The organism is Allosphingosinicella sp. (assembly GCF_036570505.1).
Lineage (GTDB): Bacteria > Pseudomonadota > Alphaproteobacteria > Sphingomonadales > Sphingomonadaceae > Allosphingosinicella.
Map to the genome: position 1 here is coordinate 1 of NZ_DATCYB010000015.1, position 87,553 is coordinate 87,553.

97 protein-coding genes, 3 tRNA genes, 1 other RNA gene, 4 pseudogenes and 1 riboswitch are annotated in these 87,553 nt (G+C 65.6%); of the genes and pseudogenes, 54 read left to right on the forward strand and 51 right to left on the reverse strand.

From position 1 onward, the window contains the following. The 15 genes and pseudogenes from VIR62_RS00825 to tkt all read right to left on the reverse strand — a co-directional run. Positions 1–252: pseudogene (locus tag VIR62_RS00825) on the reverse strand (NADH-quinone oxidoreductase subunit D); the annotation flags it as partial. A 108-nt stretch (positions 253–360) separates the two neighbouring features. After that, a pseudogene (locus VIR62_RS00830) lies at positions 361–1,011 on the reverse strand (NADH-quinone oxidoreductase subunit C); the annotation flags it as partial. Between the two features lie 3 nt (positions 1,012–1,014). Continuing rightward, complete coding sequence (locus tag VIR62_RS00835) at positions 1,015–1,569, reverse strand: NuoB/complex I 20 kDa subunit family protein (protein WP_431867869.1); 555 nt, start codon at positions 1,567–1,569, stop codon at positions 1,015–1,017. Beyond that, positions 1,560–1,937, reverse strand: a complete 378-nt coding sequence (gene ndhC, locus VIR62_RS00840; RefSeq protein ID WP_431867871.1) for an NADH-quinone oxidoreductase subunit A — start codon at positions 1,935–1,937, stop codon at positions 1,560–1,562. Before ndhC ends, VIR62_RS00835 begins: the two co-directional genes overlap by 10 nt. A gap of 209 nt (positions 1,938–2,146) precedes the next feature. Beyond that, a complete protein-coding gene (locus tag VIR62_RS00845) occupies positions 2,147–2,965 on the reverse strand; it encodes an inositol monophosphatase family protein (RefSeq protein WP_431867873.1) in 819 nt (272 codons plus the stop codon). A gap of 121 nt (positions 2,966–3,086) precedes the next feature. Next, positions 3,087–3,650 carry an elongation factor P gene (gene efp / locus VIR62_RS00850; protein ID WP_431867875.1) on the reverse strand — a complete coding sequence of 188 codons (564 nt, stop codon included), beginning with the start codon at positions 3,648–3,650 and terminating at the stop codon, positions 3,087–3,089. A 37-nt stretch (positions 3,651–3,687) separates the two neighbouring features. Next, the gene (locus VIR62_RS00855) at positions 3,688–4,329 is read right to left on the reverse strand and encodes a M23 family metallopeptidase (RefSeq protein ID WP_431867877.1); all 642 of its coding nucleotides are present in this window, start codon (positions 4,327–4,329) and stop codon (positions 3,688–3,690) included. Next, positions 4,326–5,363, reverse strand: coding sequence for a L,D-transpeptidase family protein (locus VIR62_RS00860; RefSeq protein ID WP_431867879.1), 1,038 nt, complete (start codon positions 5,361–5,363; stop codon positions 4,326–4,328). Before VIR62_RS00860 ends, VIR62_RS00855 begins: the two co-directional genes overlap by 4 nt. Before the next feature lie 61 nt (positions 5,364–5,424). After that, a complete protein-coding gene (thiE, locus tag VIR62_RS00865) occupies positions 5,425–6,114 on the reverse strand; it encodes a thiamine phosphate synthase (RefSeq protein WP_431867881.1) in 690 nt (229 codons plus the stop codon). Next, entirely contained in the window at positions 6,111–6,647 is a 537-nt protein-coding gene (locus VIR62_RS00870; RefSeq protein ID WP_431867883.1) for a class I SAM-dependent methyltransferase, read from the reverse strand. The genes thiE and VIR62_RS00870 overlap by 4 nt, the downstream gene beginning before the upstream one ends. Before the next feature lie 104 nt (positions 6,648–6,751). Beyond that, entirely contained in the window at positions 6,752–7,645 is an 894-nt protein-coding gene (locus VIR62_RS00875; protein ID WP_431867885.1) for a fructose bisphosphate aldolase, read from the reverse strand. Positions 7,646–7,655: 10 nt separating this feature from the next. Further along, on the reverse strand, positions 7,656–8,087 hold the full coding sequence (locus VIR62_RS00880; protein ID WP_431867887.1) for a VOC family protein: 432 nt from the start codon (positions 8,085–8,087) through the stop codon (positions 7,656–7,658). Next, the gene (locus VIR62_RS00885; RefSeq protein ID WP_431867889.1) at positions 8,084–9,286 is read right to left on the reverse strand and encodes a phosphoglycerate kinase; all 1,203 of its coding nucleotides are present in this window, start codon (positions 9,284–9,286) and stop codon (positions 8,084–8,086) included. Before VIR62_RS00885 ends, VIR62_RS00880 begins: the two co-directional genes overlap by 4 nt. A 103-nt stretch (positions 9,287–9,389) precedes the next feature. Then, positions 9,390–10,400: a type I glyceraldehyde-3-phosphate dehydrogenase gene (gene gap / locus VIR62_RS00890; protein ID WP_431867891.1), complete on the reverse strand. Its 1,011-nt coding sequence runs from the start codon at positions 10,398–10,400 to the stop codon at positions 9,390–9,392. A gap of 1 nt (position 10,401) precedes the next feature. Then, a complete protein-coding gene (tkt, locus tag VIR62_RS00895; RefSeq protein ID WP_431867893.1) occupies positions 10,402–12,381 on the reverse strand; it encodes a transketolase in 1,980 nt (659 codons plus the stop codon). A 179-nt stretch (positions 12,382–12,560) separates the two neighbouring features. Here tkt and VIR62_RS00900 point away from each other — a divergent pair, with 179 nt between their 5' ends. The 5 genes from VIR62_RS00900 (at position 12,561) to VIR62_RS00920 (ending at position 14,031) form a co-directional block, all read left to right on the forward strand. Next, the gene (locus VIR62_RS00900) at positions 12,561–12,767 is read left to right on the forward strand and encodes a hypothetical protein (protein WP_431867895.1); all 207 of its coding nucleotides are present in this window, start codon (positions 12,561–12,563) and stop codon (positions 12,765–12,767) included. Positions 12,768–12,769: 2 nt separating this feature from the next. Then, positions 12,770–13,093 carry a cell division protein ZapA gene (locus tag VIR62_RS00905; protein ID WP_431867897.1) on the forward strand — a complete coding sequence of 108 codons (324 nt, stop codon included), beginning with the start codon at positions 12,770–12,772 and terminating at the stop codon, positions 13,091–13,093. Positions 13,094–13,104: 11 nt separating this feature from the next. Continuing rightward, a non-coding RNA gene (gene ssrS, locus VIR62_RS00910) (6S RNA) lies at positions 13,105–13,260 on the forward strand. Beyond that, positions 13,247–13,822 (forward strand): 5-formyltetrahydrofolate cyclo-ligase, encoded by a 576-nt coding sequence (locus tag VIR62_RS00915; protein ID WP_431867899.1) that lies wholly within the window; start codon positions 13,247–13,249, stop codon positions 13,820–13,822. The genes ssrS and VIR62_RS00915 overlap by 14 nt, the downstream gene beginning before the upstream one ends. After that, complete coding sequence (locus VIR62_RS00920) at positions 13,819–14,031, forward strand: DUF2842 domain-containing protein (protein WP_431867901.1); 213 nt, start codon at positions 13,819–13,821, stop codon at positions 14,029–14,031. Before VIR62_RS00915 ends, VIR62_RS00920 begins: the two co-directional genes overlap by 4 nt. 82 nt (positions 14,032–14,113) lie before the next feature. Here VIR62_RS00920 and VIR62_RS00925 read toward each other — a convergent pair whose 3' ends face one another. The 7 genes from VIR62_RS00925 to VIR62_RS00955 form a co-directional block, all read right to left on the reverse strand. After that, the gene (locus VIR62_RS00925) at positions 14,114–14,344 is read right to left on the reverse strand and encodes a hypothetical protein (protein ID WP_431867903.1); all 231 of its coding nucleotides are present in this window, start codon (positions 14,342–14,344) and stop codon (positions 14,114–14,116) included. Positions 14,345–14,485: 141 nt separating this feature from the next. Then, positions 14,486–15,607 carry a helix-turn-helix transcriptional regulator gene (locus tag VIR62_RS00930; protein WP_431867904.1) on the reverse strand — a complete coding sequence of 374 codons (1,122 nt, stop codon included), beginning with the start codon at positions 15,605–15,607 and terminating at the stop codon, positions 14,486–14,488. A 121-nt stretch (positions 15,608–15,728) separates the two neighbouring features. After that, positions 15,729–15,805: transfer RNA gene (locus VIR62_RS00935), tRNA-Asp, on the reverse strand. A gap of 52 nt (positions 15,806–15,857) precedes the next feature. Further along, positions 15,858–17,042 carry an AI-2E family transporter gene (locus VIR62_RS00940; protein ID WP_431867906.1) on the reverse strand — a complete coding sequence of 395 codons (1,185 nt, stop codon included), beginning with the start codon at positions 17,040–17,042 and terminating at the stop codon, positions 15,858–15,860. 180 nt (positions 17,043–17,222) lie between these two features. Beyond that, positions 17,223–17,307 (reverse strand) — tRNA-Leu (locus VIR62_RS00945). Between the two features lie 46 nt (positions 17,308–17,353). Beyond that, complete coding sequence (locus tag VIR62_RS00950) at positions 17,354–17,812, reverse strand: DUF805 domain-containing protein (RefSeq protein WP_431867908.1); 459 nt, start codon at positions 17,810–17,812, stop codon at positions 17,354–17,356. A gap of 41 nt (positions 17,813–17,853) precedes the next feature. Next, the gene (locus VIR62_RS00955; RefSeq protein WP_431867909.1) at positions 17,854–19,698 is read right to left on the reverse strand and encodes a DUF885 domain-containing protein; all 1,845 of its coding nucleotides are present in this window, start codon (positions 19,696–19,698) and stop codon (positions 17,854–17,856) included. Between the two features lie 135 nt (positions 19,699–19,833). On the opposite strand from VIR62_RS00955, the gene VIR62_RS00960 reads away from it, so the two are divergent. After that, a complete protein-coding gene (locus VIR62_RS00960) occupies positions 19,834–19,956 on the forward strand; it encodes a hypothetical protein (protein ID WP_431867911.1) in 123 nt (40 codons plus the stop codon). Between the two features lie 136 nt (positions 19,957–20,092). Continuing rightward, the gene (locus VIR62_RS00965) at positions 20,093–20,920 is read left to right on the forward strand and encodes a flavodoxin family protein (RefSeq protein WP_431867913.1); all 828 of its coding nucleotides are present in this window, start codon (positions 20,093–20,095) and stop codon (positions 20,918–20,920) included. A gap of 29 nt (positions 20,921–20,949) precedes the next feature. On the opposite strand, the pseudogene VIR62_RS00970 reads toward VIR62_RS00965, so the two are convergent. Beyond that, positions 20,950–21,542, reverse strand: a pseudogene (locus VIR62_RS00970) (ATP-binding protein); the annotation flags it as partial. A 111-nt stretch (positions 21,543–21,653) separates the two neighbouring features. On the opposite strand from VIR62_RS00970, the gene VIR62_RS00975 reads away from it, so the two are divergent. The 8 genes from VIR62_RS00975 (at position 21,654) to VIR62_RS01010 (ending at position 26,255) form a co-directional block, all read left to right on the forward strand. Then, positions 21,654–21,968: a hypothetical protein gene (locus tag VIR62_RS00975; RefSeq protein WP_431867914.1), complete on the forward strand. Its 315-nt coding sequence runs from the start codon at positions 21,654–21,656 to the stop codon at positions 21,966–21,968. Between the two features lie 86 nt (positions 21,969–22,054). Further along, positions 22,055–22,189: a 50S ribosomal protein L34 gene (gene rpmH / locus VIR62_RS00980; RefSeq protein ID WP_431867915.1), complete on the forward strand. Its 135-nt coding sequence runs from the start codon at positions 22,055–22,057 to the stop codon at positions 22,187–22,189. Positions 22,190–22,212: 23 nt separating this feature from the next. After that, positions 22,213–22,530, forward strand: a complete 318-nt coding sequence (gene rnpA / locus VIR62_RS00985; RefSeq protein ID WP_431868034.1) for a ribonuclease P protein component — start codon at positions 22,213–22,215, stop codon at positions 22,528–22,530. Beyond that, positions 22,527–22,739 carry a membrane protein insertion efficiency factor YidD gene (yidD, locus tag VIR62_RS00990; RefSeq protein WP_431867917.1) on the forward strand — a complete coding sequence of 71 codons (213 nt, stop codon included), beginning with the start codon at positions 22,527–22,529 and terminating at the stop codon, positions 22,737–22,739. The genes rnpA and yidD overlap by 4 nt, the downstream gene beginning before the upstream one ends. Before the next feature lie 10 nt (positions 22,740–22,749). Then, complete coding sequence (yidC, locus tag VIR62_RS00995; RefSeq protein ID WP_431867918.1) at positions 22,750–24,459, forward strand: membrane protein insertase YidC; 1,710 nt, start codon at positions 22,750–22,752, stop codon at positions 24,457–24,459. Next, positions 24,456–25,094, forward strand: coding sequence for a ribosome biogenesis GTP-binding protein YihA/YsxC (yihA, locus tag VIR62_RS01000; RefSeq protein ID WP_431867920.1), 639 nt, complete (start codon positions 24,456–24,458; stop codon positions 25,092–25,094). The genes yidC and yihA overlap by 4 nt, the downstream gene beginning before the upstream one ends. A 19-nt stretch (positions 25,095–25,113) precedes the next feature. Next, positions 25,114–25,779: a glutathione S-transferase family protein gene (locus VIR62_RS01005; RefSeq protein ID WP_431867922.1), complete on the forward strand. Its 666-nt coding sequence runs from the start codon at positions 25,114–25,116 to the stop codon at positions 25,777–25,779. Continuing rightward, the gene (locus VIR62_RS01010; RefSeq protein WP_431867924.1) at positions 25,776–26,255 is read left to right on the forward strand and encodes a nuclear transport factor 2 family protein; all 480 of its coding nucleotides are present in this window, start codon (positions 25,776–25,778) and stop codon (positions 26,253–26,255) included. The genes VIR62_RS01005 and VIR62_RS01010 overlap by 4 nt, the downstream gene beginning before the upstream one ends. Here the strand turns inward: VIR62_RS01010 and VIR62_RS01015 are convergent. Further along, the gene (locus VIR62_RS01015; RefSeq protein WP_431867926.1) at positions 26,249–26,698 is read right to left on the reverse strand and encodes a cupin domain-containing protein; all 450 of its coding nucleotides are present in this window, start codon (positions 26,696–26,698) and stop codon (positions 26,249–26,251) included. The genes VIR62_RS01010 and VIR62_RS01015 overlap by 7 nt on opposite strands. Before the next feature lie 47 nt (positions 26,699–26,745). Between VIR62_RS01015 and dapE the strand changes: the two genes are divergently transcribed. After that, the gene (gene dapE, locus VIR62_RS01020; RefSeq protein ID WP_431867928.1) at positions 26,746–27,882 is read left to right on the forward strand and encodes a succinyl-diaminopimelate desuccinylase; all 1,137 of its coding nucleotides are present in this window, start codon (positions 26,746–26,748) and stop codon (positions 27,880–27,882) included. On the opposite strand, the gene VIR62_RS01025 is transcribed toward dapE, so the two are convergent. The 4 genes from VIR62_RS01025 to VIR62_RS01040 all read right to left on the reverse strand — a co-directional run bounded on the left by VIR62_RS01025 (position 27,879) and on the right by VIR62_RS01040 (position 32,128). Beyond that, positions 27,879–29,534 (reverse strand): putative bifunctional diguanylate cyclase/phosphodiesterase, encoded by a 1,656-nt coding sequence (locus VIR62_RS01025; protein WP_431867929.1) that lies wholly within the window; start codon positions 29,532–29,534, stop codon positions 27,879–27,881. The genes dapE and VIR62_RS01025 overlap by 4 nt on opposite strands. Before the next feature lie 124 nt (positions 29,535–29,658). Beyond that, positions 29,659–30,048, reverse strand: coding sequence for a Smr/MutS family protein (locus VIR62_RS01030; RefSeq protein WP_431867931.1), 390 nt, complete (start codon positions 30,046–30,048; stop codon positions 29,659–29,661). A gap of 127 nt (positions 30,049–30,175) precedes the next feature. After that, positions 30,176–31,195 carry a murein transglycosylase A gene (mltA, locus tag VIR62_RS01035; RefSeq protein ID WP_431867933.1) on the reverse strand — a complete coding sequence of 340 codons (1,020 nt, stop codon included), beginning with the start codon at positions 31,193–31,195 and terminating at the stop codon, positions 30,176–30,178. Positions 31,196–31,462: 267 nt separating this feature from the next. Next, positions 31,463–32,128, reverse strand: coding sequence for a Tim44/TimA family putative adaptor protein (locus VIR62_RS01040; protein ID WP_431867935.1), 666 nt, complete (start codon positions 32,126–32,128; stop codon positions 31,463–31,465). A 166-nt stretch (positions 32,129–32,294) separates the two neighbouring features. On the opposite strand from VIR62_RS01040, the gene secB reads away from it, so the two are divergent. The 4 genes from secB (at position 32,295) to VIR62_RS01060 (ending at position 36,176) form a co-directional block, all read left to right on the forward strand. Beyond that, entirely contained in the window at positions 32,295–32,816 is a 522-nt protein-coding gene (secB, locus tag VIR62_RS01045; RefSeq protein ID WP_431867937.1) for a protein-export chaperone SecB, read from the forward strand. Between the two features lie 28 nt (positions 32,817–32,844). Continuing rightward, positions 32,845–34,419, forward strand: coding sequence for a murein biosynthesis integral membrane protein MurJ (gene murJ / locus VIR62_RS01050; protein ID WP_431867939.1), 1,575 nt, complete (start codon positions 32,845–32,847; stop codon positions 34,417–34,419). After that, positions 34,419–35,417: a tryptophan--tRNA ligase gene (gene trpS / locus VIR62_RS01055; RefSeq protein WP_431867941.1), complete on the forward strand. Its 999-nt coding sequence runs from the start codon at positions 34,419–34,421 to the stop codon at positions 35,415–35,417. Before murJ ends, trpS begins: the two co-directional genes overlap by 1 nt. Before the next feature lie 99 nt (positions 35,418–35,516). Beyond that, the gene (locus VIR62_RS01060) at positions 35,517–36,176 is read left to right on the forward strand and encodes a DUF4136 domain-containing protein (protein ID WP_431867942.1); all 660 of its coding nucleotides are present in this window, start codon (positions 35,517–35,519) and stop codon (positions 36,174–36,176) included. A 58-nt stretch (positions 36,177–36,234) separates the two neighbouring features. Here VIR62_RS01060 and dnaA read toward each other — a convergent pair whose 3' ends face one another. The 3 genes from dnaA to mutM form a co-directional block, all read right to left on the reverse strand. Continuing rightward, positions 36,235–37,647 (reverse strand): chromosomal replication initiator protein DnaA, encoded by a 1,413-nt coding sequence (gene dnaA / locus VIR62_RS01065; RefSeq protein WP_431867944.1) that lies wholly within the window; start codon positions 37,645–37,647, stop codon positions 36,235–36,237. Positions 37,648–38,054: 407 nt separating this feature from the next. Beyond that, positions 38,055–38,318 (reverse strand): 30S ribosomal protein S20, encoded by a 264-nt coding sequence (gene rpsT, locus VIR62_RS01070; RefSeq protein WP_431867946.1) that lies wholly within the window; start codon positions 38,316–38,318, stop codon positions 38,055–38,057. 116 nt (positions 38,319–38,434) lie between these two features. Further along, positions 38,435–39,247: a bifunctional DNA-formamidopyrimidine glycosylase/DNA-(apurinic or apyrimidinic site) lyase gene (gene mutM / locus VIR62_RS01075; RefSeq protein ID WP_431867947.1), complete on the reverse strand. Its 813-nt coding sequence runs from the start codon at positions 39,245–39,247 to the stop codon at positions 38,435–38,437. A gap of 61 nt (positions 39,248–39,308) precedes the next feature. On the opposite strand from mutM, the gene ubiE reads away from it, so the two are divergent. The 7 genes from ubiE to VIR62_RS01110 all read left to right on the forward strand — a co-directional run bounded on the left by ubiE (position 39,309) and on the right by VIR62_RS01110 (position 44,811). After that, positions 39,309–40,037 (forward strand): bifunctional demethylmenaquinone methyltransferase/2-methoxy-6-polyprenyl-1,4-benzoquinol methylase UbiE, encoded by a 729-nt coding sequence (ubiE, locus tag VIR62_RS01080; RefSeq protein ID WP_431867949.1) that lies wholly within the window; start codon positions 39,309–39,311, stop codon positions 40,035–40,037. Next, positions 40,034–41,566, forward strand: a complete 1,533-nt coding sequence (ubiB, locus tag VIR62_RS01085) for a 2-polyprenylphenol 6-hydroxylase (RefSeq protein ID WP_431867951.1) — start codon at positions 40,034–40,036, stop codon at positions 41,564–41,566. The genes ubiE and ubiB overlap by 4 nt, the downstream gene beginning before the upstream one ends. A 4-nt stretch (positions 41,567–41,570) precedes the next feature. Continuing rightward, the gene (gene coaBC, locus VIR62_RS01090) at positions 41,571–42,755 is read left to right on the forward strand and encodes a bifunctional phosphopantothenoylcysteine decarboxylase/phosphopantothenate--cysteine ligase CoaBC (RefSeq protein ID WP_431867952.1); all 1,185 of its coding nucleotides are present in this window, start codon (positions 41,571–41,573) and stop codon (positions 42,753–42,755) included. After that, complete coding sequence (locus VIR62_RS01095) at positions 42,756–43,217, forward strand: DoxX family protein (protein ID WP_431867954.1); 462 nt, start codon at positions 42,756–42,758, stop codon at positions 43,215–43,217. After that, complete coding sequence (gene dut, locus VIR62_RS01100) at positions 43,214–43,651, forward strand: dUTP diphosphatase (protein ID WP_431867956.1); 438 nt, start codon at positions 43,214–43,216, stop codon at positions 43,649–43,651. The genes VIR62_RS01095 and dut overlap by 4 nt, the downstream gene beginning before the upstream one ends. Positions 43,652–43,797: 146 nt before the next feature. Next, positions 43,798–44,049 (forward strand): hypothetical protein, encoded by a 252-nt coding sequence (locus tag VIR62_RS01105; protein ID WP_431867958.1) that lies wholly within the window; start codon positions 43,798–43,800, stop codon positions 44,047–44,049. A gap of 3 nt (positions 44,050–44,052) precedes the next feature. After that, on the forward strand, positions 44,053–44,811 hold the full coding sequence (locus VIR62_RS01110; protein WP_431867960.1) for a HesA/MoeB/ThiF family protein: 759 nt from the start codon (positions 44,053–44,055) through the stop codon (positions 44,809–44,811). A gap of 1 nt (position 44,812) precedes the next feature. Here VIR62_RS01110 and VIR62_RS01115 read toward each other — a convergent pair whose 3' ends face one another. The 6 genes and pseudogenes from VIR62_RS01115 to plsY form a co-directional block, all read right to left on the reverse strand. Beyond that, complete coding sequence (locus tag VIR62_RS01115; protein ID WP_431867962.1) at positions 44,813–45,307, reverse strand: FKBP-type peptidyl-prolyl cis-trans isomerase; 495 nt, start codon at positions 45,305–45,307, stop codon at positions 44,813–44,815. Between the two features lie 14 nt (positions 45,308–45,321). Then, positions 45,322–45,534, reverse strand: a complete 213-nt coding sequence (locus VIR62_RS01120; protein ID WP_431867964.1) for a hypothetical protein — start codon at positions 45,532–45,534, stop codon at positions 45,322–45,324. Next, complete coding sequence (gene topA, locus VIR62_RS01125; protein WP_431867966.1) at positions 45,531–48,071, reverse strand: type I DNA topoisomerase; 2,541 nt, start codon at positions 48,069–48,071, stop codon at positions 45,531–45,533. Before topA ends, VIR62_RS01120 begins: the two co-directional genes overlap by 4 nt. Positions 48,072–48,141: 70 nt before the next feature. Continuing rightward, positions 48,142–48,480, reverse strand: coding sequence for a hypothetical protein (locus VIR62_RS01130; protein ID WP_431867968.1), 339 nt, complete (start codon positions 48,478–48,480; stop codon positions 48,142–48,144). Between the two features lie 14 nt (positions 48,481–48,494). Then, positions 48,495–48,697: pseudogene (locus VIR62_RS01135) on the reverse strand (hypothetical protein). Next, positions 48,690–49,307 carry a glycerol-3-phosphate 1-O-acyltransferase PlsY gene (plsY, locus tag VIR62_RS01140; protein WP_431867970.1) on the reverse strand — a complete coding sequence of 206 codons (618 nt, stop codon included), beginning with the start codon at positions 49,305–49,307 and terminating at the stop codon, positions 48,690–48,692. Before plsY ends, VIR62_RS01135 begins: the two are co-directional and overlap by 8 nt. 118 nt (positions 49,308–49,425) lie before the next feature. Here plsY and murI point away from each other — a divergent pair, with 118 nt between their 5' ends. From murI to VIR62_RS01185, 9 genes are all read left to right on the forward strand, one after another. Next, positions 49,426–50,223, forward strand: coding sequence for a glutamate racemase (gene murI, locus VIR62_RS01145; RefSeq protein WP_431867972.1), 798 nt, complete (start codon positions 49,426–49,428; stop codon positions 50,221–50,223). An 89-nt stretch (positions 50,224–50,312) separates the two neighbouring features. Continuing rightward, positions 50,313–51,527: a 5-aminolevulinate synthase gene (gene hemA, locus VIR62_RS01150; RefSeq protein WP_431867974.1), complete on the forward strand. Its 1,215-nt coding sequence runs from the start codon at positions 50,313–50,315 to the stop codon at positions 51,525–51,527. Positions 51,528–51,605: 78 nt separating this feature from the next. Beyond that, positions 51,606–52,064: a ribose 5-phosphate isomerase B gene (gene rpiB / locus VIR62_RS01155; protein WP_431867976.1), complete on the forward strand. Its 459-nt coding sequence runs from the start codon at positions 51,606–51,608 to the stop codon at positions 52,062–52,064. Then, positions 52,061–53,374 (forward strand): serine hydroxymethyltransferase, encoded by a 1,314-nt coding sequence (locus tag VIR62_RS01160; RefSeq protein ID WP_431867978.1) that lies wholly within the window; start codon positions 52,061–52,063, stop codon positions 53,372–53,374. The genes rpiB and VIR62_RS01160 overlap by 4 nt, the downstream gene beginning before the upstream one ends. Before the next feature lie 9 nt (positions 53,375–53,383). Next, positions 53,384–53,536, forward strand: coding sequence for a hypothetical protein (locus VIR62_RS01165; protein ID WP_431867980.1), 153 nt, complete (start codon positions 53,384–53,386; stop codon positions 53,534–53,536). Then, positions 53,537–53,998, forward strand: coding sequence for a transcriptional regulator NrdR (gene nrdR / locus VIR62_RS01170; protein ID WP_431867981.1), 462 nt, complete (start codon positions 53,537–53,539; stop codon positions 53,996–53,998). It abuts the gene before it with no gap. Then, positions 53,995–54,711 (forward strand): RNA methyltransferase, encoded by a 717-nt coding sequence (locus VIR62_RS01175; RefSeq protein ID WP_431867982.1) that lies wholly within the window; start codon positions 53,995–53,997, stop codon positions 54,709–54,711. Before nrdR ends, VIR62_RS01175 begins: the two co-directional genes overlap by 4 nt. 375 nt (positions 54,712–55,086) lie before the next feature. After that, a complete protein-coding gene (locus tag VIR62_RS01180; protein ID WP_431867984.1) occupies positions 55,087–55,365 on the forward strand; it encodes a hypothetical protein in 279 nt (92 codons plus the stop codon). 166 nt (positions 55,366–55,531) lie between these two features. After that, positions 55,532–55,783 (forward strand): hypothetical protein, encoded by a 252-nt coding sequence (locus VIR62_RS01185; protein WP_431867986.1) that lies wholly within the window; start codon positions 55,532–55,534, stop codon positions 55,781–55,783. 29 nt (positions 55,784–55,812) lie between these two features. Here VIR62_RS01185 and VIR62_RS01190 read toward each other — a convergent pair whose 3' ends face one another. Beyond that, positions 55,813–56,151: a chorismate mutase gene (locus tag VIR62_RS01190; protein ID WP_431867987.1), complete on the reverse strand. Its 339-nt coding sequence runs from the start codon at positions 56,149–56,151 to the stop codon at positions 55,813–55,815. Between the two features lie 173 nt (positions 56,152–56,324). On the opposite strand from VIR62_RS01190, the gene rpsD reads away from it, so the two are divergent. Beyond that, complete coding sequence (gene rpsD, locus VIR62_RS01195; RefSeq protein WP_431867989.1) at positions 56,325–56,939, forward strand: 30S ribosomal protein S4; 615 nt, start codon at positions 56,325–56,327, stop codon at positions 56,937–56,939. A gap of 49 nt (positions 56,940–56,988) precedes the next feature. On the opposite strand, the gene VIR62_RS01200 is transcribed toward rpsD, so the two are convergent. After that, positions 56,989–58,962 carry an alpha/beta fold hydrolase gene (locus tag VIR62_RS01200; protein WP_431867990.1) on the reverse strand — a complete coding sequence of 658 codons (1,974 nt, stop codon included), beginning with the start codon at positions 58,960–58,962 and terminating at the stop codon, positions 56,989–56,991. Positions 58,963–59,105: 143 nt separating this feature from the next. On the opposite strand from VIR62_RS01200, the gene VIR62_RS01205 reads away from it, so the two are divergent. The 3 genes from VIR62_RS01205 (at position 59,106) to aguB (ending at position 62,771) form a co-directional block, all read left to right on the forward strand. Beyond that, positions 59,106–60,797, forward strand: a complete 1,692-nt coding sequence (locus VIR62_RS01205) for a M28 family metallopeptidase (RefSeq protein ID WP_431867992.1) — start codon at positions 59,106–59,108, stop codon at positions 60,795–60,797. Positions 60,798–60,840: 43 nt separating this feature from the next. Then, complete coding sequence (locus VIR62_RS01210) at positions 60,841–61,821, forward strand: agmatine deiminase family protein (protein WP_431867993.1); 981 nt, start codon at positions 60,841–60,843, stop codon at positions 61,819–61,821. 101 nt (positions 61,822–61,922) lie between these two features. Then, complete coding sequence (aguB, locus tag VIR62_RS01215; protein WP_431867994.1) at positions 61,923–62,771, forward strand: N-carbamoylputrescine amidase; 849 nt, start codon at positions 61,923–61,925, stop codon at positions 62,769–62,771. 25 nt (positions 62,772–62,796) lie between these two features. On the opposite strand, the gene VIR62_RS01220 is transcribed toward aguB, so the two are convergent. Continuing rightward, positions 62,797–63,459 carry a uracil-DNA glycosylase gene (locus VIR62_RS01220; RefSeq protein WP_431867996.1) on the reverse strand — a complete coding sequence of 221 codons (663 nt, stop codon included), beginning with the start codon at positions 63,457–63,459 and terminating at the stop codon, positions 62,797–62,799. A gap of 23 nt (positions 63,460–63,482) precedes the next feature. On the opposite strand from VIR62_RS01220, the gene folK reads away from it, so the two are divergent. The 4 genes from folK (at position 63,483) to VIR62_RS01240 (ending at position 65,046) form a co-directional block, all read left to right on the forward strand. After that, complete coding sequence (folK, locus tag VIR62_RS01225) at positions 63,483–63,974, forward strand: 2-amino-4-hydroxy-6-hydroxymethyldihydropteridine diphosphokinase (RefSeq protein ID WP_431867997.1); 492 nt, start codon at positions 63,483–63,485, stop codon at positions 63,972–63,974. A 17-nt stretch (positions 63,975–63,991) separates the two neighbouring features. Beyond that, positions 63,992–64,067 (forward strand) — tRNA-Lys (locus tag VIR62_RS01230). An 81-nt stretch (positions 64,068–64,148) separates the two neighbouring features. Then, entirely contained in the window at positions 64,149–64,778 is a 630-nt protein-coding gene (locus VIR62_RS01235) for a phosphatase PAP2 family protein (protein ID WP_431867999.1), read from the forward strand. A gap of 52 nt (positions 64,779–64,830) precedes the next feature. Then, positions 64,831–65,046 carry a hypothetical protein gene (locus VIR62_RS01240; RefSeq protein ID WP_431868001.1) on the forward strand — a complete coding sequence of 72 codons (216 nt, stop codon included), beginning with the start codon at positions 64,831–64,833 and terminating at the stop codon, positions 65,044–65,046. On the opposite strand, the gene VIR62_RS01245 is transcribed toward VIR62_RS01240, so the two are convergent. The 7 genes from VIR62_RS01245 to VIR62_RS01275 form a co-directional block, all read right to left on the reverse strand. Further along, positions 65,043–65,645 carry a DUF938 domain-containing protein gene (locus tag VIR62_RS01245; RefSeq protein WP_431868002.1) on the reverse strand — a complete coding sequence of 201 codons (603 nt, stop codon included), beginning with the start codon at positions 65,643–65,645 and terminating at the stop codon, positions 65,043–65,045. The genes VIR62_RS01240 and VIR62_RS01245 overlap by 4 nt on opposite strands. After that, positions 65,642–67,204, reverse strand: a complete 1,563-nt coding sequence (gene gcvPB / locus VIR62_RS01250) for an aminomethyl-transferring glycine dehydrogenase subunit GcvPB (RefSeq protein WP_431868004.1) — start codon at positions 67,202–67,204, stop codon at positions 65,642–65,644. Before gcvPB ends, VIR62_RS01245 begins: the two co-directional genes overlap by 4 nt. Next, positions 67,201–68,559 (reverse strand): aminomethyl-transferring glycine dehydrogenase subunit GcvPA, encoded by a 1,359-nt coding sequence (gene gcvPA, locus VIR62_RS01255; RefSeq protein WP_431868005.1) that lies wholly within the window; start codon positions 68,557–68,559, stop codon positions 67,201–67,203. Before gcvPA ends, gcvPB begins: the two co-directional genes overlap by 4 nt. Further along, positions 68,559–69,326: a class I SAM-dependent methyltransferase gene (locus tag VIR62_RS01260; protein WP_431868007.1), complete on the reverse strand. Its 768-nt coding sequence runs from the start codon at positions 69,324–69,326 to the stop codon at positions 68,559–68,561. Before VIR62_RS01260 ends, gcvPA begins: the two co-directional genes overlap by 1 nt. Continuing rightward, positions 69,323–69,694, reverse strand: a complete 372-nt coding sequence (gcvH, locus tag VIR62_RS01265; RefSeq protein WP_431868009.1) for a glycine cleavage system protein GcvH — start codon at positions 69,692–69,694, stop codon at positions 69,323–69,325. Before gcvH ends, VIR62_RS01260 begins: the two co-directional genes overlap by 4 nt. Next, on the reverse strand, positions 69,691–70,806 hold the full coding sequence (gene gcvT / locus VIR62_RS01270; protein ID WP_431868010.1) for a glycine cleavage system aminomethyltransferase GcvT: 1,116 nt from the start codon (positions 70,804–70,806) through the stop codon (positions 69,691–69,693). The genes gcvH and gcvT overlap by 4 nt, the downstream gene beginning before the upstream one ends. Positions 70,807–70,959: 153 nt before the next feature. Further along, a riboswitch (glycine riboswitch) is annotated at positions 70,960–71,051 on the reverse strand. Between the two features lie 61 nt (positions 71,052–71,112). Next, on the reverse strand, positions 71,113–71,751 hold the full coding sequence (locus VIR62_RS01275) for a hypothetical protein (protein ID WP_431868012.1): 639 nt from the start codon (positions 71,749–71,751) through the stop codon (positions 71,113–71,115). A gap of 105 nt (positions 71,752–71,856) precedes the next feature. Here VIR62_RS01275 and ispH point away from each other — a divergent pair, with 105 nt between their 5' ends. Both ispH and rnhA read left to right on the forward strand, forming a co-directional pair. Next, positions 71,857–72,810: a 4-hydroxy-3-methylbut-2-enyl diphosphate reductase gene (gene ispH, locus VIR62_RS01280; protein ID WP_431868013.1), complete on the forward strand. Its 954-nt coding sequence runs from the start codon at positions 71,857–71,859 to the stop codon at positions 72,808–72,810. 11 nt (positions 72,811–72,821) lie between these two features. Then, positions 72,822–73,280 carry a ribonuclease HI gene (gene rnhA / locus VIR62_RS01285; RefSeq protein WP_431868036.1) on the forward strand — a complete coding sequence of 153 codons (459 nt, stop codon included), beginning with the start codon at positions 72,822–72,824 and terminating at the stop codon, positions 73,278–73,280. Here the strand turns inward: rnhA and VIR62_RS01290 are convergent. Further along, the gene (locus tag VIR62_RS01290; protein WP_431868014.1) at positions 73,253–74,368 is read right to left on the reverse strand and encodes an NAD(P)/FAD-dependent oxidoreductase; all 1,116 of its coding nucleotides are present in this window, start codon (positions 74,366–74,368) and stop codon (positions 73,253–73,255) included. The genes rnhA and VIR62_RS01290 overlap by 28 nt on opposite strands. Beyond that, the gene (locus VIR62_RS01295; RefSeq protein ID WP_431868016.1) at positions 74,365–75,294 is read right to left on the reverse strand and encodes an alpha/beta fold hydrolase; all 930 of its coding nucleotides are present in this window, start codon (positions 75,292–75,294) and stop codon (positions 74,365–74,367) included. The genes VIR62_RS01290 and VIR62_RS01295 overlap by 4 nt, the downstream gene beginning before the upstream one ends. Between VIR62_RS01295 and VIR62_RS01300 the strand changes: the two genes are divergently transcribed. The 8 genes from VIR62_RS01300 to VIR62_RS01335 all read left to right on the forward strand — a co-directional run bounded on the left by VIR62_RS01300 (position 75,271) and on the right by VIR62_RS01335 (position 82,679). Then, positions 75,271–75,822, forward strand: coding sequence for an A24 family peptidase (locus tag VIR62_RS01300; protein WP_431868017.1), 552 nt, complete (start codon positions 75,271–75,273; stop codon positions 75,820–75,822). The two genes, VIR62_RS01295 and VIR62_RS01300, sit on opposite strands and share 24 nt — an antisense overlap. Before the next feature lie 46 nt (positions 75,823–75,868). Further along, positions 75,869–76,870, forward strand: a complete 1,002-nt coding sequence (gene cpaB / locus VIR62_RS01305) for a Flp pilus assembly protein CpaB (RefSeq protein ID WP_431868018.1) — start codon at positions 75,869–75,871, stop codon at positions 76,868–76,870. Further along, complete coding sequence (locus VIR62_RS01310) at positions 76,871–78,364, forward strand: type II and III secretion system protein family protein (protein ID WP_431868020.1); 1,494 nt, start codon at positions 76,871–76,873, stop codon at positions 78,362–78,364. Between the two features lie 26 nt (positions 78,365–78,390). Further along, positions 78,391–79,047 carry a CpaD family pilus assembly protein gene (locus VIR62_RS01315; RefSeq protein WP_431868021.1) on the forward strand — a complete coding sequence of 219 codons (657 nt, stop codon included), beginning with the start codon at positions 78,391–78,393 and terminating at the stop codon, positions 79,045–79,047. After that, positions 79,047–80,333, forward strand: a complete 1,287-nt coding sequence (locus VIR62_RS01320) for a pilus assembly protein CpaE (protein WP_431868023.1) — start codon at positions 79,047–79,049, stop codon at positions 80,331–80,333. The genes VIR62_RS01315 and VIR62_RS01320 overlap by 1 nt, the downstream gene beginning before the upstream one ends. A 57-nt stretch (positions 80,334–80,390) precedes the next feature. Further along, entirely contained in the window at positions 80,391–81,359 is a 969-nt protein-coding gene (locus tag VIR62_RS01325) for a type II secretion system F family protein (RefSeq protein ID WP_431868025.1), read from the forward strand. Positions 81,360–81,374: 15 nt separating this feature from the next. Beyond that, entirely contained in the window at positions 81,375–82,373 is a 999-nt protein-coding gene (locus tag VIR62_RS01330; RefSeq protein WP_431868027.1) for a type II secretion system F family protein, read from the forward strand. A gap of 69 nt (positions 82,374–82,442) precedes the next feature. After that, positions 82,443–82,679 carry a hypothetical protein gene (locus VIR62_RS01335; RefSeq protein ID WP_431868028.1) on the forward strand — a complete coding sequence of 79 codons (237 nt, stop codon included), beginning with the start codon at positions 82,443–82,445 and terminating at the stop codon, positions 82,677–82,679. A 4-nt stretch (positions 82,680–82,683) separates the two neighbouring features. Here the strand turns inward: VIR62_RS01335 and ppdK are convergent, their stop codons facing one another. Both ppdK and glyS read right to left on the reverse strand, forming a co-directional pair. Then, positions 82,684–85,368: a pyruvate, phosphate dikinase gene (gene ppdK / locus VIR62_RS01340; protein WP_431868030.1), complete on the reverse strand. Its 2,685-nt coding sequence runs from the start codon at positions 85,366–85,368 to the stop codon at positions 82,684–82,686. 118 nt (positions 85,369–85,486) lie between these two features. Beyond that, the coding region (glyS, locus tag VIR62_RS01345) for a glycine--tRNA ligase subunit beta (protein WP_431868032.1) at positions 85,487–87,553 on the reverse strand (2,067 nt) is incomplete at its 5' end.

Genomic DNA, 87,553 nt, shown 5'->3' on the forward strand with positions numbered 1-87,553 from the left:
GTCCATATAGGGCAGCTCCTGGAGGTAGGTCTTGTATTCGCAGAGCTTCTCGGTGCCGCGGTGAAGGAGGCCGATGTGCGGGTCGACGCGCTCAACGATCTCGCCGTCGAGCTCGAGGACGAGGCGCAGCACGCCGTGCGCGGCGGGGTGCTGCGGGCCGAAGTTGATCGTGTAGTTGGCGACTTCGACATCGCCGACGGTCGCGTCGGCGGCATCGGCCTTGCCTTTGATCTCTTCGAGATATTCAGCCATGCGCCACCTGTGCCCCGGCGAAAGCCGAGGTCCAGCTAAGAAGAAAAATCTGGGTCCCGGAGTTCGCCGGGAAACAGTCCATTGTCATTTCTTCACCTCGGCGGCCTTCTCGTCCGCCTTCATCGGGCTGGGCGCGCCGGCCTGCTGCGGGTGGACCTTCTCGTCGCCGGGAAGGATATATTCGGCGCCCTCCCACGGGCTCATGAAGTCGAAATCGCGGAAATCCTGGGCGAGGCGGACGGGCTCGTAGACGACGCGCTTCTGCTCTTCGGAATAGCGCATCTCGACATAGCCGGTGAGCGGGAAGTCCTTGCGCTGAGGGAAGCCGCGGAAGCCGTAGTCAGTGAGGATGCGGCGAAGGTCCGGATTATCCGAGAAGAGCACGCCGTACATGTCGAAAACCTCGCGCTCCAGCCAGCCGGCGACGGGCCAGAGACCGGTGACCGAGGGCACGGGCTTCTCCTCGTCGGTCCAGACATGGACGCGGATGCGGTGGTTCTTGGTGACCGAGAGCAGGTGATAGACGACGTCGAACCGCTCCTCGCGGCCCGGATAGTCGACCCCGGCGATCTCCATCAGCTGCTGATATTGGAACTGGTCGCGCAAGATCGTCATCACCTCGACCAGCGCCTCGCGCCGGACCGTGATCGAGACTTCCTGGACGGTATCCTTCGCCTCAAGGAAGGCGTCGCCGAGCGCGGCCTTTACCTCGTCGATTATCCCTTCGCGGGGCGCGATCTTCGGTGCCGAATTGCTCATCGCTTAACGCTCTATCGTGCCGACGCGGCGAATCTTCCGCTGCAACTGCATGATCCCGTAGAGAAGGGCCTCGGCGGTCGGCGGGCAGCCGGGGACGTAGATGTCGACCGGCACGATCCGGTCGCAGCCGCGCACGACGCTGTAGCTGTAATGATAATAGCCGCCGCCATTGGCGCACGACCCCATCGAGATGACATAGCGCGGCTCCGACATCTGATCGTAGACGCGGCGGAGCGCCGGGGCCATCTTGTTGCAGAGCGTGCCGGCGACGATCATCACGTCCGACTGGCGCGGGGACGCGCGCGGCGCCGCCCCAAACCTTTCAAGGTCATAGCGCGGCATGTTCACATGGATCATCTCGACCGCGCAGCAGGCGAGGCCGAAGGTCATCCACCAGAGCGAGCCGGTGCGCGCCCACTGGAACAGGTCCTCGGTCGAGGTGACGAGGAAGCCCTTATCCGAGACTTCCGCCTGGAGCTGGTTGAAATAGTCCGGGTCCGGCTGCTGAAGGTCGGTCGGCCGCGGATTCTCGTGGCGGGGATCGAGGATCACTCCCATTCGAGCGCTCCTTTCTTCCAGGCATAGACGAGGCCGATGGTGAGCTCGACGAGGAAGATCATCATCGCCGCCCAACCCGCGAACCCGATGCCGCCCAGCGACACCGCCCAGGGAAAGAGGAAGGCGGCTTCGAGGTCGAAGATGATGAAGAGGATGGCGACGAGGTAGAAGCGCACGTCGAACATAGACCGACTGTCCTCGAACGCCGGGAAGCCGCATTCATATTCGGCGACCTTGTCGGCATAGGGATTGTGCGCGCCGGTGAAGCGCGAAACGATCATCGGCAACACGACGAAAGCGAAGGACAGCGCCAGGGCCACGCCGAGGAACAAAAGGATAGGCAGATAACCGGCGGCGACGGACGCCATCGAGATTCTCCAGGGACACGCAAGTTGGGGCGGCTTCTAGGACCCGTGCCGCGATGAGGCAAGGCTTGGAGGCGGTGAGAATCGTTCGCAGGAACGGAGGCTTAGAGTTGGAGACCCCGCGTCACCCTGAACTCGTTTCAGGGTCCAGCTCTCCATCCTCTCGGCGGCACGAAAATGGATGCTGAAACAAGTTCAGCATGACAAACGAATTAGGCGCGCACGGCCTTGGCGATGAGCTTGTGGAGTTTGGAGTGGAGCTGGTCGTTGGCGGCGAGGAATTCGTCGCGTTCGATCATCCTGTCGCCGCCGCGAAAATCGGTGACGAAGCCGCCCGCCTCGCGCACCAGCAGGATGCCGGCGGCGACATCCCATTCCTGCAGATTCTCTTCCCAGAATCCGTCGTAGCGGCCGGCGGCGACCCAGGCGAGGTCGAGCGCGGCGGAGCCGAAACGGCGGATCCCGGCGACTTCGGGGGCGACCGCGCCGAGGATCTTCTCGAAGCGCGCGATGTCGCCATGACCCTTATAGGGGATGCCGGTCGCGATGAGGGCGTCCGACAGGTCGCGGCGCGCCGAGACGCGAAGGCGTCGCTCATTGTGCCAGGCACCCCTGCCCTTCTCCGCCCAGAAGCTCTCGTCGGTGAGCGGCTGGTAGACGAGGCCCTGCGTCACCTCGCCCCTGCCGCCGCCGGGCTTCGGCTCCTGCACAGCGATCGAGATGGCGAAATGGGGGATGCCGTGGAGAAAGTTCGACGTGCCGTCGATCGGATCGACGATCCAGCGCGGCTTGGTCGGATCGCCCGCGATCGTGCCGCCCTCCTCCATCAGGAAGCCCCAATCGGGGCGGGCGTGGCGGAGCTCCTCCATTACCGTCTGCTCGGCGCGCTTGTCGGCCATGGAAACGAAGTCGGCCGGCCCCTTGCGGCTGACCTGCAATTGTTCGACCTCGCCGAAATCGCGGCGGATGCGCGGCGCCGCCTTGCGGGCGGCGCGCTGCATGACGGTTATGAGGCCGGAATGGGATACCATGTTCTTCTCCCCCCTCCCGCTTGCGGGAGGGGTCGGGGGAGGGGCTGTTAATTCGAAGCGGAGCGCGCGAAGCCCGGAACACGCCCTCCCCTAGCCCCTCCCGCAAGCGGGAGGGGAAGTCTCAATCCGCCCTGCGGACGTAGGTTTGCTCGTAGACATCGACCACGATCTTCGTTCCGCTCGAAATATGCGGCGGGACCATGACGCGGACGCCGTTGTCGAGGATGGCGGGCTTGTAGCTGGACGAAGCAGTCTGACCCTTCACCACGGCATCGGCCTCTACGATCATCGCCTCGATCGTGTCGGGAAGCTGCACCGAGATCGGGCGCTCATTATAGAGTTCCATCACCACGTCCATGCCGTCCTGGAGGAAGGCGGCGACGTCGCCGAGCAGGTCGGCGGGCAAGGTGACCTGCTCGTAATTGTCCTTGTCCATGAACGTCAGCGCATCGCCGTCGCGAAACAGGAACTGGAAATCCTTGGTGTCGAGGCGGACGCGCTCGACCGTCTCGGCGGAGCGGAAGCGGACATTGTTCTTGCGGCCGTCGATGAGATTCTTCAGCTCCACCTGCATATAGGCGCCGCCCTTGCCGGGCTGGGTGTGCTGGATCTTCACGGCGCGCCAGATGCCGCCTTCATATTCGATGATGTTGCCGGGACGAATGTCCACGCCGCTGATCTTCATGACAGTCTCACAATTTTGAAAAAGAGCCGGGCGCGCTTTAACCGCCCCTTCTGTCCCCGGCAAGGAGGGGATAGGGATTGATGGCCGAGCCTTCCCACCAGCCCTCGCCCGGCTGCATGCGGTGGATGGCGAAATGGAGGTGGGGCCCTTCGGGGTTGGCATTGCCGGTGCTGCCGACGCGGCCAAGCGGCGTGCCGCGGGTCACGCGCTGCCCTTCCTTGAGGCCCGGCGCGTAGCTGGCGAGATGGGCATAGTAGTAGGTCCAGCGCTTGTCGGGCGACCGGACATAAACGGTGATCCCGCCGCCGCCATCGCTGAAAAATAGTTTCTCGACAACGCCCGGCGCGGCCGCGACGACGGGGGTCCCCCGGTCCGCCATGATGTCGATGGCGTCGTGGACGCGGGCGCCGGCGGCGCGCGCCTGGGTATATGTGTCGATCAACTGGTTCGGCCTGACACCCGCCACTGGAATGGCGAGGCCCGTGGGGCCGACGACGAGCCCCTCGGCAATTTCCACCTCCCCGCCCCGCTCCGTCTCGACCACGGCGGTGTCGCCCGCCGCCTCGACATCCTCGTCATCGGCGCCATTGCTGTAGGCGATGATCCAGAACGCGCTGGTCAGGAAGGCGACGACGATCGCGGTGGCGATGTTGGTCGCCCAGAGCTTGAACCTGCTCAAGCCTGGAAGGTCACCGGCATGCCGTCGCTCGCCATCTGGCTGACGCGGGCGGCGTCCCAGTTGGTGAGGCGGACGCAGCCATGGCTCTGGGCGCGCTGGATCGTCTCCGGCGCGCCGGTGCCGTGGATGCCGTAATTTTCCTTGGACAGGTCGATCCAGACGACGCCGACCGGACCGTTGGGGCCTGGCGGGATGCGCTGCTCGTCCTCCTCGTCGGCCACATCCCAGAAGAGCTCGGGCTGGAAATGGAAGGGCGGATTATAGGCGATGCTGGTCACCCGCCAGTTGCCCAGCGGCAACGGATCGTGCGTGCTTCCCATGGTGGCGGGGAACTGGGCGAGAAGCCGATCGCCCTCTCCATAAAGGCGAAGGACGCCGTCGGACTTGTCGACCACGATCCGCTCGGCCTCGGGGAGATCGCCGCTGACGTTGAGGTCGCTCAGCATTTTCGCCGCCTCGGCCGGCACGTCGCCATAGTCGCGCGAGCTCGGCAGGACGTTGGGGAGCCGCAACACGGTGCCGGCGCGAAGCACCATGTCGGGTCGGTTGAGCGCGATGATGGCGGCGGGTGTCGTGTGGAACTTCTCGGCTACCTTTTCGAGGAGATTGCGATAGCCGAGATGCTCCATCTTCGCCTGATCGGCCGGATCGTCGGGGATGGGCCCTACGAACGGTCCCTCCGCATCGCTCGCATCAATGCGCAGGCGTCGGGTGGAGGGCGCCTGGTCGGTCAGGAGCGCTTTTCTTGTGGGCGTGTCGAGCACGCCGGTCACGTCCAGGCCGCGAGCGGTCTGAAAGCCCTTTATCGCTTCCTCGAACGACATGCCCTTCTTGCCGTCGATCACGCCCGGCGCGAAGCCGGCGCGGTCGAGCAGGACCTGGGCGTGGAAGATGGTGCCGTCCATGCCGCTGTCGCGGGGGGCGGATGGGGCTTCGTCGGTCTTTTCCTGCGCCAGCGCGGCGCTGGCAAAGGGAGCGCCGGCCACGACACATAGGGCGCCCAGAAGGGCGGCCAGAAGTTTCTCGTCACGCACGCCTGAACTCCATCTCGGTTCGGAGCTTTAACGTCACAATCGAAACTTCTTTCCCTGAACGTTATCCCGAACGCTTCATCGCTTCATGAAAAGCCGCGACGGCCGTCCCTGCCCCCCCGTCATGGCTCCACACCGCGCTGCACACCGCGAGGAAATCGGCGCCGGCGTCGACCAGCGTCTTCGCGTTCATTGGCGTGATACCGCCGATGGCGACGCAGGGAATTTCGAACAGGGTCGACCACCAGCCAAGGATCGAGGGATCGGGGCGGTGGATGACCTCCTTGGTCGTCGTCGGAAAGAAGGCCCCGAACGCGACATAATCGGCCCCCGCTTCGCCGGCCTCCATGGCGAGGTGGCGGCTATCGTGGCAGGTGACGCCGATCTGGGCCGAGGGGCCGAGCAGCGCCCGCGCCTCGCGCGGATCGCCGTCGCTTTGGCCGAGGTGGACGCCGTCGGCGCCGAGCCGCTTCGCGAGGCTCATATCATCGTTGACGATGAAGGCGACTTCATGATCGGCGCAGGTGCGCTGCAGCGGCTCGGCGAGCCGCGCCGCCTGGTGCTGATCGACACCCTTTACCCTGAACTGGAAGGCGGCGACGGGGCCGCCGTCAAAGGCGGCGGAGAGCCGGTCCGGAAAGTCGCCGCCTACCTCTAGCGGCGAGATCAGGTAGAACTGGCACGGCGCGCGCTCCCGACCTTCGAAGCGGGCGGAGAACTCCGGGTCCAGCCCTAGATCGTCTTCTTCGGTCATGCGCCCCTCTCAGCACCAAGCCGGATCGCACTCAAGCAGAGAAAGCGGTCGGGCTTACGGCCGCTGGCCCATCTTCCCACGACTTTATCGAAACCGGCTTCGGCAAAAAGCCGATGCACTTCATGCCCCTCATAGAGTCGGAAGCCATATTCGTGACCTGGCCATTTGCGCAGCTCGTCCGCCGGTTCAAAGCAGATGGCGAGACGGCCGCCGGGGCGGATCACGCGCGCGAATTCCGCCATCGCCGCCGCCGGGTCGCCCCAAAAGTAGATGTTGTTGACGCTGCACGCCTTGTCCACGGCTGCGTCGGGCAGCGGCAAGGCTTCGGCGGATGCCCGATGAAGATGCAGGCGGCCATGGCGGCGAAAGCGCCGGCTGGCGCGCTGCACCATAGGTCTGGAGATATCGACACCGTGGACCTCTCCCGACGTGGAGGCGAGGATCATCGCCAGCAATCCGCCGCCGCCGAAGCCGACCTCCAGCACGCTATCATGCTGCTGGAGATCGAGCTGTTTCAGCGTCAGCCGGTTCATCTCCCGGCCGATTCGGTCGAGCCATGGCCCGATCAGCCAACGCCCTGACCAGCCGCTTGGGCGCGCGAACTGACCGGCCAGGTAGCGGCGGACGAGAGCCAGCTTTATGCCTTTACCGTCGAAGCCTGGTAGATCTCGTCGATCGCCTGGCCCAGCGTGCGGTCGAATTCCTCGTCGCTCATCTGGTGGCGCAGGTCGGCGAGCAGAGCGCGCGAGAAGCTGGCGATCATGCCGTCGTTCTTCGCAAGCTCCCGGCAGGCCTCCTCGCGCGAGAAGCCGCCCGAAAGCGCCACGACGCGAAGCACGCGTGGATGATCGACCAGCGGCTTGAAGAGGTTGGGCTGAGTGGGAATCGACAGCTTCAACATCACCTTGCCGTCGCCGGGGAGCGCGTCCAGCGCCTTGGTCAGCTCCTCCAGCAGGATGCGGTCGGCCTCGGCGCGCTCCGGGCTCTTGATGTTGACCTCGGGCTCGATGATCGGAACGAGGCCGGCCGCGAGCACCTGCCGCGCCACGTCAAACTGCTGGCGGACGACCGCGGCGATCCCTTCGCGGTTGGCGAGGTTGATGACGGAACGCTCCTTGGTGCCGAACACGCCGAGCCCCTTGGCGCGGGTCAGCAGCGCGCCCAGCTCCGGCATGGGCTTCATCAGCTGGACGCCGTTCGCCTCCGCTTCGAGACCTTTGTCGATCTTGATGAAGGGCACCACGCCGCGCTCCTTCAGGATCTGGGGCACCGGCTTGCCGTCGATCTTGCCGTCCATCGTGCGCTCGAACAGGATCGCGCCGATCACCTTGTCGCCGGTGAAGACGGGCGACGTGATGATCCGCGAGCGCATCTGGTGGATGAGGCCGAACATCTCCTCGTCGGTCGACCAGGCACCCTCTTCGATGCCGTAGCCCTTGAGCGCCTTGGGCGTCGAGCCGCCGCTCTGATCGAGCGCGGCGATGAAGCCTTTGCCGTCCTTCATCTTCGCCATCATTTCGGGGTCTTGCATCGGATTGTCCTTAAGTTTTTTGGGTCGGTGCGGGGACGGGCGCCCAGGGCGGCCCCTTGAGCTCGAGGGTGTTGCCCTCAGGATCGGCGAGATAAATGGACGGGCCCTCGCCCTCGGCGCCATAGCGCGAGACGATCTCGGCCGCGATGCCGTGCGAATTCAGTTCCGCGACTATCGCCTCCCCGTCCCACGGCAGCACGCGGTAGCAGACATGGTCGACATTGCGGCCTTCCGCCCCCGGCGCCGCGCCGCCCATGCGGCCGAGCTTGCCGTCGACCGGCACGAGATCGATCAAGGCGGTGCCGACGCGGAGCTGGTAGAGGCCGACGGCTTCCTGTTTCTTCTCCCAGCGGGCGCCCAGTACGTCGATGTAGAAGCGGGCCACGCTGTCCAGATCGATGACGCGCAAAACGACATGGTCTATGGCCTGGATCGTGATCATGCCTGCTCCAACGCCTTAACGCCGGGAAGTTCCTTACCTTCCATCCATTCGAGGAAGGCTCCGCCGGCGGTGGAGACGAAGGTGAAGTCGTCGGCAACCCCGGCATGGTTGAGCGCGGCTACCGTGTCGCCGCCACCCGCCACCGAGACGAGCGATCCTTCCTTGGTGAGCGCCGCCGCCGTCCGGGCGAGCTGGACGGTGGCGCAGTCGAAAGGCGGGGTCTCGAAGGCTCCGAGGGGGCCATTCCAAACGAGGGTGCGGCAAGTCTTCAGGACGTCGGCCAGCGCCTCGATCGCGGCCGGCCCGACATCCAGAATCATTTCGTCGGACGCGACCTCATGCACATTGCAGGTCCGAAGGCTCGGCGGGTTGGCGGCAAATTCCTTGGCGACGACGACATCGTAGGGGAGATGGACGGTGCAGTTCGCCCGGTCCGCCGCGTCGAGGATTTCCAGCGCCGTGTCCTTCAAATCATGCTCGCAGAGCGACTTGCCTACATCGACGCCGCGCGCGGCGAGGAAGGTGTTGGCCATGCCGCCGCCGATGATCAGATGATCGACCTTGGCGACGAGATTCTTTAGCACGTCGAGCTTGGTCGAGACCTTGGCACCGCCGACCACCGCCGCGACCGGGCGCTCCGGATTGCCTAGCGCGGCTTCGAGCGCTGTCAGCTCCTTTTCCATCGCTCTGCCGGCATAAGCGGGAAGCAAATGCGCCAGACCTTCCGTCGAGGCGTGGGCGCGATGGGCGGCGGAAAAGGCGTCGTTGACGTAGAAATCGCCCAGCTCGGCCATGGCGGCGGCGAGCGCGGGGTCGTTCTTTTCCTCGCCCGGATGGAAACGGGTGTTGTCGAGGATGGCGACATCGCCCGGACTCATCGTCGCGACGGCGGCCTTGGCCCCCTCCCCCTGGCAATCCTCGACGAAGCGGACGGGCCGTCCGAGCACCCCGCCATAGGCGCGAGTGACGAGCGACAGCGACATGTCCGGCCGTTGCTGACCCTTCGGCCGACCGAAATGCGCCAGCAGCAGGACGATGGCGCCACGGTCGGCCAGTTCGGTCACGGTCGGAAGGGTTGCGCGCAGCCGTGTGTCGTCGGTGACGGAGCCGTCCGCCATGGGAACGTTCAAATCCACGCGCACCAGCGCGCGCTTGCCGGAGACATCGCCGAGATCATCGAGGGTTTTGAAGTTCGCCATTCGCTTCCTCATGTCATTCCGGCGAACGCCGGAACCCAAGAACACGGGCTTACTCGAAACGCACTGTGTCCTTGGGTCCCGACTTTCGCCGGGCTGACGCAGATCAGATCAGCTTCGCCATCGCGCCGGCGGTATCGACCATGCGGTTCGAGAAACCCCATTCGTTGTCGTACCAGGAGACGACGCGGACCAGCTTGCCCTCCAGCACCGCCGTTTCCAGGCTGTCGACCGTCGATGAAGCGGGATTGTGGTTGAGGTCGATCGAGACCAGGGGCTCGTCGGTGTAGGCGATGATGCCCTTCAGCGGCCCGCTCTCCGACGCCGCCTTGAGGACGCCGTTCACTTCCTCAAGCGTGGTGTCGCGCTTCGGCGTGAAAGTGAGGTCGATCAGGCTGACGTTCGGCGTCGGCACCCGCACGGCCGAGCCGTCGAGCTTGCCCTTCAATTCCGGCAGCACCTCGCCGACGGCGCGAGCGGCTCCGGTCGACGTCGGGATCATCGACATGCCGGCGGCGCGGGCGCGGCGCATGTCGGGATGGATCTGGTCGAGGATCTTCTGGTCGTTGGTGTAGGCGTGGATGGTCGTCATCAACCCGCGCTCGATGCCGATCGTGTCGTTCATCACCTTGGCGACCGGGGCCAGACAGTTGGTCGTGCAGGACGCATTGGAGACGATCGTGTGCTCGGCCGTCAGCTTCTCATGGTTGACGCCGTAGCAGACGGTGAGGTCAACGCCCTTGGCGGGTGCCGAGATGAGCACGCGCTTGGCGCCCGCATCGATATGCTTCTGGGCCGAAGCGCGGTCGGTGAAGAAGCCGGTCGATTCGATGGCGATGTCGATCTTGTTCTCGGCGTGCGGCAGCTTGGCGGGATCGCGCTCTGCGGTCACCTTGATGCGCTTGCCGTCGATGATGAGGTCGTTGCCGTCTGCCTTCACGTCGCCCGGATAAGGACCGTGGACGCTGTCGCGCTTGAACAGCATGGCGTTCGACTTGGCATCGGCGAGATCGTTGATCGCGACCAGCTCCAGCCCGCAATCCGGCCGTTCAAGGATCGCGCGCGCCACAAGGCGGCCGATCCGCCCGAAACCATTGATCGCAACTCTGGTCGCCATGTCATTGATCTCCCTGACTCAAAGCCGCAACGATTTGCGGCAAGATGGCCTCGGCGGTGAAGCCGAAGCGCTTGAAAAGGTCTTCCGCCGGAGCGGAGGCTCCAAAGCGGTCGAGGCCGATGTTGACGCCATCGAGGCCGGTATAGCGTGCCCAGCCGAGCGTCGTGCCCGCTTCGATCGAGACGCGCAGCGCATCGCCGCCGCCGAGGATGTCGGCGCGATAGGCGGCGTCCTGCGCATCGAATAGCGACCAGCAGGGCATCGAGACGACGTCGGCACCGACGCCCCACGCTTCGAGGGCATCGGCGGTCGCCACGGCGGTCTCCACTTCCGAGCCGGTGGCGAGCAGCACGACCTTGCGAGCGGCCTTGGCGGCGCGGAGTCGATACGCGCCCCTGGCCGACAGGTTTTCCCCAGCTTCCGTGCGCAGCTGCGGCAGGTTCTGGCGGGTGAGGCACAGCATCGACGGGCCGTCCTGCCGCTCCAACGACAGAGCCCAGCACTCGGCGGTCTCGACCGCGTCGGCCGGGCGATACACCGCGAGGTTGGGGATCATGCGCAGGCTCATCACATGCTCGACCGGCTGATGGGTCGGGCCGTCCTCCCCAAGACCGATGGAATCGTGAGTCATGACGTAGACGACGCGGACATTCTGAAGAGCCGAGAGGCGGATCGCGGGGCGGCAATAGTCGGAGAAGACGAGGAAGGTGCCGCCATAGGGGATGACGCCGCCGTGGAGCGCCATGCCGTTCATCGCCGCGGCCATGCCGAATTCGCGGATGCCGTAGTAGACGTAGCGACCCGAATAATCGGCCGCCGTCAGAGGCCTGGTCGCCTTTGTCTTGGTGTTGTTGGAACCGGTGAGATCGGCCGAGCCACCGATCGTCTCGGGCAGCGCGTCGTTTATGGCGCCTAGCGTCAGCTCCGAGGCCTTGCGGGTAGCGACTTTTTGCGGGTTGGCGATAAGGTCAGACAGATAGCCATCCAAAGAGAAGCCCTCGGGAAGGCGCCGTTCCATTCGGCGGAGGAATTCCTGTCCCTGGGAACTGGCGGAGAGGCGCGAGCGCCACTGCCCATGCTCATCTGCGCCGCGGCGGCCAGCCTCGCGCCAGGCGTCGACCACGTCGCCGGGGAGGTCGAACGGGTCATGCTCCCAGGAAAGCTCGTCCCGCGCGGCAGCCACCTCGTCATGGCCGAGCGCGGCGCCATGCGTCGCCGCCGTGCCCTGCTTATTGGGGGCGCCATAGCCGATGATCGTGTGGCAATCGATCAACGACGGGCGCGGATCGGCCAGCGCCTCGTCGATCGCGCGGCGAATGTCGGCGAAGTCGTGACCGTCGCAGGAGACGGTGTGCCAGCCCGACGCGCGATAGCGGGCCAGCACATCCTCGGACGTCGACAGGTCGGTCGAGCCGTCGATCGTGATCTTGTTGTTGTCCCACAGGACATTGAGGCGGCCGAGCTTCAGATGGCCGGCGAGGCCGACGGCCTCGTGGTTGATGCCCTCCATCAGGCAGCCGTCGCCGGCGAGCGCCCAGGTACGATGATCGACCAGATCGTCGCCGAATACGGCGCTGAGGTGCCGCTCCGCAATGGCCATGCCGACCGCCATCGCGAAGCCCTGTCCCAGCGGTCCCGTCGTCGCCTCGACACCCGGCAGCATGAAATTTTCGGGATGTCCGGCGCAGGGCGAATTGAGCTGCCGGAAGTTGCGGATGTCCTCCATCGTCGGCTTCTCGTAGCCGGTGAGGTGAAGGAGGGCGTAGATCAGCATCGAGCCGTGACCGGCCGAGAGGACGAACCGGTCCCGGTCATGCCAATGGGGAGCTTGCGGATCGTATTTCAGATATTCCGTGAAGAGCACGGTAGCGACGTCGGCCATGCCCATCGGCATGCCGGGATGCCCGCTGTTCGCCGCCTGCACGGCATCCATGGCCAGTGCGCGTATGGCATTGGCGAGCAGTCTCGGTTCGGCGGACATTCGGCTTCCCTTAAGATGGATTGTCCCGAAAGGGACGGCGCTGGGCGACTCGTGGCGCTTGCCTAGTCGGCTCCTTTATAGGCGGGGGCGGCCCCGTCAACACCGTCCGCCCCAACCCCAGTTCTGGCGGGCCTCGTCGAAACCCTTGCCGCGCCCGACGGTCATGCTATGGCTTTACCATGGCGGATGAACTGGCGATGCAGGCAATCGACCGGATCGAAAGGGCCCTGGCGCGCATCGAGGCCACTTCGAAGAGAGCGGCGGCCACGTTGCAGGCCGACGGCGAGCTGATTGAGCTTCGCCACGCCCACCATACCCTCCGCGCCCAGGTGGAAGGCGCCATCGAACGGATCGACCGGATGCTCGTCGCCGGGGAAGGAGCGTAGCCATGGCTTCCGTCGAGATCGAGATCGACTCCCGCAAATATGCGGTCGCCTGCCGCGACGGCGAGGAGCCGCATCTGCGCTCGGTCGCCGCGATCGTCGACCGCAAGGCCCGCGACGCCGCCGGCGCGCTGGGCGGCCTCGGCGAATCCCGTCAGCTTCTCTATGCCGCGCTCCTTCTCGCCGATGAATTGAAGGAGCGACGCGAGGGTGGCGGCGGGCCGGTAGAAGCCGCGCCCGATCCCGCGGTCGCCCAGGCGCTGGAGCGGCTGGCGGAGCGGATGGAGGCGCTGGCCTCCACACTTGAGGCCGCGCCCCATAACACCTAGATAGAGCCTGACGGGTACTGCCCGGTACGAGCTTTTGAGAACATCCCTGAGGCGATAAGACATCCTCGGGGGCTGTCCCTGCCCGGATCCTGGTCCGGCGCACATGGTCCCCACCTGACGTTGACGCGTCAGAGGATATTCCAGCAAACGGCCATGGCGGTCCCGTCACCCTCCAAGAGCGATCTTCGCATTGACGCCCTCGGCGAGCGCCGGGCGTTCGCGCGCTCGCTGAGTGCGCCGCTCCGCGCCGAACTGGAAGCGGAGCTCGCACGGCTGGTGCTGCCGCGCCTCATCGGTGCTCGAGTGGTCGCCGGATATCATCCCCTCAGGGACGAGATCAGCCCGTACCCGATCCTGGAGGCGCTGGGCGACGGCCAGACCGCAGCCCTCCCCTGGTTCGCCGCGCGCGATTCCCTAATGATCTTCCGGAAAGGCCTCGCCGCAGAGCCCGCGCCCTGGGGCGTCCTTCAGCCCAAGGCTGCAGCGGAGGCGGTCGCCCCTGATGTCGTCCTCGTCCCGATCGTCCTCGCCGACCGCTCGGGCGCCCGCATCGGCCATGGCCAAGGCCATTATGACCGAGCCCTCTCGCACCTCCGGGAAGGCGGCGCCGTGCTCGCCATCGGCATCGCCTGGGACATCCAGATCAGCGAAGATCCGATTCCGGCCGACCCGTGGGACATGAGGCTCGACGCGATCGCCACCCCCAGCGAATGGATAGATTGCCGATGAGCGAGCCCAGCTGGCGCAAGCCCTTCGGCGTGATCCTGATTCTGCTGCTGATCATCATCTGGGCGGTGATCGTGGTCAGCCTAGCGGACCTGCTGGACGGACTGCCCTGGCCGGTGCACGCGCTTTACTACATCATCGCGGGGATCGTCTGGATCCTGCCGCTGAAGCCGCTGCTTCGGTGGATGGAAACGGGGAAATGGCGCGCCTGATCGGCGCGCTCGAGGAAAAAGGAGCGCCACCGTGTTGACGGTGACGCTCCGGAGAGAAGCCTCGGAAGAGGCTCCGTATCGGTTACGGGCTGACCGGATCGTCGCCGTTGTCATCGGTGAGCTCGATGATGCCCCAGATGGCGAGGCCGAGCACCGCGGCGCCCAGAAGCCACATTTCGGGCCCCATGTCCTCGAACTGCGCGCTTCCGGAGGTCCTTTCGACCGCTGGCACAGGTGCGGCCGCAGCTTGCGCTACGGCCGGAGCCGCTGCAAGGACGGCGGTGGCTGCCACGGCGGCGATGATTTTTTTCATTTTTTTTCTTCCCTTAGCTCAACTAGTCCGCGGACCATCTAGAGGGGGTCGCGGATTCCGGCATCCCCCATTTTGGGTAAATAGACGATTTTTTGGCCCTTGCCTACCATCCACAGGCCGATCGTTGCAGAACCGCGACGATCAGAAAGAGCCGCCGGACGGCTCGCGGCGGACAAGGTTCGTAGCAGGAAGCGCCTTGATCAGGGCGACGATCTCCGACTGGCGCGTGCAGCCGAGCTTGGCCGACAGCGCTTTGATCTGGGAGCGCACCGTCTCGACGGAAACGCCGCGCTCGTCCGCGATCCACTGCGGGCGGACGCCGTCGGCTATCCTGAGGCCGATTTCCGCTTCCGCCGGGGTCAGGCCATAGAGGGATTGAAGCTTCGGCACGGCGCCTTCGACGGTCGAGCCCGGATCAATGATCAGCAGCGCGTAACGACCGCCATGGTCCATCCTGAGAGGCACGACCGAAACCGCCAGCGGCCGCCCGACCGGACGTTCGACGAGCAGCGCGCTCGCGCCGACATCGGCCGACGCGCAGGCGGCATCGACGGCCTGCCTCAACCGCATCGTTGAGCGGCTGGAGACGCCAGCCACAACTCCCTGGCGCTGAACGAGAATGTCACCCCGGCGGAGCAGCGCTTCGCCCAGGGCATTCGCATGGACGAGGGATCCGTCGGCCCGCACCAACAGGGCCGCCTGACCCACGCGGTCGAGCATCGCCTCCACCGATTCCATCCGCCGGTCAGTCGCGGCGAGCCGACCCCGGACCGCCAGCATGCGACGAAGGGAGGGGGCGAAGCGGTCGAGGCTCTTGATGGCCTCCGGATCGAAGGACCGCTGATTTCGCCCCCGATGGATGGCGACTATTCCCGTACCCCAGCGGTTATCGACCCTGATGCCCAGGCATCGAAACATGTCGCCGCCCATCGGGCGGATGAACTCGTTATAAAAGAAGGTTCGGGCGTATTCGCTGACCGGGACCAGCTCTTCAAGGCTGAGAGCATGGTTGTTGAACCGCCCGCAATCGGTGGCCTTCAGCCATGGATCATGGGGCGAGAATTCCTGGGCGTAGCGAGCCAGGAGATCCTGGCTGAGGTTGCTCGACTGCAATATCTCTCCGCCGCCGTCGGCATGAGCCCAGTGGAGCAGCGCCGATCCTCCGCCGAAAGCCTGCTCCAGCTTCCGGGGAAGCTCCGCGAAGCAGTCGTCATCGGTCAGAGAGTCGAAGATTTCCTCATTGGTAAGCTGCAAGCGCGGCATTCGACCTCCCCCTGGGTCGCAACGGCTTGAGACTGTTCTATAGGATGCGGGGTTTGGCAAGGGCGCCCGTGGGACGACACGCACTGGCGAGGTCGCTTACCGGATCGGACGGACGGGAGAATGGCGCGAGTGACGGGGCTCGAACCCGCGACCTCCGGCGTGACAGGCCGGCGCTCTAACCAACTGAGCTACACCCGCGTGGATGTGTGGGGCGCGACCTAGGCGAGCACCCATAGGCTGTCAAGCAACGCTACCGGCTATTTTTTCGCGGCCCCTCTTCCTCGATCGGATCGTCGTGATGGGGCCCGGTAAGCGTGCCTTCCTCGAACAGGAATCCGGCGATGTCCGGCTTGCCCGCGGCATCGAGAACGGTCTTCAGAATGATGAGCAGCGGCACGGCGAGCAGCGCTCCCGTCGTCCCCCAGACCCAGGCCCAAAAGCTCAGCGCCAGGAGAATCAGCAGCGGATTGATGGTGAGCCGGCGCCCCACGACCGAAGGCGTGATCACATTGGCCTCGATGAGGTGGATGACGGCGAAACTGATCGCGGGAAGGAAGGCATACCAGGGGTCGGCGAAAGCCATCAGTCCGCCCAATGCCAGCAGCAAGGTCGACGCGATGGGGCCGAGATAGGGGATGTAGTTGAGAACGGCGACGATGCCGCCCCACATCAACGGCGTCGGCATGTCGAGCAGCCAGAGGATCAGGGCGACCACCAGACCCATCGAGATGTTCACCAGTGTGATCGTGCCAAGATAGGTCGACGTGGCATCGACCACCTGCTGGATGACGCGCGCCGTCGTCATCGCGCCATCGAAGCTCGCCCGGGTCGTGATGGTCCGCTTGCGCATGCGCGTCCAGCCGGCGAGGAAGAAGAAGATCACCAGAACCGCGAAGAACATCTGGATCGCGGCATAAGGCGCCGAGCTGGCGATCAGGTCGAGCATCGAATTGGGCGTTTCGACCGTCACGCGCTGCTCGGGGCCGGCGGGACTTCCGAATTCGACCACGACATTGTCGATGAAACGCTCAAGGCTCGCATAAACGTCGAGGATCGGTGCCAGGGTTTCGCGGATGCGGCCGATGCGCTCGGGTAGCAGCATCACCCATTCGGTCGCGGGCAGCACGATCGAGGCGACCGCGATATTGGCGAAGGCGATGAAGAGAAGGACGCAGATCAGCGCCGAGAGGCCCGAAGGAATACGCCGCCGCTCGAACCATTCCAGCAGGGGCACGAGGGCGATGGCGATCACCAGGGCCGCGGTGACCGGAAGGAAGAATTCGGCCCCGGCCCGAAGCGCGAAGGGAAGCGCAAGGGCAAGACCGCAGCCGGCGATCAGAGCCAGAGCCGCCAGCAGCCGGTCACGCCGATAGGCGGCCTCGGTCACCTCGTGCAGCGGATCCTCGTCATGAATATGCCGCTCGTGCTTGTTCACGCAGCGGCTCCGAGGTCCGGGCCCGGCCGATTTCGAAAGTTTACGAACGTCACACGGATCAGCCCCGAAAAAACAATGTTTTCAGGGTCGGCTTGAACGCCACCCAAAACAGCGAAGGAAAGACCTCGAACCATTGGACGGCCATCATGCCCGAAAGCGGGCGTGTAGGAAAATGGGAATTGGTGCCCCTGGCCCGAGTCGAACGGGCACTCCTTGCGGAACTCGATTTTGAGTCGAGCGCGTCTACCAATTCCGCCACAGGGGCACGCGGCGCTGCCTAGCCGAGGGCAGCGCCCCGGGCAACCGGCAAGTCAGGCCGTGCCGACGGGAGCCGTTCGCTCGGCCTTCTTCGGGTCCGCGCCGTATCGATTGGGGCCCGCCGTCCCATCGAGGACGAAGAAATAAATGAAGACGACCGCGACGACGGCGGTGGCGAGCCCGACGACCATCCAGCCGAGCGGCACGAAGGCGATCACACCCATCACGGCCATCGGCACGAGGCCGAGCAGAAGCCACCAGCCGGACCGGTCCGTATCATGCAGCCGGCGGATGGAGACCGTCAGCTGCGGCGTAATCACGACGACGACGAGGAGAAAGGTCAACGGACCATATAGCCCCAGCACCAGGGCGCTCATGCCGAGGGCGCCGTCGATCGCCGAAGCGATCAGCGAAAGAATGAACAACATGAGGTGGAACGACCAGAACTCCTTGCGCCGTGACCGGCCGCTAAACTCGGAATAGCGCCTGATTGGCAAGAGTGCCCATTCCATTGTCATTCCCCCCTGTTGAGCCGGCGCCCACCGCCGTCGGCTTATGCGACCTGCGTCTTCACCCAATCGTCGACCTCGCGCTCGAGGACGGTCAGCGGCATCGCGCCCTTGAGCAGGATCTGGTGATATTGGCGGATATCGAAGCGATCGCCGAGCGCCGCCTTGGCTTTCCCGCGCACATTCATCCATTGCGTGTGGCCGACCTTGTAGCTCGTCGCCTGCCCCGGCGAAACGCAGTAGCGGTCGATCTCTCGCACGGTGCGCGGGCGCGGGAAGCCGATGGTCGAGACTATATAGTCGACCGCCTGGTCGCGGCCCCATCGCTTGTGGTGGATGCCGGTGTCGACGACAAGGCGCGCCGCCCGGAACAGGAGCGACTGGAGCATGCCGACGCGCCCCAGCGGATCGCCTTCATAGACGCCCATCTCGTCGGCCAGGGATTCGGCATAAAGGCCCCAGCCCTCGGTATAGGCCCCGAACGGGCTCAATTTCAGCAGCATCGGCGTCGCCGGGCTTTCCATGGCGAGGCTGATCTGGAGGTGATGGCCGGGCGACGCCTCATGATAGGTCAAGGAGGGCAGCGTGTATTTCGGCCAGTCGTGCGTGTCCTTGAGGTTGATGTAATAATAAGCCGGGCGCGAGCCATCGAGGGCGGCGACGTTGTAATAGCCGTTGGACGCGCCGTCCTGGATGAACTCGGGAACGCGCACGACCTCGATCTTGGCCTTGGGCAAGGTCGCGAACGCCTGCGGTAGCATGGCATCCAGTTCCTTCATCTGCACGTTGAGGCTGGCAAGGAGCGCGGCGCGGCCCTCGTCCGTATTGGGATAGAGCTGCTTCGGATCCTTGTTGAGCGCGATCATGCGTTCGCCCACGGTCCCGCTCGTCATCCCCTGCGCCTTGAGGATGGTGTCGATGCGCGCCGTGATGTCCGCCACCTGATCGAGGCCGAGCTTGTGCACTTCGTCGGGCGTCATGCTCGTCGTGGTCGAGGCGCGGACCGAGGCCGCATAATATTCGGCGCCGTCGGGAAGACGCCAGACGCCCGCCTCCTCCGTCGCCTTGCCCCGCATCTCCTCGACCAGCGCGATCTGCCGATCGAGCGCGGGGAAGACTTTCTCCGCCACGATCTTCTCCGCCTGGGTGGCATGATCGCCGGCGACGTTGGCTTCCTTCGCGCGGCGAGCGATGGACGAGACCAGCACGGTCTCCGCCGCCGGCTGCCCGCGCAGCGCCTTCAATTGATCGAGAGCCGTATCGAGGCAGAAGGACGGCGCGATGGCGCCGAGCGCCGCATCGGCGCGCGCGCTCTCGCTATTCTGGTCGAGCGCCACGGCGAAGGCCGAGAGACGCGCCAGATAGGCGTCGGCATCCGCCGCATCCTTGATGGCGTGCTGGGAATCGAGGAAATCCGGAACGCCCTGATAGGCGCCGTCCTGCTGGCTGATGACGAAGGGCGTGTAGCCGACGCCGTTATTGCCGTAGGGGAAGCGCTCGCCGCCCTCGACGATATTGTCGCCAAGATAGGTGACGCAGTCATAATGAAGCTTGCTCGCCTCCGACAGGCTGGCACGATCTATCGCCTTCAGCTCCGTCTGGAAGCCCTTGGCGACGGCCAACTGCCGGGCGGCCTCGACCTTGGAATAATCGGAGAGCTTCGACTTCAGCGCCGCGCGCGGGCCTTTGTCTAGGCCCAGCACGGTGGCGAGCTCCGGCGTCGTGTCGATGAAATTATCGAACATGCGATCCATCAGCGACGCGAGCTTCGCGTCGGCGGGCCCCGCCTGGGCCGCGCCCTGCGCCAACGCCGCGCGCGCGAAGCCGCCGCCCATCAGGGCGATGGCGGAGGCAGTGCTTGCCGACAGGATGAATGACCGACGATCCATGAATTTCCCTCCCTGCGCTCCGTTTCGGAGTCGTTCGATGTCGCGCCTTGCTTCCACGGCATCGTCCCCCAGTCAATCGCGCCCGCGCCGGAACGCGGGCCGCGGCCGCCTGTTACGCTGTCGGAAGGAAAAATCATGGCCATCGAAGCGCCGGAACCGAGGAAAGGCATGCCCGACGTCGCGCTCGACGAAGGCGAATTCCGCCGCCGTTTCCTCTCTCAATTTCCCGATCCCGCCTTCGATCCCTCTGCGCGGTGATCTGGACCGCATCGCGGGCACCGCCTGGGACGCCTACAGACATCATCGAAAGGCACCGCGGACGCGCAAGGCTGGCGAAGGGTTCGTCGATCCCGACTACGACCTCGCCACGGACTGGCTCGCCGCCCACGAGGCGGTGTGCAGAGCCCAGTCCGAATACGAGGACCCCGCCCAGCCGCCGTGCGTCCTTATCATCAACGGCTCGTCACGCAGCGAACATACTTGTCCGGGCGAGATGTCGAAGAGCTGGCGCCTGACGGAGATTGCCGCCGAGATTTGCGGAGTCGACGGCGTCAAGGTGGAGGAGCTCAACCTTTCGCGCCTGGCCGCCGAGTATGGGAGGCACATCCACCCCTGCAAAGCCTGCTTCTCGACCGCGCCGGCGCTCTGCCACTGGCCCTGCTCCTGCTACCCCAACTACGCGCTCGGCCAGACGCAGGACATGATGAACGACATCTACCCACTCTGGGTTCGGGCGCACGGCATCATGCTGATCACGCCGGTCAACTGGTATCATACGTCGAGCCCGATGAAGCTGATGATCGACCGGCTGGTTTGCGCCGATGGCGGCAAACCCGATCCGACTTCGACCCACGGCAAGGATGCCAAGAAGGCCAAGCAGCTCGATCCTGACGCCGCTGCCCTATCCGCGCCACCTCGAAGGCCGGCTCTTCGCGGTGGTCGCGTCCATGGCGACGTCGAGGGCGCCGAGAGTGTCCGCCGCTCGCTGGTCGACTGGCTCCGCTTCATGCGCCTCGCACCCGCCGGCGTCCCGGCCGAGCTCGACCGCTATATCGGCTATTGGCAGCCCTATGCGACCAGCCACGACGCCCTCGACAAGGACACCGCCATCCAGGAGGAAGTCCGCAACGCGGCGCGAACCCTGCTGGAAGCGGTGCAGGCCCGGCGATCAGGCCGCCTGATCAGCGCCGGCGAGGATCTGGATCAGCCGCGGCAGAAATAGTCCGTCGTGCGGCCTGGCGTGGGGTGGAAACGGAAAGGCCGGTTGCGCATAAGCCGCCCGTCGACCAGCGAGCCGGCGACGCTGGCGACAATCGAGACTTCCAATGCTCCCGAAGGCGTCAGCTCGGGTAGTACCCCGGCAGGCAGGCGGCGAGCAGGGACTTGCCGGCCCCTGGCGGACCGTTCATCAACAGGTTGTGACCGCCGGCCGCCGCTATCTCCAGCGCCCGCTTGGCCGTCGCCTGCCCTTTCACCTGGACAAGGTCGGGACCGAAGCCCGGCGGGTCCGCCTCCCCCGGCGCTGGTGGCGAAAGGGCGGCGCTGCCGCGAAAATGGTTGAGGAGCGCTATGAGGTCGGGGCGCCGCGAGCACCTCGACATCGCTGGCCCAGGCGGCTTCCGAGCCCTGCGCCGCCGGGCAGATCAACCCAGATTGCGCGAGGAGGCGGCATCGCCGCAGGCAGGCACGCCGGGCGACGGGGTGAGCCTGCCGTCGAGGCCCACCGCCTTGTCGGGGAGGCCGACCACCAGGAATTTGGGCAGGCCGCTCGCGATCTGCACCTGCACCTCGACGGCGCGCGCCTCAAGCCCCAGAAACGCCACCGTGGCGACATGCGCGACCATGCGAAAAGGCCCCTTTTTTGCCATCCTGCTGTGGAGGGACCGGTCCGATATGTCGATAGGGCGCCTCTCGGCGTCTTGAGCCTGCAACACAGCGAACCCACATGAGCGGCCATGAAGCTTCGCCGCAAATGGAAAGCCTTGGGAAAGGTGCCGGCCGTCCGCACGGGTCTTTTCGTGCTGGGCCTGCTGCTGATGCTGTCGACGCCGCTGGTGGGCGTCCTCCCCGGCCCTGGCGGCGTCATCGTGTTCGGCGCGGGCCTCGCACTCACCCTCAAATATAGCGAGTGGGCAAAGCGCAAATATGTGGAGTTCAAGCGCCAGCATCCGCGCAAGGGCGCCTGGGCGGACTGGGGGCTGCGTCGTCCCAGCGCCCGGCGGCGGGAAAAGCTGCGCAAGGAGCAGCAAATGCGGGCGGTTGATGATTGACTTGGCCCCCGCTTTTGCCTATCCGCGCCCCCAACGAGGCCGCCACCTAACCGGCGGCCCTTTTAATTTCTTTCGAGGTATGAGCGATGAAGCGCACCTTCCAGCCGAGCAACCTTGTGCGCAAGCGGCGTCACGGCTTCCGCGCCCGCAAGGCGACCGTCGGCGGCCGCAAGATTCTGGCTGCCCGCCGCGCCCGCGGCCGCAAGACCCTGTCGGCGTAAGCGCTTCAGGCGACATCCGGACAATCAGCCGCCGCGCGGATTTCCTCGCGGCGAATCGCGGCCGGCGCGCGCCCATGCCCGGCTTCGTCCTGTTGGTCCGCGAGCGCGAGGACGGCGATCCGGCCATGCGGCTCGGCATCACGGTCACCAAGAAGATCGGCGGCGCCGTCGTCCGCAACCGCATGAAGCGCCGCTTCCGGGCTCTCGCGCGGGAGATATTGCCGGAGCAGGGCTTCGCCGGCGCCGACCATATCCTGATTGGCCGGGCGGGCGGGATCGAGCGGGATTTCCCCGCGCTCAAGGCCGAGTTCTCGAAGGCTCTCGCGAAGCTTCGCCGATGATCGGCAAGCTCCTCATCCTCCTGGCGCGCGGTTGGCAGCTGGGGCCATCGCTGATCCTGCCGCCGTCGTGCCGCTACAATCCCAGCTGCTCGGCCTATGCAATCACCGCCATTGAACGCTATGGGGCGCTTCGCGGCGGCTGGATGGCCGCCCGGCGCCTGTCCCGATGCCACCCCTGGGGGGGATCCGGCTATGACCCAGTACCGTGAGGGGAATTAAGTGAGCGACCACCGCAACATGATCCTGGCGATCGTCCTTTCGGCGATCGTGCTCTTCGGCTGGAGCTTCATTTCGGATCGCTATTTCCCGACGGCGAGCGAACCTTCGACCAGAATCGTCGAAGGCAAGCAGGTGCCGATCCCCCAGCCGGACGAAGACCCCACGGCCGACGCGCCGGTGGCGGTCCGCGATCGCCAGGCCGTGCTCGCCGAGACCCCCCGCGTCGCCATCGAGACGCCGCGTCTCGAGGGCTCGATCAACCTTCGCGGCGCCCGCATCGACGACCTCGTGCTCACCGAATACCGCCAGAGCCTCGCCGAAGACTCGCCCTTCATCCGCCTGCTCTCGCCCTCCGGCTCGCCCCAGGCTTATTTCGCGAGCTTCGGCTGGACCGGTGAAGGCCTAGTGCTACCCGGCCCCGACACCGTCTGGGCGGCGAGCGGCACCCGCCTCGCGCCGGGGCGGCCGGTGACCTTGAGCTGGGACAACGGCCAGGGACAGCGCTTCGATATCCGCCTCTCGGTCGACGACGGCTATATGTTCACCGCCAATCAGACGGTGACCAACACCGGTACCGGCGCCGTGGCCGCGCGCCCCTACGCCCTCATCAGCCGCGCGGAAGAGTCCGAGGATCCCGACAGCTGGACGATGCATGTCGGCCCGATCGGCGTCTTCCACGAGGCCGCCAATTACGACTGGAGCTACGAGGACATCGTCGAGGAAGGCGACCAGCGCTTCGCCAGCACCGGCGGCTGGCTCGGCTTTTCCGACAAATATTGGCTGACGGCGCTCGTCCCGCCTCAGTCGGCCGACATCTCCGCCGCGTTCCGGCGCGGCGCCAATGGCGGCTTCCAGGCCAATTACACGGTCGAGCCCACCATCGTCGCGCCGGGCAAGGCGATCACCCATGAGGCGCGCCTGTTCGCCGGCGCCAAGGAAGTTGAGCTGCTCGACCATTATGAGGACGATCTCGGCGTCACCATGTTCGATAAGGCGATCGACTGGGGGTACTTCGAATGGTTCATGAAGCCGATCTTCGCGCTCTTGAACTGGCTGTTCGCCCAGCTCGGCAATTTCGGCTTCGCGATCATCTGCCTGACGCTGATCGTCCGCCTGCTGCTCTTCCCGATCGCACAGAAGCAGTTCAAGTCGATGGCGGCGATGCGCGTCGTCCAGCCGAAGATGAAGGCCCTCCAGGACAAGTGGAAGGACGACAAGCCGCGGCTGCAGCAGGAGATGCTGAAGCTCTATCAGGAGGAGAAGGTGAACCCGATGGCGGGCTGCCTGCCGATCGTCCTCCAGATCCCGATCTTCTATGCGCTCTACAAGGTGCTGATGCTGGCGGTGGAGATGCGGCACGAACCCTTCGTCCTGTGGATCAAGGACCTGTCGGCGCCGGACCCGATGACGCCGGTCAACCTGTTCGGCTATCTCGATTTCACGCCTCCCGCCTTCCTGGCGCTCGGCGTCCTGCCGATCCTGCTCGGCATCACCATGTGGCTTCAGTTCAAGCTCAATCCGCAGCCGATGGACCCGGTGCAGAAGCAGGTCTTCTCGCTGATGCCGTGGGTCTTCATGTTCATCATGGCGCCGTTCGCGGCGGGTTTGCAGCTCTACTGGACGGTGTCGAACATCCTCACCATCGCCCAGCAGAAGTGGCTTTACAGCCGGCATCCGCAGATGAAGGAAGCGGTCGAGGCGGCCAAGTGAGCGACGCGGCGCCGGATCTGGACGAGATCGCGCGGAAGCTCTTTTCCGGGCCGATCGCCTTCCTGAAGTCGGCGCCCGGTCTCCAGTTCCTGCCGGAGCCGGAGGTCGAGGAGATCGCGTTCGCCGGGCGCTCCAACGTCGGCAAGTCGTCGCTCCTCAACAAGCTCACCAACCGCCGCGACCTAGCTCGGACGTCCAACACGCCGGGCCGTACGCAAGAGCTGAATTTCTTCGATATCGGCGAGCCGCTCCGTTTCCGGCTCGTCGACATGCCCGGTTACGGCTTCGCCAAGGCGCCCAAGGATATCGCCCGCAAATGGCGCTACCTGGTCAACGACTACCTTCGGGGCCGGCAGGTGCTGAAGCGGGCGCTGGTGCTGGTCGACAGCCGCCATGGCCTGAAGGAGATCGACCTCGAGATCATGAAGATGCTCGACGACGCGGCGGTCTCCTATCATCTCGTCCTCACCAAGGCGGACAAGGTGAAGGCGAGCGAGCTTCAGGACGTCGAGCAGCGAACGGCCGAGGAGGCGCGCAAGCATCCGGCGGCTCATCCGGAAATCATCACGACCTCCAGCGAAACCGGGCTAGGCATCGACGGATTGCGGCGCGCCGTGATCGAGGCGATAGGCTGACGCGACGGGAGACGACGCTTTGCTCAAGCTCATCATCGGCAACAAGGCCTATTCGTCCTGGTCGCTGCGCGGCTGGCTGGCGGTGAAGCAGTCGGGTCTGCCGTTCGAGGAAATCACCGTTCCCATGTTCGACGAGGACTGGAACCGGCGTCGCGAAGGAGACGAGTTCGCGCCGTCGGGCGGCAAGGTGCCGATCCTGTGGGACGACAAGACCGTCATCTGGGACAGCCTCGCCATCATCGAATGGCTGGCCGACAAGACCGACCGCGCGCGCTACTGGCCGACCGAAGATGCCGCGCGCGGCATGGCCCGGTCGATGGCGGCGGAGATGCACTCGAGCTACCAGAACCTCCGCCGCGATTACGCGATGAACGTGCGCAAGCAATATACGGCCGCGGAACTGTCGCAGGATGTGCACGCCGAGATCGTCCGCATCATGGAGCTATGGGCCCAGGCGCGCGCCCTGCACGGCAAGGGCGGCCCTTACCTCTTCGGCACGTTCGGCGCGGTGGACATCATGTTCGCGCCGATCGTCACCCGGTTTGTCACCTACTCGATCGCCGTGCCTCGCTTTGCCGCGACCTATGTCGAGGCGATCCTCGACCATCCCTGGATGCGCGAATGGATCGACGCGGCCCAGGAGGAACCCTGGATCATCGAGCAATATGAGGTGCCGGCGGTATGATGAGACTGACAAAGAGAAAGGTGCTGGCCATGGCGATCGGATCGGCGATGCTCGCTGCCTGTTCGGGAGAACCCTCGGCATCGGGCGACGTTTCGCGCGAGACGCTTCGGGCGGTTGGAGACAGGTTCGACAAGGCGCAGATCGAACAGAACCGGGATGAGCTCGAACGTCTCATCGCCGACGATTTCGTCTTCGTCGGGAGCGGCGGCGTTCGGGAGGGAAAGAGGGAGTTCATCGACGGCTTCATCGACCCCGACCTTGCCTTCGACCCGATAAAGATAGTCGATCCGGTCATCGTGCCGCTCGGTCCCGATGCCGGCATCGTCGGCGGTGACGTCGTCCTCAGCGGCATCGCCAACGGCGAGCGCTTCGCCAGCCGCATCCGTTTCGCCGACACCTTCCGCCGCGTCGATGGCGAATGGAAGGCCGTCCATGTCCAGGCGACGAAGGTTCCGGAGGGCGCGCCCTCTCAGTAGGGGCTGCCGTCCTTATGTTCGTAGCGGCGGGCCGGGCCGTTCCAGACCAGATCGATGTCCGGATAGTGGACCACGCCCGTCCCTTGCCGTCCAATGGCGACAAAAGCGCAATCGGCCTCGCTCTCGTTCACGAGGTGATGGCCGTTGGCCGCGCCCATCGGAAAGATGGCGATGTCGCCTGGCTGCATGGTTTCGCGGCCGTCATCCTCGACCAGCACGGCCTCGCCGGCCAGCATGATAACGAGCTCGTCTTCATCCTCATGCCAGTGGCGCTGGGCGGACGTCGCGCCGGGCGTCAGGACGACATGGCTGGCGCCGAAATCCTTGAACTCCGCCGCGTCGCCGATACGGCGATACCAGCGCCCGGCCACATCCGACGCGAAGGGTTCGGGGTAGCCGGTCCGGTTGGTCGGTTCGATCGTGTCGAGGTCGAGCTTGGGCATCTCATACTCCGCTGGGCAAGGCGCGGCGCCCTTGCTAGGCCCCGGCCATGACGACCGCAATCGATCCCGTCGACGTCGCCGCCCGCCTCATCGCCTGCCCCAGCGTCACGCCGAAGGAGGCGGGCGCGCTCACCATATTGGGCGAGGCGCTGCAGGACCTCGGCTTCGAGGTCCACCGCTTCCTCTCCGGAAGCGCTCCGGACGGCCCTGTCGAGAACCTCTTCGCTTCGCGTGGGCGAGGCTCACCGCATTTCGCCTTCGCCGGCCATATCGATGTGGTCCCCGCCGGTAACGGCTGGTCGTCCGACGCCTTCACGCCCGAGATACGCGGCGATCTCCTCTATGGGCGCGGCGCCGTCGACATGAAGGGCGCCATCGCCGCCTTCGTCGCCGCCTGTGCCGAGGTTTCCCATCATGCGGGCACGCTCAGCTTCATCATCACCGGCGACGAGGAAGGCCCCGCCGTCTTCGGGACGGCCGCGATCATGGAATGGATGGCGGAGCGATCGATCCGGCCGGACATGATCCTGATCGGCGAGCCGACCTCGGAACATCGCCTCGGCGATACGGTGAAGATCGGCCGGCGCGGCTCGGTCAATATCTGGATCGACGTCAAGGGAACGCAGGGGCATGTCGCCTACCCTCACCTGGCCGACAATCCGATCGCGCGCCTCGCCCGCATCCTCGCCGCGCTGGAAGCCATGCCGCTGGACGAAGGCACGGAATGGTTCCAGCCGTCTAACCTTGAGGTGACCGACCTCAAGGTCGACAATCCGGCCTGCAACGTCATCCCGGGCGACGCGCATGCCCGTCTCAACATCCGTTTCAACGATCGCCAGCGCGGACCGGAGCTGGTCGAACGGGTGCGCGGGATTGTCGAGGATCACGCCCCAGGCGCGCGCTTCGAAGCCCGGATTTCCGGGGAGGCCTTTCTCAATGAGCCGGGGCCGCTGTCGGAGATAGTGACCGATGCCATCCAGGCCGAAACAGGCCTGACCCCCGCCCTCTCGACCAGCGGCGGCACATCCGACGCGCGCTTCCTCACCAAACTCTGCCCGGTGATCGAATTCGGCCTTCCGAACGCGACGATGCACAAGCTGGACGAGGCCGTCGCGGTGCAGGACCTGGGAACCCTCCAGGCGATTTACGGGCGGGTGATCCGTTCGGCGCTCGGCCGGGATTAAGCGATCCGCGGCAGCCGCCGCCTCGGCGCATTGTCGCGCACCCAGGCGACGAACTCGGTCTCGCCCATCGGCTCCGCGAAGGCGAATCCCTGAAGGATGTCGCAACCTATGGCGCGAAGAACGTCGAGTTGCTCGCCGCGCTCCACGCCCTCGCCGACCGCTTCGCAGCCGAGGCCGTGGATGAGGTGGATGACCGCCGAGACGATCGTCCGCGCGCCGTCCGAAACGTCGACTCCCTGGACAAGACCGCGGTCCAGCTTGACCCGATCGAGCGGCATGTCGTTCATCCGCGAGAGATTGGAATAGCCTGATCCGAAGTCGTCGATGGCGATCGTGACGCCCTCTTCCCGCAGCGCCGCCAGCTCCAGGATCACGGCGTCGCCGCACTTCATCGCGAGCGTTTCGGTGAACTCGATCTCGAGCGGCCAGGGCGGCGGTCCGCTCTTCGCCAGCGTTTCGCGCAGGCGCCTGAAGAAATCGGGGCGATCGACCTGACGCGGACTGACGTTGAAGGTCAGTCTCTGGGTCATGCCCGCCGCCCGCCAGCGATGCAGCGTCGCCACGGCTTCCCCGACCACCCAGTCGCCGATGTCGACCATCAGGCTGCTTTCCTCGGCGACGCCGAGGAAGCTGCCGGGAAGCCGCATGCCCTCGGTCGGGTGGTTCCAGCGCAACAACGCCTCGGCGGCGATCACGGCGCCGGTCCGCGCGCAGACCTGCGGCTGGAAGGCGAGCTCGAACTGGCCCTTGGCAAGCGCCTCGCGCAGGGCGCGCTCGGTCATGACCTTCTGTTCGACCGCCGCCGCCATTTCCGGCCGGAAGAGCGACACCCGCGACCGCCCGGCCGCCTTGGCATCGTACATGGCCGTGTCGGCGGCTTTCATCAGGCTCGTCAGGTCCTCGCCATGACGCGGGCCGATCGCGACGCCGATCGAGGCGCCCATGTGAACCGTCTGCTCGGCAATCTGGTAAGGCTCGTTGAGGGCGGTGAGCGCACGTCCCGCGATCAGCTCCGCCTCCTGCGCGTTGCCGACGGCAGGGAAAAGCAATGTAAACTCGTCGCCGGCCAGCCTGGCCAGCAGCGGCTGTACCGGTGCGCCGTCCCGCGCTTCCGCCTTCACCACCTCGCGAAGACGATTGGCGACCATGATCAGCACGTGATCGCCCTGCGCGTGGCCGAGATTGTCGTTGACCTCCTTGAAGCCGTCGAGGTCGATAAAGAGCAGCGCAACCCGCTCACCGGGCCCTCGTGCCTTGAGGAGCCGATCGGCCTCGCGCTTGAAGTGGATGCGGTTCGGCAGCGCCGTGACCGGATCGTAGAGCGCCATGACATGGACATTGTCGAGGTTGGAGCGGACCTGCGCGAACAAATTGTCGACCGCCGCCGCGAGCGCCGGCATCCCGTTCCGGACCGCGGCCGGCGCCGGAGAGGTGAGGTCCCCCGCATCGACGGCGAGCAGCCGATCGATCAGCGCCGCGACAGCGCGAGCGTGCGCGCTATTGGGCCTTTCCGCCGCCACCCAGACGATAAGCAGCGCGAACAGCCCCATGGTGAGCGATGCGGCGATCTGCTCGTCCAGATCCCGCATCATGAGCACCGCCACCAGCGTGAACGCGAACGACGCAAAGCCCGCGCATAACGACAGCAGCATATTACTGATTCTCTGGAGCTTTTCCTTCATGGTCCCAAAGGTTTCCAGACGCGGTCTCGTTGCGGGTACGAAATATTCGATTGCCCAACGATTCACTTTTAGCCGCGCGGCCTTAACGTTCCGTCTATGCGTTCCTGCGTCGACGAAGGACGATGTAGAGCGCGCCTGCCCCGCCATGCCGGGGATGGGCGTTGCGCACGGCCGCGATATGGGCGGCGTGTCGCGAGGCCGCGAGCCAGTCACCCACGGCCGAGCGTATCGCACCTCTCTGGACCGGCCGGCGCTCGTCGGTCGGCGGCTTGCCGGTGATGAGCAGCATCACCCGCGCGCCCATCGCCACGGCCTGTTCGAGCTTCAGGTCGAGCAGATGGTAAGCGTTGGCGAGGTTGTGGCCGTGCAGGTCGACGACGATGTCGGGCTGGACCAGCCCGCCGCCGAGACGGCGGTCCCATCCCGCGTCGAGGGTGACGCCCGGCTTCGGGGCCGTCGTTCGCGGCTCCGGCCTGGCAATCACCCTCGCCTTCGGCGTCGCCGCACGCCGGGGCTCTGGCGAAACCGACGCCGGCTCGTCAGCGGGCGCCCCCGTGTGCGCGTGGAGAGGGCGAACGCTCGCGACCACCTTCTCCCACAGCGCCTTTTCCTCAGCGCCGAGACGCCGCATAGTCTGAATTAAGCCGGGACACCGTTCCCTTGGGAAGAAGCACATAGGCGTCGCCATTGGCCTGCATGCCGCCGGCGATCCGCTTCGCCTCCGCGCCCGCGCCCCAGAAGGTGTCGAAGCGGTTGGCGCCCTTGATCGCCCCGCCCGTGTCCTGGGCGACCCAGAGGCCCGAAGCGACCGGCTTGTCGACCGCGAGGAACACCGGCGCCCCCAGTGGCACGAAGTTCGGATCGGCGGCGATGGTGGCGCGCGGCGTGACCGGATGGCCCATCGCGCCGATCGGGCCCGGTCCGGTCAACTCGCGGAAGAAGATGTAGCTCTTGTTCTCGCGCATGATCGCGCGCCCCTCCTCGGGGTGGGCGCGAAGCCAGGCGACGATGCCCTGCATGCTGGTCTCGCCGGGACCGAGCAGCCCCCGCTCCTTCATCAGCCGGCCGATCCCGACATAATCGCGTCCGTTCTGGCCGGCATAGCCGATGCGCATCACGCCGCCGTCGGGCAGGAGCAGGCGGCCGGAGCCCTGGATGTGGAGGAAGAAGAGGTCGATCGGGTCGGCGGCCCAGCCGATCTCGAGCCCGCGCCCCGCGAGCGCGCCGTCGGCGATCTGGGCGCGGTCGTAATAAAGGACATAGTCGCCGTTTTCGAGACGGCCACGGCCCTTCTCACCGGTCAGCGGATTGACCTCAAGCAGATCGGCGGGCTTGGCGTAGACGGGCACTTCATAGCCGGACCGCCGAACGCGCGATCCCAGGATCTGGGGCTCGAAATAGCCGGTGGCGAAGGCCTCGCCGGCGCCGACCTCCGCGGTTTCGAAATAGCCCTGGAAGAAGGCTTCGGCCTGGCTCGCCGGCCATCGCGCCGCCGCGGCGCAGGCGGCCGACCAGTCTTCCGGCTGGGTCAGCCCCGAGGCGTCGCTGCGTCGCAGCAGCGAAGGACAGCTGATCTGGAAGGCGGCGAGCGCCTTGGCCGCCGACGCCGGGGTGATGCCGAGGCTGGTCACGGCCGGGCCGGCGCCGACTCCCACCGAGAGAGCGGTCGGGGCGACGGGAGGCGATGGTGGAGGCGCTGGCGGGCGAGACGGCGGAATGACGGTGGGGGCGCAGCTTGCGAGCGCGACCAGCGCTGCCCCCAGCGCCGTAAAGCGCGCCCTGCGCCCCAATCTGCGTCTTGAGCCCGAATCCCGCACCCGCGGACTATAGCCGCGGGGTCCGGGCCGGGGAAAGGAGAAGCTGGCCTGACGGGCCAAGCCGGGCGAGCGGTGTTGCCCTTATGCCTCGTCGGTTTCGACGAGCAGCCAGTTGGGATCGTCGCTGCCGAGCGTGCGGCGGAAAGTCCACACATCGTGGGTTTCGACCGCGTCGCTGAGCGAGCCGGCGACGACCTCGCCCTCCTGGTTGCGGGTCACCGCCGCGATATCGGCGTCGAAACGGACGGTGATCGTGGCCGTGCGCCCGTCGAGGCGTGCATCCTCGATCATGGCGCGTTCGATCGCGACCAGGCGGTTGTCGAGCTTGTGGCCCGCGGCCTCGCGATCGGCGATGGCCTGGGCGAACGAGGCGCCGACGTCTTCGCCGACCAGATCGGACAGCTCGTCCTGATCGGCTTTCCAGAAGGCTTCCAGGATCATGCGATACGCCATCTGCGCGCCTTCGAGGAAGCGGGCGACGTCGAAGCCTGGATCGGCAGAGACGATCGCGCGGATGCCGCCCGCCGCGGCTTCTTCATAGACGAGGCCGCTGCTCTGATTGCGATCCGGCGCGACATCGGTCACCGGGACCGGCTGATCCGCGCCGGGCACCGTTTCAGGGCGGGTTACCGGCTGCTGCTCGTGTCCGGTGCGTCGGCCGAGGACGGCATAGAGGCGCAGGCCCACGAACAGGGCCACCAGCGCCAGCAGGACAATCTCGACCGTCACGCAATGTCTCTCCGTCAAATCCAACGCCTACATAGGCCCGAAGGGTCCACGATTCAAATACCGTCTCCGCCGCGGGGGCTTGTCGCCCGCATGTTGCGCGAGTCCCCCACGCCTGCTACCCGCGCGCCGACGGTTGCGGCCTTCGGGCGCGACACCTTTCCACATCCATGAAGGCAATCGAAAAATGGCCGAGGTAAGAAGCGTTACGGACGAGCAGGATCAGGCGACGAACGGCGGCGATACCGCCCCCCAGGTCGGCGTGATCTCTCAATATGTGAAGGACATGTCCTTCGAGAATCCCAACGCTCCGGCCGTCTACCAGTGGCAGACCCAGCCGAAGATCGAGGTGCAGTTCAACATCGGCTCGCAGAAGGTCGGCGACGACGTTCACGAAGTCGTGCTGAGAATCGAGGTAACGGCCCAGTCCGACGACCGTACCGCCTTCCAGGTCGAGCTGGTCTATGCAGGCCTGTTCGCGCTTCGCAACATCCCCGAGGAGCAGCTCCAGCCGTTCCTGCTCGCCGAAGCGCCCCGGCTCCTTTTTCCCTTCGCCCGCCAGGTTATCGACAGCGCCGTTCAGGATGGCGGCTTCCCGCCGCTCAGGCTCGATCCGATCGATTTCGGAGCGCTTTACATGCAGCGCGCGGCCCAGCTCCAGGCGGAATCGTCCGGCGGCCAGCCCACGGAAGTCGTCGGCCAGGCCTGAGCCTGAACCCGGGCGAGCACGAGGCGCGATGAGCCTTATCAAAGCCACCGGCACGATCGGCGGCCTGACCATGGTCAGCCGCATCGCCGGCTTCGCGCGCGACATGATCCTCGCCCGCGTCCTGGGTCCCGGCACGGCGTCCGACGCCTTCCTGCTCGCCTTCCAGTTACCCAACATCTTCCGGCGGCTGTTCGCGGAAGGCGCCTTTTCATCGGCTTACGTGCCAATGTTCAGCCGGCGCCTTCATGGGGAAGGCGGTCAGGCGTCGGCCGAGGAATTCAGCAGCAACGTCTTGTCGGTGTTCGTGCCGCTGCTGATCGGTTTCACCGCCCTCGTCGAGATCGCCATGCCGGGCGTCATCTGGGTGATGGCGAGCGAATATCAGGACGTTCCCGGAAAGTTCGAGCTGACCGTCGCGCTGGCCCAGATCACTTTCCCCTATATCCTGCTCATCAGCCTCGTCTCGCTCCTCGCCGGCATCCTCAATTCCCTCTCACGCTTCGCGCCCGGAGCCTCCTTCCCTATCCTGCTCAACCTAGTGCTGATCGTCGCGCTGCTGCTGGGCGACCACTGGCGCGCCGGCACGGGCAATGACGAGCTTGTAGCCTACGTCCTCGCCATCGCGGTCGCGATCGGCGGCGTCCTTCAGCTCCTCTGGCTCTGGTTCTGGACGCATCGCGCCGGCATCCGGCTCACCCTTCACCGTCCGCGGTTGACGCCGGAGGTGAAGGAGCTCGGCATCATCATTGTGCCGGCCGTGTTCGGCGCCGGCGTCTATCAGATCAACCAGCTGGTCCAGCTGTTCTTCGTCACGCGGCTGCCCAACGGATCGCTGAGCTACCTTAATTTCGCCGACCGGCTGAACCAGCTTCCGCTCGGCATCATCGGCATCGCCCTCGGCACGGCGATCCTGCCAATGTTGTCCCGCTATATCGGGAGCGAGGACCGCAAGGGCGCGGATCGAATTCAGTCCAATGCGATCGAGCTGGCGATGCTGCTCACCCTTCCCGCCGCCGCCGCGCTGGCGGTGTGCGCTGCGCCGTTCGTCAACGCCTTCTTCCTCGGCGGCCGCTTCAACGCCGCCGATGCGACCATCACCGCCAATGTCGTCGTCGCGCTGGTCACGGGTCTCCCTGCTTATGTGCTGATCAAAGTGCTGACCCCGTCCTATTTCGCGCGCAAGGACACGCGGACGCCGGTTTATGCCGCGATCGCCGCCTTGCTCGTCTTCGTGCTGTTCAACGCCTTCTTCATCGAACGCTTCGGCATCGTCGGCCTTGCCGGTGCGACCGCCGTCGGCGCCTGGCTCAACAGCCTGCTGCTCTATGCGATCCTCGTCCGGCGCGACCATTACCGGATCGACGCCGTGCTCGGCGGACGGCTGCTGCGCCAGCTTGTCGCCACGGCGCTGATGGTCGCGGCGCTCTGGCCGCTCCGGGCCTGGTTCTGGCCCTGGTTCTCCGGTTCGATCTTCGAGCGCGCGATCGCCATCGCGACGCTGGTCGGCGCCGGGGCGTTGGTCTATTTCGGCACCGCGTTCCTCATTGGCGCCGTCGACCGGGAGAAATTGAACATGCTCAAGAGCCGAAAGGCGGCCGCCTGATGCGCGTCGTTTCCGGAATCCAGCCGACGGGCAATCCGCATCTCGGCAATTATCTCGGCGCGATCAAGCGCTGGGCGGAGATGCAGCACGAGACCGAGTGCCTGATCTTCCTCGCCGATCTGCACGCGATCACCGTCTATAACGACCCCGCCCAGCTCGCCGCCACCATTCGCGAGGCCGCAGCGACCCTGATCGCCTGCGGCATCGATCCCGAAAAGGCGATCCTGTTCAACCAGGCGCGCGTTCCGGCCCATGCCGAGCTCGCCTGGCTGCTGAACTGTACCGCGCGGGTCGGCTGGCTCAACCGGATGACCCAGTTCAAGGAGAAATCAGGCAAGAACCGCGAAGGCGTCAGCGTCGGCCTTTACGCCTACCCGGTGCTCCAGGCCGCGGACGTCCTCCTGTACCAGGCAACCCATGTGCCTATCGGCGAGGACCAGAAGCAGCATCTGGAGCTGGCCCGGGACATCGCCACCAAATTCAATGCCGACTATGGCGTCGAGCTGTTCACCCTCCCGGAGCCACTGATCGGCGATACCGCCGCGCGTATCATGTCGCTGAGGGACGGCGCGGCGAAGATGTCCAAGTCCGACCCGTCCGACATGAGCCGCATCAACCTCACCGACGACAGCGACACCATCGCGCAGAAGGTCCGCAAGGCGAAGACCGATCCCGAACCCTTGCCGGAAACTCTCGAAGGGCTCGATTCGCGGCCTGAGGCGAAGAACCTCGTCGGCATCTATGCGGCGCTGGCCGGACGCGAGACGCAGGAGGTGCTGAGCGAATTCGCCGGGCAGGGTTTCGGCGCGTTCAAGCCGGCGCTCGCCGAGCTGGCTATCGAAGCCCTGCGACCGATCAGGGCCAGGCTGGGCGAGCTGATGGCTCATCCCGACGAAATCGATCGGATACTCGAGCGCGGTTCCGGACAGGCGGCGATGCTGGCACGCCCGACGCTCGCGGCGGCTTACCAGGCCCTGGGGTTGCCGATCGGCCGCTGACTCGACTCGTCACCCTTCAGCAACCATTCAGCGACAATGATGTTAGGATAAGCACTTCTGTACAAAGTGTAATCGCCGTTTTCGAAAGGCCACCACCCGATGTCCCTTTCCAAGAAAATCCTCGCCCTCGCCGCGCCAGCGGCACTGCTGGCGCTCAGCGCCTGCGCGACCGGCTTTCCCGCCCAGGTTTCGCGCTTCCAGGCCATGCCCGCGCCGCAGGGCCAGAGCTTCGTCATCCAGGCCGCCGATCCCGAGGATCGGGGCGGGCTGGAATTCTCCCAATATGCCGATCTCGTCCGCCGCAACCTGATCGCGGAGGGCTATAGCCAGGCGCCGTCGCCCGAGGCCGCGACGTTGGTGGTGACGCTCGATTATGGCGTCGACAATGGCCGCACCGCCGTGCGGACCTGGCCCGCCAGTCGCTTCGGCTATGGCGGTTTCTACGACCCGTTCTATTCGCGCTGGGGCTATTTCGGCCATCGCTCCCATCCCTTCTTCTATGGATGGCACGATCCCTTCTGGTACCGCCCGCTCGCCTATGACGTGGACACGTACACCGTCTTTACGAGCTTCGTGGACATGCACATCCGGCGCGCCGCCGATGGACAGTCGCTGTTCGAGGGCACGGCCCAGGCCCGCTCACGGACCGACCAACTCCAGGCGCTCGTCCCGAACCTCATCGAAGCGATGTTCACCGGCTTCCCCGGCCGCTCTGGCGAGACGGTGAAGATCACGGTCCCGCCGCCCGAAGAGCGCTAGGCGCAAAAAGAAGGGGAGAGGCGGCGGACCGTCTCTCCCCTTCCCATCGGCCCCCGCCCTAACTTTCCAACTGGCGCGTCAGAAGGCGGATATCGGCGTCGAGCTCGGCGTCGCTCTGCCGCAATTTCTCGATCTGGCGAACGGCGTGGATCACGGTGGTGTGGTCGCGACCGCCGAAGCGCCGCCCAATCTCGGGTAGTGACCGGGGAGTCAACTGCTTGGAGAGATACATCGCCACCTGGCGCGGCCGGGCGACCTCACGCGCGCGGCGAGCCGAGGTCATTTCGGCCTTGCGGATGCGATAATGGTCCGACACCCGGCCCTGGATCTCGTCGATCGAGATCCGGCGCTGATTGGCGCGCAGGATGTTGGCCAAAACCTCGTTGCAGAAGTCGAGGTCGATCGCGCGGCCGCTCATCGCCGCATATGCGGCGATGCGGTTGAGCGCGCCCTCCAGCTCGCGCACGTTGGAGCTGATCCTCTTGGCGAGGAACATCACCACTTCCTGCGGCACCTTCACATCCGGCAGCGCCTCGAGCTTCTTGATGATGATGTTGAGGCGAAGCTCGAGGTCGGCGGCGTTGATGTCGGCGACGAGACCCCAGCTGAGGCGCGAGAGGATGCGCGGCTCTATGCCGTCCAGATCCTGCGGCGCCCGGTCGGAGCTGATCACCAGCCGCCGTCCGGCCGAGATGATCTCGTTCATCGTGTGAAAGAATTCTTCCTGGGTCGATTCCTTGCCGGCGATGAACTGGACGTCGTCGATCATGAGGAGATCAGCGGAGCGCAGCTGCTGCTTGAACCGTATCGTCTCGTTGGCGCGGAGCGCGGCGACGAACTCGACCATGAACTTCTCGGCCGACATGTAGATGATCTTCGCGCCCGGACGCCGAGCCCGGAATTCGTGGCCGATGGCGTGCAGCAGGTGCGTCTTGCCGCGCCCGGTACCGCCGTGGAGGAAGAGTGGGTTGAACGCGACATTCTCGGCCGTGGCAAGGGTGCGCGCGGCGTTGAACGCGACTTCGTTGGCCTTGCCGACGACGAAAGTCTCGAACCGATAGCGCGGCTCAAGCGAGGCGGCATAGAGCTCTTCCGGACCTTCGGCAGATTCCAGCCTCGGCTCGGGCGCCGCCGGAATATCGGCCAGCACGGCGCTGCGCTGCGCATTGGCGCCAACGCCGACGCTGACGTGACGCACGGCCGGAAGCATCCCCCGCCAGGCGAGCGCGAGTCGCTCCGCGAAATGGGTCTGGACCCAGTCCGCCATGAACTGCGACGGAAGCTCGAGGCGTACCGTCCCGCACGCCGGGTCGAATCCACCCAGGGCGATCGGCCGCAGCCAGCCGTCGAAGGTGCGGGCGCCGCAGTCGCGACGAAGGCCGCCGCGAATTTGCTCCCACGCCTCAGCGACAGGATCGGCCGCGTCGGTCTCGATGGCTAAAGCTCCCCCACTGGCTGGCGTATGGTTCACGCGAGCACCCCCTCGATTGCCTACCGCTCCGCCGCGGCCATGTGCTGGGCAAGCGATTCTCTCCCCGGCGAACACCCTTCAGTGTCGCCGACTCGGAACGTCGTCTTGCCGTCTTGTTCCGTTGGAGATTCGTCCGCCGGAATGAGTGTTGTAGGGGCTTGATCGGCGCTCGATCAACGGTGAAAATTTGATCTGGGAGAAATAAAGGCGGTTGACACGCAAAAGGGCGCCCGGCGCGGAAAACCGCGAAAATCAGCGGCTTTTCAGTGTCTTCAAATTGTAACGATACTGCCGCACGACCGCGAATCGCCGGGAATCCTAGGGGTTCATTCTTCGTTCGCAAAAGGCCGAAAAAAGACCCGCCGGCATGAGCCGGCGGGTCATGTGTTTCAGTACGGGAAAGGTGCTCAGCCGAGGGCGGCGACGCGCTTCGACAGGCGGGAGATTTTCCGCGCCGCGGTGTTCTTGTGGAAAACGCCCTTGGCGACTCCGCGGGCCAGCTCCGGCTGCACTTTCTGGAAGGCGGCCCTGGCCTGATCCTTGTCGCCGGCGGCGAGCGCGGCCTCGACCTGCTTCACGAAGGTGCGGATGCGGCTGACGCGCGCGCCGTTGACCTCCGCCCGGCGATCGTTGCGGCGGATGCGTTTCTTTGCTTGCGGCGTGTTCGCCATCGTCAATTGCCCTCGTCTCGAAACAGAAGATATCGGTAAAATGAAAACGGCGCGGAATCGGGGCCCGCACCGGTCAGGCGCGCTCTCTACGCACGAAGAGGCGGATGGTCAACCGTCTAGCGCTGGCAAGCGGCGCAATAGAAGGTCGATCGACCGCCCTCGGTCCTCCGGCGAATCGGCGCGCCGCACAGGCAGGCCTCTCCTTCGCGCCCGTATACGCGCCATTGGCTGGAAAAATAGCCGAGGTCTCCATTCGGGCGGGCATAATCGCGGAGCGATGAGCCGCCGGCCTCGATGGCCGAAACAAGCACCGTCCTTATCGCGTCCACCAACGCGGCGAGTCGCGGCTTTGATATCCGCCCGCTGGCGCGGCCCGGCGCGACCTTCGCCATGTGCAACGCCTCGCAGACATAGATATTGCCGAGGCCCGCCACGATCCGCTGATCGAGCAGCAGCGCCTTGATCGGCGCGCTCCTCCCCTCCAGCGCTTCGGCGAGATAGCGGGCCGAGAAAGCGTCGCCGAGCGGCTCCGGCCCCATTTTGGCGAAGGCCGGGAAGCGGCCCAGCGCCTCGGTGGGAATGATGTCGATCGAGCCGAAACGGCGCGGATCGTTAAGGGCGAGCCGCCTTCCCTCCTCGGTCTCGAGCACGAGATGGTCGTGCGTTCCGATCTCCCCGGGATCGATCCGCCACTTGCCGGACATGCCGAGGTGGAAGATGAGCGTGTCGCCCCGATCGGTATCGATCAGCCCATATTTGGCCCGCCTGCCGAGCCCTATCACCTTCGCACGCGTCAGCCGCTGGCGAAGATCGGGCGGGAAGGCGTAACGCAGATCCGCCCGCCGCGCCTCGACCGACACCAGCCGCAGCCCCTCCAGCACGGGAACAAGTCCCCTCACCGTGGTTTCGACCTCGGGGAGCTCAGGCATGTCGTTTCGGCATGAGATCGTGACTGCACATCATGATCATCCCCTGCTAGAGGCACGCGCCATGGACAAGGTTTCTTTCGGTTACGAGGACGTGCCCCCCGCGGAAAAGACGCGCCGGGTGCGCGGCGTCTTCTCCAACGTCGCCTCGCGCTATGACCTGATGAACGACTTCATGTCCGTCGGCATGCACCGCGTCTGGAAGAACCAGTTCGTCCGGAAACTGAAGCCGAGGCCGGGCCAGCATATCCTGGATATGGCCGGCGGCACGGGCGACATCGCCTTCCGCATTGCCGAGCGCGGCGCCCAGGTGACCGTCGCCGACATCAATCCGGAAATGCTGGCTGTCGGGCAGGAACGGGCGAAACGGCGCGGCATCGAAGGCCTGCTCTGGGCGGAGGAGAATGCCGAGGAGTTGAGCTTCCCCGATCAGACGTTCGATGCCTACACGATCGCCTTCGGTATCCGGAACGTGACGCATATCGACAAGGCGCTGGCCGAGGCGCACCGCGTGCTGCGCATCGGCGGGCGATTCCTGTGCCTCGAATTCTCGACGTCCACCTGGCCCGGCTTCAAGGAAATCTACGACCGCTACAGCCACGATGTCGTCCCCAGGATCGGTAAGGTGGTCGCTCGCGACGAGGACAGCTACCGCTACCTCGTCGAATCAATCCGCCGCTTTCCCGACATGCCGACCTTAAAGCGCATGATAGAACGCGCCGGATTGGCTCAAGTGACCGTTGAACCCATCCTCGGCGGCGCGGTCGCCATTCACAGCGGCTGGAAGATTTGACCGCTCCCGCGATTCATGTCTGGCGGCTCCTCAGATGGGGCCGGGTGCTGGCGCGTCACGGGGCTCTCCGCGGCATCGAGCACGACATCAACACGCCGCCGCCGGTCCGCCGCCTCGCCCGCATCGCCCGCTTCGGCGCGCGCGTGCCCAAGGTGCCGACCTATGGCGAGGCGTTCCAGGAGATCGGCCCGGCCGCGATCAAGTTCGGACAGGCGCTAGCAACGCGCCCCGATCTCGTCGGCGAGGAGGCGGCGCATGACCTCCAGCTCCTCCAGGATCGCCTCCCGCCCGCGCCCTTCGACCAGATCAAAGCCGCCATCGAGCAGGCGCTGGAAAAACCCATCGACCAGCTCTTCTCCGAGATCGACCCCGAGCCGATCGGCGCCGCCTCCATCGCCCAGGTCCACCGCGCCGTCACCACCGACGGCCGCCACGTCGCGATCAAGGTCTTGCGGCCGAATATCGAAGACGATTTCGCCCGCGCCATCGACACCTATGAATGGGCCGCCGCGCAGGTCGAGGCGATGGGCGGCGAGGCGGCGCGCCTCCGCCCCCGCCTGGTCGTCGCCACCTTCCGCCAATGGACGATGCGCGAGCTGGACCTGCGCCGTGAGGCGGCCTCCGCGTCCGAATTGCGCGAAGCCATGGAGGCGGAAAGCGGCTTCTACGTCCCCCAGATCGATTGGACCCGCAGCGCCAGGCGCGTGATGACGCTCGAATGGATCGACGGCATCAAGCTCACGAACCGCCAGGCACTGATCGACGCCGGCCATGACCTGAAGGAACTCGCTGCTATCCTCGTCCGCGCCTTTCTGCGCCAGGCGGTGGTCGACGGCTTCTTCCACGCCGATCTTCATCAGGGAAACCTGTTTGCTCTTCCCGACGGCCGCCTCGCCGCGATCGACTTCGGCATCATGGGCCGGATCGACCGTCAGGCGCGGGTGTGGCTGGGCGAAATCCTCTACGGTCTTCTTACCGGCAACTACCGCCGCGTCGCCGAGATCCATTTCGAGGCGCAATATGTCCCGCCCCATCATAGCGTCGAGGAATTCGCCACCGCGCTCCGCGCCGTCGGCGAACCGATCCGGGGCCTGCCGGTCAAGGACATCTCGGTCGCCCAGATGCTGGACGGCCTCTTCACCATCACCCGCGATTTCGACATGCCGACCCAGCCGCACCTTTTGCTGCTGCAAAAGACGATGGTGATGGAGGAAGGCGTCGCCACCGCACTCGATCCCGACATCAACATGTGGAAGACGTCGGAGCCGTTCCTGCGCGAATGGCTGCGAAGCGAGATGGGGCCCGAAGCAGCCGTCGCCGACGAGCTGATCCGCAACTTCCGCACGCTCAGAAAACTCCCCGACCTCATCCGCCGCATCGAAGCGCATTATCCGCCGCCCGGCGCCGCCCCACCGCCGCCGCCGCTCCCGGACATCGTCGTGGTGCAGCCTTTCCGCGTCTGGCGCTATATGCTGACGGCGGTGCTCGCGGCGGCGGCTGGCGCGGCGGCGGTCTTGTTCCTAGATTGAGGCCATGCGGGGAAAGCACATCCTCCTCATCGTCGGCGGCGGGATCGCGGCTTACAAAGCTTGCGAGCTTGTCCGGCTGATCCGCAAGGCGGGCGGCGAGGTGACGTGCGTGCTGACCGAGGGCGGCCAGCAGTTCGTGACCGCGATGACCCTGGCGGCGCTGTCCGAGAACAAAGTCTATACCAGCCTCTTCGATCTCAAGGACGAGGTCGAGATGGGTCATATCCAGCTCTCGCGGGCGGCGGACCTCGTCGTCGTCTGTCCCGCCACGGCCGACCTGATGGCCAAGATGGCCGCTGGCATCGCCGACGATCTCGCCACCACCCTCCTCCTCGCCACCGACAAGAAGGTGCTCGCCGCGCCTGCGATGAACGTCCGCATGTGGCAGCATGAGGCGACGAAACGGAACGTCGCGCTGCTTCGCCGCGACAGCGTCACCGTGCTGGAGCCGGACGAAGGCGAGATGGCGTGCGGCGAATATGGCCCGGGGCGCCTTCCGGAGCCTGAGGTGATCCTCGAAGCCATCAAAGTATCGTTGGTGCCGACAAACGGACGGTTGGCATGGAAGCACGTCATCGTCACCGCCGGCCCCACCCATGAGCCTATCGATCCGGTGCGCGTGATCGCCAACCGATCCTCGGGCAAGCAGGGGTTCGCCATCGCCGAGGCGCTCGCGACGCTTGGCGCCAAGGTGACCTTGGTGGCGGGGCCGGTGAGCCTTGCCACGCCCGCCGGCGCGGATCGCATCGACGTCGAAACGGCGCGCGAGATGGAGGCGGCCGTTTCCGCCGCCCTTCCCGCAGACGCGGCGGTCCTGGTCGCCGCCGTCGCCGACTGGCGCGTGGACCCCGCTCCCATCAAGCTCAAAAAAGGCGACGGCCCGCCCACCCTCAGTTGGGGGCCCAATCCCGACATTCTCGCAGGCCTCGCCAAGAGCGCAAGCCGCCCGCGCCTCCTTATCGGTTTCGCGGCCGAGACGGAGAATGTCGTCGAAACCGCCAGCGCCAAGCGCGTCCGAAAAGGCTGCGACTGGATCGTCGCCAACGACGTGTCGGGCGATGTGATGGGCGGCGACAGCAACACGGTGCACCTCATCACGGGCGAGGGCACGGAAAGCTGGGAGCGGGCACCCAAAGAGGAGGTGGCCCGCCGCCTCGCCGCGAGGATCGCCGACGAACTGGGGGGATAGATGCGGACCGATTTGCTGCTGCTCTCGCCGTTGTCGCGCCTGGGCGACCTCGGCCTTCTGGCGCTTCGCTGGGTGACCGGCGCCTTCCTCATCTATCAAAGCCACGACAATATCTTCAGCGCCGCGCGGATGCGGGAGTTCGTGGAATTCCTGACCCAGTTCGGCTTCCCCGCGCCCGAGTTGATGGCGCCGCTCTGCGTCTGGGCGCAGTTTCTGTGCGGCATCGCCTTCATCCTGGACCTCACCCGCTGGGCCGGCCTCGTCGCCACCTTCGTCTTCATCATCGCGGTCTGGATGGTGCACTGGCCGGAGCCTTTCCCAGGCTGGATGGTGCACTGGCCGGAGCCTTTCCCAGGCTGGTGGCCGGCGCTGATCCTGATCTTCCTGGGATTCCTGTTTGCGACGCTCGGCCCGGGCCGCTACGCGCTCGACGCAAAGATTGCGTCAGGCGAGGATCGATGATCGACATACAGGTAAAGCGCCTGCCCCATGGCGAGGGCCTGCCCCTTCCTACCTACGCCACGGAACACGCCGCCGGACTCGACGTGGTGGCCGCGGAGGAGCTGACTCTCGCGCCCGGCGCGCGCCACGCGGTAGCGACCGGCTTCGCCATCGCGATCCCACATGGCTATGAAGTGCAGGTACGACCCCGTTCGGGCCTCGCCCTGAAACACGGCATCACCTGCCTCAACACGCCCGGCACGATCGACAGCGATTATCGGGGCGAGGTAAAGGTCATTCTTGCCAACTTGGGCGCCGAACCATTCGAGATCGCGCGCGGCGAGCGCATCGCCCAACTCGTGCCGGCGCCCGTCCAGCGCGCCGCCTTCGCCGAAGTCGCAAGCCTCGACGACACGACGCGCGGAGCCGGCGGGTTCGGCTCGACCGGAATGTAGCCATGATGAGCATTATTCATCTCGCCCTTATGCTGCAGGCTGTGACTGGCACAGGGCAACCGCCCCTCCCGCACGACTGGAACACGCTCCCCCAGCTCAAGCACACCGAACAACCCAAATTCAGAGCGCGACTAACGCGCTTTGTCATGAGGGAACAGCGGGACGGCCGGTGCAATGTGCCGGTCGCGGATGACGGACACCGCGAGATCAACGTCAAGGTGGCCGTACTCGTCGCCACCGGCGGAGAAATACTCGCGACGATTCCGGCTGACGTGGTGTGCCCGTCGGTCGAGGCTTACACGGCTGAGACGGTAAGGCGCATAAGCGAGGGGATCGCGGTGGCAGGACCCGGACCGGAGCCAAGCTGGTTCCGTACTCGGATATTATATTCGTGGTAGGTAATGCAGCTCACCGACGCCCAGCTTGACCGTTATGCCCGGCACATCGTGCTTCGCGAGATCGGCGGCGAAGGGCAAAAGAAGCTGCTTTCTTCCCATGTGGCCGTGATCGGCGCGGGAGGCATCGGATCGCCCGTCATCCAGTATCTCGCCGCCGGCGGGGTGGGCCGGCTGACGATCATCGACGACGATGTCGTGACCCTGTCGAACCTCCAACGCCAGACCCTGTTCGCGACCGTCGATGTAGGTGCGCCCAAGGCCGAACGCGCGGCAGCCGTGGCCGTCGCTCTCAATCCGGATGCGCAGGCCCATGCGGTCCGTGAACGGATCGGCGCCGACAATGCAGAAGAACTACTGTCCGGCGCCGATATCGTGGTCGACGGTTCCGACAATTTCGCGACGCGTCTGGCCGTCGCCGACGCCTGCACGCGCTTACGAATTCCGCTGGTCTCGGCGGCCCTCGGCCAGTTCCAGGGGCAGATCGGCACCTTCCGGGGATGGGAGCCGGACCTGCCCTGCTACCGCTGCTTCGTCGGCGATGCCTTCGATGCCGACGATTGCGACAGCTGCTCGGAGCTGGGCGTGCTCGGTGCGATGGCCGGCATCATGGGAGGCTGGGCCGCGATGGAAGCCGTCCGTCAGATCGTCGGCTTCGGCCCCGATCAGGCCGGCAAGCTCCACATCTTCGATGGGATCACCCCAAAGATGCGCACCATCCGCATCGCGAAGGATCCCGCTTGCAAGACCTGCGGCGCTCGTTAGCCTACTGACCGCCGATGCCGATCAGCTCGATCGTGAACAACAAGGTCGCGCCGCCGGGTATGGGTCCCTTGCCCTTGGCGCCATAGGCAAGGTGGTAGGGGATGGCGAACTCGTAGGTGTCGCCGACCGTCATCAGCGGCACGCCTTCCTGCCAGCCCTTGATGAGCTTCGGCAGCGGGAAGGTCGCCGGCTCGCCGCGCGAGACGGAGCTGTCGAACTCGGTGCCGTCGATGAACGTGCCGGTATAGTGGATGGTGACGGTATCCGTCGGGCTCGGCCGCGCGTCGCCGAGCCCTTCCTTGACGCGGCGGTAGCGAAGCCCGCTCGGTGTTGTACGCCAGTCATCTTCGCTTTTCAGCTCAAGCAGGTAGAGGGCCTGCTGATTGTGCCATTCGGCATCCTTCTTCAAGGGTGCTTCGGGCACTTGAGCGATCGCGATGACGGAGACCAGCCCGGCCGCAGCCACGGCCGCCCACATGGATTTCAAACCCGTCATGAATGCCGTCTCCCTTATTCGCTGATCGAAGCCTGGCGCCAGGCGGCCATGCGCGCGTCGTCAAGCCCGATCGACCAGATATTATACTTGCCGTTGTTCCAGCCCTCTTCGCCCTCGTTCGGATGCGCGGGCGAGAGCCGTTCGCTGCTGAAATAGAGCGTCTTGCCGTCGGGCGACAATCGAGCCTCGGCGTCGCACCATCCTTCCGAGCACACGTTCGGCGTCAACCCCTCTTGGCGGCAGCATTCCTGGCCGGTGCCTTTTTTCCTGCACTCTTCTTCACGGGAGATTTCTTGGCCCGACCCTTCTTCTTCGCCGGCCCCTTGGCGGCGCGGTCGTCGATCAATTGGGCCGCTTCCTCTAGGGTCAGCGCGTCGGGCGCGAGGCTCTTCGGCAGGGTCGCGTTGGTCGTGCCGTCGGTGACGTAGGGGCCGTAGCGCCCTTCCATCAACCGAATCTCCGCCTCGGTTCGCGGGTGGGCGCCGAGCACCTTCAGGGGCTCGCGCGAACCGCGCGCCTGGCCCTTGCTGTTCGCTGCATCGGCCAATTTGGCGACCGCGGTGTTCATGCCGGTTTCGAACACCTCTCCGGTCGAGGCCAGCTTCGCATATTTGCCGTCATGGGCGAGATAGGGGCCGTAGCGGCCGATGCTGGCGGTGATCGGGTTGCCCGTTTCCGGGTGATTGCCGATCGTGCGGGGCAGCGACAGCAGCTTCACCGCCAGGTCGAGATCGAGCTCGCCGGCGTCCTTGGGGATCGATGAACGCTTCGCCTCCTTGCCGCTTCCCATCTCGATATAGGGCCCGAAGCGGCCGCTCTTGCGGGTGATGTCCTCGCCGGTCTCGGGATGCTGGCCGAGAATTGCCGGGCCATTGTCTTCCGCTCCGCCCTCGCCGCCCTGAGCGAAGCGGCGGGTGAACTTGCATTCCGGATAGTTGGAGCAGGCGACGAAGGCCCCGTAGCGCCCCCCGCGCAGCGCCAGGCGCCCCTCTCCGCAAGCGGGACAGAGGCGCGGATCGCTGCCGTCGCCTTTGTCCGGGAACAGGAAAGGCGTGAGGAACTCGTCGAGCGCCGCGGTGATCTCCGACGGCTTCTGCTCCATGATCTCGGCGGTCTTGGGCTTGAAGTCGCGCCAGAAGGCTTCGAGCACCTTCTGCCACTCCGCCCGGCCGCCGGAGATGTCGTCCAGCTCGTCCTCGAGATGGGCAGTGAAATCATAGGATACATAGCGTTCGAAGAAGCGCTCAAGGAAAGCGGTCAGCAGCCGCCCGCTCTCTGCCGGGAAGAAGCGGTTCTTCTCCACCGTGACATAGTCGCGATCCTTGAGCGTCTGGAGCGTCGCCGCATAGGTGGAGGGGCGGCCAATGCCCAATTCCTCCATCTTCTTGACCAGGCTCGCTTCGGAATAGCGGGGCGGCGGCTGGGTGAAATGCTGCTCGGCATGGACTGCTTTCTTGGCCGGCGCATCGCCTTCGCCCAGGCGCGGCAGGCGGCGGCTTTCCTCATCCTGATCGTCGTCCCGGCCTTCCTCGTACAGAGCGAGGAAGCCGGGGAAGAGCACGACCTGGCCCGTAGCGCGGAGCGCCGTCTGGCCGGTACCGTCTGTCATTTCGACGGTGGTGCGCTCGAGCCGCGCCGAAGCCATCTGACTAGCGAGAGCCCGCTTGAAGACCAGTGCGTAGAGCCGGGCATGGTCGCCCGATCCGGCGCGGTCGCGGCCGAAATCGGTGGGACGGATGGCCTCGTGCGCCTCCTGCGCATTCTTAGCCTTGGTGGTGTAGACGCGCGGTTTGTCCGGCACGTAGCCGGCGTCGTAGCGTGTCGCGATCGCCCGCCGCGCGCCGGAGATCGCTTCCGGCGCCATGTCGACGCCGTCGGTCCGCATGTAGGTGATGGCGCCGTCCTCGTAGAGCTGCTGGGCGATGCGCATCGTGTGGCTGGCGGAGAAACCGAGCTTGCGCGCCGCCTCCTGCTGCAAGGTGGAGGTGGTGAAGGGCGGCGGCGGATTGCGGGTGAGCGGCTTGGTCTCGACCGACTGGACGGTGAAGCGACCGGCCTCGACCGCCGTCTTCGCGGCCATGGCGGTGCCTTCGTCGCCGATGCTGAGCCGGTCGACCTTCTCGCCCTTGAATCGGACGAGACGCGCCAGGAACTCCGTCCCGTCCGCCTCCAAGGTCGCAGAGACGCTCCAATATTCCTGTGCCCGGAACAGCTCGATCTCGCGCTCGCGATCGACGATCAGGCGGAGCGACACCGATTGCACCCGGCCGGCCGACTTGGCGCCGGGAAGCTTGCGCCACAAAACCGGCGAGAGGGTAAAGCCGACGAGATAGTCGAGCGCCCGGCGGGCGCGGTAGGCATCGATCAGATCCTCGTCGAGCGCGCGCGGTTTCGTCATCGCCTCGGTGACGGCCGATTTGGTGATCGCGTTGAAGGTCACCCGCTCGACATGGGCGGGCAGCGCCTTGCGCTTCGCTAGCACCTCCTGGACATGCCAGCTGATCGCCTCGCCCTCGCGGTCGGGATCAGTCGCGAGGATCAGGCTGTCGGCCTTCCTGGCCTCGTCGGTGATCGACTTGAGCTGCTTCGCCTTGTCGCCATAGGTCTCCCATTCCATGGCGAAGCCCTGGTCGGGATCGACCGACCCGTCCTTGGGCGGCAGGTCGCGGACATGGCCGTACGAGGCGAGGACCCGATAGCCCCCGCCCAGATATTTTTCGATGGTTTTGGCCTTGGCCGGAGATTCGACGACGACGAGCTTCATAGGGCGATCAATTGTCCTTCATGCGTGTACGCGTAGGGTGGTGAGGCCGGCGAGCCGCCGTCAAGCGCAATCAGCCGACGAGGCTCACCCTGCCGCCGGCGTGACGCTCGAGCCGCCCGCCCAGTTCCAGTTCGAGCAGGATTGTCTGGACGATGGTCGGTGCGAGGCCGGACTGGCGGAGCACTTCATCGACAGGCGTCGGCGTTGGGCTGAGCAGGTCGATAATGGCGCGGCGCTCGCTCTCGCTGGCGTCGGAAGCCGCCGCCGGACCGTCATAATCGAGGCTCTTCTGGGCCAGGGGCCGGAGATGGAAAGGCCGGATCGTTTCCATCACATCCTCGGCATTCTGGACCAGGATCGCCCCCTCGCGAATGAGCTGGTTACAACCTTGCGCGGTAGCGGGCGCCAAGCTTCGCGTCGGCTTCAACCTCGCGCTCGACGACAACCCTCGGCGCGCTTCGGTGCCCGCCCGCCGCCCCGCGCCGCTAGGTCCGGAATCGCGTCCAGCGCTGCGGTCGCCGAGCCGAAGCGGGCGAGAAGCTGGAATAGGTGACCGGCCCGATATTGTCGGATCGAATCAGCCGGAGCCGCGCGATCTGGTCTTCCGACGCGGACGGCTCAAGCATCTGGCGCTTTGCCCCGTTCGCCCCCGACCCGGGGTTCCGTCCCAGCCATCAGCCGCTCCAGATTGCCGCGGTGCTTCCAGAGGACAAGGAGCGCAGCACCGAGATAAAGGAGCACCAGGTCGAATTTCCCGAAGGCGGCCGCGGCGAGAGGAGCCATGAGCGCCGCTGTCACTCCGGCGACGGAGGAGAAACGCGTCAGCGCCAGCATTCCGAGCCAGATCGCCGCGTAAAAGACCGACGATTCCCAATGCAGCGCCACCATCAGCCCGAAGAATGTGGCGACGCCCTTCCCGCCCCGGAAGTGGAGCCACACGGGATAGAGATGGCCGATCAGCGCGGCGAGCGCCGCCATTTGCTCATGGCCGGGAAAGAATTCCCGCACGAGCAGTACGGCCACCACGCCCTTGGCACCGTCGAGCAGCAAGGTAAGCGCGGCGAGGCCCTTGCGGCCGGTCCGCAGCACGTTGGTCGCGCCGATACTGCCGGAGCCGATCGACCGCAGATCTCCTGCTCCGGTCAGCCGCGTCAGCAGCACGCCGAAGGGGATCGAGCCCAGAATGTAGCCGAGCAGCAAAGACAGCAGCGGCTCCGCCAGCGTGGATACAGTCACCGGAACAATCCCCGAAAACACCAGACTATCAATAAATCACGGGTGCGCAATGATTTGGATCAGCGCGGTTTCTTCTGAACCGGTTGCGCCCCCGCGTTGCACCGCTAAAGCAGCACCGATGGCGAGAAAACGGCCGCTTCTGATCTTCGACTCGGGTGTCGGCGGCCTTTCGGTGCTGCGGCCGATCCGCGCGCTCCTGCCGACCGCGCCGATCGTCTATGCGGCCGACAATGCGGGCTATCCTTATGGCACGAAGAGCGAAGCGGAGGTCGCGGCGCGGGTGCCGGCCCTGCTCGGACGGCTCGCGGAGCGGTTCGATCCCGAACTGATCGTGATCGCCTGCAACACCGCCTCGACCATTGCCCTCGACGCGGTCCGCGCCGCGCTCGACCTGCCCATCGTCGGCACCGTGCCGGCGATCAAACCGGCGGCCGTCCTGTCGAAGAGCCGGGTCATCGGCGTGCTCGGCACCAACGCCACCGTCCGCCAGCCCTATGTCGATCGGCTCGCGGCGGAGTTCGCTTCGGATTGCACGGTCCTGCGGCATGGCTCCGCCGAGCTCGTCGGGCTGGCCGAAGCGAAGCTGCGCGGCGAACGCACCGATCCTCGCGCCTTTGCGAATATACTGGCTGGCCTCCTCTCCCAGCCGCAGGGCGACCGCATCGATACGATCGTCCTCGCCTGCACGCATTTCCCGCTGGTCGAGGAGGAGCTCGCCGCCACCGCGCCGCGCCCCATCGCTTTCGTGGACGGGAAGGAAGGCATTGCCCGCCGGACCGCCTGGCTGACCCGCGATCATGAATGGCCGGACGAGCCGGGCGAAGGCGTCGCGGTCTTCACTCGCCGCTCGCCGGAGATAGAGGCTTACCGACCGGGACTGGCATCGTACGGGCTGACGAAAGTGGAAGCGCTCTAACCTTCCTAGGTCCTTAATGCGAACCGTTCTCACTGGCCTTTTCCACCCTCGATCCGTTAAAGGACTCCCGAGCACCGGGAGCTTTTGAATTGGATTATCAGCGCATCTTCGCGCAGGCCATCGATCGGCTGCACGCCGAGGGCCGCTATCGCGTCTTCATCGACATCTTGCGCAATCGGGGATCGTTTCCGGACGCGCGCTGCTTTGCCGGCCATAATGGTCCGAAACCGATCACGGTCTGGTGCTCGAACGACTATCTCGCCATGGGCCAGAACCCGAAGGTGGCGGCGGCGATGGAGGAGGCGCTGCACGACGTCGGCGCGGGCTCCGGCGGCACCCGCAACATATCGGGCAACAGCCATTACCATGTCGAGCTGGAAGCCGAGCTCGCCGACCTCCACGGCAAGGAGGCGGGCCTCATCTTCACCTCGGGCTATATCTCGAACGAGGCGACGCTCTCGACCATCGCCAAGCTGCTCCCCGGCTGCATCATCTTCTCCGACCAGCTCAATCACGCCTCGATGATCGCCGGCATCCGCAGTTCCGGCTGCGAGAAGCGCGTCTTTCGCCACAACGATCTGGCGCACCTCGAAGAGCTGCTGAAGGAGACCCCGGCCGAGCTTCCCAAGCTGATCGCGTTCGAGAGCGTCTACTCGATGGATGGCGACGTGGCACCGATCGCGGATATCTGCGACCTCGCCGACCAGTACAACGCTATCACCTATCTCGACGAGGTCCATGCCGTCGGCATGTACGGGCCAAGGGGCGGCGGCATCTCCGAGCGCGACGACGTCGCCGATCGTCTCACCATCATCGAAGGCACCCTGGGCAAGGCGTTCGGCGTGATGGGCGGCTACATCGCCGCCGACAGGAACATCATCGACGTGGTCAGAAGCTATGCGCCCGGATTCATCTTCACCACCAGCCTATCGCCGGTGCTGGTCGCCGGAGCCTTGGCGAGCGTCAGGCACCTCAAGGCCTCCAGTGTCGAGCGCGAGGGGCAGCAGGCCGCCGCGGCGAAGCTGAAGGCGATCTTTGCCGAGGCGCATCTGCCGGTGATGAACTCGACGACCCATATCGTCCCGCTGATGGTCGGCGACCCGGTCAAGGCCAAAAGGATCAGCGACATCCTGCTCGCCGAATACGGTGTCTACGTCCAGCCGATCAACTACCCCACCGTCCCGCGCGGCACCGAACGCCTGAGGTTCACCCCGGGGCCGGCGCATACGGAAAAGATGATGCACGATCTAGCCAAGGCTTTGGTCGAGATCTGGGACCGCATGGAGATGAGGCTGGCGGCTTAGGCGAAACGCAATATCCGGTGGCAAATCCGCTGACGCTCCCCTAGAGGATGGGTTCCAACCCACCGTGGAGATTCAGGCGTGGCTTATCGCATCGCCATCGCTTCAGACCATGCAGCCATCGAGATGAAGGCGGCGCTCGTCGAGCATATGCGCGTCCTAGGCCATGAGGTCGTCGACCTCGGGCCCGAGACCGGGGAATCGGTCGATTATCCCGATTATGGCTACAAGCTCGCGGACGCCATCGCATCCGGTGATGTCGACAAGGGCGTCGCTCTGTGCGGCTCGGGCATCGGCATCTCGATCGCCATCAACCGCCATCCCGCCGCCCGCGCGGCGCTCGTGTCCGAGCCACTCTCCGCCCGCCTCGCCCGCGAGCATAACGACGCCAACGTCATCGCGATGGGCGCGCGCATCATCGGCACGGAAATGGCGAAGGACTGCCTCAACGCCTTCCTCGCCACCAATTTCGGCGGCGACCGCCACAATCGACGTGTAGAAAAACTCTCCAACCCCAGCTTCGCCAAGGAACCCGCATGAGCAGCCGCCCCGCCAACGACCTGCACGACGTCCAGCCGGCGGGCTTCTTCACCGACGCCTTGCGCCGCGCCGATAGCGCGGTCGCCGACGCGATCGCCGCCGAGCTCGACCGCCAGCAGAACCAGATCGAGCTGATCGCGTCGGAAAACATTGTTTCCAAGGCGGTGCTGGAGGCGCAGGGCTCGGTCCTCACCAACAAATATGCCGAAGGCTATCCCGGCCGCCGCTACTATCAAGGCTGCGCGCCGTCGGATTCGGTCGAAACGCTCGCCATCGAACGCGCCAAGCAGATGTTCAACTGCGGTTTCGCCAATGTGCAGCCCCATTCGGGCGCGCAGGCCAATGGCGCGGTCATGTTGGCTCTGACCAAGCCCGGCGACACCATCCTCGGCATGTCGCTCGACGCCGGCGGCCATCTCACCCACGGCGCCAAGCCGGCCATGTCGGGCAAATGGTTCAATGCCGTCCAGTACGGCGTCCGCCCCGACGACCATCTGATCGACTTCGACCAGGTCGAGAATGTTGCTCGCGAGCACAGGCCGAAGCTGATCATCGCCGGCGGCTCCGCCTACCCCCGTCACATCGACTTCGCCCGCTTCCGCGCCATCGCCGACGAGGTGGACGCGATCCTGATGGTCGATATGGCTCATTTCGCCGGCCTCGTGGCGGCGGGCGAGCACCCGACACCCTTCGGCCACGCCCATGTCGTCACCACCACCACCCACAAGACGCTGCGCGGCCCGCGCGGCGGCATGGTGCTGACCGACGACGAGGCCATCGCCAAGAAAATCAATTCGGCGGTCTTCCCCGGCCTTCAGGGCGGCCCGCTGATGCACATCATCGCCGCCAAGGCCGTCGCCTTCGGCGAAGCGCTCCGGCCGGAGTTCAAGACCTATGCGAAGGCGGTGATCGCGAACGCCCAGGCGCTCGCCGGCAAGCTGAAGGAGCGCGGCGCCGATCTCGTCGCCGGCGGCACCGACACCCACCTCGCCCTCGTCGACCTCCGCCCGCTCGGCATCACCGGCAAGGACGCCGACGAAGCGCTGGAGCGCTCGGCCATCACCTGCAACAAGAACGGCATTCCCTTCGATCCGCTGCCGCCAGTCAAGACCAGCGGCATCCGCGTCGGCTCCCCCGCCGGCACCACGCGCGGCTTCGGCGTCGCCGAGTTCCGCGACATCGGCGACATGATTGCCGACGTGCTCGAAGGCCTGCGTAAAAAGGGCGAGCAGGGCGATCCGGCGGTCGAAGCCGAGGTGAAGGGCCGCGTCCGCGAGCTTTGCGCCCGCTTTCCCATCTATCAAAGCTAGGACCGGCGCGTGGATGACCAGAACAAGCAGCTCGGCAAAAGCATGGCGAAGTGGGCCGCGCTGGGGGCGGTGGTCGCCATCCCGGTGCCGTTCGTCGGGCCGATCATCGGCGCGGCGGCGGGCGCGGGCTATGCCTATGTGAAGGGCAAGAAGAAGGTCTGAATGCGCTGCCCTTTCTGCGCCCATGAAGACAGCCAGGTGAAGGACAGCCGCCCGACCGAAGACGGCGCGTCCATCCGCCGACGACGGCAATGCGAGGATTGCGGCGCGCGGTTCACGACCTTCGAGCGGGTTCAACTGCGCGAGTTAACGGTGGTGAAGTCCGAGAATCGGCGCGAACCCTTCGACCGCATGAAGCTCGAACGCTCGGTCTCCACGGCGCTCAGGAAGCGTCCCGTCGCCCAGGAGCGTATCGACAAATTGCTGTCCTCGATCCAGCGCCAGCTCGAGACCAGCGGCGAGAGCGAGGTCGCGGCCAGCACCATCGGCGAAATGGTGATGAATGGCCTCAAAGCGCTCGACACCGTCGCCTACATCCGCTTCGCCAGCGTCTACAAGGACTTCCGCGAAGCCAAGGATTTCGAGGACTTCGCCGTCACTGTAGGCGAGGCCGCCAGGGAGTGAGCGCGCCCGCGATCGTGCTCGTGCGTCCCCAGCTCGGCGAGAATATCGGCAAGGCGGCGCGGGCGATGCTCAATTTCGGGCTTACCGACCTGAGGCTGGTCGCGCCGCGCGACGGCTGGCCCAATCCGTCCGCCGGACCGGCTGCGTCGGGCGCGGATGTCGTGCTCGAAAAGGCGCGGGTGTTCGACAGCGTCGCCGAGGCGGTGGCCGACTGCCCATTCGTCTACGCGACAACCGTGCGCAAACGCGGTCTCGTCCTTCCGGTGGTCGATCCCGAAGAGGCAGCGCGCGAGGTTCGGGCGAACGCTGGCCGTTCCGCCATCCTGTTCGGCGCCGAGCGTTCCGGACTCGAAACCGAGGAGGTAGCGGTCGCCCAGAAGATCGTCACCGTGCCGATCAATCCCGAATTCCGATCGCTGAACCTCGCACAGGCGGTGATCCTCATCGCCTATGAATGGTCGAAGCACGCGGCCCTGATGGTGCCCACCGCGGGTGAACCGGCCGAGCCCCGCGCCAGCCAGGAGCAGCTGGAAGGCCTCATCGGTCAGCTGGACAAGTCGCTGGAGGCCGCCGGCTATTATCATCCGCCCGACCGCACGCCCGCGACGAAGAATACGATGCGCACCATCCTCACCAAGGCCGGCTGGTCGAACCGGGAAATCCAGGCCCTGCGCGGCATGATCCGCGCGCTGGCCCATCCCCGCCGACGATGACATTTTCACGATGATATGTTATGATGTCGAACCGTTGAAGGATTGAACGAAAATCCACAAAGGGGAGAGAAGCCCATGAGGAGATTCATAGCCCTGGCCGTAGCCTTGGCCTTGGCGCCTGCCACTGCCGCTCTTGCCGATAAGAAGTCGGACCAGTCGCCCGACATGGGCGATCCCAACCGGATCATATGCATAAAGGCCTCGAAACCAGGCACCCGGATCGTGACGTCCAGAAGCTGCCACACCGCCGTTGAATGGGCGCTCCTTCGCCGGGAGCAGCGTCAAACGGTGGAAAAACTTCAACAATTGAAGCCGCGCGCATATTGAGATGAAGCCTAATGGGGGCATTACAGTCTTGAAGACAGGAGTTGCGCCATGAGAAAGGTCGTAGCCACCATCATATCCCTGTCCTTGGTGCCCGCCACCGCCGCCATGGCCGAAAAGAAGAAAGACCAATCGGCGGACATGGGCGATCCCAACCGGGTTATCTGTGAGACCATCAAGAAGACCGGCAGCCGACTCGCCAAAGAGAGGGCATGTCATACCGCCGCCGAATGGGCCGAGATGCGCCGCCAGCAGCGCTTGACGACGGACCGGGTTCAGGCGTTCAAGCCGTGCCAGGTCGGCGCCGGTCCCTCGGGCGGCGAATGCTGATCCCCGCTGGGAGGCTCATGGCCTTCGTAACGATAGCCGAGGGCCCCGCGCGGCATAATTTGTGCTCGACCAAGTCGTCGATGGCTGACTTCTTGGAATTGTCATGTTATGCAGTTGTACTGGGATATTCGCATTAACTGGCAACATTGATGACAGGATGAGATTGATGAGAAAAATCATTGCCGTGGCTCTGGCCGTATCGCTGGCGCCGACTGCCGCCCTTGCCAACGACAAGCGCGATCAGTCCGCCGACATGGGCGATTCCAACCGGGTCATCTGCAAAAAGCTGGAGCTGACAGGCAGCCGCCTTGCCGTGAAGAAGGACTGCCGTACCGCCGCCGAGTGGGCGGACGTTCGCCGCCAGCAGCAGGATACGACGAGCCGCATTCAATCCGCCATTCCGCGTCCGGGCGAATAATAGCTCGTTCCTGGGAAACGGTTCGAGGCCTATAGCCTCGTGCCCGGCTTTTCACGCTCGTCATAGCGTTCGAACTCGTACGCGATCGAATTCTCGATCAGCGCGTCGTAGAGAAGCGCGATCCGGTCCGCCGGCCCACCTTCGCGGGCGGCGGCGGAGCTCACCTTGGCGATGACGTCGGCCTTGCGCCATTCGTCGCGCACCGCCTCGCGATCCGGCTTTATCCGCGCCGCGGCCTCCATGTAGCGGAAGCGCTCGGCGAGCAATGCCGCAATCTCCTCGTCCAGCCGATCGACACCGCGGCGGACCTCGGCCATCGTCGTGCAGTCGATGGGTTTCGTTCTTTCGTTCGTTCTTTCGTCGGTCATGCCCGCTCTTTAGCGACCGCCTCGCCCCTGTCGAGGTTGACTTCTGGACCCCGAGCCGCCAAGAGCGCGCCTTCGCAATTGGCTCCGCACCCCGGTGAAGCGGATGCCGCGTTGGATGCTCGGTCTGACGGTGCGGTTCCGGGATCTTGGAAGCAGCAAATTGGAGTAATCTCATGTCGAAGCGCAGCAGCGCCAAATACAAGCTCGACCGCCGCATGGGCGAGAACGTCTTCGGTCGCCCGAAGAGCCCGGTCAACAAGCGCGAATATGGTCCCGGCCAGCACGGACAGCGCCGCAAGGGCAAGATGTCCGACTTCGGCATCCAACTGCGCGCCAAGCAGAAGCTCAAGGGCTATTATGGCGACGTGACCGAGAAGCAGTTCAAGCGGACCTACACCGACGCCAGCCGCATGAAAGGCGACAGCTCGCAGAACCTGATCGGCCTGCTCGAGCGCCGCCTGGACATGGTCGTCTATCGCGCCAAGTTCGCGCCGACCATCTGGTCCGCGCGCCAGATGGTCAGCCACGGCCACATCCGCGTCAACGGCGTCAAGTGCAACATCGCCTCGCGCCGCGTCGATGTCGGCGACGAGATCACGCTCGGCTCCAAGGCGCAGGAAATGGCGCTGGTCATGGAAGCCCAGAGCCTCGCCGAGCGCGACATTCCCGACTATGTCGCCCCGGACGGCACCGCCAAGGTAACCTTCACCCGCGTCCCGACGCTCGACGAGGTGCCCTATCCGGTGAAGATGGAGCCGAACCTGGTCGTCGAGTTCTACTCGCGCTAAGCGGACACACCGTCACAAGAAAAGGAAGGGGGGCTTTCGCCCCCTTTTTTCATGGCGCGAGATTTGCCAAGAGGAAGCTTGCGATCCTGGTCAGCATGTCGCGGCGGGCGTTCGAGTCCACCAGGCTGTGTTCCAGCCCCTCATAGACGACCAACTCACTCTTCTTGCCCGCATCGCGCAGCGCATCGTCCATGCCCCGCGAGTGGCCGATATCGACATTGATGTCGCGGTCGCCGTGGAACAAGAGGACTGGCGCTGAAATGCTCTGTGCATTGCGCAGCGGCGATCCTGCCTCGATATGAGGCCCACTGCCGATATAATCGGCGACGATACTGGAATTGGTGTAGAATCTCGCATCCGTCTTGAGCAGACCCAGATCCGTAACCGGCGCGATCGCGACCACGGCCTTGAACAGGTCCGGCGCGACGACCGACGATTGCAGCGCCGCATAGCCGCCATAGGACCAGCCCAGGATCGCCAGCCGATCGGGATCGGCAATTCCCTGGCTCGCCAGCCACTTTCCGCCGGCCGTCACGTCGCCGACCGACGTGCGCCAGCTCTGAAAGCCATTTTTAGCCAGCCAATCCGCGCCATAGCCGGCCGATCCCCGGTAATTGGGCTGGAGAACGGCATAGCCGAGGCTGGCGAGATACTGCGACAACCAGTCGAAACCCCATTCGTCGCGGGCTGCCGGGCCCCCATGCGGCAGAACGATGGCCGGCAGGTTCTTCGCTTCCTTGCCGGGCGGCAACGTCAGATAAGCGGGAATGGAGACGCCATCCGCCGCCGGGTAGGTGATCGGCTTCACGCTGGCGAGCTGAACATTTTCGAGCTTGGGCCGGACCAGCATGATCTCATTGAGCGCGCGCTTCGCCTTGTCGTAGACATAGTAGCGGCCCGGATCGGAATCGCTGCTCGCGAAAACGAGCACCCGGTTGCCATCCGCGCTCGCGCCATCGAACCGGATTAGCGGCAGGTCCGGGATCGCCTTGGACAAGGACGCGGCGAGCTTCTTATACTCCTCGTCGAAATAGATGACCTGCCGCCGTTCCTCGGCGAAGGTGACGCCGATCACGCGCTGGCCATTCGCCGCTCGCACGACATTGTCCACGTCGACCTTGTCGTTGGCGTAGACGAGCTCCGTCGCCATCGAGCCATCGAGCTTGACGCGATAGAGCGCATCGCGGCCGTTCAATCTCTTGAGGGCATAGGCGGCATCAAGGTCGGCATCGACCGCGATAGGCACCATGCCCTCGCTGGTCAGCATGTTGTGGGTGGAGAACTCCTCCCAGTCATCGTTGCCCGAACGGCGGTAATGATAGCGTATGACGGGCGAAAGCTGGCCGGTAGCGCCCTGGCTGCGCGCCGCCGTCATCATCCGGACATTCCCGTGCGCGTCGGTAATATAGTCGGCCGCGTGTTCTATCGCCGGCTCGATGATCGTCTTCTTGAGGGTCCGGGTATCGATACGTTCGACCGCCAGCCCCTCCTTCTTGCGGATCAGCCGCGTGCCGATCCGGCCCGCTTCCGGAATATATTCCTGGCTCATGAGCACATCGCCGTCCTCGCCCGGTAGCCAATCCAGGATGGCGCCGTCGAACTGCCGAACATAAGCGTCATATTCCGAGCGCCTCTGGCCCAGCTCCTGGGGATCCGTGCCGTCGGTGTCGATCGCGAGCAGCCGGGACATTCCGATGAGTGTGCCGGCGAACTCGGTCAGCGCACGAATCCGGCAGATGACGCGATCGTTGGTGACGAAGCTGCACCAGGACAGCATCTGTGGATTGGCATCGGAGCTGAGGATCGGCTGAGGGGTTCCGCCCTCCAGGGGCGCGATATAGGCGACAGTCTGCCGCCCCGGCCCCGGCGCGACATAGACGATGCTTTGTCCGTCCGGCGAAATATCGACATCCTGGAGGCTCGCCCGCTGCCCGAACAATTCGGCCTTGTTATCGGCGGCCTGGGCGTGAACGCCCGACGCGGCAAGCGCGGCCGCGCTACAAGCAATCAAATACTTCAACATGTTACCCCCTCGTTTCCCGGACGGAATAGAAGCAGGGCCGCATTCGATGCGCAAGAGTGAAAAGCTGGTGGTGGCCTTGCGCCGGGCAAGGCCCCTTCCCTATAGCGACCGCCATCCGCCAAACCGCCGACAGGAGAATTGGCATGCGCTTCAGCCTGATATCCGCCGCCCTGGTCATCGCCTCGATCGGAGCCTGCGCTCCGATGGACGAACCCTCGACTCCGACGGCCGAACCTTCGAGCCCGACCGGCCCGGCCTCCGCCGATCCGGACATTTCGCTCGACACGCTGAAGACGGTGACCGAGCAACTCTCCTCCGACGCGTTTGAAGGACGCGCGCCGGGAACGCCCGGAGAGGAAAAGACCGTCGCCCTGCTCGCCGAACGCTTCGAGGCGGCGGGGCTGCAGCCCGGCAACAAAGGCAGCTGGTTTCAGGACGTGCCGCTGGTCGAAGTCTCGCTGGAGGGCGATCCCGACCTCACCTTCACCGGCGGCAAGCAGCCGCTCTCCTTCGACCATAAGGAAGACATGGTCGCGGTGAGCTACCGCTTCACGCCCGAGACGGAGGTCAAGAATTCCGACGTCGTCTTCGTCGGCTACGGCATCAACGCGCCCGAGCGCGGCTGGAACGACTATGCCGGTCTCGACGTCAAGGGGAAGACCGTCATCATCCTGGTCAACGATCCCGACTATCAGACGACGGGCCTCGAAGGTCCGTTCGAGGGTCGGGCGATGACCTATTATGGCCGCTGGACATACAAATATGAGGAAGCCGCCCGGCAAGGCGCCGCAGCCGCCTTCATCGTCCATGAGACCGAGCCCGCGGCTTATGGCTGGAACGTGGTTCGCAGCAGTTGGACCGGGCCGCAGCTCTACACCGATGCGGAAAACAACAATATGGACGAGACGTTGGTCAACGGCTGGCTGACCAACGAGGCGGCCCAGCAGCTCATGACCTCGGCGGGCAAGGACCTCGCCACCCTCACCGCCGCCGCCAAGCAGAAGGGCTTCAAGGCCGTTCCGCTCGGCGTGAAGGCCTCGATCTCCTTCGACAACAAGATCGAGCGCCAGGCGTCGCGCAACGTCATCGGCATCCTGCCCGGCAGCGAACGGCCGGACGAATATGTCATATATACCGCTCACTGGGATCATCTCGGCATCTGCGAGCCGGTGGATGGCGACAATATCTGCAACGGCGCGCTCGACAACGCTACCGGCACCGCCGGTCTGGTCGCCCTCGCCGAAGCCCATGCCAAGGCAGGCCCCGCCGACCGCTCGCTCGTCTTTCTCGCCGTCACCGCCGAGGAATCGGGCCTGCTCGGCTCGGCTTACTATGGCGCCAATCCGGTCTATCCGCTGAGCCAGACCGTCGGCGGCATCAACATGGACGGCCTCAACGTCGCCGGTAATACGCGCGACGTGGTCGTGATCGGCGGTGGCAAGTCGGAGCTTGAGAATTACCTCAAGCGCGCCCTCGACCAACGCGGCATCATCTTGAAACCGGAGCCGACGCCCGAGGCCGGCTATTACTACCGCTCCGACCATTTCAGCCTCGCCAAATATGGCGTGCCGATGCTCTATGCCGAGGGCGGCGACGATCTCGTCAACGGCGGCATCGCAGCCGGCCGCGCGGCCGCCGAGGACTACCGCGCCAACCGCTACCACGCCCCGGCCGACGAATATGACCCCAACTGGAATTGGTCCGGCGCCATTCGCGATCTGGAGCTCTACTATCAGATCGGCCGCGAGTTGGCGGAGACGGAGGAGTGGCCCAACTGGTACGAAGATGCCGAATTCCGCGCGATCCGCGACAAGTCGAGGGCGGGAGCGGAGTAACGGGTTTCCCCATCCGCAGGTGGATGGGGTGGAGCTTGCATCAATGACCTTCCGACAGCCGCCCGAATGGGCGCTCCATGACTGGGTCTGGATCGGCTTCCCCAGCCACGCCGACCTCTGGGAAGACGATCTGGAGCCTGCCCGCGCCGAGGTGATCACCTTCGCCCGCGCCATCCATGCCGACGGCAAGGGCGAGCGGGTGCGCCTGGTCGCCGCCGATCCGGACTCGGTGGATCGCGCCCGCGAACTAGCAGGGCCCGATATCGAGATCGTCCAGGAAATATTCGGCGACATCTGGCTGCGCGATACCGCCCCGCTCATCTTGAAGAGCGGCGGCGAGCGCGCGGCGGCGGATTTCGCCTTCAACGGCTGGGGCGGCAAATATGAGCTGGAGGGGGACGACACGATCGGCCTCCGCCTCGCCGAGACGATGGACCTAGAAGCCAACCACCACGATTGGATCCTGGAAGGCGGCGCGATCGATGTCGACGGTACCGGCCTCGCCATCACCACCGAGCAGTGCCTCCTGAACCCGAACCGCAACAAAGGCATGAGTCGGGACGAGATCGAGGCGCGGCTGACGCGCGATCTCGGCCTCGACCGCATCCTCTGGTTCGGCGACGGCCTCTTGAACGACCACACCGACGGCCATGTCGATAACCTCGCCCGCTTCGTCGGCGAGAACCGCCTCGCCATTCCCGTCCCCGCGGGCGACGATGATCCCAACGCCGAGGTCTATGAAGATGCGAGGGCCCGCGCCGAGGCGTTCGGACTCGAGGTGGTACCCATCCCCTCCCCTGGCCGTGTATTGCGTGATGGTGAAATCATCCCCGCTTCCTATATGAACTTCTACATCGGCAATGCGGCGGTCGTGGTCCCTCTCTACGGCGCGCCGAACGATGACGCCGCCGTGGAAGCGATCGGCGCCCTGTTCCCCGGCCGCGAGGCGGTGGGCTTCAGGGCCGACCACATCCTCACCGGCGGCGGCAGCTTCCACTGCATCAGCCAGCAGGTGCCGGTGTGATTGCGTCTAGCCGTCATCCCAGCGAAAGCTGGGATCCAGACGGAGGTCGGGACGGCACCGCCGCTTGGATGCCAGCCTTCGCTGGGATGACGGAGTAGAATATGTCGAACGTAACCGTCGCCGCCCTCCAGCTTCCCTTCACCGACTGCGTCGACGACAATATCGACGCGGTATCCGCACTCGTGCGCGAAGCCGCCGACAAGGGCGCGAAGATCATCCTCCCGCCCGAGCTGTTTGAGGGCCATTATTTCTGCCGCACCCAGGACGAGAGCCATTTCGCCCGCGCCCTTCCTGTGGATAAGCATCCGGCGGTGCTCGCCATGCAAAGGTTGGCGAAGGAGCTCGGCGTCTACATTCCGACCAGCTTCTTCGAGGCGGAGGGGCATCATCATTACAACAGCCTCGCCATGATCGACGATCAGGGCGCGGTGATGGGCGTCTATCGCAAGAGCCACATCCCCGACGGTCCGGGCTATTCGGAGAAATTCTATTTCCGCCCCGGCAATACCGGCTTCAAGATATGGAAGACCCGCTACGGCACGATCGGCGTCGGCATCTGCTGGGACCAATGGTATCCCGAAACCGCCCGCGCGATGATGCTGATGGGCGCGGAAATCCTGTTCTACCCCACCGCCATCGGCACCGAGCCGCACGATCCGGACCTCGACACCAGCCGCCTCTGGCGCCGCGCGATGGTCGGCCATGCCGTTTCCAACGTAGTCCCCGTCGTCGCCGCCAACCGCATCGGCACTGAGGGCGGCCAGCGCTTCTACGGCCACAGCTTCATCTGCGACGAACGCGGCGACATGCTCGCAGAATTCGGCGCGGACGAGACAGGCGTCCTCGTCATCACCGTCGACACCACCCAGGCAAAGAAGCACCGCGCCGCCTTCGGGTTCTTCCGCGACCGACGGCCGGAGCTTTACGGCCGGCTCACCCAGGACATTTGATCGACGGATTCGTTCGTCCCGAGGCTTAGGATTTGCTTTTAAGCTCCAAAGCCCGCGCGAAAACATCCTCGAACATCTCCGCCGTCAGCCTCCCCGTATTCTGGTTGTAGCGGGAACAGTGGTAGCTATCGATCAGGATGCGGCCGTCGGGGAGCGCATGCTCGGCGAGATGTCCGAACTTGAAGCGCGCCGGGATGCCGCCGCATGTCCGCACCGCGGCGCCATGGGCAACCTGGCCGAGAGCGACCAGCACCTTCGCGCTCCGTAGCGCCGCCAGCGACAGGCTGAGAAAGCTCCGGCATGTCTCGATCTCGCTGGGCAGCGGCTTGTTCTGCGGCGGCAGGCATTTCACCGAGTTGATGATCGCGCAGCCGGTGAGGCGGAGACTGTCGTCGACGCGCTCCTCATAGACGCCCTCGGCCAGACCGAACTTCTTCAGCGTGTCGTAGAGCAGCACGCCCGCATAGTCGCCGGTGAAGGGCCGACCAGTGCGGTTCGCCCCGTGCTTGCCCGGCGCCAAGCCGACGATGCCCAGCCAGGCCTGCGGGTCGCCGAAAGCCTGGACCGGCGCGTTCCACCAGTCGTGGTGCTCGGCCCTCAGCTCTTCGCGAAAAGCGACGAGGCGGGGGCAGAGTGGGCAATCATGCGGCGGCTCCGCTTGGGGAACCGGGGAACTGGCGGGAAGCATGGGGACCGTCTAGGGCCCGCTGCATGGCCCTGACAAGCTACGCCATCGCTCTGGGTTCAAACCGTCGTGGCCGTCATGGTGGCCCTGCCGATACTGTTCGCGCGGCCGCCCAGGCGCTGGACGCCGAACGCCTGTCCTCGATCCACGCAACCCCCGCCCTCGGCCCCGCCGGCCGCGGCTTCGCCAATGCGGCCGCGATCGTCGAGACGGACCTCGAGCCGCCCGACCTGCTGGCGAGGCTGAAGTCGATCGAGCGGACTTTCGGTCGCCGCGGAGGCCGCCGCTGGGGCCCGCGCGTGCTCGACCTCGACATATTGCTGTGGTCCGACGGGCCCTATGAGGGCGAGGGCCTCGTCATCCCCCATCCCGCCTTCCGCGACCGCCTGTTCGTCCTCGAACCGCTCGCCGAGATCGCCCCGGAGTGGCGCGACCCCGTTACCGGCGTCACCGTCCGCCAACTTCTCCACCGCCTCCGCCGCCGCAACCCGGTTGACCCCCGCCCCGCCGATACTTAGGGGGAAGCACCCACAAAGGGCCGTTAGCTCAGTCGGTAGAGCAACTGACTTTTAATCAGTAGGTCGCTGGTTCGAATCCAGCACGGCTCACCAACCTCCTTCATTCGCTGGAATTTCTCCCCATGTTCCGGCATGTCGTTTCGACCTCGCCACGAATGCCGGAGCCCCGCCCAAATGTTCAACGCCCGCACACGTTTCTGGACCGGCGTCGCCATCACCGGATCCCTGTGGCTGGCGATGCTGCTGTTCGGTGGGCTCGGCTGGGATCAGGACGAGGCGCTCCGGCTCATTCTCTATGCGGGCGACAATCGCGTCCTCGCCCGCAACGCGGATCTGCTCACCGATTTCGGCAGCTGGCGCATCCTCGTTCCGATCACGATTGTCGCCGCCGTCTATCTCGCCTTCACCCGCCGCATCCGGGCCGCGCTCCTCCTGTTCACCGTTTTCGGCGGCCGTCTGCTGGTCGAGTTGATGAAGGTCATTGTCGACCGCGACCGTCCCGGCGTCGACCAGCATCTGGAGGCGGTCCACTCGGTGAGCTTCCCCAGCGGCCACGCCGCCAACGCGATGATCACGTATGTCGCTATCGCGCTCCTGGTCCCGGTTCGCCAGCGCAACCGCGCCATCGCCGTCGGTCTCGGTTTCGCTGCCGCGCTCCAGGTCGGCTGGAGCCGCGTCGCCCTGGGCGTCCATTGGCCGAGCGACGTGATCGGCGGCTGGGCCTTCGGCCTCCTGTGGGTGATGGTCTGCATGCGACTCGCAAGCGCCCGCCCGGACGCCGAAGCGAGCACCGGGGCGCGCTGATCAGCGGAACAGCCGGGCCGCTCCTTCATTGTCATCGCAAAGGAGACGGACCATGGTCGACAAGCGCCGCCCCGACGACAGCGAACTCATCGACGAGATGGAAAGGGCCCCCGGCCAGGGCGGTGTCAGCGGCGGCAATCTGCAGCGCGACATAGCCAGCCAGGCCGAGGAAGAGCACGATGTCGGCGGCAAGCCTGGCGTCACCCGCGTGCGCAAGGAGGACAAGGCCGACAAGGGCGACGTGCCGACGCTGCCCAATCGCAGCTAAGCTCGGCGGAAGACCACCGACAGGTTGTTGGCGGGCATCTCGAGGACGCTCTCCAGCACGAGGTTGTTCTTCGCCGCCTCCGCCACGACGTCCTCCAGGTCGCGCACGCCCCAATCGGGGTCACGGCTCCTGAGCGAGAGGTCGAACGCCTCGTTGCTGGGCGCGGTCTCCACGCCCTGCCGTCGGTAGGCGCCATAGAGATAGAGTGGAGCACCCGGCACTAGCAGCCGCCCCGCGCCCGCGATCAACCCCTCGGTCGCCGCCCAGGGGCTGATATGGACCATGTTGATGCACAGGATCGCGTCGGCCCGCTCGACCGGCCACTCGCGAGCGCTCGCGTCCAGGCGCACTGGCGACAGGAGATTAGGCGCTCCAGCGTCCTGTTGCCAGGCTTCGATCGACGCAAGGGCCGCCGGATCGGGATCGCTGGGCTGAAACGTCAGGCCTGGAAAGGCGTGCGCGAAATGCAGCACATGTTCACCGGTTCCGCTGGCGATCTCCAGTACGAGGCCTTCGTCGGGGAGTAGCCCCCGCAACACGTCCGTGATCGGTCCGGCGTTGCGGGCCACATGCGGCGCGCTGCGGCGGTCGTCGCTCACTCCGCCGCCTGCGCCTGCTCCGGCTCCTTGTATACGAGCACCGGCTTCCTCGCCGCCAGCGTCTCGTCGAGGCGTCGGCGGGGGGCGTGGACCGGCGCGGCCTTCAGCGATGGGTCGCCGGCCTTCGCCCGCTCCGCTACGCTCCGCATCGCGCCGATGAACTGATCGAGCGCTGCCTTGCTTTCGGTCTCGGTCGGCTCGACCAGCATCGCGCCGTGAACGACCAGCGGGAAATACATGGTCATCGGGTGGAAACCCTCGTCGATCAGGCCCTTGGCGAGATCCAGCGTCGAGAGGCCGCCTTCGAAGCCCTTGTCGCTGAACAGCGCCTCATGCATGCACGGCCCGCTCTTGCCGTAGGGCGCGTCCAGCACATCTTCAAGCTGCCGCAGCATGTAATTAGCGTTGAGCACGGCATCTTCGGCGACTTGGCGAAGGCCGTCAGCACCGTGGCTCAAGATGTAGCTCAGTGCCCGGGTGAACATGCCCATCTGGCCGTGGAAGGCGGTCATGCGGCCGAAGCTCCGGGCGTGATGATCCTCCGCCGTTTCCTCCTCGATGAGGGCGTAGTGATCGTTCTGCTTCTCGACGAAGGGAAGCGGCGCGAAGGGCGTCAGTGCTTCGGAGAAGACGACGGGACCCGAACCGGGCCCGCCTCCGCCGTGCGGCGTGGAGAAGGTCTTGTGCAGGTTGATGTGCATCGCGTCAATGCCGAGGTCGCCCGGACGGACGCGGCCGACGATCGCATTGAAGTTCGCGCCGTCGCAATAGACGAGAGCGCCAGAGTCATGCACAGCCCTCGAGATTTCGGTCATGTCCGGTTCGAACAGCCCGCAGGTATTGGGATTGGTGATCATCACTGCGGCCACGTCCGGCCCCAGCCGCGCCTTCAGCGCCGCCAGATCGACGCGGCCGCGCTCTGTGGCGGGGATGTTCTCGACACGGTAGCCGGCGAAGGCCGCCGTCGCCGGATTGGTGCCGTGGGCGCTTTCCGGCACCAGCACGACCTCGCGCTTGCCGCCGCGCGCTTCCAGCGCCGAGCGAATAGCGAGCAGGCCGCACAACTCGCCGTGGGCGCCCGCCTTGGGGCTCATCGCCACCGAATGCATGCCGGTGAGCTTGATCAGCCATTCGCCCAGGTCGTGGATCAACCGATAGGCGCCCTGCACGGTATCGGCGGGCTGGAGCGGGTGGATATCCGCGAAGCCCGGCAGGCGAGCGATGCGCTCATTGAGCCGCGGATTGTGCTTCATCGTGCACGAGCCGAGCGGGAAGAGGCCCAGGTCGATAGCGTAATTCTGGCGGCTGAGGCGCGTATAGTGGCGCACCGTCTGCGGCTCGGACAGGCCCGGCAATCCGACGTCGCGACGGCGCTCCAATCCGCCGAGACGGCTCTTCACCTTAGGCGCTCCGGCGAAGTCGACGCCGGTGCCGCCGCGTGCGTCCATTTCGAAAATCAACGGCTCCTCGAGCATGAGCGCGCGATTGCCAGTCCAGGTGTCCACGCTCGCCTCCGCGCTTTCAGGGCGGGTGGCGCGTCCTTCGCGGTTCATGCTCATGCCAGGCACTCCTGAAGCGCGTCGGCCAGCGCTTCGACATCATCATGGGTCGTGGTTTCGGTGACGGCGACGACAAGGCCGTTTTGAAGCGCATCCGCCCCCGGATAGAGCCGACCGAGGGAGACACCCCCGAGAATTCCCTTATCGGCCATAGCTCGGACCACGGGCCGCGCTTCCTTCGACAGCTTTAGCGTGAACTCGTTGAAGAAAGTCTCGTTGACGAGTTCCACGCCCGGCACATTCGCTAGGCGTTCAGCCGCCTCCACTGCCTTGGCGTGATTGAGAGTCGCGAGCCGCCGCAGCCCTTTCTCGCCGAGCAGGGTCATGTGGACGGAGAAGGCCAGCGCGCAGAGGCCGCTGTTGGTGCAGATGTTGGACGTCGCCTTCTCGCGGCGGATATGCTGCTCGCGGGTCGAAAGGGTCAGCACGAAGCCGCGCTTCCCCTCGCCGTCCACCGTTTCGCCGCACAGGCGCCCCGGCATCTGGCGGACGAATTTCTCCTTGCAGGCGAACAGGCCAACATAGGGGCCGCCGAAGTTGAGGCCGACGCCGATCGACTGGCCTTCGCCGACGACGATGTCCGCGCCCATTTCGCCCGGGCTGCGGATCGCGCCCAGCGCCACCGGTTCGGTGACGACGGCGATCAGCAGCGCGCCCTTCTCATGCGCCTTTTCCGCGATCGGCGTGAGATCGGTGATGCGGCCGAGGATGTCGGGATACTGGACGACGACGCAGCTCGTCTCCTCGTCGATCGCCGCGAGCAGTCGTTCGACGTCCGTTTCGGGCGAAAGCTCCGGCAGCGTCTCGTCGAGCACGTCCCCGGTGAACTTGGCCATCGTATTGGCGACGGAGACATAATGGGGATGGAGGCCGCCCGAGAGCACGGCCTTGCCCCGGCGGGTGATGCGGCGGGCCATGACGATCGCCTCCCAGCATGCGGTCGAGCCGTCATACATGGAGGCGTTGGCGACGTCGCAGCCGTAGAGCCGCGCCACTTGCGTCTGAAACTCGAACAGCGCCTGGAGCGTGCCTTGCGCGATCTCGGGCTGGTACGGCGTGTAGCTGGTCAGGAACTCGCCGCGCTGGATGAGATGGTCGACGCTCGCCGGAATGTGGTGGCGATACGCCCCCGCGCCGAGGAAGAAGGGCACCTCGCCCGCGACCATGTTCTTGCGGGCCAGCGCCGTCAGCTGCCGCTCGACCGAAAGCTCGCTGGCATGATCGGCCAGCCCTTCGATCTTCGCGGAAAGCCGCGCCGCTTGCGGAACGTCGACGAACAGGTCGTCGATCGACGACGCGCCGACCGCGCGGAGCATCTCCTGGCGGTCGCTGTCGGCTAAGGGAAGATAACGCATCAGTTGGGCTTTCTCATCGTAAAGCGAAGACGAACATAATCGGCGAACCAGCTTCCGTCCGGCCGCTGGAGCTTGAGCGCTAGGCGCCGCTCGACCGCTTCCGCGACATCCGCCTGCTCCTCGTCCGGCACGCGGGCGGCATCCATCCAGCCGGCGCGAAAGGTGCGGACCCAGGCGGCGACGCCGCTCGGCAGGTCCGTCTCGCGCGGGATGATCTCGGCCTTGATGTCGGCGAAGCCGGCGCGGCTGTAAACGCGGTTGAACTCCTCGACGCTCGGATACCATTGCGGGTCGGCGGCCGGCACCGGATAACCACGCGCCGTCAGTTCCTCGCGGACGCCTGCGCGGAGGACGGCGATATTGCCCTCCCCGCCCATCTCGCCGACGAAGCGCCCGCCCGGCACCAAGGCGCGGAAGACGCCGCTCGCGACCGCCTCCGGGTCCAGCATCCAGTGGAGCGCCGCGTTTGAGAAGACGGCGTCGAATTGGGTGTTGAAGTCGAGCGCCTGGGCGTCCGCCACATGGGCATTGAGGCCCCGCGCCTGCGCCGCCGCGACCATCGCCTCTGACGCATCGACACTGATCACCTTCGCGCCAGCCGCGACGATCTTCTCGGTCAGTACGCCGTCGCCGCAGCCAAGGTCGAGGATCGCCTCGCCCGGCTTCGGATCGAGCAACGCCAGCGCCGCTGCGCCCAACGCCGGCACGAAGGCGGCATTGCTGGCATAGTCGCTTGGAGACCAGCGCGAGGCGACGTTGACGGTCACAGGCTGTCGCAGAAGCTCTTATAGTCTTCGGCGCTCATCAGGTCGGATAGCTCGTGATTGTCCGATAGGGTCAGCTTGAAGAACCAGCCCTCGCCTTCCGGATCGCTGTTGATCAGCGAAGGATCGGCCTCCAGCGCCGCATTGCCCTCGGTCACCTCGCCCGAGACCGGCGCATAGATGTCGCTCGCCGCCTTAACGCTCTCGACCACGGCCGCGTCGCCGCCCTTCTTCACCTGGGTGCCGGCGGCGGGAACCTCGACGAAGACGATGTCGCCCAATTGCCCCTGCGCGAAATCGGTGATGCCGACGGTGGCGTTATCGCCCTCGACGCGGATCCACTCATGCTCCTTGGTGTAATAGGTCGTCATTTGGCGGCTCCCTTGCGGTGGTAGCGGTGGGGGACGAAGGGCATCGCCACGACCTTCGCCTCGAATATCTTACCGCGCGATGCGAGCCGGATGTCGGTGCCCGGCTCGGCGCTGGCGGTCGGCACATAGGCCATGGCGATGGGCGCCTCGAGGCAGGGCGAGAAACCCCCGCTGGTCACCTTGCCGACTTCGTCGCCGTCGACGTCCACCACCATCGCGCCCTCGCGCACCGGTTGTCGTCCCAGCACCGCCAGGCCAACGCGGCGGCGGATCGGGCCGTGCTTCAGCTCCCGCTGGATGCGCTCGTCACCCGGAAAGCCCCCTTCTTCGCGGCGGCGTTTGGAGATCGCGAAGCCCAGATCGGCCTCGATGGGCGTCGTTTCTTCATCCAGGTCATGGCCATAGAGCGGCAACCCCGCTTCCAGTCGCATGGAATCGCGCGCGCCAAGGCCGATCGGTTTCACTTCCGCCTGGGCCGCGATAGACTCGGCGACCGTCTCGGCATCCCTGGCGAGGATCGATATTTCGAAGCCGTCCTCGCCCGTATAGCCCGAGCGGCTGATCCAGGCCCTGGCCCCGTCGATCTGAAATGCGGCGCCGGTCATGAAGCTCAGCGCTTCCACGCCCGGCGCGAGCCGCGAGAGCACGTCCACCGCCTTCGGTCCCTGCAGCGCGAGCAGCGCATGATCCTCCAGGTGGTCGAGCTTGATGCCCACCGGCAGCTTGTGGCGAAGATGGGCTATGTCGCCATGCTTGGTGGCGCCGTTGACGACCAGGTAGAAATGGTCGCCCCGGCGGGTCACCATCAGGTCGTCGATGATCCCGCCCTCGTCGTTCAGCAGCAGCGAATAGCGCAGCCGCCCGCCCTTCAGCAGCGACAGGTCGGCCGGGAGCACCGTCTCCAGCGCCGCGTCGAGGTCCGTCCCATGGAGCTCCATCTGGCCCATATGGCTGACGTCGAAAAGGCCAGCCGACGCCCTTGTCCAGAGATGCTCGGCGAGGATCCCCTCATACTGGATCGGCATCGCATAGTCCGCGAACGACACCATGCGGGCGCCCTTCGCGCGATGCCAGCTGTCGAGCGGGAGTTTCTTGTCCAGGGGGTCGCTCATTCCAGTCTCCAGAGTGTGCATGGAAGGCCGCGAACCGTCGCGACTTGTCCCAGGCTGCACCCCCTCTGTCACTGGACCTGAGAGCTTTCGCGCGCCGTTTGCGGCGGCTTACCCCTTCGGTGGGATGCATCGCATCCGCTTTCCAGAGTGCCTCAAGACCGCGCGGTCCTTTTGCCTGAGAGATTCCGGGGCGGTTGCTCCTTCGGCGGTGGCGGTCTCCCGTCACCCTCTCCCGCGCGCTCATCCGACGGTTTCCCGCCGGCGACCGGCACGCTCTGGAGCGTCGCCGGTCCCGAGTCAATTCGCTTATCGCGTTGCGTTGTAGCGAAGCTGCTCCTCGGTCAGCTGGAAGCCCACCAGCAGCTCGAAGCTCGCCCGCTGGACGGCGGCGCGGACCTTGGGATTGGCCATCGGATCGAGCGCGGCGTCGACGTCACCAGGCTCGCGCTCGCGGGTGAGTTCGCGCTGTATGTCCTGCGGCAGGGTGGCCGCCGCGCGGAGCACTTGGCCGGTGGCGGCACCGGTCGAGCTCGCCCGGTACTGGCCCTCCGCGAAATCGAGCGAGACCCGGCTCACGCTCTTGGACACAACGTTGTCGCTGCCCTGGATAACGACCGCGAAATAGGGAAGCACGACGTTGCGCGCGCCGCTGGGATCGCGGCGCTGGGCATTGACGTCGAAGGTGACGTTGGTGACGATATACTCGCCGGTCTCGTTGCAGGTGCTTTGAACGTTGGTGATCGAGGCGACCACGTCGATCGCGCTCGCGTCGCGGCTCGATTCGGGGTTGAAGAGGGTGATATCGCCGGTCGGGGCCGGGATCGCCACCGTCGGGCAGGCCGAGCGGGTCGCGATGATACCGCCGACGGTGAGGTCGCCTTCCTTGGCGCACCCCAAAAGGGCAAGCGAGAACAGGGCGGGCAGAGCCACTTTGGGGTTGAACACGGACATCGATCCTCAACATTAGGGGTGGAGCCGATCGGCCTAACCGGCCGGCGGGATCATAGGAAGCGGCTTTAAAGCCTGCAAGCAATCCGATAGAGACGCGCCATGGCGACATCGAAGAGGTCCCTCACCCTGCTGATCGCGGCGCCGCGCGGCTTCTGTGCGGGCGTCGATCGCGCCATCACCATCGTCGAGCTCGCCCTCGAACGCTACGGCGCGCCCGTCTATGTCCGCCACGAGATCGTCCACAACAAGTTCGTCGTCGACAGCCTGAAGGCCAAGGGCGCGATCTTCGTCGCCGAACTCGACCAGGTTCCGGACGGCGTGCCGGTGGTCTTCTCGGCCCATGGCGTGCCGAAGGCGGTTCCGGCCAAGGCCGAAGAGCGCGGCCTCAATTATCTCGACGCCACCTGCCCGCTCGTCTCCAAGGTTCATCGCCAGGCCGAACGGCTGGTTGAGAATGGACGGCACATCCTCTTCATCGGCCATGCCGGCCATCCCGAGGTAATCGGTACTTTCGGCCAGGTTCCGGAAGGACTGATGACTCTGATCGAGACGGCGTCGGATGCCGAGGCCATCGAGCCGGCCGATCCCGACTGTCTCGCCTTCCTGACGCAGACCACCTTGTCGGTGGACGACACGGCGGAGATCATCGCCATCCTCCAGCGCCGCTTTCCCGCCATCAAGGGTCCGCGCGGCGAGGACATCTGCTATGCCACCTCAAACCGCCAGCAGGCGGTGAAGGACATCGCCAGGCGCTGCGAAGCGGTGCTGGTGATCGGCGCCCCGAACAGCTCCAACTCTGTGCGCCTCGTCGAAGTCGCCGAGCGTGAAGGCGCGAAGGCGCGGCTGGTCGGGCGCGGCCACGACATCGATCTGGCCTGGCTGGAAGGCGTCACGACACTCGGAATCACGGCGGGCGCGTCGGCACCCGAAGTCCTCGTTCGCGAGGTCGTCGATACGCTGGCCGAGCATTTCGACGTCCGTGAGGAGGCGGTCGAGGGTGTCCAGGAGCGGATGGTTTTCAAGCTTCCCCGAGCGCTCGAAGCGGCGGCCTGACCCTGTCCACCATTCCGGAATTGCCGCGCGTCGAAATTTTCACCGATGGCGCTTGCAAGGGCAATCCCGGCCCGGGGGGTTGGGGCGCCGTCATCCGATCGGGCGCCCATGAGAAGGAGCTGTCGGGCGGGGAGCCACTGACGACCAACAATCGCATGGAGCTCCTTGCTGCGATCCGGAGCCTGGAAGCGCTGAAGCGGCCCTGCCACGTCATCCTCACCACCGACAGCGTCTATGTCCGCGACGGCATCACCAAGTGGATACATGGCTGGCGCCGGAATGGATGGCGGACGGCCGCCAGGAAGCCGGTCAAGAATGCCGAGCTGTGGCAGGGGCTGCTCGACGCCGCCCAGCGGCATCGCATCGACTGGCATTGGGTCAAGGGCCATGCCGGCCATCCCGAGAATGAACGCGCCGACCGACTAGCCTGCGATGCCGCGCTTCAGTTCCTGAAGCGACCGGCGAGGTAAGGTGAGGGATCGATCTCCGCGACCAGCGGATTGGGCGTTTGTTCAAGGAGTAGCCAGGCCGCGAGCTTGGCCGCCGCCGGCGCGGTCTGGATGCCGAACCCGCCTTGGCCGGCGCACCAGAAGAATCCCGGCGCGACAGGATCGAACCCATAGACCGGAAGCCGATCGGGCGCGAAGCTGCGGAGACCCGCCCAGCTATGCTCGACTCGCTCGACCTTCCAGTCGACGACCTGCTGGAAACGATCGATCGCGAGGGCGATGTCGATTTCCTCGGGAGCGCAGTCGCTGGCCGGGCAGGCCGTCTCGTCATGGGGGCTCAGCCAAAGGCGACCGCCGGCCTCGGGCTTGAAGTAGAAGCGGTTGAGTGCATCGATGACCAGCGGCAGGTCGCCCGGTGCCGCCGGATCGGTGCGAAGCTGGACGATGGTCCGCCGATAGGGTTGAATGCCGAGCGGTGATGCTCCCGCCCGAATGGCGACGTCATCGGCCCAGGCGCCCGCGGCATTGACGACAACTCCCGCCACAACGACTCCCACCCGCGTTTCGAGCTGCCAATGCCGATCCGCCCATTTCGCCCGCTCGACTCTCGCGTTGGCAATGATCCGGACGCCCTTAGCGCGCGCCGCCTTCAGGTAGGCAGCATGGAGGCCGCCCACGTCGATATCGGAGCAGCTTGGTTCGAGGGCGCCTTGCTCCCATCCTGGCTTCAGCCCCGGAACCAAGACCTCAAGCTTCGACCGGTCGAGGCGCTTCATGGGAACGGCGCTGCCGGCAAACTCCGCGCAAAGGGCATCGAGGGCCGTCACTCCATCGCGGTCGGCCAGGTGCAGTGCCCCGCGCGGCGACAGGAACGGCCGTTCGGCGAAGTCGGGCGGTGGATCGGCGAGATATAGCCCCGAAGCGCTGGTGAGGGGCTGCACCTTCGGGCCGCCATAAGTTTCGGACCAGAAGGCGGCGGAGCGGCCGGTGGAGTGATAGCCGGGCCGCGACTCGGCCTCGATTAGCAGCACGGAAGCGTGCCCCGCAACCTCGGCGGCAAGGCTCGCGCCGGCGATGCCAGCGCCGATAATGGCGATATCGGCCTTCACGACCCGGCATGCTGATCGAGAAACTGGTCGATCCGGGCCAGGGCGACGAGCCGGACCGCATCGCCCTCGCGCAGCAACTCGTGGGCGGCGCTGCGGAACATGAGAAGCTCCGCTTTCTGCAACAGCCGCGCGGCACGGCGAATCGCCGTCGGGCTGACGAGCCGGTCCCGCGCCGTGCCGAGAATGAGGATTGGCCGATCCACGGTGCGAAGCATCCGCGGCGTCAGCCGGGTCATCGACCGATAGGCGGCATCGAGCCACCCCCAGGTGGGCGGGCCGAGATCGTATCCGGGCTCCCGCGTCTTCCACCAAAGCTCATCGGAATAGCGGTCATGACACGTGGTGAGATAGGCCTGCCGACTCGATCCCGCCGGCGCCGGCCGCTCATTCTCGCCCCAGGCACGCCTCTCGGACCAGCCCAATCGGCTGAACGTGCCGGCGATCCGCTGGCCGAGCCAGGTCGGAATCGGCGTGACGTTGAAGGCGATCATCGGCGCCACCAGCACCGCCCCCGCCAGAGCGGGCCGATGCTCGGCGATGGTGCGCAGCAACAGGTGCCCGCCCATCGAATGACCGACCGCCACATGGGGCAGAGGAGTGGCTTCAATCCATTGCTCCAGCAGAGCCGCGCAGTCGGCGACTAGCGGATCGAAGCTTTCGACATGGCCGCCGACGATCGTGCCGCGCGACTCTCCCTGGCCCCGCCAGTCAAAGGAATCGACGTTCCAACCCCGGCCGTGCCAATGGCCCATCGCTTCCAGATACTTCTCGATGAAGTCGCCGCGGCCGCCGGCGAAAAACAGGCTCCCCCTTGGGGTGAAGCCGTGCGGCTGGGGCCACCGCATGCGCCGCAGCGACCAGCCGTCGGGCGCCTGCCAGACCGAGAATTCGGCTCCGGCGGGATGGGCGCGCCGGTCGATCGCCATCAGGTTCATGCGCGTTGGTTACGGTTTAGCAAGCAACCCCGTCTAGACCTGTTGGTCATGCCGGGGGTCATCGCCAATATTCTGGTCGCCATTCTCGCCGCGATGCTGCTCGTGGCGGCGACGGGCGATTTCAGAAGCCGCACCATTCCCAACTGGCTGAACGCGTCGATCGCGCTCTCCGCCATTCCGTTCTGGTGGATGACGGGCCTCGCGCTCTGGCCCGAAGTCGCGGTTCAGGTCGCGGTCGCCGCCGCAGTCCTTCTGCTGTTCGCCCTCGCTTTTCATTTCGGCGCGATGGGCGGCGGCGATGTCAAGATGGTCGCGGCCCTGGCGCTATGGCTGCCGCCTGGGGCGGTGCTGAAGCTGCTCGTCATCATGTCGCTGGCCGGCGGAGCGCTGACCTTGGCGATGCTGGTTCGCCACAAGATGACGAAGTCCCAGGGGCAGTTGGAAATTCCTTACGGCGCGGCGATCGCCTTTGGCGGTTTGTGGTTGATTAGCGAACGATATCTTAACCAGTTTGGATGATGACTAGGGCGGGTTTCACTGAGCCCTGCAGGAGGCGACAGGCGTCATGGATGTGAGAAAAATCGTGCTGCTGGTGGGCGCGCTGTTAGTAGCCGCGGTGACCGCCGTCATGGCCAAGAACATGTTCAGCGGCGCCGGCGCTCCGACAGCGTCCGCCACGCCGGTCGTTCCGGTCGGGCCCGAGATCCTGGTGGCGACACGTGCGCTGCCGGTCGGGACGATCATCGACGCTGAGGCCTTGCGCTACCAGCCGTGGCCGGAAGGGCTCGTCCAGAACGCCTATTACGCCAAGGGCCAGGAAGGCAGCGTCAATCCCGCCGACCTCCTCGGCACCGTCGTCCGCAACGAGATCACCGCCGGCCAGCCCGTCACCCAGGGCTCGCTGATCAAGCCGGGCGAGCGCGGCTTCCTCGCGGCGGCGCTGGGGCCGGGCATGCGGGCCGTCACGGTTTCCGTCTCGACGACCAGCGGCGTCGCCGGCTTTGTCTTCCCGGGCGATCGGGTCGATCTCGTCCTCACCCAGGAAGTCACCGGCGACGGCGATTCCCTCAAGGTGTCCGAGACCGTGCTGCGCAATGTGCGTGTGCTGGCGGCCGATCAGCGCATGAATCGGGTCGACGAAGAAGGAAAACCGGTGGTTCAGTCGGCCTCAACCGTCACGCTCGAAGTGACGCCGAAGATCGCCGAGAAGATCGCCGTCGCCCAGACGATCGGGCAATTGTCGCTGTCGCTGCGGTCGCTAGCCGACAACACGGCCGAGCTCGAGCGTGCCATCGCCTCCGGCGACATCGACGTTCCCGACGATGCTGACCCCGACGCAGAGCGCCAGATGATGATGGAGATCGCCTCGCGCCCGATGGACAAGAACACGACATTTACCGTTGGCGCGGACGTTTCCCGCTTCGAGCGGAGCAGCGTCCCTGCCCAGCAGTCCAACGCTCCGGCAGGCTCGGCGCCGTCCGATCCCGCCGCGGCCATTCCGACCGGGCCTGTCGTCCGCGTCGCCCGCGGCAATGCCGTGACCGTCATTCCGGTTGGAGCCAAGTAAATGAGCAAGAGCAACTGCATCAAGCGCGCTGCGCTCGGCACGTGTCTGGCCGCGATGATCGCCGCCGGCATGGCCTCGGCCGTCGCCAGTCCGGCGATCGCCCAGTCCCGCGCCGTGCAGGCCGCCAATGACGTGACGCTCTCGGTCGGCACCGGGCAGTTGGTCAGCCTCGACGGCACCATGTCCGACGTGTTCGTCGCCAACGACGCGATCGCCGACGTGCAGGTCCGCTCCGCCGATCAGATCTATATCTTCGGCAAGGGGCCCGGGCAGACTACCGTCTTCGCTACCAACCGCGCCGGCAAGGTCATTTATTCTGCCGACGTTCGGGTCGGGAACAACATGGCGTCGGTCGACGAGATGCTGGCTCTCACGATGCCGAACGCGAGCATCCAAGCGACGCCGATGAATGGCATGGTCGTGCTGACGGGAACCGTCGCGGCTCCCGAGGATGTCGCCGAAGCCAATCGCCTCGTCCAGGCCTTCGTCGGCGAAGGAACCCAGGTCATCAGCCGCCTCAAGTCAGCGACACCACTGCAGGTGATGCTGCAGGTGAAGATCGCCGAGGTCAGCCGCTCGCTCATCAGGGATATCGGCGTCAATCTCCAGGCCGCCGATCCCACGAGTGGTTTCCAGTTCTTCGGCATCAGAGGGCGCGATTTCGTCGACGATGCCGGTACCGCCCTTTCCTCGGGAGGCACAAGTTTCAGCTTGTTCGGCAACCTGCTGGGGCTGAACGTCGGGGCCGCGCTGGACCTCAATGAGAATAGTGGCCTTGTAACGATGCTGGCGGAACCGACCTTGACGGCGCTCTCCGGTGAGACGGCGAGCTTCCTAGCGGGCGGCGAGTTTCCGATCGCGACCACCAGCGGTCTCAACGGCACCCAGGTCGAATTCAAGGAATATGGCGTCAGCTTGGCCTTCACGCCGACAGTGCTCGACGGCGGCCGCATATCCATGCGCGTGCGGCCGGAAGTCTCCGAGCTGACCAGCGAAGGGGCCATCCGGATCGCCGGGATCGACATTCCCGGCCTCGCCACACGCCGCGCCGAAACCACGGTCGAGCTGGGTTCGGGTCAGAGTTTCATGATCGGCGGCCTGCTACAGAACAAGGGCAACAACACGATCGAGAAGACGCCGTTCCTGGGCGACATTCCGATCCTGGGCGCGCTGTTCCGCTCGACCGGCTTCCGCAAGAGCGAGACGGAGCTCGTCATCGTCGTCACCCCCTATCTGGTGAAGCCCGTCAACGCCAGCCAGATCGCGCTGCCGACCGATGGCTTCCGCATCAGCAACGACAGCCAGCGCGTGTTCGTCGACCAAAGGGAAGATAGCCACACCGGCGAGCAGCGCCCCGGGCCGCGTGCCGCGACACCGCAAACGGTAGCGCCTGGCATCGGCGCGCTCAGCTACTCGGCTCCCTCGCAGACTCCCGCGCAGCCGGCACCGTCAGTCCAGGCCGCTCCCTCTGCCCAACCCGGCTTCAGCTTCTGATGGTCGTCCGAGCGCGAAAGGAAAGCATGATCATGCAACGCTTCAAACTGTCCGCAGCTCTGGTCACGGCCGGCTTTGCCGCCGCCTGCGGCCCGGTAACCAACGGCCTGACGCCGATAAGCAATCCAAGCCTCTCCTCGGTTAACCAGCCCGTGGTGCAGCGCACGGATCTCGTGCTCGACCTCAATACGACGGGAAGCGGCTTGCCGGCTTCCGAGCAGGAACGGCTGGCTGCATGGCTCGACTCCCTCCAGCTCGGCTATGGCGATCGGGTCGCGATCGATCAGGCCGGTTATGTCGACAGCGCCAGCAGGCACGACGTTGCCGCGGTCGTCGGCCGTTACGGCCTCCTCCTCAGCGAAGGCGTGCCGATCACGGCGGGCGCCGTCCAGCCCGGATCAGTACGCGTTGTCGTCAGCCGCATGACGGCGTCGGTGCCCGGATGTCCGATCTGGGAAGATGAAATCGTCGGCGCGCCGGAGCGTACCTCCACCAATTACGGATGCGCGACCAACTCGAACCTGGCGGCCATGGTCGCGGACCCGTCGGACCTCGTGCTCGGCCAGGCGGGCGCCAGCGACAGCGACCCCGCGACGACCAACAAGGCCATCGACGCGTACCGGAGGCGGATACCCACCGGATACAGCGGTGAGGTTAAAGCAGAATCCACAGGTGGCAAATAATGAACGCACCCTTCAACGCCATGCGCGGGGCTTCGCTGCGCGATCCGTTCACCGCCTTCGTCTGCGACGAGGAGACGGCGGAAATGCTCCGCCCGATCGCCGTCGAACACGGCTGGGCGCCTGAGAAGATCAACAAGGGCGGCCTGCGCAATGCGGTCCAGTCGCTGTCGGTTTCGGCGAGCCCGAACATCCTGTTCGTCGATTTGAGCGAATCCGGCGATCCGCTCAACGACATCAACGCCCTTGCCGAGGTGTGCGAGCCGGGAACGGTCGTGATCGCCGCCGGCCAGGTGAACGACGTCCGCCTTTATCGCGACCTCGTGGCGAGCGGCATCCAGGATTATCTCCTGAAGCCGTTCAACGCCGACCAAGTCCGCGACGCCTTCGCCAATGCCCAGATGACCATCTCCGGCCCGCGCACCAACGAGCCGTCGATGGAGCGGCCGCATGTGGTGGCGGCGGTGATCGGCGTGCGCGGTGGCGTCGGTGCCTCGACCATCGCTTCCTCGGTCGCGTGGCTGATGGGCGACACGGTCGGCCGCACGACCGCGCTGCTCGACCTCGACGTGCATTTCGGGACCGGCGCGCTTTCGCTCGATCTCGAGCCGGGCCGCGGCCTTACCGACGCGATCGAAAATCCTAGCCGCATCGATGGCCTGTTCATCGAGCGCGCCATGGTGCGGGCGAACGACAAGCTTTCGGTGCTGTCGGCCGAAGCGCCGATCAACCAGCCGATGCTGACCGACGGTTCCGCTTTCTTCCAGCTTCAGGAGGAGATGCGCAACGCCTTCGAGACGACCGTGCTCGATCTGCCCCGGCAGATGCTGGTCCAGCATCCGCACCTCGTTCACGATGCCCATGTCTGCATCGTCGTTGTCGAGTTCACCCTCGCCGCGACCCGCGACGCCATTCGCATCCTTTCGTGGCTGAAATCCAATGCGCCGCAGGCGCGCGTTCTCGTCGTCGCCAACAAATCCGGCGCGGCGAATGTCCAGGAGATCAACCGGAAGGACTTCGAGACGTCGATCGAGCGCAAGGTGGATATCGTCATTCCACTCGACCTCAAGGCCGCGGCCCAGGCGGCGAAGCTCGGCCAGCCGCTCGCCAAGGCGAAACCCGGCACCAAGATCGCGCAGCCGCTGGGTCAGCTCGTTACCATGACCGTCTCGGCGGTGGATGGCGGCGAAGGCCAGGGCGAAGCCGCCGAGCGCGGCGGGTCCCTGCTCGGCAAGCTTGGAAACTTCAAGGCCATGGTCGCCAAGAAGCCGGCCAAGGCCGCGGCGTGAACGCGGCCGCTCCGCATCCGCGGAACGGCCATGTAACAGATTGAGGGGCGAGAGACGATGTTCCCGATGGTGATGATGGCGGCAGGGCTCCTCGGCACGCTGGTGCTCGTCTATGTCGCCTTCGCCGGCCCTTCGCCCGCCAAGGCGCAGGTCCGCCGGCTCGAAAGCCTTCGCGAACGCCACAGCAAATCGACCGAGATCGTCGCCCAGGCGCAGCTGAAGAAGATCATGTCGGGTCGCCCGACGAAGATGGACGGGGTCGCCCAGCGCTTCCTTCCCAATCCCGCGCTCCTTCGCAAGCGGATCGAGCAGACGGGCAAGCCCTGGTCGATCGGTCAGTATCTGATCGCATCGGTCGCGCTGGCGATCGTCACCGCGACCCTGATTACGTTGCGAGGGGCACCGATCTTTCTCGCGATTTTCGTCGGCCTGTTCGTCGGCATCGGCCTCCCGCATTTCGTTATCGGCAGGCTCATCAAGCGCCGTGTCGCCAAGTTCACCGCGCGGTTCCCGGACGCGATCGAGCTGATGGTGCGCGGCCTTCGGTCCGGCCTTCCCATTTCGGAGACGATGGGCGTCGTCGCCACCGAGGTTCCGGGCCCAGTGTCCATCGAGTTCCAGGCGGTGTCCGACAAGATGAAGATCGGCCGCACGATGGAGGCCGCGCTCCAGGAGACCGCCGACCGGCTCGGCACGCCTGAATTCCAGTTCTTCGTCATCACACTGGCCATCCAGCGCGAGACCGGCGGCAACCTCGCCGAGACGCTCGCCAACCTCGCCGACGTGCTGAGGAAGCGGGCGCAGATGAAGCTCAAGATCAAGGCGATGTCGTCGGAATCGAAGGCGTCCGCCTACATCATCGGCGCGTTGCCCTTCATCGTCTTCGGCATCATCTATTTCATCAATCCCGACTATATGGGCGACTTCTTCATCGACGAGCGGCTGATGATCGCCGGCGGAGGAGGCCTCATCTGGATGAGCATCGGCGCCATGATCATGGCCAAGATGATCAATTTCGAGATCTAGGGAGGCAAGACGATCATGACACCTCCCTCCTCCGGCCCGACGATCATGGGCGTCGACGTGATGATGGTCGCGACGGTCCTGGCGGCGGTCGCCACCTTCGCGGTGCTGCTCGCCATCTACGCGGCGACCACCGTGCGCGACCCGATGGCCAAGCGCGTCAAGGCGCTGAACGAGCGCCGCGAACAGCTGAAGGCCGGCATCGTCGCCTCGACCTCCAAGCGCCGCAAGAAGATCACCAACAAGAACGAGGCCGCCGACCGGGTCCGCACCCTGCTCGGCTCCCTGAAGATGCTTCAGGACGAGCAGGTCCAGAAGGCGCAGATCAAGCTGATGCAGGCGGGCATCCGCTCGAAGGATCTCGCCTTCGTGGTCATCTTCGCGCGCTTCGTGCTGCCGGCCGTTCTCGGCACCATCGCCATCGTCGGCGTCTATCTGCTCGACTGGTTCCCCGACTGGGGCGCGTTCAAGAAATACGGGGTCGTCGCCGGTACGCTGATCGGCAGCTACAAGGCGCCCGACATCTGGCTCAAGAACAAGATCTCCAAGCGCACGGCGGCGATCCGCAAGGGCCTTCCCGACGCGCTCGACCTGCTCGTCATCTGCGCCGAGGCCGGCCTCACCGTCGACGCGGCCTTCAACCGCGTTGCCCGCGAGCTCGGCAAGGGTTATCCCGAGCTCGGCGACGAATTCGCGCTGACCTCGATCGAACTGGGCTTCCTCACCGACCGGCGCTCCGCGTTCGAGAATCTCGCCATGCGCATCGACCTCGATTCGATCCGCGGCGTGGTGACGACCATGATCCAGACCGAGAAATACGGCACGCCGCTGGCGAGCGCCCTTCGCGTCCTTTCGGCCGAGTTCCGCAACGAGCGGATGATGCGGGCCGAGGAAAAAGCGGCGCGGCTGCCGGCGATCATGACGGTGCCGCTCATCCTCTTCATTCTGCCGGTGCTGTTCATCGTCATCCTGGGGCCGGCCGCCTGCGCCATCTCCGACAATCTCATGAAGAGCTGATACGGGGGCGGAACAAGCCCCACATCTCGGGAATTGACGTCGCAAGTGGATTTGTGACGGAGATATGAGATGGCGTTCACCCTGGACCAGTGGGTCATCGTGCTGCTGGTCTTCCTGCTCGGCCTGTTCATCGGCGGATCGATGTTCGCCGGCACCAAGTGGAAGCGGCGCTACCGCGAGGATGCGGCCAGGCGCGCCGAGCTGGAGGCGGAGAACAAGCAGCTCCGCAAGGAAGCAGGGGAAATGGAATCGCTCCGCCACGCCGCCCGCAAGGACGCGGTGGACCGCGATCGCGACAGGCTCTGACCTATCACCTCCTTAGCGCCGCCTGCGCCGCCGCCAACCGGGCGATGGGCACGCGGTAGGGGGAGGCGCTGACGTAATCGAGGCCCGTCTTCTCGCAGAAGGCGATCGAAGTGGGGTCGCCGCCATGCTCGCCGCAGATGCCGAGCTTGAGGCCCGGTACCGTGGCTCTCCCTCGCTCGGCCGCCAGTGCGATCAGCTCGCCCACCCCTTCCTCGTCGATGCTGACGAAGGGGTCGCGGGCGTAGATGCCCTTTTCGACATATTCGGTGAGGAAGCGGCCGGCATCGTCGCGGCTGACGCCCAATGTGGTCTGTGTGAGGTCGTTGGTGCCGAAGCTGAAGAACTCCGCTTCCTCGGCGATGCTCCCCGCCTGGAGCGCGGCGCGGGGCAGCTCGATCATCGTGCCGACGAGATAGTCGACGGACTGCCCCTGCTCCTTGAACACGGCCTTGGCGGTGCGGTCGATGAGGTCGCGGATGATCTTGAGCTCCGCCTTCGTGCCGACAAGCGGAACCATCACTTCGGGGATCGGCGCCTCGCCGCTCTCCGTCGCCACGGCGACGGCGGCCTCGAAGATGGCGCGGGCCTGCATCTCGTAGATTTCCGGATAGGTAATGCCGAGGCGGCAGCCGCGATGGCCGAGCATCGGGTTGAACTCGTGCAGTTCCGACACGCGCTCCTTCAGGACCTCGACCGTCGCGCCCGCCGCCTTGGCCACCTCGGCGAATTCCTCCTCGCTGTGCGGCAGGAATTCGTGAAGCGGCGGATCGAGCAGGCGTATGGTGACGGGCAAGCCCGCCATGATCCGGAAGATCTCGGTGAAATCGTCGCGCTGGGCCGGGAGGAGCTTGGCGAGCGCGGCACGGCGGCCGGCCTCCTTCTCGGCCAGGATCATTTGGCGGACATTGGTGATCCGCTCGGCGTCGAAGAACATATGCTCGGTGCGGCATAGGCCGATGCCCTCGGCGCCGAATTCACGCGCGGTGCGGCAGTCGGCAGGCGTTTCGGCATTGGCACGGACCTTCAGGCGGCGGGCGCGGTCGGCCCATTCCATCAGGACGCCGAAGTCTCCGACCAGCTCGGGCTGGACGGTCGCCACCTCGCCCAGCATCACCTCGCCGGTCGCGCCGTCGATGGTGATGATGTCGCCCTCGGCGATCTCCTTGCCGGCGACGCGCATCATGCGGGTCTTGTAGTCGATCGACAACCCGCCGGCGCCACTGACACACGGGCGGCCCATGCCGCGCGCGACGACCGCGGCGTGGCTGGTCATGCCGCCGCGCGCCGTGAGGATGCCCTTGGCGGCGTGCATGCCATGGATGTCCTCGGGCGACGTTTCCGTGCGGACGAGGATCACGTCGTGATTCTGTCCCGCGAGGCGCTCCGCCGTGTCGGCGTCGAACACGGCCTGGCCGCAGGCCGCGCCGGGAGAGGCGGGAAGCCCCTTGGCGATGACCCTGCGCTCGGCGTCGGGATCGAGCGTCGGGTGGAGAAGCTGGTCGAGCGCGGCGGGATCGACGCGGAGCACCGCTTCTTCCTCCGAAATCAACCCCTCGCGCGCCATATCGACCGCGATCTTGAGCGCCGCCTTCGCCGTGCGCTTGCCGGTGCGGGTTTGGAGCATCCAGAGCTTGCCGCGCTCGACCGTGAACTCGATGTCCTGCATCTCGCGATAATGGGTCTCGAGCGTGTCGAAGACCCTGGCGAGCTCCGCATAGACCTCCGGCAGCGCCTCTTCCATCGAAGGAGCCTTTGCCCCCGCCTTCTCGCGTGCTGCCCGGGTCAGATATTGCGGCGTCCGGATGCCGGCGACGACGTCCTCGCCCTGGGCGTTGATCAGAAACTCGCCGTAATAGACGCGCTCGCCGGTCGCGGGGTCGCGGGTGAAGGCGACGCCGGTGGCGGAGGTCTCGCCCATGTTGCCGAACACCATCGCCTGGACGTTGACCGCCGTGCCCCAGTCGCCGGGGATGGAATTTAGCCGCCGGTAGACGCGGGCCCGTTCCGACTGCCAGGAACCGAACACGGCGCCGATCGCGCCCCAGAGCTGATCGTGGACGTCCTGCGGGAAGGGCTTCTCCCACAGCTCCTCGACCAGCTCCTTGTAGCGGCTCACGAGTGCCTGCCAGTCCTCCGCCTCCAGCTCGGTATCGAGATGGACGCCCTTGTCCTCCTTGGCGATCTCCAACGCTTCCTCGAACGCGCCGTGATCGAGGCCGAGGACGACGTCTGCATACATCTGGATGAAGCGGCGGTAACTGTCCCAGGCGAAGCGCGGATCGCCCGACGTGGCGGCGAGGCCCTCGACCGTCGCGTCGTTGAGGCCGAGGTTCAGCACCGTGTCCATCATGCCGGGCATGGAGACGCGGGCACCGGAGCGGACGGAGACGAGCAGAGGGTCGGCGGCGTCGCCGAAGCTTTTGCCGGTGATGCCCTGGATATGCGCGATGCCGTCGGCCACCTCCTCGCGGAGGCTGTCGGGAAAACTCTCCCCTTCCGCATAATAACGGGCGCACATTTCGGTGGAGAGGGTGAAACCGGGCGGCACCGGCAGGCCGATCGAGGCCATCTCCGCCAGATTCGCGCCCTTACCGCCGAGGAGGTTCCGGTCCCCGGCCTTGCCCTCCGAGACGCCGCCGCCGAAGCGGAAGACATAGCGGACAGCGAGATCAGACTTCACGAAATTCATGCGCCCCACCGAAGTTCAAGGAACCGGAAAACAATCAGGCCGGAAGACCGGGAAGCGGCCCCTCCGGCCGGTGGAAGATTACAAAGATTACACCCTCCATTCGTTACGCATCCCGCGCTCAGCCTTCGATCTTCGAGAAATCCGCCACCTCATGCATCGCCGCGCGCATGCGGGCGAGGAGGTTGAGGCGGGCCGTGCGCTTGATCTGGTCCGGATCATTGACGGTCACCTTGTCGAAAAACGCATCCACGGGGCCACGCAGGCTCGCCAGCGCCGCCATCGCCCCTTCGAAATCCTCCGCCTCGACCGCCGCCCGGGCGCGAGGCTCGGCGGCGTCAAGCGCGGCGATCAGGGCAGCTTCCTCATTTTCGGGCGTGTAGGAAAGTGATTTGTTCCCCCTCCCTGGAAGGGAGGGGTTAGAGGTGGGTGCCGCCGAAGGCGGCGCGCTGGACGTGGCCGAACGCTCGCTAGCGCTCGCACCCAGCCCCGGCCCCTCCCTTCCAGGGAGGGGAGGCCACCCCTCCTTCTTGAGGATGTTGGCGGCGCGCTTGTAGCCGGCGAGGAGGTCGGCGCCCTCGGGCGTCTCGACGAACGCCTGAAGCGCCTTCACCCGCGCGAGCAGGCGGACGAGATCGTCCTCCCCGCCGAGGGCGAAGACGGCGTCGATCAAGTCGTGACGGACGCCGGCCTCGCGCTGCTGGACTTTTAGGCGGTCGGCGAAGAAGTCGAGGAGCTCATCAACGTTGACCGAGCCTTCCCAGCCTGAGTTATCACTAGTGTAAGGCAGGCCTTCGTCAGCTTTGGCAAAAACCGGGCGCAGGTTGATCCTGATCCCGTTCTCCACAACCGTCTGAATCGTGTACAAAGCTGCACGTCTCAGGGCGAATGGGTCTTTTGATCCCGTAGGTTTGATGCCGCGCGAAAAGAAAGCCGCGAGAGTGTCGATGCGGTCCGCGAGAGCGACACAAACAGGGATGCACCCCTTGGGAGCGGGCTCATATTGCTGCGCGATGGCCGACACGGTGCCCGGCTTTTCACCCGCTGCCTCGGCATAATACCCTCCCATCACACCTTGCAGCTCCGGGAATTCCCCCACCATCGCGGTAGCCAAGTCGGCTTTAGCCAACTCGCCTGCCCGACCGGCCGTTTGAGGATCGATGTCGTCGAAGTAATTTTTGGCAATGTGAGCCGAAAGCTCAGCAATTCGGTCTGCTTTGCTGCGAAGCGTACCCAGCTTCTCAGCAAACACCATCTCGTCCAGCTTCGGCAGAAATCTTTCCAAGGGGACCTTGAGGTCCTGTTCCCAGAAGAATTTGGCGTCAGAGAGGCGGGCCGAGAGCACGCGCTCGTTGCCGGCGACGATGGCTTGGCCGCCATTGCTCGCCTCGATGTTGGCGACGCAGATGAAGTTGGGGGCGAGATGCCCCTCCCCGTTTGTCAGCGCGAAATATTTCTGGTTGGTGCGCATGGTGAGCTGGATCACCTCGCGCGGGACTTCCAGGAACGCCGGGTCGAACGCGCCGAGGAGCGGCACGGGCCATTCGGTGAGGCCGGCGTTTTCGTGGAGCAGGCCTTCGTCCTCGACCAGGGTCAGGCCGGCGGCCTTGGCAGCCTTCGCCGCGCCTTCCGCGATGATGCGGCGGCGTTCGGCGGGGTCGATGATGACGTGGCAGGCGCGGAGCTTCTCGGCATAGTCGCCCGCGCTGCCGATGGTGATGACGCCGGGATGATGGAAGCGGTGACCAACGGTGGCGGCGCCGGATTTGATGCCGGCGATCTCGAATTCAACCACAGCGTCGCCGAGGAGGGCGACGATGCCCTGGAGCGGGCGGACCCAGCGGAGGCTTTCGGTCGAAGCCGAGGCGACGCCCCAGCGCATCGACTTGGGCCAGGGGAAAGCGCGGACGATCGCTGGGATCGCTTCGGCGAGGACGTCGGCGGTCCTACGGCCGGGCTTGTCGATCACGGCGAAGAGGACGCCGTCGCGCTCGACGAGCTGCTCGCGGGTGAGGCCGGTCTTTCTGAGGAAGCCTTCGAGCGCCTGCGGAGGGGCGCCGGCGCGCGGGCCCTTGATCTCCTCGCTCACCGCCTCGGTTTCGGCGGGGAGGCCGCGGGCGATGAGGGCGAGGCGGCGGGGGGTGGCGTAGGTTTCTACTCCTTCGGCCTTGAGGCCGGCGGCGGTCAG

Excerpts from the sequence above, each read along its gene's own strand:
- VIR62_RS00920 (WP_431867901.1), top strand. The coding sequence starts at position 13,819 with ATGAGCGAGCCCAGCTGGCGCAAGCCCTTCGGCGTGATCCTGATTCTG.
- VIR62_RS01235 (WP_431867999.1), top strand. The coding sequence starts at position 64,149 with ATGTTCAACGCCCGCACACGTTTCTGGACCGGCGTCGCCATCACCGGA.
- VIR62_RS00845 (WP_431867873.1), bottom strand. The coding sequence starts at position 2,965 with ATGGTATCCCATTCCGGCCTCATAACCGTCATGCAGCGCGCCGCCCGC.
- dut (WP_431867956.1), top strand. The coding sequence starts at position 43,214 with ATGATCGACATACAGGTAAAGCGCCTGCCCCATGGCGAGGGCCTGCCC.
- VIR62_RS01210 (WP_431867993.1), top strand. The coding sequence starts at position 60,841 with ATGACCTTCCGACAGCCGCCCGAATGGGCGCTCCATGACTGGGTCTGG.
- dapE (WP_431867928.1), top strand. The coding sequence starts at position 26,746 with ATGACGACCGCAATCGATCCCGTCGACGTCGCCGCCCGCCTCATCGCC.
- VIR62_RS00960 (WP_431867911.1), top strand. The coding sequence starts at position 19,834 with ATGGCCATCGAAGCGCCGGAACCGAGGAAAGGCATGCCCGACGTCGCG.
- nrdR (WP_431867981.1), top strand. The coding sequence starts at position 53,537 with ATGCGCTGCCCTTTCTGCGCCCATGAAGACAGCCAGGTGAAGGACAGC.
- thiE (WP_431867881.1), bottom strand. The coding sequence starts at position 6,114 with ATGACCGAAGAAGACGATCTAGGGCTGGACCCGGAGTTCTCCGCCCGC.
- rpsT (WP_431867946.1), bottom strand. The coding sequence starts at position 38,318 with ATGGCGAACACGCCGCAAGCAAAGAAACGCATCCGCCGCAACGATCGC.
- tkt (WP_431867893.1), bottom strand. The coding sequence starts at position 12,381 with ATGTCCGCCGAACCGAGACTGCTCGCCAATGCCATACGCGCACTGGCC.
- topA (WP_431867966.1), bottom strand. The coding sequence starts at position 48,071 with ATGAAGCTCGTCGTCGTCGAATCTCCGGCCAAGGCCAAAACCATCGAA.
- ndhC (WP_431867871.1), bottom strand. The coding sequence starts at position 1,937 with ATGGCGTCCGTCGCCGCCGGTTATCTGCCTATCCTTTTGTTCCTCGGC.
- gcvPA (WP_431868005.1), bottom strand. The coding sequence starts at position 68,559 with ATGCGTTATCTTCCCTTAGCCGACAGCGACCGCCAGGAGATGCTCCGC.
- VIR62_RS01110 (WP_431867960.1), top strand. The coding sequence starts at position 44,053 with ATGCAGCTCACCGACGCCCAGCTTGACCGTTATGCCCGGCACATCGTG.
- VIR62_RS01010 (WP_431867924.1), top strand. The coding sequence starts at position 25,776 with ATGATGAGACTGACAAAGAGAAAGGTGCTGGCCATGGCGATCGGATCG.
- VIR62_RS01315 (WP_431868021.1), top strand. The coding sequence starts at position 78,391 with ATGATCATGCAACGCTTCAAACTGTCCGCAGCTCTGGTCACGGCCGGC.
- murI (WP_431867972.1), top strand. The coding sequence starts at position 49,426 with ATGGCGAGAAAACGGCCGCTTCTGATCTTCGACTCGGGTGTCGGCGGC.
- VIR62_RS01330 (WP_431868027.1), top strand. The coding sequence starts at position 81,375 with ATGACACCTCCCTCCTCCGGCCCGACGATCATGGGCGTCGACGTGATG.
- VIR62_RS00955 (WP_431867909.1), bottom strand. The coding sequence starts at position 19,698 with ATGGATCGTCGGTCATTCATCCTGTCGGCAAGCACTGCCTCCGCCATC.
- gcvPB (WP_431868004.1), bottom strand. The coding sequence starts at position 67,204 with ATGAGCATGAACCGCGAAGGACGCGCCACCCGCCCTGAAAGCGCGGAG.
- trpS (WP_431867941.1), top strand. The coding sequence starts at position 34,419 with ATGCGCGTCGTTTCCGGAATCCAGCCGACGGGCAATCCGCATCTCGGC.
- gcvH (WP_431868009.1), bottom strand. The coding sequence starts at position 69,694 with ATGACGACCTATTACACCAAGGAGCATGAGTGGATCCGCGTCGAGGGC.
- gap (WP_431867891.1), bottom strand. The coding sequence starts at position 10,400 with ATGGCGACCAGAGTTGCGATCAATGGTTTCGGGCGGATCGGCCGCCTT.
- folK (WP_431867997.1), top strand. The coding sequence starts at position 63,483 with ATGGCCCTGACAAGCTACGCCATCGCTCTGGGTTCAAACCGTCGTGGC.
- murJ (WP_431867939.1), top strand. The coding sequence starts at position 32,845 with ATGAGCCTTATCAAAGCCACCGGCACGATCGGCGGCCTGACCATGGTC.
- VIR62_RS00950 (WP_431867908.1), bottom strand. The coding sequence starts at position 17,812 with ATGGAATGGGCACTCTTGCCAATCAGGCGCTATTCCGAGTTTAGCGGC.
- ppdK (WP_431868030.1), bottom strand. The coding sequence starts at position 85,368 with ATGAATTTCGTGAAGTCTGATCTCGCTGTCCGCTATGTCTTCCGCTTC.
- VIR62_RS00900 (WP_431867895.1), top strand. The coding sequence starts at position 12,561 with ATGGCGGATGAACTGGCGATGCAGGCAATCGACCGGATCGAAAGGGCC.
- VIR62_RS01300 (WP_431868017.1), top strand. The coding sequence starts at position 75,271 with ATGGGCGCGCCGGTCGATCGCCATCAGGTTCATGCGCGTTGGTTACGG.
- coaBC (WP_431867952.1), top strand. The coding sequence starts at position 41,571 with ATGCGGGGAAAGCACATCCTCCTCATCGTCGGCGGCGGGATCGCGGCT.
- VIR62_RS01015 (WP_431867926.1), bottom strand. The coding sequence starts at position 26,698 with ATGCCCAAGCTCGACCTCGACACGATCGAACCGACCAACCGGACCGGC.
- cpaB (WP_431868018.1), top strand. The coding sequence starts at position 75,869 with ATGGATGTGAGAAAAATCGTGCTGCTGGTGGGCGCGCTGTTAGTAGCC.
- ubiE (WP_431867949.1), top strand. The coding sequence starts at position 39,309 with ATGGACAAGGTTTCTTTCGGTTACGAGGACGTGCCCCCCGCGGAAAAG.
- aguB (WP_431867994.1), top strand. The coding sequence starts at position 61,923 with ATGTCGAACGTAACCGTCGCCGCCCTCCAGCTTCCCTTCACCGACTGC.
- mutM (WP_431867947.1), bottom strand. The coding sequence starts at position 39,247 with ATGCCTGAGCTCCCCGAGGTCGAAACCACGGTGAGGGGACTTGTTCCC.
- VIR62_RS01185 (WP_431867986.1), top strand. The coding sequence starts at position 55,532 with ATGAGAAAAATCATTGCCGTGGCTCTGGCCGTATCGCTGGCGCCGACT.
- VIR62_RS01060 (WP_431867942.1), top strand. The coding sequence starts at position 35,517 with ATGTCCCTTTCCAAGAAAATCCTCGCCCTCGCCGCGCCAGCGGCACTG.
- VIR62_RS00835 (WP_431867869.1), bottom strand. The coding sequence starts at position 1,569 with ATGGGAGTGATCCTCGATCCCCGCCACGAGAATCCGCGGCCGACCGAC.
- VIR62_RS01295 (WP_431868016.1), bottom strand. The coding sequence starts at position 75,294 with ATGGCGATCGACCGGCGCGCCCATCCCGCCGGAGCCGAATTCTCGGTC.
- VIR62_RS01205 (WP_431867992.1), top strand. The coding sequence starts at position 59,106 with ATGCGCTTCAGCCTGATATCCGCCGCCCTGGTCATCGCCTCGATCGGA.
- VIR62_RS01335 (WP_431868028.1), top strand. The coding sequence starts at position 82,443 with ATGGCGTTCACCCTGGACCAGTGGGTCATCGTGCTGCTGGTCTTCCTG.
- VIR62_RS01095 (WP_431867954.1), top strand. The coding sequence starts at position 42,756 with ATGCGGACCGATTTGCTGCTGCTCTCGCCGTTGTCGCGCCTGGGCGAC.
- VIR62_RS01320 (WP_431868023.1), top strand. The coding sequence starts at position 79,047 with ATGAACGCACCCTTCAACGCCATGCGCGGGGCTTCGCTGCGCGATCCG.
- VIR62_RS00975 (WP_431867914.1), top strand. The coding sequence starts at position 21,654 with ATGAAGCTTCGCCGCAAATGGAAAGCCTTGGGAAAGGTGCCGGCCGTC.
- rpmH (WP_431867915.1), top strand. The coding sequence starts at position 22,055 with ATGAAGCGCACCTTCCAGCCGAGCAACCTTGTGCGCAAGCGGCGTCAC.
- VIR62_RS01180 (WP_431867984.1), top strand. The coding sequence starts at position 55,087 with ATGAGAAAGGTCGTAGCCACCATCATATCCCTGTCCTTGGTGCCCGCC.
- VIR62_RS01220 (WP_431867996.1), bottom strand. The coding sequence starts at position 63,459 with ATGCTTCCCGCCAGTTCCCCGGTTCCCCAAGCGGAGCCGCCGCATGAT.
- VIR62_RS01310 (WP_431868020.1), top strand. The coding sequence starts at position 76,871 with ATGAGCAAGAGCAACTGCATCAAGCGCGCTGCGCTCGGCACGTGTCTG.
- secB (WP_431867937.1), top strand. The coding sequence starts at position 32,295 with ATGGCCGAGGTAAGAAGCGTTACGGACGAGCAGGATCAGGCGACGAAC.
- VIR62_RS00930 (WP_431867904.1), bottom strand. The coding sequence starts at position 15,607 with ATGCCGCGCTTGCAGCTTACCAATGAGGAAATCTTCGACTCTCTGACC.
- VIR62_RS01025 (WP_431867929.1), bottom strand. The coding sequence starts at position 29,534 with ATGCTGCTGTCGTTATGCGCGGGCTTTGCGTCGTTCGCGTTCACGCTG.
- VIR62_RS01190 (WP_431867987.1), bottom strand. The coding sequence starts at position 56,151 with ATGACCGACGAAAGAACGAACGAAAGAACGAAACCCATCGACTGCACG.
- VIR62_RS00915 (WP_431867899.1), top strand. The coding sequence starts at position 13,247 with ATGGCGGTCCCGTCACCCTCCAAGAGCGATCTTCGCATTGACGCCCTC.
- VIR62_RS01240 (WP_431868001.1), top strand. The coding sequence starts at position 64,831 with ATGGTCGACAAGCGCCGCCCCGACGACAGCGAACTCATCGACGAGATG.
- VIR62_RS01105 (WP_431867958.1), top strand. The coding sequence starts at position 43,798 with ATGAGGGAACAGCGGGACGGCCGGTGCAATGTGCCGGTCGCGGATGAC.
- VIR62_RS00905 (WP_431867897.1), top strand. The coding sequence starts at position 12,770 with ATGGCTTCCGTCGAGATCGAGATCGACTCCCGCAAATATGCGGTCGCC.
- VIR62_RS01115 (WP_431867962.1), bottom strand. The coding sequence starts at position 45,307 with ATGACGGGTTTGAAATCCATGTGGGCGGCCGTGGCTGCGGCCGGGCTG.
- VIR62_RS00880 (WP_431867887.1), bottom strand. The coding sequence starts at position 8,087 with ATGATCACGATCCAGGCCATAGACCATGTCGTTTTGCGCGTCATCGAT.
- gcvT (WP_431868010.1), bottom strand. The coding sequence starts at position 70,806 with ATGAGCGACCCCCTGGACAAGAAACTCCCGCTCGACAGCTGGCATCGC.
- ispH (WP_431868013.1), top strand. The coding sequence starts at position 71,857 with ATGGCGACATCGAAGAGGTCCCTCACCCTGCTGATCGCGGCGCCGCGC.
- VIR62_RS01160 (WP_431867978.1), top strand. The coding sequence starts at position 52,061 with ATGAGCAGCCGCCCCGCCAACGACCTGCACGACGTCCAGCCGGCGGGC.
- VIR62_RS00885 (WP_431867889.1), bottom strand. The coding sequence starts at position 9,286 with ATGGCGAACTTCAAAACCCTCGATGATCTCGGCGATGTCTCCGGCAAG.
- VIR62_RS01200 (WP_431867990.1), bottom strand. The coding sequence starts at position 58,962 with ATGTTGAAGTATTTGATTGCTTGTAGCGCGGCCGCGCTTGCCGCGTCG.
- efp (WP_431867875.1), bottom strand. The coding sequence starts at position 3,650 with ATGAAGATCAGCGGCGTGGACATTCGTCCCGGCAACATCATCGAATAT.
- VIR62_RS00870 (WP_431867883.1), bottom strand. The coding sequence starts at position 6,647 with ATGAACCGGCTGACGCTGAAACAGCTCGATCTCCAGCAGCATGATAGC.
- VIR62_RS01325 (WP_431868025.1), top strand. The coding sequence starts at position 80,391 with ATGTTCCCGATGGTGATGATGGCGGCAGGGCTCCTCGGCACGCTGGTG.
- VIR62_RS00875 (WP_431867885.1), bottom strand. The coding sequence starts at position 7,645 with ATGCAAGACCCCGAAATGATGGCGAAGATGAAGGACGGCAAAGGCTTC.
- VIR62_RS00925 (WP_431867903.1), bottom strand. The coding sequence starts at position 14,344 with ATGAAAAAAATCATCGCCGCCGTGGCAGCCACCGCCGTCCTTGCAGCG.
- yidD (WP_431867917.1), top strand. The coding sequence starts at position 22,527 with ATGATCGGCAAGCTCCTCATCCTCCTGGCGCGCGGTTGGCAGCTGGGG.
- rpsD (WP_431867989.1), top strand. The coding sequence starts at position 56,325 with ATGTCGAAGCGCAGCAGCGCCAAATACAAGCTCGACCGCCGCATGGGC.